108 protein-coding genes (1 of these 108 running past the window's edge) are annotated in these 115343 nt (G+C 73.4%); 86 read left to right on the top strand and 22 right to left on the bottom strand.

Features of this window, described 5'->3' with window-relative positions; genetic code table 11:
* The 3 genes from secF to ACH4T9_RS25570 form a co-directional block, all read left to right on the top strand.
* Positions 1-236, top strand: the final stretch of a protein-coding gene (gene secF, locus ACH4T9_RS25580) for a protein translocase subunit SecF (RefSeq protein WP_396673885.1). It extends 955 nt beyond the left edge of the window; 236 of the gene's 1191 nt are visible here — the last part of the coding sequence; its start codon lies beyond the left edge, outside the window; it ends in the stop codon at positions 234-236.
* Positions 237-338: 102 nt separating this feature from the next.
* Positions 339-905 (top strand): adenine phosphoribosyltransferase, encoded by a 567-nt coding sequence (locus ACH4T9_RS25575; protein WP_396673884.1) that lies wholly within the window; start codon positions 339-341, stop codon positions 903-905.
* Positions 906-1170: 265 nt separating this feature from the next.
* Positions 1171-3660: a RelA/SpoT family protein gene (locus ACH4T9_RS25570; protein ID WP_396673883.1), complete on the top strand. Its 2490-nt coding sequence runs from the start codon at positions 1171-1173 to the stop codon at positions 3658-3660.
* 60 nt (positions 3661-3720) lie between these two features.
* On the opposite strand, the gene ACH4T9_RS25565 is transcribed toward ACH4T9_RS25570, so the two are convergent.
* Together ACH4T9_RS25565 and ACH4T9_RS25560 are read right to left on the bottom strand one after the other, a co-directional pair.
* Positions 3721-4560 (bottom strand): peptidylprolyl isomerase, encoded by an 840-nt coding sequence (locus ACH4T9_RS25565; protein ID WP_396673882.1) that lies wholly within the window; start codon positions 4558-4560, stop codon positions 3721-3723.
* A 64-nt stretch (positions 4561-4624) separates the two neighbouring features.
* Positions 4625-5494: a peptidylprolyl isomerase gene (locus tag ACH4T9_RS25560; protein ID WP_396673881.1), complete on the bottom strand. Its 870-nt coding sequence runs from the start codon at positions 5492-5494 to the stop codon at positions 4625-4627.
* A 261-nt stretch (positions 5495-5755) separates the two neighbouring features.
* Between ACH4T9_RS25560 and ACH4T9_RS25555 the strand changes: the two genes are divergently transcribed.
* The 3 genes from ACH4T9_RS25555 (at position 5756) to ACH4T9_RS25545 (ending at position 8914) form a co-directional block, all read left to right on the top strand.
* Positions 5756-6475 (top strand): MBL fold metallo-hydrolase, encoded by a 720-nt coding sequence (locus ACH4T9_RS25555; protein ID WP_387019319.1) that lies wholly within the window; start codon positions 5756-5758, stop codon positions 6473-6475.
* Positions 6476-6545: 70 nt separating this feature from the next.
* Positions 6546-7880: a histidine--tRNA ligase gene (hisS, locus tag ACH4T9_RS25550; protein WP_396673880.1), complete on the top strand. Its 1335-nt coding sequence runs from the start codon at positions 6546-6548 to the stop codon at positions 7878-7880.
* Positions 7881-7978: 98 nt separating this feature from the next.
* The gene (locus tag ACH4T9_RS25545; RefSeq protein WP_396673879.1) at positions 7979-8914 is read left to right on the top strand and encodes an acyl-ACP desaturase; all 936 of its coding nucleotides are present in this window, start codon (positions 7979-7981) and stop codon (positions 8912-8914) included.
* Between the two features lie 136 nt (positions 8915-9050).
* On the opposite strand, the gene ACH4T9_RS25540 is transcribed toward ACH4T9_RS25545, so the two are convergent.
* On the bottom strand, positions 9051-9881 hold the full coding sequence (locus tag ACH4T9_RS25540; RefSeq protein WP_396673878.1) for a GDSL-type esterase/lipase family protein: 831 nt from the start codon (positions 9879-9881) through the stop codon (positions 9051-9053).
* A gap of 254 nt (positions 9882-10135) precedes the next feature.
* On the opposite strand from ACH4T9_RS25540, the gene ACH4T9_RS25535 reads away from it, so the two are divergent.
* Positions 10136-11188 carry a S1 family peptidase gene (locus tag ACH4T9_RS25535; protein ID WP_396673877.1) on the top strand — a complete coding sequence of 351 codons (1053 nt, stop codon included), beginning with the start codon at positions 10136-10138 and terminating at the stop codon, positions 11186-11188.
* A 111-nt stretch (positions 11189-11299) separates the two neighbouring features.
* On the opposite strand, the gene ACH4T9_RS25530 is transcribed toward ACH4T9_RS25535, so the two are convergent.
* Entirely contained in the window at positions 11300-11911 is a 612-nt protein-coding gene (locus ACH4T9_RS25530; RefSeq protein ID WP_396673876.1) for a DUF998 domain-containing protein, read from the bottom strand.
* 189 nt (positions 11912-12100) lie between these two features.
* Here ACH4T9_RS25530 and aspS point away from each other — a divergent pair, with 189 nt between their 5' ends.
* The 18 genes from aspS to ACH4T9_RS25440 all read left to right on the top strand — a co-directional run bounded on the left by aspS (position 12101) and on the right by ACH4T9_RS25440 (position 38794).
* A complete protein-coding gene (aspS, locus tag ACH4T9_RS25525; protein ID WP_396673875.1) occupies positions 12101-13906 on the top strand; it encodes an aspartate--tRNA ligase in 1806 nt (601 codons plus the stop codon).
* A gap of 70 nt (positions 13907-13976) precedes the next feature.
* Positions 13977-14792 (top strand): sugar nucleotide-binding protein, encoded by an 816-nt coding sequence (locus ACH4T9_RS25520; protein WP_396673874.1) that lies wholly within the window; start codon positions 13977-13979, stop codon positions 14790-14792.
* Positions 14793-14877: 85 nt separating this feature from the next.
* Positions 14878-15471 carry a helix-turn-helix domain-containing protein gene (locus tag ACH4T9_RS25515; protein WP_396673873.1) on the top strand — a complete coding sequence of 198 codons (594 nt, stop codon included), beginning with the start codon at positions 14878-14880 and terminating at the stop codon, positions 15469-15471.
* Positions 15468-16787, top strand: a complete 1320-nt coding sequence (locus ACH4T9_RS25510) for an MFS transporter (protein ID WP_396673872.1) — start codon at positions 15468-15470, stop codon at positions 16785-16787. Before ACH4T9_RS25515 ends, ACH4T9_RS25510 begins: the two co-directional genes overlap by 4 nt.
* 99 nt (positions 16788-16886) lie before the next feature.
* Positions 16887-17117 (top strand): hypothetical protein, encoded by a 231-nt coding sequence (locus ACH4T9_RS25505; RefSeq protein WP_161691417.1) that lies wholly within the window; start codon positions 16887-16889, stop codon positions 17115-17117.
* Between the two features lie 75 nt (positions 17118-17192).
* Positions 17193-18689: a replication-associated recombination protein A gene (locus ACH4T9_RS25500; RefSeq protein ID WP_396673871.1), complete on the top strand. Its 1497-nt coding sequence runs from the start codon at positions 17193-17195 to the stop codon at positions 18687-18689.
* 2375 nt (positions 18690-21064) lie between these two features.
* Positions 21065-21682 carry a hypothetical protein gene (locus tag ACH4T9_RS25495; RefSeq protein ID WP_396674065.1) on the top strand — a complete coding sequence of 206 codons (618 nt, stop codon included), beginning with the start codon at positions 21065-21067 and terminating at the stop codon, positions 21680-21682.
* A 149-nt stretch (positions 21683-21831) separates the two neighbouring features.
* Entirely contained in the window at positions 21832-22293 is a 462-nt protein-coding gene (locus ACH4T9_RS25490; protein WP_161691421.1) for a DUF948 domain-containing protein, read from the top strand.
* 28 nt (positions 22294-22321) lie between these two features.
* Positions 22322-22627: a hypothetical protein gene (locus tag ACH4T9_RS25485; RefSeq protein WP_396673870.1), complete on the top strand. Its 306-nt coding sequence runs from the start codon at positions 22322-22324 to the stop codon at positions 22625-22627.
* Positions 22624-25302, top strand: a complete 2679-nt coding sequence (gene alaS / locus ACH4T9_RS25480; RefSeq protein ID WP_396673869.1) for an alanine--tRNA ligase — start codon at positions 22624-22626, stop codon at positions 25300-25302. The genes ACH4T9_RS25485 and alaS overlap by 4 nt, the downstream gene beginning before the upstream one ends.
* 73 nt (positions 25303-25375) lie before the next feature.
* On the top strand, positions 25376-25837 hold the full coding sequence (ruvX, locus tag ACH4T9_RS25475; RefSeq protein WP_396673868.1) for a Holliday junction resolvase RuvX: 462 nt from the start codon (positions 25376-25378) through the stop codon (positions 25835-25837).
* On the top strand, positions 25834-27036 hold the full coding sequence (gene mltG / locus ACH4T9_RS25470) for an endolytic transglycosylase MltG (RefSeq protein ID WP_396673867.1): 1203 nt from the start codon (positions 25834-25836) through the stop codon (positions 27034-27036). The genes ruvX and mltG overlap by 4 nt, the downstream gene beginning before the upstream one ends.
* Positions 27036-27878, top strand: coding sequence for a shikimate dehydrogenase (locus ACH4T9_RS25465; protein ID WP_396673866.1), 843 nt, complete (start codon positions 27036-27038; stop codon positions 27876-27878). Before mltG ends, ACH4T9_RS25465 begins: the two co-directional genes overlap by 1 nt.
* Before the next feature lie 130 nt (positions 27879-28008).
* A complete protein-coding gene (locus ACH4T9_RS25460) occupies positions 28009-29889 on the top strand; it encodes a glycerophosphodiester phosphodiesterase family protein (RefSeq protein WP_396673865.1) in 1881 nt (626 codons plus the stop codon).
* A gap of 378 nt (positions 29890-30267) precedes the next feature.
* The gene (locus ACH4T9_RS25455) at positions 30268-36471 is read left to right on the top strand and encodes an RHS repeat-associated core domain-containing protein (RefSeq protein ID WP_396673864.1); all 6204 of its coding nucleotides are present in this window, start codon (positions 30268-30270) and stop codon (positions 36469-36471) included.
* Positions 36472-36512: 41 nt separating this feature from the next.
* A complete protein-coding gene (locus ACH4T9_RS25450; RefSeq protein WP_396673863.1) occupies positions 36513-36821 on the top strand; it encodes a hypothetical protein in 309 nt (102 codons plus the stop codon).
* A gap of 285 nt (positions 36822-37106) precedes the next feature.
* Positions 37107-38285 (top strand): chorismate synthase, encoded by a 1179-nt coding sequence (gene aroC / locus ACH4T9_RS25445; RefSeq protein ID WP_396673862.1) that lies wholly within the window; start codon positions 37107-37109, stop codon positions 38283-38285.
* The gene (locus tag ACH4T9_RS25440) at positions 38282-38794 is read left to right on the top strand and encodes a shikimate kinase (RefSeq protein ID WP_396673861.1); all 513 of its coding nucleotides are present in this window, start codon (positions 38282-38284) and stop codon (positions 38792-38794) included. The genes aroC and ACH4T9_RS25440 overlap by 4 nt, the downstream gene beginning before the upstream one ends.
* A gap of 25 nt (positions 38795-38819) precedes the next feature.
* On the opposite strand, the gene ACH4T9_RS25435 is transcribed toward ACH4T9_RS25440, so the two are convergent.
* Positions 38820-39605, bottom strand: a complete 786-nt coding sequence (locus ACH4T9_RS25435) for a cytochrome c oxidase assembly protein (RefSeq protein ID WP_396673860.1) — start codon at positions 39603-39605, stop codon at positions 38820-38822.
* Positions 39602-40156: a DUF2243 domain-containing protein gene (locus ACH4T9_RS25430; protein ID WP_396673859.1), complete on the bottom strand. Its 555-nt coding sequence runs from the start codon at positions 40154-40156 to the stop codon at positions 39602-39604. Before ACH4T9_RS25430 ends, ACH4T9_RS25435 begins: the two co-directional genes overlap by 4 nt.
* Before the next feature lie 164 nt (positions 40157-40320).
* Here ACH4T9_RS25430 and aroB point away from each other — a divergent pair, with 164 nt between their 5' ends.
* The 4 genes from aroB to nusB all read left to right on the top strand — a co-directional run bounded on the left by aroB (position 40321) and on the right by nusB (position 43148).
* Positions 40321-41400, top strand: a complete 1080-nt coding sequence (gene aroB / locus ACH4T9_RS25425; RefSeq protein WP_396673858.1) for a 3-dehydroquinate synthase — start codon at positions 40321-40323, stop codon at positions 41398-41400.
* 233 nt (positions 41401-41633) lie between these two features.
* Positions 41634-42083, top strand: coding sequence for a type II 3-dehydroquinate dehydratase (gene aroQ / locus ACH4T9_RS25420; RefSeq protein WP_396673857.1), 450 nt, complete (start codon positions 41634-41636; stop codon positions 42081-42083).
* Between the two features lie 73 nt (positions 42084-42156).
* The gene (gene efp, locus ACH4T9_RS25415; RefSeq protein ID WP_396673856.1) at positions 42157-42714 is read left to right on the top strand and encodes an elongation factor P; all 558 of its coding nucleotides are present in this window, start codon (positions 42157-42159) and stop codon (positions 42712-42714) included.
* Positions 42715-42737: 23 nt separating this feature from the next.
* A complete protein-coding gene (gene nusB / locus ACH4T9_RS25410; RefSeq protein WP_396674064.1) occupies positions 42738-43148 on the top strand; it encodes a transcription antitermination factor NusB in 411 nt (136 codons plus the stop codon).
* 80 nt (positions 43149-43228) lie between these two features.
* On the opposite strand, the gene ACH4T9_RS25405 is transcribed toward nusB, so the two are convergent.
* Positions 43229-43717: a transcriptional regulator gene (locus ACH4T9_RS25405; RefSeq protein WP_091436620.1), complete on the bottom strand. Its 489-nt coding sequence runs from the start codon at positions 43715-43717 to the stop codon at positions 43229-43231.
* A 283-nt stretch (positions 43718-44000) separates the two neighbouring features.
* Here ACH4T9_RS25405 and pyrR point away from each other — a divergent pair, with 283 nt between their 5' ends.
* From pyrR to ACH4T9_RS25310, 19 genes are all read left to right on the top strand, one after another.
* The gene (pyrR, locus tag ACH4T9_RS25400) at positions 44001-44588 is read left to right on the top strand and encodes a bifunctional pyr operon transcriptional regulator/uracil phosphoribosyltransferase PyrR (protein WP_396673855.1); all 588 of its coding nucleotides are present in this window, start codon (positions 44001-44003) and stop codon (positions 44586-44588) included.
* Entirely contained in the window at positions 44585-45511 is a 927-nt protein-coding gene (locus ACH4T9_RS25395; protein ID WP_396673854.1) for an aspartate carbamoyltransferase catalytic subunit, read from the top strand. The genes pyrR and ACH4T9_RS25395 overlap by 4 nt, the downstream gene beginning before the upstream one ends.
* Positions 45508-46785, top strand: coding sequence for a dihydroorotase (locus tag ACH4T9_RS25390; protein ID WP_396673853.1), 1278 nt, complete (start codon positions 45508-45510; stop codon positions 46783-46785). The genes ACH4T9_RS25395 and ACH4T9_RS25390 overlap by 4 nt, the downstream gene beginning before the upstream one ends.
* Positions 46782-47966, top strand: a complete 1185-nt coding sequence (carA, locus tag ACH4T9_RS25385) for a glutamine-hydrolyzing carbamoyl-phosphate synthase small subunit (protein WP_396673852.1) — start codon at positions 46782-46784, stop codon at positions 47964-47966. The genes ACH4T9_RS25390 and carA overlap by 4 nt, the downstream gene beginning before the upstream one ends.
* The gene (gene carB, locus ACH4T9_RS25380; RefSeq protein WP_396673851.1) at positions 47959-51306 is read left to right on the top strand and encodes a carbamoyl-phosphate synthase large subunit; all 3348 of its coding nucleotides are present in this window, start codon (positions 47959-47961) and stop codon (positions 51304-51306) included. The genes carA and carB overlap by 8 nt, the downstream gene beginning before the upstream one ends.
* A gap of 31 nt (positions 51307-51337) precedes the next feature.
* Positions 51338-52375 carry a quinone-dependent dihydroorotate dehydrogenase gene (locus ACH4T9_RS25375; protein ID WP_396673850.1) on the top strand — a complete coding sequence of 346 codons (1038 nt, stop codon included), beginning with the start codon at positions 51338-51340 and terminating at the stop codon, positions 52373-52375.
* Positions 52376-52554: 179 nt separating this feature from the next.
* Positions 52555-53829 carry an adenosylmethionine--8-amino-7-oxononanoate transaminase gene (locus ACH4T9_RS25370; RefSeq protein WP_396673849.1) on the top strand — a complete coding sequence of 425 codons (1275 nt, stop codon included), beginning with the start codon at positions 52555-52557 and terminating at the stop codon, positions 53827-53829.
* Positions 53830-53955: 126 nt separating this feature from the next.
* Positions 53956-54792, top strand: a complete 837-nt coding sequence (pyrF, locus tag ACH4T9_RS25365) for an orotidine-5'-phosphate decarboxylase (protein WP_396673848.1) — start codon at positions 53956-53958, stop codon at positions 54790-54792.
* A 179-nt stretch (positions 54793-54971) separates the two neighbouring features.
* Positions 54972-55289: an integration host factor, actinobacterial type gene (mihF, locus tag ACH4T9_RS25360; protein WP_161691465.1), complete on the top strand. Its 318-nt coding sequence runs from the start codon at positions 54972-54974 to the stop codon at positions 55287-55289.
* A 50-nt stretch (positions 55290-55339) separates the two neighbouring features.
* A complete protein-coding gene (locus tag ACH4T9_RS25355) occupies positions 55340-55873 on the top strand; it encodes a guanylate kinase (protein WP_396673847.1) in 534 nt (177 codons plus the stop codon).
* Positions 55874-55919: 46 nt separating this feature from the next.
* A complete protein-coding gene (gene rpoZ / locus ACH4T9_RS25350) occupies positions 55920-56183 on the top strand; it encodes a DNA-directed RNA polymerase subunit omega (protein WP_074318577.1) in 264 nt (87 codons plus the stop codon).
* A gap of 15 nt (positions 56184-56198) precedes the next feature.
* Entirely contained in the window at positions 56199-57422 is a 1224-nt protein-coding gene (gene coaBC, locus ACH4T9_RS25345; protein WP_396673846.1) for a bifunctional phosphopantothenoylcysteine decarboxylase/phosphopantothenate--cysteine ligase CoaBC, read from the top strand.
* Between the two features lie 71 nt (positions 57423-57493).
* The gene (gene metK / locus ACH4T9_RS25340) at positions 57494-58687 is read left to right on the top strand and encodes a methionine adenosyltransferase (protein ID WP_396673845.1); all 1194 of its coding nucleotides are present in this window, start codon (positions 57494-57496) and stop codon (positions 58685-58687) included.
* Between the two features lie 59 nt (positions 58688-58746).
* Positions 58747-60657: a primosomal protein N' gene (locus ACH4T9_RS25335; RefSeq protein ID WP_396673844.1), complete on the top strand. Its 1911-nt coding sequence runs from the start codon at positions 58747-58749 to the stop codon at positions 60655-60657.
* Between the two features lie 223 nt (positions 60658-60880).
* Positions 60881-61864 carry an AAA family ATPase gene (locus ACH4T9_RS25330; protein WP_396673843.1) on the top strand — a complete coding sequence of 328 codons (984 nt, stop codon included), beginning with the start codon at positions 60881-60883 and terminating at the stop codon, positions 61862-61864.
* Positions 61857-62006, top strand: coding sequence for a hypothetical protein (locus tag ACH4T9_RS25325; protein ID WP_396673842.1), 150 nt, complete (start codon positions 61857-61859; stop codon positions 62004-62006). The genes ACH4T9_RS25330 and ACH4T9_RS25325 overlap by 8 nt, the downstream gene beginning before the upstream one ends.
* 44 nt (positions 62007-62050) lie before the next feature.
* On the top strand, positions 62051-62611 hold the full coding sequence (gene def / locus ACH4T9_RS25320; RefSeq protein WP_396673841.1) for a peptide deformylase: 561 nt from the start codon (positions 62051-62053) through the stop codon (positions 62609-62611).
* Positions 62612-62616: 5 nt separating this feature from the next.
* Entirely contained in the window at positions 62617-63543 is a 927-nt protein-coding gene (fmt, locus tag ACH4T9_RS25315) for a methionyl-tRNA formyltransferase (protein WP_396674063.1), read from the top strand.
* Entirely contained in the window at positions 63540-65096 is a 1557-nt protein-coding gene (locus ACH4T9_RS25310) for an RsmB/NOP family class I SAM-dependent RNA methyltransferase (protein ID WP_396673840.1), read from the top strand. Before fmt ends, ACH4T9_RS25310 begins: the two co-directional genes overlap by 4 nt.
* A gap of 80 nt (positions 65097-65176) precedes the next feature.
* On the opposite strand, the gene ACH4T9_RS25305 is transcribed toward ACH4T9_RS25310, so the two are convergent.
* Entirely contained in the window at positions 65177-66064 is an 888-nt protein-coding gene (locus ACH4T9_RS25305) for a septum formation family protein (RefSeq protein WP_396673839.1), read from the bottom strand.
* 265 nt (positions 66065-66329) lie between these two features.
* Between ACH4T9_RS25305 and rpe the strand changes: the two genes are divergently transcribed.
* The 7 genes from rpe (at position 66330) to ribH (ending at position 72508) form a co-directional block, all read left to right on the top strand.
* Positions 66330-67010 carry a ribulose-phosphate 3-epimerase gene (gene rpe / locus ACH4T9_RS25300; RefSeq protein WP_396673838.1) on the top strand — a complete coding sequence of 227 codons (681 nt, stop codon included), beginning with the start codon at positions 66330-66332 and terminating at the stop codon, positions 67008-67010.
* Position 67011: 1 nt separating this feature from the next.
* Complete coding sequence (locus ACH4T9_RS25295; protein WP_387019190.1) at positions 67012-67968, top strand: response regulator; 957 nt, start codon at positions 67012-67014, stop codon at positions 67966-67968.
* Positions 67969-68367: 399 nt separating this feature from the next.
* On the top strand, positions 68368-69429 hold the full coding sequence (ribD, locus tag ACH4T9_RS25290; protein WP_396673837.1) for a bifunctional diaminohydroxyphosphoribosylaminopyrimidine deaminase/5-amino-6-(5-phosphoribosylamino)uracil reductase RibD: 1062 nt from the start codon (positions 68368-68370) through the stop codon (positions 69427-69429).
* A gap of 1 nt (position 69430) precedes the next feature.
* Positions 69431-70045, top strand: coding sequence for a riboflavin synthase (locus ACH4T9_RS25285; protein ID WP_396673836.1), 615 nt, complete (start codon positions 69431-69433; stop codon positions 70043-70045).
* Positions 70042-70743 carry a nicotinamide riboside transporter PnuC gene (pnuC, locus tag ACH4T9_RS25280; RefSeq protein ID WP_396673835.1) on the top strand — a complete coding sequence of 234 codons (702 nt, stop codon included), beginning with the start codon at positions 70042-70044 and terminating at the stop codon, positions 70741-70743. Before ACH4T9_RS25285 ends, pnuC begins: the two co-directional genes overlap by 4 nt.
* Positions 70740-72005 (top strand): bifunctional 3,4-dihydroxy-2-butanone-4-phosphate synthase/GTP cyclohydrolase II, encoded by a 1266-nt coding sequence (locus ACH4T9_RS25275; protein ID WP_396673834.1) that lies wholly within the window; start codon positions 70740-70742, stop codon positions 72003-72005. The genes pnuC and ACH4T9_RS25275 overlap by 4 nt, the downstream gene beginning before the upstream one ends.
* A 2-nt stretch (positions 72006-72007) precedes the next feature.
* The gene (ribH, locus tag ACH4T9_RS25270) at positions 72008-72508 is read left to right on the top strand and encodes a 6,7-dimethyl-8-ribityllumazine synthase (protein ID WP_396673833.1); all 501 of its coding nucleotides are present in this window, start codon (positions 72008-72010) and stop codon (positions 72506-72508) included.
* 295 nt (positions 72509-72803) lie between these two features.
* On the opposite strand, the gene ACH4T9_RS25265 is transcribed toward ribH, so the two are convergent.
* The 4 genes from ACH4T9_RS25265 to ACH4T9_RS25250 form a co-directional block, all read right to left on the bottom strand.
* A complete protein-coding gene (locus ACH4T9_RS25265) occupies positions 72804-72980 on the bottom strand; it encodes a hypothetical protein (protein WP_396673832.1) in 177 nt (58 codons plus the stop codon).
* A 521-nt stretch (positions 72981-73501) separates the two neighbouring features.
* The gene (locus tag ACH4T9_RS25260; RefSeq protein ID WP_396673831.1) at positions 73502-74245 is read right to left on the bottom strand and encodes an amino acid ABC transporter ATP-binding protein; all 744 of its coding nucleotides are present in this window, start codon (positions 74243-74245) and stop codon (positions 73502-73504) included.
* A 1-nt stretch (position 74246) separates the two neighbouring features.
* Complete coding sequence (locus ACH4T9_RS25255) at positions 74247-75092, bottom strand: amino acid ABC transporter permease (RefSeq protein ID WP_396673830.1); 846 nt, start codon at positions 75090-75092, stop codon at positions 74247-74249.
* Complete coding sequence (locus ACH4T9_RS25250) at positions 75089-75964, bottom strand: transporter substrate-binding domain-containing protein (protein WP_396673829.1); 876 nt, start codon at positions 75962-75964, stop codon at positions 75089-75091. Before ACH4T9_RS25250 ends, ACH4T9_RS25255 begins: the two co-directional genes overlap by 4 nt.
* A gap of 157 nt (positions 75965-76121) precedes the next feature.
* On the opposite strand from ACH4T9_RS25250, the gene ACH4T9_RS25245 reads away from it, so the two are divergent.
* The 18 genes from ACH4T9_RS25245 to argH all read left to right on the top strand — a co-directional run bounded on the left by ACH4T9_RS25245 (position 76122) and on the right by argH (position 94109).
* Positions 76122-76385 (top strand): phosphoribosyl-ATP diphosphatase, encoded by a 264-nt coding sequence (locus ACH4T9_RS25245; RefSeq protein ID WP_036375234.1) that lies wholly within the window; start codon positions 76122-76124, stop codon positions 76383-76385.
* 47 nt (positions 76386-76432) lie between these two features.
* Entirely contained in the window at positions 76433-77278 is an 846-nt protein-coding gene (gene hisG, locus ACH4T9_RS25240; RefSeq protein ID WP_396673828.1) for an ATP phosphoribosyltransferase, read from the top strand.
* Positions 77275-78240 (top strand): DMT family transporter, encoded by a 966-nt coding sequence (locus ACH4T9_RS25235; RefSeq protein ID WP_396673827.1) that lies wholly within the window; start codon positions 77275-77277, stop codon positions 78238-78240. Before hisG ends, ACH4T9_RS25235 begins: the two co-directional genes overlap by 4 nt.
* Before the next feature lie 75 nt (positions 78241-78315).
* On the top strand, positions 78316-78777 hold the full coding sequence (locus tag ACH4T9_RS25230; RefSeq protein WP_396673826.1) for a PH domain-containing protein: 462 nt from the start codon (positions 78316-78318) through the stop codon (positions 78775-78777).
* A 376-nt stretch (positions 78778-79153) separates the two neighbouring features.
* Positions 79154-79804 (top strand): translation initiation factor IF-3, encoded by a 651-nt coding sequence (infC, locus tag ACH4T9_RS25225; protein WP_396673825.1) that lies wholly within the window; start codon positions 79154-79156, stop codon positions 79802-79804.
* A gap of 19 nt (positions 79805-79823) precedes the next feature.
* Positions 79824-80018 carry a 50S ribosomal protein L35 gene (gene rpmI / locus ACH4T9_RS25220; RefSeq protein ID WP_320067918.1) on the top strand — a complete coding sequence of 65 codons (195 nt, stop codon included), beginning with the start codon at positions 79824-79826 and terminating at the stop codon, positions 80016-80018.
* 32 nt (positions 80019-80050) lie between these two features.
* On the top strand, positions 80051-80443 hold the full coding sequence (gene rplT, locus ACH4T9_RS25215; RefSeq protein WP_396673824.1) for a 50S ribosomal protein L20: 393 nt from the start codon (positions 80051-80053) through the stop codon (positions 80441-80443).
* A gap of 29 nt (positions 80444-80472) precedes the next feature.
* Positions 80473-81324, top strand: coding sequence for a TrmH family RNA methyltransferase (locus ACH4T9_RS25210; RefSeq protein ID WP_396673823.1), 852 nt, complete (start codon positions 80473-80475; stop codon positions 81322-81324).
* A gap of 249 nt (positions 81325-81573) precedes the next feature.
* Positions 81574-82653 carry a phenylalanine--tRNA ligase subunit alpha gene (gene pheS, locus ACH4T9_RS25205; RefSeq protein ID WP_396673822.1) on the top strand — a complete coding sequence of 360 codons (1080 nt, stop codon included), beginning with the start codon at positions 81574-81576 and terminating at the stop codon, positions 82651-82653.
* A gap of 39 nt (positions 82654-82692) precedes the next feature.
* The gene (gene pheT, locus ACH4T9_RS25200; protein WP_396673821.1) at positions 82693-85242 is read left to right on the top strand and encodes a phenylalanine--tRNA ligase subunit beta; all 2550 of its coding nucleotides are present in this window, start codon (positions 82693-82695) and stop codon (positions 85240-85242) included.
* A 169-nt stretch (positions 85243-85411) separates the two neighbouring features.
* Positions 85412-86416 (top strand): N-acetyl-gamma-glutamyl-phosphate reductase, encoded by a 1005-nt coding sequence (gene argC, locus ACH4T9_RS25195; RefSeq protein WP_396673820.1) that lies wholly within the window; start codon positions 85412-85414, stop codon positions 86414-86416.
* Between the two features lie 114 nt (positions 86417-86530).
* Entirely contained in the window at positions 86531-87703 is a 1173-nt protein-coding gene (argJ, locus tag ACH4T9_RS25190) for a bifunctional glutamate N-acetyltransferase/amino-acid acetyltransferase ArgJ (protein WP_396673819.1), read from the top strand.
* Between the two features lie 114 nt (positions 87704-87817).
* Complete coding sequence (gene argB / locus ACH4T9_RS25185) at positions 87818-88813, top strand: acetylglutamate kinase (RefSeq protein ID WP_396673818.1); 996 nt, start codon at positions 87818-87820, stop codon at positions 88811-88813.
* Positions 88810-89994: an acetylornithine transaminase gene (locus tag ACH4T9_RS25180; protein WP_396673817.1), complete on the top strand. Its 1185-nt coding sequence runs from the start codon at positions 88810-88812 to the stop codon at positions 89992-89994. The genes argB and ACH4T9_RS25180 overlap by 4 nt, the downstream gene beginning before the upstream one ends.
* Positions 89991-90917: an ornithine carbamoyltransferase gene (argF, locus tag ACH4T9_RS25175; protein WP_396673816.1), complete on the top strand. Its 927-nt coding sequence runs from the start codon at positions 89991-89993 to the stop codon at positions 90915-90917. The genes ACH4T9_RS25180 and argF overlap by 4 nt, the downstream gene beginning before the upstream one ends.
* Entirely contained in the window at positions 90914-91429 is a 516-nt protein-coding gene (locus ACH4T9_RS25170) for an arginine repressor (protein ID WP_396673815.1), read from the top strand. Before argF ends, ACH4T9_RS25170 begins: the two co-directional genes overlap by 4 nt.
* Positions 91426-92631 (top strand): argininosuccinate synthase, encoded by a 1206-nt coding sequence (locus ACH4T9_RS25165; protein WP_396673814.1) that lies wholly within the window; start codon positions 91426-91428, stop codon positions 92629-92631. Before ACH4T9_RS25170 ends, ACH4T9_RS25165 begins: the two co-directional genes overlap by 4 nt.
* A 14-nt stretch (positions 92632-92645) precedes the next feature.
* Positions 92646-94109 carry an argininosuccinate lyase gene (gene argH / locus ACH4T9_RS25160; protein ID WP_396674062.1) on the top strand — a complete coding sequence of 488 codons (1464 nt, stop codon included), beginning with the start codon at positions 92646-92648 and terminating at the stop codon, positions 94107-94109.
* A 71-nt stretch (positions 94110-94180) separates the two neighbouring features.
* Here argH and ACH4T9_RS25155 read toward each other — a convergent pair whose 3' ends face one another.
* Both ACH4T9_RS25155 and ACH4T9_RS25150 read right to left on the bottom strand, forming a co-directional pair.
* Positions 94181-94534 (bottom strand): MmcQ/YjbR family DNA-binding protein, encoded by a 354-nt coding sequence (locus ACH4T9_RS25155; RefSeq protein ID WP_396673813.1) that lies wholly within the window; start codon positions 94532-94534, stop codon positions 94181-94183.
* Positions 94534-94980 carry a DNA-binding protein gene (locus ACH4T9_RS25150; protein ID WP_396673812.1) on the bottom strand — a complete coding sequence of 149 codons (447 nt, stop codon included), beginning with the start codon at positions 94978-94980 and terminating at the stop codon, positions 94534-94536. The genes ACH4T9_RS25155 and ACH4T9_RS25150 overlap by 1 nt, the downstream gene beginning before the upstream one ends.
* A 137-nt stretch (positions 94981-95117) precedes the next feature.
* Between ACH4T9_RS25150 and ACH4T9_RS25145 the strand changes: the two genes are divergently transcribed.
* The 8 genes from ACH4T9_RS25145 (at position 95118) to ACH4T9_RS25110 (ending at position 102098) form a co-directional block, all read left to right on the top strand.
* On the top strand, positions 95118-95627 hold the full coding sequence (locus ACH4T9_RS25145; RefSeq protein WP_396673811.1) for a GNAT family N-acetyltransferase: 510 nt from the start codon (positions 95118-95120) through the stop codon (positions 95625-95627).
* A 222-nt stretch (positions 95628-95849) separates the two neighbouring features.
* Positions 95850-96242 carry a VOC family protein gene (locus ACH4T9_RS25140; RefSeq protein ID WP_396674061.1) on the top strand — a complete coding sequence of 131 codons (393 nt, stop codon included), beginning with the start codon at positions 95850-95852 and terminating at the stop codon, positions 96240-96242.
* A gap of 429 nt (positions 96243-96671) precedes the next feature.
* A complete protein-coding gene (locus ACH4T9_RS25135; protein WP_396673810.1) occupies positions 96672-97916 on the top strand; it encodes an MFS transporter in 1245 nt (414 codons plus the stop codon).
* Positions 97917-98075: 159 nt separating this feature from the next.
* Positions 98076-98717, top strand: coding sequence for a DNA-3-methyladenine glycosylase (locus tag ACH4T9_RS25130; RefSeq protein ID WP_396673809.1), 642 nt, complete (start codon positions 98076-98078; stop codon positions 98715-98717).
* A 157-nt stretch (positions 98718-98874) separates the two neighbouring features.
* On the top strand, positions 98875-99960 hold the full coding sequence (locus tag ACH4T9_RS25125) for a WD40/YVTN/BNR-like repeat-containing protein (RefSeq protein WP_396673808.1): 1086 nt from the start codon (positions 98875-98877) through the stop codon (positions 99958-99960).
* Positions 99961-100236, top strand: coding sequence for a ubiquitin-like small modifier protein 1 (locus ACH4T9_RS25120; RefSeq protein WP_396673807.1), 276 nt, complete (start codon positions 99961-99963; stop codon positions 100234-100236).
* Between the two features lie 111 nt (positions 100237-100347).
* Positions 100348-101478: an LLM class flavin-dependent oxidoreductase gene (locus ACH4T9_RS25115; protein WP_396673806.1), complete on the top strand. Its 1131-nt coding sequence runs from the start codon at positions 100348-100350 to the stop codon at positions 101476-101478.
* On the top strand, positions 101475-102098 hold the full coding sequence (locus tag ACH4T9_RS25110) for an FMN reductase (RefSeq protein WP_396673805.1): 624 nt from the start codon (positions 101475-101477) through the stop codon (positions 102096-102098). Before ACH4T9_RS25115 ends, ACH4T9_RS25110 begins: the two co-directional genes overlap by 4 nt.
* A 204-nt stretch (positions 102099-102302) precedes the next feature.
* On the opposite strand, the gene ACH4T9_RS25105 is transcribed toward ACH4T9_RS25110, so the two are convergent.
* The 3 genes from ACH4T9_RS25105 to ACH4T9_RS25095 form a co-directional block, all read right to left on the bottom strand.
* Positions 102303-103187 (bottom strand): universal stress protein, encoded by an 885-nt coding sequence (locus ACH4T9_RS25105; protein ID WP_396673804.1) that lies wholly within the window; start codon positions 103185-103187, stop codon positions 102303-102305.
* 207 nt (positions 103188-103394) lie between these two features.
* On the bottom strand, positions 103395-104291 hold the full coding sequence (locus tag ACH4T9_RS25100) for a universal stress protein (RefSeq protein WP_396673803.1): 897 nt from the start codon (positions 104289-104291) through the stop codon (positions 103395-103397).
* A complete protein-coding gene (locus tag ACH4T9_RS25095; RefSeq protein WP_396673802.1) occupies positions 104288-107020 on the bottom strand; it encodes a cation-translocating P-type ATPase in 2733 nt (910 codons plus the stop codon). The genes ACH4T9_RS25100 and ACH4T9_RS25095 overlap by 4 nt, the downstream gene beginning before the upstream one ends.
* Before the next feature lie 275 nt (positions 107021-107295).
* Here ACH4T9_RS25095 and ACH4T9_RS25090 point away from each other — a divergent pair, with 275 nt between their 5' ends.
* Complete coding sequence (locus ACH4T9_RS25090) at positions 107296-107772, top strand: cyclic nucleotide-binding domain-containing protein (RefSeq protein ID WP_396673801.1); 477 nt, start codon at positions 107296-107298, stop codon at positions 107770-107772.
* A gap of 66 nt (positions 107773-107838) precedes the next feature.
* On the opposite strand, the gene ACH4T9_RS25085 is transcribed toward ACH4T9_RS25090, so the two are convergent.
* On the bottom strand, positions 107839-108129 hold the full coding sequence (locus ACH4T9_RS25085; RefSeq protein WP_396673800.1) for a hypothetical protein: 291 nt from the start codon (positions 108127-108129) through the stop codon (positions 107839-107841).
* A gap of 161 nt (positions 108130-108290) precedes the next feature.
* Between ACH4T9_RS25085 and ACH4T9_RS25080 the strand changes: the two genes are divergently transcribed.
* From ACH4T9_RS25080 to ACH4T9_RS25070, 3 genes are all read left to right on the top strand, one after another.
* On the top strand, positions 108291-108773 hold the full coding sequence (locus ACH4T9_RS25080) for a GNAT family N-acetyltransferase (protein WP_396673799.1): 483 nt from the start codon (positions 108291-108293) through the stop codon (positions 108771-108773).
* Between the two features lie 68 nt (positions 108774-108841).
* Positions 108842-109483 carry a hypothetical protein gene (locus tag ACH4T9_RS25075; protein WP_396673798.1) on the top strand — a complete coding sequence of 214 codons (642 nt, stop codon included), beginning with the start codon at positions 108842-108844 and terminating at the stop codon, positions 109481-109483.
* Between the two features lie 175 nt (positions 109484-109658).
* Complete coding sequence (locus ACH4T9_RS25070) at positions 109659-110996, top strand: hemolysin family protein (RefSeq protein WP_396673797.1); 1338 nt, start codon at positions 109659-109661, stop codon at positions 110994-110996.
* 42 nt (positions 110997-111038) lie between these two features.
* On the opposite strand, the gene ACH4T9_RS25065 is transcribed toward ACH4T9_RS25070, so the two are convergent.
* The 4 genes from ACH4T9_RS25065 to ACH4T9_RS25050 all read right to left on the bottom strand — a co-directional run bounded on the left by ACH4T9_RS25065 (position 111039) and on the right by ACH4T9_RS25050 (position 113415).
* Complete coding sequence (locus ACH4T9_RS25065; protein WP_396673796.1) at positions 111039-111347, bottom strand: PRC-barrel domain containing protein; 309 nt, start codon at positions 111345-111347, stop codon at positions 111039-111041.
* Positions 111334-111714, bottom strand: coding sequence for a hypothetical protein (locus ACH4T9_RS25060; protein WP_396673795.1), 381 nt, complete (start codon positions 111712-111714; stop codon positions 111334-111336). Before ACH4T9_RS25060 ends, ACH4T9_RS25065 begins: the two co-directional genes overlap by 14 nt.
* Positions 111711-112937 carry an NRAMP family divalent metal transporter gene (locus ACH4T9_RS25055; protein WP_396673794.1) on the bottom strand — a complete coding sequence of 409 codons (1227 nt, stop codon included), beginning with the start codon at positions 112935-112937 and terminating at the stop codon, positions 111711-111713. Before ACH4T9_RS25055 ends, ACH4T9_RS25060 begins: the two co-directional genes overlap by 4 nt.
* Before the next feature lie 88 nt (positions 112938-113025).
* Positions 113026-113415: a PaaI family thioesterase gene (locus tag ACH4T9_RS25050; protein ID WP_396673793.1), complete on the bottom strand. Its 390-nt coding sequence runs from the start codon at positions 113413-113415 to the stop codon at positions 113026-113028.
* A gap of 101 nt (positions 113416-113516) precedes the next feature.
* Between ACH4T9_RS25050 and tyrS the strand changes: the two genes are divergently transcribed.
* Positions 113517-114824 carry a tyrosine--tRNA ligase gene (gene tyrS / locus ACH4T9_RS25045; RefSeq protein ID WP_396673792.1) on the top strand — a complete coding sequence of 436 codons (1308 nt, stop codon included), beginning with the start codon at positions 113517-113519 and terminating at the stop codon, positions 114822-114824.
* Positions 114825-115343: the final 519 nt, after the last annotated feature.

Here is a 115343-nt window from a genome sequence, read left to right as displayed (position 1 = left end):
ACAACAAGCGGGTGCTGGCCCGGCGGGGCGCCCTGGCCCGGGGCGAGATCACCCCGAAGGGCGCGCCGCGCCCGGCCGGGGAGGACGACGAGCCCATCGACCCGGAGGAGGCGGCCCTGGCCGGGGCCGCGCCGAAGGTGGGCGTTCGGCCCGCAGGCAAGCGTCCGAGCGGCGCCCGGGGTGGTCGCCCCGCCGGCGGCGGCGGCAACCGGCCGGGCGGCGCGAAGCGCCGCTGACGCGACCGGGAGACACCCGCCGGAGACGGTGACGACGGCGTCCTTCATGCTGTGCGAGCGGCGTGGAGGACGCCGTCGTCGTACGAAGGGAGACGGGCCGCCGTGACGGAGACGTACAGCGCCGGGGTACGGGGAGACAGCGGCCCGCAGGTCGCCGAGCTGGTCGCCAGCCGTGTGCTGGACGTGCCGGACTTCCCGAAGCCGGGCGTCATGTTCAAGGACCTGATGCCGCTCTTCGCCGACGGCGCGGTGTTCCGCGAGGTGGTCGACGGGATCGTGGCCTACCACGGGCGGGACTCGTTCGACGCCGTGGTCGGGATCGAGGCCCGGGGCTTCGTGATCGCGGCGGCCGTCGCGTACGCCACCGGGGTCGGCGTGGTGCCGGTGCGCAAGGCCGGCAAGCTGCCCCGCCCCGCCTTTTCGGCCTCGTACGCGCTGGAGTACGGCGAGGCGACGCTTGAGCTGCACGAGGACGCGTTCACCGCCGGGCACCGGGTGCTGGTGGTCGACGACGTGCTCGCCACCGGGGGGACCGCCGAGGCCACCCTCGATCTGGTGGAGCGGGCCGGCGGCACGGTCGCCGGCTTCACCGTGCTGCTGGAACTCGGTTTCCTCGGTGGCCGTGAGCGGCTCGCCCCGCGCCCGGTGCACGCCCTGCTCGAGGTCTGAGCGCCCCAGCGGCGGCCAACGACCCGCCCGGGCGGCCCCGTGGCCGGCGACCCCGTCCAGCTGCCCGCAGCGGGTTGGCGTCCGGTCCGTGCCCTGCTGACCGATTGGTCGTGATGGCTGCCGGGTGGACCCGGTGCGGTCCGTCCGGCCGAGCGGCGGGGCACGGTGCGTGCGGGTAGCATTGCCCTTTGCTGACCGGCCGGGAGACCGTCCGGGCGGCGGAGACCAGGCCGGCCGGCGCACGGTCGGCGTACCCCGGCGAGCGGTGAGGAGGCCGGTGTCCCACGATGTCGTCCCTCCGGTGGAGGGCACGGTGCACCCGACAGGCGACGCTGACGGTTCGGTGACCGACAAGGGAGCTGAGCCGCGGGGCGCGGCCCTCGGGAACGAGTTGGGTTCCGTCCACGCCGACGGCGACACCCCGGCGGCCGGTGTCCTGGATCCGCTGTCGGCCGGCGACTCCGGCGACCCGTCACCGAGCGGCGGCTTCGCCCTCTCCAACGCGCCCACCGGCCGGCGGGTGCGGGCCCGGCTGGCCCGGTTCAACGCGCCCTGGCAGACCTCGCAGGTCAGCGAGGTGCTGGAGCCGCTGATCTCGTCCCACCGGGTGAACCACCCCAAGGCCGACGCCCGGCTGCTCCAGCGGGCGTTCGACATGGCGGCCCGGTGGCACTCGGGCCAGTACCGCAAGTCCGGCGACCCGTACATCACCCACCCCCTGGCGGTGGCCACCATCCTGGCGAACCTGGGTATGGACACCACCACCCTGGTCGCCGCGCTGCTGCACGACACGATCGAGGACACCGAGTACACCCTCGACCAGATGAAGGTGGACTTCGGCGGCGAGGTCGCGCTGCTCGTCGACGGGGTGACGAAGCTCGACAAGGTCAAGCTCGGCGACGCCGCCAAGGCGGAGACCATCCGCAAGATGGTCGTGGCGATGGCCAAGGACCCCCGGGTCCTGGTGATCAAGCTGGCCGACCGGCTGCACAACATGCGCACCCTGACCTTCCTGCCCCGCCCGAAGCAGGAGCAGAAGGCGAAGGAGACGCTGGAGATCCTGGCGCCCCTGGCCCACCGGCTGGGCATGAACACGATCAAGTGGGAGTTGGAGGACCTCGCCTTCGGCACGCTGTTCCCGAAGCGGTACGAGGAGATCCTCCGGCTGATCGGGGAGCACCAGCCGCAGCGGGAGACGCAGCTGCGCCAGGTCACCCAGAAGGTGCAGACCGATCTGAAGGCCGCCAAGATCAAGGCGGAGACGACGGGACGGCCGAAGCACCTGTACTCGATCTACCAGAAGATGATCGTGCGGGGTCGCGACTTCAACGACATCTACGACCTGGTCGGGGTGCGGATCCTGGTCGACACGGTGCGGGACTGCTACGCCGCGCTGGGTGTGATCCACGCGAACTGGCAGCCGGTGCCCGGCCGGTTCAAGGACTACATCGCGATGCCCAAGTTCAACATGTACCAGTCGTTGCACACGACGGTCATCGGGCCCACCGGCAAGCCGGTGGAGATGCAGATCCGCACGTACGCGATGCACCGCACCGCCGAGTTCGGCATCGCCGCGCACTGGAAGTACAAGGAGCACAAGGGCACCCAGATCGTCGGCCCGCCGGCGCACATCGACGAGATGACCTGGCTGCGGCAGCTGCTGGACTGGCAGCGGGAGGCGGCGGACCCGAGCGAGTTCCTGGACGCGCTGCGCTTCGACCTGTCCAGCCAGGAGGTGTACGTCTTCACCCCCAAGGGTGACGTCATCCCGCTGCCGACGGGGTCGACGCCGGTGGACTTCGCGTACGCGGTGCACACCGAGGTGGGGCACAAGTGCATCGGGGCGCGGGTCAACGGCAAGCTGGTGCCGTTGGAGTCGACGCTGTCCAACGGTGACGTGATCGAGATCTTCACGTCGAAGTCCGAGACGGCGGGGCCGACGCAGGACTGGCTGGGCTTCGTGAAGAGCCCTCGGGCGCGTACGAAGATCCGCCAGTACTTCAACAAGGAGCGGCGCGAGGAGGCGATCGAGGCCGGCAAGGACTCGATCGTCAAGGCGATGCGCAAGCAGGGCATGCCGTTGCAGCGGATGCTCACCTCGGACGCGTTGATGACGATCGCCCGGGACCTGCACCTGGCCGACGTGGCGTCGCTGTACGCGGCGGTCGGCGACAGTCAGGTCTCCGCCCAGTCGGTGGTGCAGAAGCTGATGGCCGCGTACGGCGGCGAGGAGGGCGCGGCGGAGGACATCGCCGAGACCGCCGTCGCCACCCGGCCGCCGCGCAGCCGGCAGAGCAGCGCCGATCCGGGCGTGGTGGTGCGTGGCGTCAGCGACGTCTGGATCAAGCTGGCCCGGTGCTGCACCCCGGTGCCGCCGGACGCGGTCTTCGGGTTCGTCACCCGCTCCGGCGGGGTCAGCGTGCACCGGGACGACTGCGCCAACGCCGAGGACCTGCTGGCCCAGGACGAGCGGGTGGTCGAGGTCAGCTGGAAGCTCACCTCCGCCTCGACGTTCCTGGTGGCCATCCAGGTGGAGGCCCTGGACCGGCACAAGCTGCTGGCGGACGTGACCCGGGTGCTCTCCGAGGAGCGGGTCAACATCCTGTCCGCCACGGTCACCACCACCCGGGACCGGGTGGCGGTCAGCCGGTTCAGCTTCGAGATGGCCGACCCGAAGCACCTGGGCCACCTGCTGGCCGCGGTCCGCAAGGTCGACGGCGTCTTCGACGCGTACCGGGTCACCTCGGGGTCCTGACCCGCACACGACAGCGCCCGCCGGCTCGCAGCCGGCGGGCGCTTCGTCGTGGTGGAGGGCTCAGCCCTGCGGCTCGCTCATCGTCAGCTTCTTGATGACGACCTCCTTCTTGGGGTGGCCACCGCCAGCCTGCTTGGCGAACGCCTTGTCGTCGCCGGCCTTGGCGACGGCCTCGACGATGTCCATGCCGCCGGTGATCGTGCCCAGGACGGTGTAGTTCGGGTCGAGCTGCGAGTCGCCGTAGACGATGAAGAACTGGCTGCCGGTGCTGCCGGGCTGCCCTGAGTTGGCCATCGCGATGACCCCCTTCGGGTAGGCGGGGCGCTTGTCGGTGGGCAGGTTCTCCTCGGTCAGCTTGTACGCCGGGCCACCGGTGCCGTCGGTCTCCCGCCAGCCCTTGCCGGTCGCACTCGGGTCACCGCACTGGAGCACCTGGATGCCCTCGGTGACCAGGCGGTGGCACTTGCTGTTGTCGAAGAAGTTCTTGCTCGCCAGGTGGGTGAAGCTGGCCGCGGTGCACGGCGAGGCGGCCCGGTCGACCTTGGCGGTGATCGGGCCCAGGTTGGTGTCCATCGTCAGGGTCTGGACGCCGGTGTTCGCCTGCTGGCCCTGCGGCAGCCCGACGTCCTTGATCTCCTTGGTCCGGTTCTCCTTGGGCATCTCGGTGAACGCGCACTGCACGAGACCGCTCGCAACGCCGGCTTCCTGCTTGTCGTCGTCGTCACCGACGACGGTGGTGGCCAGCCACACGGTGCCGGCGACCACGAGCAACAGGGCCGCCCCGGCGCCGACGATTGCCTGCGTCTGCCGGCGCTTGCGTGCCCTGGTCGCCTGTGCGGCCATGTTCCGCTGAAGTCGGGCCTTCGCCGCCGCGCGCTGCCGCTCTTTCGTGGACGTCACGGTCGATCCTCCTGGACTGTGTCTCTGGCGCGGTCAGTGCCGCAGTGTGTGGGGCGGGGCCCGGTCAGCCGGCGCTCGGGCTGGCCGCCGGAGCGCCCGACGCCGGCGCCGTCGTCGGCTCGCCGACGGTGAGACTCTGGATCACCACGTCGGTCTTCGGCTTGACCTTTGCTCCGCTCCCATTGTCCACGGTCGGGAGGGCACCGATCTTCGTGATCACGTCGAGCCCGCCGGTGACCCTGCCGATCACCGGGTAGACCGGCTTGGCGGGATTGAAGTCCTTGAAGAAGACGAGGAACTGGCTGCTGTTGGCGCCCGGCGGGTTGGCCATCATCGCGACCGTGCCCTTCGGGTACGCCGGGGGCTGGCCGGGGGCGGGGCTGGCCGACGGGCTCGCCTCGGGCTGCACGGGGACGTTCTCGTCGTAGAACGAGTAGGTCGGGCCGCCCAGGCCGGTGCCGCTCGGGTCACCGCAGCGCAACGCGCCCTCGTCGGTGATCTCGTGGCACTTGGCGTTGTCGTAGAAGCCCCGGCTGGCCAGGTGGGCGATGCTCGCCCCGGCGCAGGGGGCCGAGGCGAGGTCCAGCTCCGCGGTGACCGGCGCGCCCTGGTTGGTGGTGACGGTCATCGCCCGGGTGCCGGAGGTCGGCAGGCCGGTGGTGGCCGGGGTGCCGACGTCCTTGAGGTTGGTGTTCGCGGTGGCGTCCTGCGGGGTCCAGATGCAGACGTCCTCGGCGGCCGTGTTCTTCCCCGGGTCGTCGTCGAAGGCGCCCAGCGCCCACGCCGAGCCGGCCACGATCAGCGCGAGCACCACGGCGGCGCCGACGCCGGCCTGGATCTGCCGACGGCGCCTGATCCGGGAGGCCCGTCGGGCCAACTGTCGGTCGAGCTTGGCCCGCGCCATTTTGCGCTGCCGGTCCCTGCTGGAAGCCACCCGTGCTCCCCCTCCTCTACCCTGACGGTCACCGGCGGGTCGGGCGTCGCGCCCTGTCTGGCGGCACGTGCGCCACGCCACACGCCCGCCAGAGTGTACGGGTACCGACTGGGAATGTGGTGTACCAGGTCCTCGCAAGGTTTATCGGGGGGTGTCACTGTGCCTCCGGGGGCCCGCGGGGCGGGTGGGCCGACGGGATCCGCGCGTCGTTGCGGCTAGGCTGCCAGTGCAGGGAGACAGCTCGACGGAAGGGGAGCGGACGTGCTCGTGGCCGGCTTTCCCGCGGACGCCTTCGGCACCAACTGCTACGTGGTGGCGACCGCGCCGGGGGAGCAGTGCGTGGTGGTCGACCCGGGCATCGGGGTGCTCGACCGGCTCGACGCCGTGCTCGCCGAGCATCGCCTGCACCCGGCCGCCGTGCTGCTCACCCACGGCCACCTCGACCACACCTTCTCCGTCGCGCCGGTCTGCGGCGCCCGGGGCATCACCGCGTACGTGCACCCCGCCGACCGGGAGTTGCTGGCCGACCCGGGCAAGGCGCTGTCGATGGACCTCACCCAGCTCTTCGGTGGCCGGCTGCCCTACACCGAGCCCGACGACGTCGCCGAGCTGACCGACGGGGCCACCCTCGCCCTGGCCGGCCTGGAGATCACCGTCGACCACGCCCCGGGCCATACCGGCGGGTCGGTGCTGTTCCGGCTGCCCGGCGCCGGCTCGCCCTGGGAGGCCGAGCAGGTCTGCCTCTCCGGCGACGTGCTCTTCGCCGGCTCGATCGGCCGTACCGACCTGTGGGGCGGCAGCATGCCCCGGATGCTCGCCAGCCTGCGGGACAAGATCCTCCCGCTGGCCGACGACACCGTGGTGCTGCCCGGCCACGGCCCCGCGACCACCATCGGGCGCGAGCGCGCGAGCAACCCGTACCTCGTCGAGGTGGCGGGCTCCGGCGGCGCGCGCCCCGCCGCGCCCACCCGCGGCCTCTAGATCCTCCGCCCGCGCCGCGCGGGCCACGACCTCACCGCGCCGGGCGGCGCGGAGCTGCAAGGAGTACGCCATGAGCAAGCCCACGCCCATCTCCGGCTTCCCCGAGTGGACGCCGGCGCAGCGGATGATCGAGCAGTTCGTCCTCGACCGGATCCGCGCCACCTTCGAGCTGTACGGCTTCGCACCCCTGGAGACCCGCTCGGTGGAGCCGCTGGACCAGCTCCTGCGCAAGGGGGAGACCTCGAAGGAGGTGTACCTGCTGCGCCGGCTCCAGGCCGACGCCGAGGGCCCGGCCGGGGACGACGCGCTCGGCCTGCACTTCGACCTGACCGTCCCGTTCGCCCGCTACGTGCTGGAGAACGCCGGCAAGCTCCAGTTCCCGTTCCGCCGCTACCAGATCCAGAAGGTGTGGCGGGGCGAGCGCCCGCAGGAGGGCCGCTACCGGGAGTTCCTCCAGGCCGACATCGACATCGTCGACCGGGACACCCTGCCCGCCCACTTCGAGGCCGAGATGCCGCTGGTCATCGGCGACGCGCTGCGGTCGCTGCCGATCCCGCCGGTGCGGATCCAGGTCAACAACCGCAAGATCTGCGAGGGCTTCTACCGGGGCATCGGGCTGACCGACCCGGAGGCCGCCCTGCGCGCGGTCGACAAGCTCGACAAGATCGGCCCGGCGAAGGTGGCCGAGCTGCTGGCCTCCACGGCCGGGGCGGGCGAGGCGCAGGCCAAGGCGTGCCTGTCCCTGGCCGAGATCTCCGCCCCGGACGCCTCCTTCGCCGACGCGGTACGCGCCCTCGGGGTGAGCCACCCGTTGCTGGACGAGGGCGTCGCCGAGCTGGTCGCGGTGGTGGAGACCGCCGCCGCGCACTCGCCGGGGCTGTGCGTGGCCGACCTGCGCATCGCCCGTGGCCTGGACTACTACACCGGTACGGTCTACGAGACGCAGCTGGTGGGCTACGAGCGGTTCGGCTCGATCTGCTCCGGCGGCCGGTACGACAACCTGGCCAGCTCGGGGGCCGCCCGGTTCCCGGGGGTGGGCATCTCGATCGGGGTGACCCGGCTGCTCGGCCTGCTCTTCGGCGCCGACGCCCTGTCGGTGTCCCGCAGCGTGCCGACCTGCGTGCTGGTCGCGGTCACCGCCGAGGAGCAGCGGGCGGCCAGCAACGCCGTGGCCGAGGCGTTGCGCAGCCGGGGCGTGCCCACCGAGGTGTCGCCGAGTGCGGCGAAGTTCGGCAAGCAGATCCGCTACGCCGAGCGGCGCGGCATCCCGTACGTGTGGTTCCCGGGGGCCGACGGCGCGGCGGACGAGGTGAAGGACATCCGCTCCGGCGAGCAGGTGGCCGCGGCGGCGGGGGAGTGGACCCCGCCCCGGGCGGACCTGCGACCGCTGATCGGGCAGGGCTGAGGATCCGCCGGCAACGCCACGAGCTGGCGTTACTGGCGCGTACGTCGACGAAGACCTACGGTTGCGTAAGTTACGCCACCGTAGGTAGGGAGATCGTCGTGACCGCACTGAGCCAGACCGCCCTGCTCGTCGAGCTCGAGCCCGTCGTGGAGAAGAACCTCGACCGGCACCTCTCGATGGCCAAGGAGTGGTTCCCGCACGAGTACGTGCCGTGGAGCGAGGGTCGCACCTTCGACGGCCCGCTCGGCGGCGAGGCGTGGTCGGCATCGGACTCGACGATCCCCGAGGTGGCGCGCACCGCGCTGATCGTGAACCTGCTCACCGAGGACAACCTCCCCTCGTACCACCACCAGATCGCCACCCTCTTCGGCCCCGACGGGGCGTGGGGGACCTGGGTGGGCCGGTGGACGGCGGAGGAGGGGCGGCACGGCACCGCCATCCGGGACTACCTGACCGTGACCCGGGCGGTCGACCCGGTGGCCCTGGAGCGGGCCCGGATGGTGCACATGACGGCCGGGTACTCCAACTCCCACGACGACTCGATGCTGCGCTCGCTGGCGTACGTGTCGTTCCAGGAGCTGGCCACCCGGATCTCGCACCGCAACACCGGCCGGGTGACCGGCGACCCGACCTGCGAGGCGCTGCTGGCCCGCGTCGCGGCCGACGAGAACCTGCACATGGTCTTCTACCGCAATCTGCTCGCCGCCGCTCTGGACCTCGACCCGAGCCAGACGATGCGGGCGATCGCCGAGGTGCTGGCGGACTTCCAGATGCCCGGCGTGGGCATCGAGGGGTTCGCCCGCAAGTCGGTGGCGATCGCCCTCGCCGGCATCTACGACCTGCGCCAGCACCGCGACGAGGTGGTCGTCCCGGTGCTGCGTCAGTGGGACGTGTTCAACGTCTCCGGCCTGGACGCCGACGGCGAGGCAGCTCGCGATGAGATCGCCGCCCACCTGGACACCCTCGAGACCCACGCGGCCCGCTTCGAGGAGAAGCGCGACGCCCGCGCCGCCCGCCTCGCCGCCGCCCGCTAACCCCCACCCCGCCCCACCCCAGCCCACCCCACCCCTCTCCTGCGATCTTGCGGTTGCGGCCCTCGCGAAAGCCGCATCACGCCCAGTTCGCGGGCCCTAAGTGCAAGATCGCCGGGGGTGGGTGGGGGCAGGCTGGTCACCAGCCGAAGCCGGCGGCGTACGAGACGTTGGCGAGTACCTGCTGGCCGGTGCTGTTCGGGTGGAAGTAGTCCCAGCCGGAGAGCTGGCCCAGGGTGAACGGGTAGCCGAACACGGCGTTGTCGTCGAAGTCGCAGTTCGGGCCGTACGCGGCGCACGCCTGGGCGAGCTGGGTGTTGTAGTCGACCACCCGCTGGCGGACCCGGGCCCGCCGGTCCACGTCGGCCTGCGCCGTGGAGGTGGGGTTGGCCAGCATGGACTGGCAGATGCTGAACAGCGACCAGGCGGTGCGGGCGCTGCCGCTGTCCTTGCCGACCGACCAGAGCCGGTGGATGTCGGGAACGCTGACCAGGAGCACCCGGGCGTCGGGCAGGCCCGCCCTGATCCGGCCGAGTGCGGCGTCGATGTTGGCCCGGTAGGTGGCCGCCGGCGTCATCGTCGACTCCGAGCCGGTGCACGCGTCGTTGGCGCCGATCAGCATCGTCACGTACCCGACGCCCTGGCTGACCGCGGTGGTCGCCTGGCCGGGCATGTCGGCGGACTTCGCGCCGGTCTTCGCGTCGTTGTGGTTGTTCCCGGCGATCGCCGGGTTGACCGCCCGGATGCGCAGGTAGTGACTGTTCACCGAGGACGTGTCACCGGTGCTGAACGAGCGGGAGGCGCAGTCGACGAACCAGCCGCAGGCGTTGAAGCCGCGGGTGATCGAGTCGCCGAGACCGGCCATCGAGGCGGGCGGCGGGCCGGCGTCGGCGTGGGCGGCGGTGGCGCCGAGCGGGACGAGGACGGTGGCGGCGGCGAGGGCGGCCAGGACGCGTCGAACAGTGCTCATGGTGGCCTCCGGTTCACGGGTGCCGATGTAGAAATTGGAGTCCATCGATACTATAGATCGATGCCAGTGGCCACAATGTTGCTGGTCCGCGTCGTGTTCGGCTCGGGCGGTGCAGGTGGAGCGGGGCCTTGCCGGTGATCTTAAATATGTGAATACTTCACTTTGCCGGTTCGATTCCCCCCAGATCCGGTTGCTTGGTCCTCGGGTCCGTCACCCCCGGCGCGACCCGTCACCCCCTTCCGGGAGGTTGTTGTATGCGACCCACGAGGTCATCGCTGCTCCGCGCCGCGTCCGTAGCCGCGGCCGGAACCCTGGTCGCCGGCGCGCTGATCGGCGCGCCCGCCCAGGCCGCGCCCTCGCCCGCTTCGCCCGACGCCGCGGCCACCCTGGCCGAGCGGCTCGGTGACCGCTCCGCCGGCACGTACGCCGACGCCAGCGGCAAGATGGTCGTCACCGTTACCGACGAGGCCGCCGCCCGTCAGGTCCGCGCCTCCGGCGCGACCGCGAAGATCGTGCAGCGGGGCGCCGTGGAGCTCAACCGGGCCACCGCCGAGCTGGAGCGCTCGGCGAAGATCCCGGGCACCGCCTGGTGGACCGACGCGGTCACCAACCAGGTCGTCGTCTCCGTCGACAGCACCGTCACCGGCGCCAAGCTGGAGCGGGTCAAGGCCGCCGCCGCCCGGACCGGCGGCGCCGTCCGCGTCGAGGCCGAGGCCGGCGTGCTGAGCACCCGGATCTCCGGTGGCCAGGCGATCTACGCCGGTGGCGGCGGTCGCTGCTCGCTGGGCTTCAACGTCCGCAACAGCGCCGGCACGACCTTCTTCCTGACCGCCGGGCACTGCACCAACATCGCGTCGAGCTGGTACTCCAACTCGGGCCAGACCAGCATCCTGGGCACCCGTACCGGCAGCAGCTTCCCGGGCAACGACTACGGCATCGTGCGGCACAGCAACTCCGCCAACGCCACGGGCAACGTGTCCCTCTACAACGGCAGCTACCGGGACGTCACCGGCGCGGTCAACGCGTACGCCGGCCAGAGCGTGCAGCGCTCGGGCAGCACCACCGGCCTGAAGGGCGGCTCGGTGACCGCCACCAACGCCACCGTCAACTACGCCGAGGGCAGCGTCTCCGGCCTGATCCGCACCAACGTCTGCGCCGAGCCCGGCGACAGCGGCGGCTCGCTGTTCAGCGGCAGCAGCGCCGTCGGCCTCACCTCCGGCGGCAGCGGCAACTGCAGCTCCGGCGGCACCACCTACTTCCAGCCGGTGACCGAGCCGATGAGCGTCTACGGCGTCAGCATCATCTGATCCACCGCACCGTCCGCGAAGCGGGTCGCCGGCCTCCCGGTGGCCCGCTTCCGGCGTACCGGGAGAGGGCGGCGACCGGCGGGCGCGTCCGGGTGCCGGCCGAAGGGCCGGTCACGGGGGACCGGCTGTTCGCCGTCGACCACCACCGAGGGCCAGCACCGCCAGCAGCGGGCAGAGCGCCTCGGCCCCGGCCGCCACCCGCTCGGCGAGGCCGAGCCGGGCGCCGCCGCCGACCAGCTCCACGACCAACCAGCCCACCAGGCCCAGCAGCAGCGCCGCGGCGGCCGTACCGTGGAATGCCGGCGCCGCGGCGACGTCGCCGGGCGGGCGGTGCGCGGGCGTGGCGAGCGCCGGCCAGAGCGCCAGCGCGCCGAAGGAGACCACGGCGGCGGCGCGGTGCGGGGCGGCGGTGCCGCTCATGGCCGGCAGCGGGAGGGCCGCCACGGCCAGCGTGGCCACCCCGCCGAGGGCGAGCAGCAGGCGGCCGGCGGGCCGCGCCGGCCGCAGCCCGGCCGCGGTCACGCAGTGGCACAGCCCCAGGCCGAGCAGCCCGACGGTCATGATCCACCGGTCCGCGGCGTCGACCGCCGCGAGCGCGCTGATCGTGCCGCCCACCTGGTCGAAGCCGCCCGGCTGCCGGGCCGCCGCGAGCGTCCAGCCACCGATCAGGAACACCGGGGCGGCGGCGGAGGAGAGCAGGGCCCAGGGGGGTACGGCGCGCACCGCCACACGGTACGCGGGCGCGCTCCGCGACCGCCATCGGCGGCGCGGGACGGGATCCGGCCGGCGTGCGCCGGGCTCGCCCGGTGGCGGCGCCGTCCGGGTGCCGTCGGCCGCCCGGTGGCGGCGGGGGGCGGGGCGCCCTGACAGAATGCGGGGGCAGACCGACCGCAGACGAGGGAGACGCAAGCCGTGATCCGTACCCATGACGCCGGCAGCCTGCGCGCGACGGACGCCGGCACCACGGTGACGCTCGCCGGGTGGGTGGCCCGCCGGCGCGACCACGGCGGTGTCATCTTCGTCGACCTGCGCGACGGCTCCGGCATCGTCCAGGTGGTCTTCCGCGAGGAGGACGCCCACGCCCTGCGCAACGAGTTCTGCGTGAAGGTGACCGGCGAGGTGACCCGCCGCCCCGAGGGCAACGAGAACCCGGAGCTGCCCACCGGCGAGATCGAGGTGACCGCCAGCGAGCTGGAGGTGCTCTCGGAGGCCGCGCCGCTGCCGCTGCCCGTCGACGACCAGATCGAGGCCGGCGACGACATCCGGCTCAAGTACCGCTACCTCGACCTGCGCCGGGGCGGCCCGGCGAAGGCGATGCGGCTGCGCTCGCGGGCCAACCAGCTCGCCCGGGGCGTGCTGCACGACCGGGACTTCCTGGAGATCGAGACCCCGACGCTGACCCGGTCCACCCCGGAGGGCGCCCGCGACTTCCTGGTCCCGGTCCGCCTCCAGCCCGGCAGCTGGTACGCCCTGCCGCAGTCCCCGCAACTGTTCAAGCAGCTGCTCATGGTGGGCGGCATGGAGCGGTACTACCAGATCGCCCGCTGCTACCGGGACGAGGACTTCCGCGCCGACCGGCAGCCGGAGTTCACCCAGCTCGACATCGAGATGTCCTTCGTCACCGAGGACGACGTGATCGACCTCGGCGAGGCGATCGTCTCGGCACTGTGGAAGGACCTCGCCGACCACGAGATCTCCCGGCCGATCCCGCGGATCACCTGGCACGACGCCATGGCCCGGTACGGCTCCGACAAGCCCGACCTGCGCTACGGCGTCGAGCTGACCGAGCTGACCGACTACCTGCGCGGCACCGCGTTCCGGGTCTTCGCCGGCGCGATCGACGCGGGCGGGTACGTCGGCGCGGTCGTCATGCCGGGCGGGGCCGGCCAGAGCCGCAAGGAGCTGGACGGCTGGCAGGACTGGGCCAAGGCGCGCGGGGCCAGGGGCCTGGCGTACGTGGTGCTCGACGCCGAGACCGGCGAGGCGCGCGGCCCGGTGGCGAAGAACCTCTCCGCCGAGCACCTGGCCGGGCTGGCCGACGCCGTCGGCGCGAAGCCGGGCGACGCGGTCTTCTTCGCCGCCAGCACGGCCACCCGGGAGGCGCAGGAGCTGCTCGGCGCGGCCCGGATCGAGATCGCCAAGCGGGCCAAGCTGATCGACGAGAACGCGTGGGCGTTCTGCTGGGTCGTCGACGCGCCCATGTTCGAGAAGACGGACGAGGGCGGCTGGACGGCCGTGCACCACCCGTTCACCTCCCCGAACACCGAGTGGGTCGACCGGTTCGAGGAGGCCCCGGACCGGGCCCTCGCCTACGCGTACGACATCGTCTGCAACGGCAACGAGATCGGCGGCGGCTCCATCCGTATCCACCGGGGGGACGTGCAGAAGCGGGTGTTCGACCTGCTCGGCATCACCCCGGAGGAGGCGCAGGACAAGTTCGGCTTCCTGCTGGAGGCGTTCAAGTACGGCGCCCCGCCGCACGGCGGCATCGCGTTCGGCTGGGACCGGGTCTGCATGCTGCTCACCGGCGCGGACTCGATCCGCGAGGTCATCGCGTTCCCGAAGACCCGGGGCGGGTTCGACCCGCTGACCGGCGCGCCGACGCCGATCACCGGGCAGCAGCGCGCCGAGGCGGGCATCGATGCCAAGCCGAAGTCGGCCGCCGCCGCGCACACCGGCACCGCCGGCCCGGCCGCCCCGGTGGCGGACCCGGTCTGAGTCGGTCTTTTCGCAGGGTTCGGCGGGGCGTCACCGAGGTGGCGCCCCGCCGCCGTGGAGGGGGAAGAGCGTGACGCTGCTCGTGGTGGGTGCCAGCGGGTACCTCGGCGCCGAGGTGTGCCGGCAGGCCGTCGCGGCGGGACGGCGGGTGGTCGGCACGTACCACGCCAACCCCGTCGAGCTGGCCGGGGTCGAGGCGCGCCGGCTCGACGTGACCGACCGGGCCGCCGTGCGCACGCTGGTCGCGGCCGTGCGGCCCGCCGTCGTGGTGAGCACCTCCGCCCGGTACGACGACTGGACGGTCACCGCCGACGGGGCGGCCAACGTGGCGTACGCCGCCGCCGAGGCGGGGGCCCGGCTGGTGCACCTGTCCAGCGACGCGCTGCACGCAGGCCGGCCCGAGCCGTACGCCGACGACGAGGTGCCCACCCCGGTCTTCCCGTACGGAGCGGCGAAGGCGGCGGCGGAGACAGCGGTGCGGGTCGTCGACCCGGGGGCCGTGCTGGTGCGTACCTCGTTGATCGTCGGCGACGAGCGGAGCAGGCAGATCCGGCTCTGCCTGGACGCCCTGGCCGGCCGGGCGAGCCTGTTCACCGACGAGATCCGCTGCCCGGTCGACGTGGTCGACCTGGCCGCCGCCGTGCTGGAGCTGATGGAGGGCGAGTACGCCGGCGCGCTCAACGTGGCCGGCCCGGAGGCGGTCACCCGCGCCGAGCTGGGGCTGCTGGTGGCCCGCCGGTTCGGCATCGACCCGGCCTGCCTGAGGACCGCCACCAGCGCCGCGTCGGGCCTGCTCCGCCCCACCGAGGTACGCCTCGACAGCTCCCGCGCCGCCGGCCTGCTGCGCACCCGGCTGCGCGGCGTCACCGAACTCCTCGCCCCCTGAGCGTCCCCACGGCCGCTGTCAGATGTTGCACACTTTCTATGCACAATAGTTGTGCATAGAAAGTGTGCATGGATATTGTGCAAGCATGGACAGCGAAACCTCGCCAGGAACGCCCAGTGCCGTCCGGCTGGACCACCGACAGGTGCGGGTGCTCGCGCACCCGCTGCGGCTGCGGCTGCTCGGCGCGCTGCGGGTCGACGGTCCGGCGACCGCCACGGTCCTCGCCGGGAAGCTCGACACCAACACCGGCGCCACCAGCTACCACCTGCGGCAGCTCGCCGAGGTGGGGCTGGTCGTGGAGGATCCGGACCGGGCCACCGGCCGGCAGCGCTGGTGGCGCGCCGCGCACGACTTCACCGACTGGGAGTCGACGGACTTCGACGACGACCCGGACGCCCGGGCCGCGGTCGAGTGGATCCAGGGAGACCAGGTGCGACTGCTCGCCGAGCGGGCCGAGCGGTGGTTCGCGGCCCGCCCCGAATGGTCTCCCGCGTGGCGGGATGCCGCCGGCATGAGCGACGCCCTGCTCCACCTGGGACCGGCCCGGCTCCAGGCGCTCGAAGCGGAGATGTGGGAGGTCCTCATGCGCTACCGCGAGGAGTCCGTCCCCGACGAGTCGGACGCCCAGCCGGTGCACGTCTTCCTGGCCGGGTACCCGATGATCGGAGAGACCCGGTGAGCACCCTCACCGTGCGCCAGGTCCGGTTCCGCTACCTCGCACTCTACGGCCTGCGCTGGCTACCCACCGGCCTGCTGATCCCCGTCATGATCCTGCTGATGCAGGAGCGCGGCCTGACGCTGTCCCAGATCGGCCTGGCCGTCACCGCGCAGGGCCTGGTGGTGCTGGCGCTGGAGCTGCCCACCGGCGGAGTCGCCGACGCGCTGGGCCGCAAGCCGGTGCTGGTCACCGCCGGGGTACTCAACCTGGTCTCCCTGGCACTGTTCGCGGTCGCCGACTCCGTCGCCCTGTTCTTCCTGGTCTTCGCGGTGCAGGGGGCCTACCGGGCGCTCGACAGCGGCCCCCTGGAGTCCTGGTACGTCGACGCCACCCTCGCGGCCGACCCCGACGCCGAGTACGAGCGCGGCCTCGGCCACGCCGGCACGGTCGCCGGCGTCGCCATCGCCGTCGGCGCGCTGCTCAGCGGTGGCCTGATCGCGCTCGGCCCGGTCGGCCCGGTGAGCGCCCTGACCATGCCGGTGCTGGTCGCCTTCGCGTTGCAGGCGGTGGCGCTGGCCGCGTTGCTGGCGCTGCTGGTCGAAGTCCGGCCCGGCCGGGGATCCGGGGCGCTGCGCGCGTCGGTCGCCGAGGCGCCCCGGATGGTCGGCCAGGCGTTCGGCCTGCTGCGCCGCTCCCGGGTGCTGCTCGCCCTGGTGGCGGTGGAGCTGTTCTGGGGCTTCGGCATGGTCACCTTCGAGTCGTTGCTGCCGGTCCGCCTCGCCGAGGTGGTCGGCGACCCCGAGCGGGCCGCCGCCCTGCTCGGCCCCGCCAGCTCCGCCGCCTGGCTCGCCTCGGCGGCCGGGGCCGCGCTGACCCCACTGCTGCTGCGCTGGCCGGGGGCGGCGCCCGGCGCCGCGCTGCTGCGGGTTCTCCAGGGCGCGACCGTGGTCGGGATGGGGCTGCTCGCCGGCCCCGTGGGGGTGCTGGTGGCGTACCTGGCCTGCTACACCGTGCACGGCGCGTCGAACCCGCTGCACCTGGGGCTGCTGCACCGGCAGGTCGACGGCCCGTACCGGACCAGCGTGCTCTCGCTGAACTCGATGATGGGCCAACCGGCCGGCGCCCTGGGCGCGGTGGCGCTGACCGTGCTGGCCGACCGCACCAACGTCAGCACGGCGATGCTGGTCGGCGCGGTGGTGCTCGCCCTGGCCGCGCCGCTCTACCTGCCGGCCTGGCGGGCCGCCCGTCGCGCGACCCCGCCCCCCGCGCCCGATCCCGCGCCCGATCCCGCCAGGACGGTCGCCGCGTCCGTGGGGGCCGCCGACCCCGGGCGGTGACTGACCTGCGCGGACGGCCATCCACGGTGGAGATTGGCGATCGGACCGGTTGGGTACATCACCCGGCGACCTACTGTGAACCCCCACCGGAGGACCGACATGCTCGCCATTCTCGCGGCCATCGTCTTCGGCTTCGCCCTGTTGATCGACCTGCTCGACACCAACTTCGGCGCACCGGACCTTTTCAACGTACACACCCTGCTGATGCTCGGCCTGCTGCTGCTCTCCCTCTACCTGGCCGGCGTCGGCAGCGGCCCGCGCGGCGGTGGCGGTGGTGGCGGCGGTGGCCGCGGACGCTGGTACCGGGGCCGGCGCCCGGGTCGAGGCTGACCGGAATCGATCACTCCGGGCCGGGTCCGCGCCGCAGTTCCGGCGGCGCGGACCCGGCCCGGTAGTGTCTTCCCGATGGAGTCCGACGCCCTCTTCTCCCTCGGTGCGCCCGCCGGGGCGCCCGGCGCCCCCACGGGGTCCGCCGGCGTCGACGGCTTCACCCCGGTGTCGGCCGACTCGCCCCTGCCCGTCCGGATGCGCCCGGCCGGCATCGACGAGCTCGTCGGGCAGGACCACCTCCTCGCCCCCGGTGCCCCGCTACGCCAGCTCGTCGGCGGCGTCACCCCGATGTCGGTGATCCTCTGGGGCCCGCCGGGTAGCGGCAAGACCACCATCGCCCACCTGGTGGCCCGGGCCACCGACCGCCGCTTCGTGGCGATGTCGGCGCTCTCCGCCGGGGTGAAGGACGTCCGCGCGGTGATCGACACCGCCCGCCGGCAGCGCCGCTCGGGCGGCCCGCCGACCGTGCTGTTCATCGACGAGGTGCACCGGTTCAGCAAGACCCAGCAGGACTCGCTGCTCGCCGCCGTCGAGGACCGCACGGTCACCCTGCTCGCGGCGACCACCGAGAATCCGTACTTCTCGGTCATCTCGCCGCTGCTGTCCCGGTGCGTGCTGCTCACCCTCCAGCCGCTGGACGACGACGCCGTGCGCGGCCTGCTGCGCCGCGCGGTCATCGACCCCCGCGGCCTCGCCGGCGCGCTCACCCTCGAGACCGAGGCCGAGGACCACCTCGTCCGCCTTGCCGGCGGCGACGTGCGCAAGGCGCTGACCGCGCTGGAGGCGGCTGCCGCCTCGGCCACCGCGCTGGGCGTCGAGCGGATCGAGCTGGCCACCGCCGAGCAGGCGGTGGACGTCGCCGCGGTGCGCTACGACCGGGCCGGCGACGCCCACTACGACGTCACCAGCGCCCTGATCAAGAGCATGCGCGGCTCCGACGTGGACGCCGCGCTGCACTGGCTGGCCCGGATGCTGGTGGCCGGTGAGGACGCCCGGTTCATCGTCCGGCGCCTGGTCATCTTCGCCAGCGAGGACGTCGGGATGGCCGACCCGACCGCGTTGGGCGTGGCCACCGCCGCCGCCCACGCGGTCGAGTTCGTCGGCCTGCCCGAGGCCCAGCTCAACCTCGCCCAGGCGGTGATCCACCTGGCCACCGCGCCGAAGTCCAACTCGGCGACCAGCGCGATCGGGGCCGCGATGGCCGACGTCCGCGCCGGGCGGGGCGGGCCGGTGCCCCGCAACCTGCGCGACGCCCACTACTCCGGGGCCCGCGGGCTCGGTCACGGCGTGGGCTACCGCTACCCGCACGACGACCCCCGAGGGGTGGTCACCCAGCAGTACGCTCCGGACGACCTCGTCGGGGCCGACTACTACCGGCCCAGCGGGCACGGTGCAGAGCGGTCGGTGGCCAACCGGCTGCCGTTGCTGCGCCGGATCGTCCGAGGGCTGCCCGCCCCGGCGCGTCCGGACGCGCCGGCCCCCGCCGGGAACGGCCGCCACCTGTCGGGCAACGGGCACGCCATCGTGGCGGACGAGGACGGCGCAGACGCCGTCGGGGAGGGTCAGCAGTGAGATCCCGTGGTTCGGAGCGACCGGAGGACGACCCCGACGAGCGGCGCGAACAACGCGCCAAGGGGCGTCGGTGGGGTCGGGGCCGACCCGACAGCGAGCCTGAGGAGCCGGTGAGCGGCGAGGAGTTCGGCTGGATCGACGACCTGCGGTCCGCCAAGCAGCAGCGCGCCGAGCTGGGCCCCGACGGCCTCCCACCCGGCGAGCTTCCGCCGTCGGGCCGCCCCGACCCGGCGGCCCGGCGCGGCGGCCCGGCCGGCTCCCCGGCCGCGCCCCCGGTACGCGGCGGTGAACCCGGCCCCGCCCGGCCCCGCCCGGTCGACGGGCCGTGGCCCGGTTCGCCGGAGCCGGGCCCCCGCCCCGCCCCGGCCGCCCCGCCCCGCCCGCCGCACGGCTCGCCCCCGTCACCGGCGGCCCCGCCGGTCCGCCCGGCTCAGGGCCCGACCCTGCCGGCCGCACCACCGACCGCTCCGGCCCACCCGCCGTACCCCGCGGTGCGTCCGGCCCGGCCGCCGTACCCCGCAGACGCCGTGTCCCGGCCTCCGGAGGTCGGCCCGGAGCCGGCCCGCGACCAGCCTCGTGCGGCCGGTCCCGGCGGCCCGCCGGGGGACCAACCCCGGTCGCAGGGAGCCGCGCCGGGGGCCGGCGTCCCCGGACACCCCCCCCGCCCACAGGGCCCGCCGGCAGCTCCGGCCGTAGGCGGGGGCCAGCCCCCGACCGGCGGCTGGCCGGTCGGCCCGGGTGGGCCGCCGCCCACCGGCCGGGCCACCGCCGCCGCGCGTCGCCCGGCCCCGGAGTCGACCCCGCCGCCCCGCCGCGCCACGCCGGCGCAGCCCTCCGTCGCCGGCGCGGCCCACCCGGCCCCGGCCGACTCGCCCCGGCACGAGCCGGGGGAGCACCCTGGCCGGGTCCCCGGCGGTCCCGTCGTGGCCGGGCCGGACGAGCCGACCGGCCGTGGTGTCGCCGGGCCGGTCCCGCCCGTCGCCCGCCCGGCCGGTCGGCGGCGTGCCACCGAGGAGTCGCCGCCGGTCGTCCCGCTCAGCGGCAACGCCCCCCCGGTGCCCGGGCTGCCGGCCGGTCCGCCGCCGACCCCGGCCCAGGGCGCGGGCGGGATGCGGCGAGACCGGCCCGAGCCGGGCCCGGACGAGGCCGCCGCTCGCCGCCGGGTCACCCCCGCCGGCCCGGCGGACGAGGGCCCCGACGAGCGGGGCGGGGCGGGCAGGGGCGACCGTCCGCAGCGCCCGGCGGAGTGGCTCCGCCAGGCCGGCCGCGGCAGCCACACCGACCCCGCCATGCCGATGGTCAACCGTGCCGCCGTGCCGCCTGCGCAGTCGGCCGTCGTGCCCCCGGTCGGGGAACCGACCGGCGCCCGCCGGGTCGTCGGCGACGCCGGACGGGCGTCCGTCGGCCGGAGCCGGCCGGATGCCGCGCCCGCCGCCGGGCCGGGGGAATCCGGCCCGCCCGCCACCGCCCGGGCCGCCGCCCCGCCCCGCCCGCCGGCGGCTCCCCGCCCCGGCGAGGTCGGGCCGCCCCGGGAGCCGGGTACGGGCGAGATCCGGCCGCCGCACGACCGCGTCGCCGGTGAGGCCCGGCCGCCCCGGGAACGGATCCCGGGCGAGCCGGGCACCGGCGAGGTCGGTGGGCCCCGCGACCCCGGGACCGGCCAGCTCCGACCGTCGGGTCCGGCGCGGGGCACCGCCCGCCCCGGCGCGCCCGCCGACGCGCCGCACCCGGGCCGGGCCGTCCCCGAGGACCCCCGGTCGTCGGCCGGCCCGACCGGGCTCGTCCCGCGCCCTGGTGCCGCCCCCGCCCCTGGTGCAGGCCCCGCCCCTGGTGTCGGCCCCGCCCCTGGTACGGCCCCCGGCGTCCGGCCGGGTGTCCGGCCCGGCGCTGCCGGTCCGCGCCCGGGTGTCGAGTCCGCCCCGGGAACTCCGCCGGAGGCAGGGGGCCGACCAGGCGTCCCCGCAGGCCGGGCGACCCCGCCCGGCGCTCCGCCCGGCCGGGCGACCCCGCCCGGCGCTCCCGCCAACCCCGCCGTCCGTCCCCCCGTGGCCCGGGTGGCGGCCCCTGCCGGCCGGCCCGACGGCGGGCCGGAGGACCGGGTGGCCGGTCGGGCCGCCCCGCCACAGCACGAGCCGGGTCGCGGCGAGCCCGCCGCCGGCCCGTCCCCGGCCCGGCCCGAGCAGCCACCCGCAGTCGCCCGGGCCACCGTGGTGGTGCCTCGCGCCGACGCCCCCGCCGACCGACCCGGGCCGGAGCCCGCCGGGCAGACCGCGGGCGGGGTGACGCTACGGCCCGACGGCCCCGACGACCCTGCTGGGGACGCCACCGCCGGCCCCGGCGGCCTGCGCGGTGCCCGCTCGGAGCTGCGCCGGCGGATGCGGGAGCGCCGCCGGCTCCGGATGGGCGTGCTCGCACTGGTCAGCCTGGTGCTGCTCGGCGCGATCCCGCTCTACTTCGGCCTCCGGGCGCTGAGCCACGACCCGGTCTTCGACACCCTGGACGAGCTGGACGTGCCCGGCTGGGCGGCCACGGAGAGCGTCGACAACGTCAGCGGCAGCCGCTGGTGCCTGGAGGAGTGCCGGCTGCGCGAGCGCACCGTCTCCTCCGAGCGACCGGTGAAGGAGACCACGCAGGCGTACGAGCGAGCCCTGACCGGGGACGGCTGGCGGGCATGGAAGGTGAGCCGCTGCCCGGAGCAGCAGGCGAAGGGCGTGTACACGTGCTGGCGCCGCGACGAGCTGACCCTCGACCTGTGGGTGCGCGAGCCGACCTGCGTCCCGCCGCCGGTCGACGGCGAACCCGCGCCGACGCCGCAGGCCTCGCCCGCAGCGCGGGAGTGCACCGGCTCGTTGGTGTCGGTGAAGGTCCGCAACGCGATCGACGACGAGCGGACCCGGCCGCAGCCGAGCACCGACCCGTCACTCACCGGTGAGGATCCCTTCCCGACCCTGAGCGAGGATCCGCTCGGCGAGCCGACACCCTCACCGTCGTGAGCCGGGTTTCATAACTGACGGTAGGGTCTGGGGCTGGCAGGCCCGCCTGCTCCCGCTGACCCGGCGAGGGTCGTCGAGCGCCGGTGCGGGTATGACGGTCGCGCGTTCCGGGACGTCGGGTCCTGGAACTCTGCTTGAGGAGGACATGCGTGGATGGTGGACAGATCGCTGCGCTGATCGCGGCCGGCGCGTTCCTGATGCTGGTGCTCGTGCTGGCGGTGCCGATCCTGCGCCTGCGGCACACCGTGGACGCCACGACCCGGATGATCAACGATCTCAATGACCGCACCGCGCCGCTGCTCGGGGACGTCAACACCACGGTGAAGAACGTGAACACCGCGCTGGAGCAGGTGCAGACCTCGCTGGACGGGGTAAACCTTCAACTGGCCAAGGTGGACACCATGACCACCCACGCCCAGAACGTGACGGCGAACGTGGCGAACCTGGCCACCGTGGTCTCCGCCGCCGCGGCGAACCCGCTGGTGAAGGTGGCCGCGTTCGGCTACGGCGTGCGACGGGCCGCTTCCGCCCGACGCAACGCCGAGACCGAGCGTGACGTACGCGACACCATCAAGCAGCAGCGTCGCGCGGCCAAGCGCGGCAACGGCTGAAGCCGGCCGGCGACGGAGGGATGAAATCATGAGGCGCCTGTTCTGGCTGGGCATCGGGCTGGCTGTCGGCGTGGTGGTGGTCCGTAAGGCGACCCGTACCGCGCAGGCGTACACGCCGGCCGGCATCGCCGGAGGCCTGTCCCAATCCGCTGGCGGTCTGGTGGAGTCGCTGCGTGGCTTCGTGGAGGACGTCCGGATCGGGATGGCCGAGCGGGAGCAGGAGATCCACGAGGCCTTCGCCCGGGGCGAGGCGTTCGACGATCAGTTCGCCGAGCTGCGGGAGGACCCGCGTATCGGCGACCGGGAGATCTTTCCGGAGGATCGCCAGCGATGAGGACGGCGGAGATCAAGCGGCGGTACCTCGGGTACTTCGAGGCGAACGGCCATGCCGTGGTGCCGTCCGCTCCGCTGCCCGCCATCAGCGACCCGAACCTGCTGTTCGTCAACGCCGGCATGGTGCAGTTCGTCCCTTATTTCCTAGGGCAGCAGGCCCCGCCGTACCGGCGGGCGGTCAGCGTGCAGAAGTGCCTCCGCACCCCGGACATCGACGAGGTCGGCAAGACCAGCCGGCACGGCACGTTCTTCCAGATGAACGGCAACTTCTCCTTCGGTGACTACTTCAAGGACGGGGCGATCCCGCTCGCCTGGGACCTGGTCACCAAGCCGGTCGCGCAGGGCGGCTACGGGCTGGATCCGGAGCGCGTCTGGCCGACGGTCTACCTCGACGACGACGAGGCGTTCCGGATCTGGCGCTCCGTCGGGGTGCCGGCCGAGCGGATCGTCCGCCGGGGCAGGACGGACAACTTCTGGTCGATGGGGATTCCCGGTCCGGCCGGGCCGAGCTCCGAGATGTTCTACGACCGGGGCCCGGAGTACGGGCGTGAGGGCGGGCCGGAGGTCGACGAGGACCGGTACATGGAGTTCTGGAACCTCGTCTTCATGCAGTACGAGATCGCCGACATCACCAGCAAGGAGCACTTCCGGATCGTCGGTGAGTTGCCGGCGAACAACATCGACACCGGCATGGGCCTGGAGCGGATGGCCTCCATCCTCCAGGGCGTCGACAACCTCTACGAGATCGACGAGGTGCGGCCGATCCTGGACCGGGCCGCCGAGCTGACCGGCAAGCGGTACGGCGCGCACTCCGGCCAGGTGGCCAGCGAGTCACACCCCGACGACGTGCGGCTGCGGGTGATCGCCGACCACGTCCGCACGGCGCTGATGCTGATCGGCGACGGGGTCACCCCGAGCAACGAGGGGCGCGGCTACGTGCTGCGCCGGATCGTGCGCCGCGCGATCCGGTCGGTGCGGCTGCTGGGCTACCAGGACCGGGCGCTGCCCGAGCTGCTGCCGGTGGCCCGGGACTGCATGGCTCCGTCGTACCCGGAGCTGGCGGCCGAGTTCGACCGGATCTCCCAGTACGCGTACGCCGAGGAGGACGCCTTCCTCTCCACGCTGCGCGCCGGCACCACGATCCTGGACACGGCGATCGCCGAGACCAGGTCGGCGGGGAAGGCGGCGCTGACGGGCGACAAGGCGTTCCAACTGCACGACACCTACGGCTTCCCGATCGACCTGACCCTGGAGATCGCGGCCGAGCAGGGCCTGACGGTGGACGCCGAGGGCTTCCGCCGGTTGATGGCCGACCAGCGCAACCGGGCCAAGGCCGACGCGCGGGCGCGCAAGACCGGGCACACCGACGTGTCGGCGTACCGGTCGGTGCTGGACGCGGGCGGGCCGGTGGAGTTCACCGGTTACACCGAGCTGAACCGGGAGTCCCGGGTCCGCGCGGTGCTGGCCGGCGGCGGCGAGGTCGGCGCGGCGGTCGAGGGCGACACGGTCGAGCTGGTGCTCGACACCACCCCGTTCTACGCCGAGGGCGGCGGTCAGCAGCCCGACCAGGGCCTGATCACCGTCGGCGGCGGGCAGGTCGAGGTCTTCGACGTGCAGCAGCCGGTGCCGGGCCTGATCGTGCACCGGGCCCGGGTGATCCGGGGCGAGGTGCGCGCCGGCGAGACCGGGTACGCCGAGATCGACGTGACCCGGCGGCGGGCGATCTCCCGTTCGCACACCGCCACCCACCTGGTGCACCAGACGATGCGCAACTTCCTCGGCGAGTCGGCCACCCAGGCCGGTTCGCTGAACGCCCCGGGCCGGCTGCGGTTCGACTTCAACACCCCGACGGGGGTGGCGCCCAGCGTGCTGCACGACGTGGAGCAGCAGGTCAACGAGGTGCTCCTGGCCGACCTGGAGGTGCACGCCTTCATCACCACCCAGGAGGAGGCCCGCCGGATCGGCGCGATGGCGCTGTTCGGCGAGAAGTACGGCGAGCGGGTGCGCGTCGTCGAGGTCGGCGACTACGCCCGCGAGCTGTGCGGCGGAACCCATGTGGCCCGCTCGGCGCAGCTCGGCCTGGTCAAGATCCTCTCCGAGGCGTCGGTCGGCTCCGGGGTGCGGCGGATCGAGGCCCTGGTGGGCATGGACGCCTTCGGTTTCCTGGCCCGTGAGCACCTGCTGGTCTCCCGGCTCGCCGAGCTGTTCCGGGTGCCGGGCGACCAGGTCGCCGACCGGGTGGAGCAGACCGTCACCCAGCTCCGCGACGCGGAGAAGGAACTGGAGAAGCTGCGCGCCCAGCTCGTGCTCGGCGGCGCGGCGGCCCTGGCCGGGCAGGCGAAGGACGTCCACGGGGTGGCGTACGTCGGCACCGAGGCGCCCGAGGGCGCGGCCGGCAACGACGTGCGGACCCTGGCCCAGGAGATCCGGGGCAGGATCGACCCGGCGCGGCCGGCTGTGGTGGCCGTGGCGGCGCGTTCGAACGGCAAGGCGTCCCTGGTGGTGGCCGTGAACGCCGCCGCACGGAGCCGGGGACTGGCCGCGAAGGACCTGGTCAAGGCAGCCTTCTCCGGTCGGGGCGGCGGCAGCGACGACCTCGCCCAGGGCGGCGGCCTGCCGGCCACCGAGGCGCCGAAGCTGCTCGCCACCGTCGAGAAGGCGATCGCCGACGCGTGAGCGCATCGCACGTCGAGTCAGGGCGGACCATCCCGGTTCGCCCTGACTCGCGCCAGGGCAAGGTGAAGGACTGATGACCGAATCGTGGCAGGGAGTCCGCCTGGGGGTGGACGTCGGGCAGGTCCGGGTCGGGGTGGCCCGCTCGGATCCGCACGGGGTGCTGGCCACCCCGCTGGTGACACTCGCCCGGGACCTGGCCAGCGCCGAGGACGCCGTGCCCCGCGACATGGCCGAGCTGGTGGGGCTGATCGCGGAGCACGAGTGCGTCGAGGTGGTCGTCGGCCTTCCGGTCAATCTCGCCGGTAAGCACGGCCCGGCGGCGCAGAATGTTAAGGCGTACGCTGACCGGTTGGCTGAGGTAATAGCCCCCGTTCCGGTAACGCTCACTGACGAGAGGATGTCGACCGTGGTGGCTTCTCGTAGGCTTGCCGAGCGTGGCGTCCGGGGAAAGCGCCAACGTGCGGTGGTCGACCAGGCCGCCGCGGTCGAGATCCTGCAGAGCTGGCTGGAAGCGCAGCGGAGGCGGACGCGATGATCGACGATCTGGACCTCGGGTTCGACGACTCGGAGCGGGGTGGTGACAAGGGCAAGCACCGGCGCAGCTACGTGCGCAAGCGCAACGGCGAGTCGGGCGGTGGCCGCGGCAAGACCGTCCTAGCCCTGCTCATGGCCTTCGTGCTGCTCGGGGTCATCGGCGGGGGGGCCTTCTACGGCTTCGACCGGATCCAGGGCTACTTCGTCACCCCCGACTACGACGGGTCCGGCACCGGCGAGGTGACCGTCGAGATCAAGCAGGGCGCGCTGATCGCCGACATGGCCAGCGCGCTCTACACCGCCGGGGTGGTCAAGAGCGCCAAGGCGTTCATCGAGGCCGCCGAGGCGAACTCGCGCAGCAAGAACATCCAGCCCGGCACCTACAAGGTGCGCAAGCAGATGAGCGGCGAGCGGGCCCTGGTCATGCTGTTGGACCTCAAGAACAAGGTCGTCAACGGGCTCACCATCCCCGAGGGCACGACCGCCAAGCGCGTCTACAAGCTGCTGTCGGAGAAGACCGAGATCCCGGTCAAGGAGTTCGAGGCCGCCGCGAAGGACCCGAAGGCGCTCGGCGTGCCGGACTCGTGGTTCAAGCGCACCGACGGCAAACCGGTCAAGAAGTCGATCGAGGGCTTCCTCTACCCGGACACGTACGAGATCCCGCCGAAGGCCACCGCCGAGAGCATCCTCACCCTGATGGTGGAGAACTTCCTCGCCGTCACCGGGGAGATGAAGTTCGTCGACCGGGTCAAGGAGGAGCGCGGCGGCATCAGCCCGTACGAGGCGCTGATCGTCGCGTCGCTGGCCCAGGCCGAGGCGGGCAACAAGGACGACCTCGGCAAGGTCGCCCGGGTGGCCTACAACCGGGTGTACGGCGAGTTCCCGTGCAACTGCCTGGAGATGGACGTCACGGTCAACTACTACTTCGAGTCGATCGGCGAGGAGGGCAAGCGGTCGAAGGACATGACCCCGGCCGAGCTGGACAACAAGAAGAACCCGTACAACCGCAAGCTGCGCGGGATGATCCCCACGCCGATCAACAACCCGGGCCAGCAGGCCCTGGAGGGGGCGATGGACCCGCCGGCCGGCAAGTGGCTCTACTTCGTGGCGATCGACAAGGAGGGCCACTCCGAGTTCGCCAACACGTACGAGCAACACCTGAAGAACGAGGCGAAGGCCAAGGAGGCCGGGATCATCTGATGACCACGCCTCGGCGGGCGGCGGTGGTCGGCAAGCCGATCAGCCACTCCCTCTCCCCGGTGATCCACAACGCCGGCTACGCCGCCGCCGGCCTCGCCGGGTGGTCGTACACGACGATCGAGTGCGCGGAGGCGGAGCTGCCGGCCATGGTCGCCGGCCTCGGCCCCGAGTGGGCCGGGCTGTCGGTGACCATGCCGTGCAAGGAGGCGACCCTCGCCCTCGCGGCCGAGGTGTCGCCGGTCGCCGCCGCGATGGGCGCGGCGAACACCCTGGTCCACCGGCCCGACGGCTCCTGGTACGCGGACAACACCGACGCCGCCGGGATGGCCGAGCTGCTGGCGGCGGCCGACGTGCGACCCGGCGCCCGGGTGACCGTGCTCGGCGCGGGCGGCACCGCCCGGGCCGCCCTGGCCGCCGCCGCCCGCCTCGGCTCGGGCACCGTGACCGTGGTGGCCCGACGAGCCTCGGCGATCGACGAGCTGCGCCCGGCCGCCGACGCGCTCGGCCTGCGGCTGACCGGCGCAGACTGGGCCGACGCCCTGCGCCACACCGACGCCGACGTGGTGGTCTCCACCGTGCCGAAGGGCGTCACCGACCCCCTCGCCGCCGACGCCCCCTGGACGCCCGGCGCGGTCTACTTCGACGCGCTGTACGACCCCTGGCCGACCCCCCTCGCAGCCTCGGCCGGGGCCGCCGGGTGTCGGGTCGTGTCCGGTCTCGATCTGCTGGTCGCCCAGGCGGTCGGCCAGTTCGAGCACTTCACCGGTGCCCGCGCCCCGGTGGCGGCCATGGCCGCCGCGCTCTCCGCCGAGGTCGGGATCGAGATCCGCCCGGTCCGGTAGCCCGGTCCCGCCAGCCCGGTCGAGCCGGCGCTCGGCGACCAGCAAGATCATCTGTTGTACATCCGCGGTTCGGTTGCGGGTCGACGACGACGACACCGCCCGTTCCGGTGCGGTACCTAGCGTCCCCGACATGTTGACGATCTCCCGCCCCGCTGGACGGCGACGCCCGCGACGGGCCGTCGCCGCCCTCGCGGCGCTCGCCATGACCGCCGGCGTGTCCGCCGCCGTCCAGACCTCCACCCCCGCCGCCGCGAAGCCCGGCGACGTCGTCGTCGCCGAGGACTTCTCCTCCGGTACGCTGCCCGCTGGCTGGCGTGCGATCGACGGCGAGTGGACGGTGCGCGACGGCCGGCTGCGCGGCACCGCCACCAGCGGCACGAAGAAGATCACCTTCGGCCGGCACCTGACCGACTTCCGGTTCTCCGCGACCGTCCGGTTCGAGTCCGTCACCGAGGCGACCCGGTGGGCGTCGCTCGGCCTGGACGTGCCCGCCGACGGCAGCAACCCCTGGTGGATCGCCACGATGCGCAGCGGCACCACGGCCGCCAACGGCCTGGAGTTCGCCCAGCTCACCACCGCCAACGCCTGGAACGTCACCGATACCGGCTCAGCCGGATACGCCGCCGGCACCGGGCGGGACATGAAGGTCGCCGTGGAGGTGCACGGCAATCAGGCCCGCTGGTTCCTCGACGGTCGGCAGCTGCTGCGCACCAGCAGCCTGACCCGGTCCACCGACGGCGGGCAGGCGCTCGTCGTCAACGGCGGCACCGTCTCCTTCGACGACGTGCGGGTCACCGAGCTGCCGCCCAACGGCTACCTGCGCCCGGCCGGCGCTCCGCTGACCGTGATCGCGCACCGGGGGGCGTCCGCCGCCGCCCCGGAGAACACCCTCGTCGCGCAGGAGATCGCCCGCCGGGCCGGCGCGGACTTCATCGAGAACGACGTCCAGCCGAGCCGCGACGGGGTGCCGTTCGTGCTGCACGACGGCACCGTCGACCGCACCACCGACGGCACGGGCACGATCCGGAGCCTCACCGCCGAGCAGCTCAAGGCCCTCGACGCCGGCTCCTGGTTCGCCCCGCAGTACGCCGGAGCCCGGCTGCCGACGCTGGCCGAGCAGCTCGCCGACCTGCGCACCCGGGGCGGCAACCTGCTGCTGGAGATCAAGGGCGCGCACACCCGCGACGAGGTGGCCCGGATCGTCGAGGTGATCCGCGCCGAGCGGATGACCGGCCGGGTCTTCGTGCAGAGCTTCGAGGTCGACGCGCTGCGGCACACCCGCGAACTCGCCCCCGAGCTGCCGCTCGGCCTGCTGCGGAGCGGCCTGGACGCCGATCCGGTCGCCGTCTCCCGGGAGCTGGGCCTGACCGCGTACAACCCGACCGGGGCGGCGCTGCTGGCCCGGCCCGCCGTGGTCGCCGAGCTGCACGCCGTGGGTGTCGCGGTAATGGCCTGGACGGTCGACTCGCCGGCCCAGTGGCAGCAGCTGGAGCGGATCGGCACCGACGGCATCATCACCAACCGGCCGGCGGAACTGGCCGGCTGGAGCGCGGCCGGCCAGCTCGGCGCCGCCGCGCCGACCGCCTCGATCGTCGCCCCGGCGGACGGCGCGAAGCTGGACCGGGCGCAGCGGCCCGTGCTCACCGTGCCGGCCACCGACGCCGACGCCGTGACCGTCACCCTCGACGGCCAATCGGTCCCGGTGGGTCAGCCGCTCAACCTGACCCGGCTGGCACCCGGAAAGCACCGGCTCCGCGCGGAGGCGAGCGGTCCCAGGGGCACCGCGACCGCCGAGATCACCTTCACCGTCGTGGTCACCCCGGCCGGCCTCGGGCACCTGGTGCTCACCTCCGGCGCCCAGGAGCAGGCCCTCACCGTGCTCACCAACCATCTGGTCAATGCCCGGTACACCGAGCTGGCCCGGTACGCCGACCGGCAGGCCGGCAAGCTCCTGCCCGCCGGCGTGGCCCGGGTGATCGCCGCCGACGCACGTACGCTCGCCGAGCGCTGATCCCCTCCACGGTGCGGGCCGTCACGGGCGGCGGCCCGCACCGCCCCTTTCGCAGGGTTCCCGGACGGGATGCGATCAATCGGCCTATTTGGCTTTCAAGTCGATCGATCAGCTCTTATTTACCCAGCTCAGCCCGTTGCTGTTCGTGATCGGTGGAACTTCCACGGACGGCTGACCTGGCCTTTTGTGGGCGGCCCGACAGTCGCTCAAAGTATTGATTGACCTGGATTCCTGACGAAACGTAGCGTTCCCCTCACTCAATGCCCAGTCGACCCCAGGGGAGGGCCGTCAGTGGCTCCTGCGCGTGCAAGATTCGCGTCAATCGTCCAAGTCGCCAGACTCAGCAGAACAGGACTGGGTCGTTTCACCCTCGCCGGCATGGCCGCGGTGCTCGCGGTCACCCTGACCGACGTGCCCGACCGCCGGGCAGAGGCCGCACCGGCGAAGGCACCGGACCGGGTGCTGGACCGCCCCGACGAGATGGCCGCGCTGGTCACCGCGCGGCTGACCGGCCAGCGGGTCCGGATCACCGGCATGACCACCGAGACCGCCGAGTACGTCGCCCACCCGAACGGGCAGGTGGAGGCGACCGTCCACGCCAGCCCGGTGCGGATCCGGCGCGACAACCGGTGGGTACCGGTCGACCTCACCCTCCAGCCCGCCGCCGACGGCTCGGTCCGCGCCCAGGCACACCCGCTGGACCTGCGGATCTCCGGTGCCCGCGAGGCCGGCGGGGAACTGGCCGCGGTCGGCGCCGGCGACGGCCGGCTGAGCATGGGCTGGGCCGGAGCCCTGCCCGCACCGGTGCTCGCCGGCAACCGGGCCACCTATCCGGAGGTGGCCGCCGGCATCGACCTGGTGGTCGAGGCCACCCGGACCGGCTTCTCGCAGTTCCTGACCGTGAAGAACCGCCAAGCGGTGGACCGGCTCCCGACGCTGGCGTTCCCGCTGACCGGCAAGGGACTCTCCTCGTTCAGCCAGGACAGCTCCGGTGGGCTGCTGCTCAAGGACGCCAAGGGCCGGCCGATCGCGGCCGTGCCGGCGCCGGAGATGTGGGACGCCCGACGGAACCCGGGAACCGAGGAACCGACCCGGCGGGCGGTCGTGTCGGCAAAGTCCGAGCGGCCCACCACGCGGTCGGGCCAGGCCAGCGGCCTGACCATGCGGCTGAGCCCGGACCTGGCGTGGCTGAAGGACCCGGCCACCCAGTACCCGGTGACCATCGATCCGCAGGTCAACCCCCTCTACACGACGTTCGACACGTACGTGAAGGAGGGCGACAACGTCGACCGGGGCGGGGCGAACGACCTCCAACTCGGCCTGCTGGCCGGCACGCCGAACACCAAGGCCCGGTCCTTCGTGCACTGGGGCGTCTCCGCGCTGCGGGGCAAGCAGATCACCTCGGCGACGGTGAACTTCTGGAACTTCTGGTCGAACACCTGCACCGCCACCTCCTGGGAGATCTGGTCCACCGGCGCCGCCTCCTCGGCGACCCGCTGGGGCACCCAGCCGACCTGGGCGCAGCAGGAGGCCACCTCCACCCAGACCAAGGGCGGCACGGCCTGCGCCGACGGCTGGGTGAGCATCAGCGGCACGACGTTCTTCCAGCGGGCCGCCACCGCCAACCAGTCCACCGCCTACATGGGCGTGCGGGGCACCAACGAGGCCAGCCCCGACAGCTTCAAGCAGTTCCGCTCCCGCAACGCGGCCGACAACAGCCAGGTGCCGTACGCGGTGGTGAACTACAACTCGTACCCGACCGTCGGCACCCGCTCGACGGTGCCGGCCACCGCCTGCGCGACCGGCGCGTCCCGGCCGAAGGTGAACACCGCGACCCCGCAGCTGAAGTCGGTCCTCTCCGACGCCGAGGGGTCCACGGTCACCGCCGAGTTCGAGTGGTGGACGCTGACCGGCACCACCAAGCTGGGCAGCGCGATCACCGGCACCGCGGCGTCGGGCTCGACGTTCAGCACCACCGTCCCGGCCGCGACGTTCACCCACAACACCTCGTACAAGTGGCGGGTGCGCGGCAACGACGGCACGGTCAACGGGACCTGGTCGGCGTTCTGCGAGTTCACCGTCGACACGTCGATCGGCAGCCCGCCCGTCATCAGCTCCACCACCTACCCGGAGAACCAGTGGGGCGGTGACGCGAACGTCGCCGGCAGCTTCACCTTCGAGGCCAACGGCATCGCCGACGCGGCGGCCTACGAGTACAGCCTCGACGTGCAGACCCTGAACAAGGTCGTCAACACCGCCACGCCGGGGGCCAACGCGACGGTCAGCATCACCCCGCTGACCCCGGGCTGGCACAACATCTGGGCGCGTACCCGCGACTCGGCCAACAACGTGACCGACGTGCGCAGCTACCCGTTCAAGGTGGGCACCGGCGCGGTGACCTCGCCGAAGGTGGGCGACGTCAGCGGGGCGAAGGTCGTGCTCGGCTCGACCGCCGCGCCGTCCTTCGCCAACGCCACCTACCAGTGGCGGCGGGCCGGCTCCGACGCCTGGGTCGCCATCCCCACCGCCCACGTCACGTACGCCGTCGGCGGCGGGGCGGTGACCTGGCCAGTCGCCCTCACCTCCGGCGTGGCCCCCAAGCTGAACTGGGATGTGGCCGCCACCCTCGCCTCGGTCGACGGGGCGAGCATTCCGCGGGACGGGCCGGTGCAGGTGCGGGCCTACTTCAACCTGAGCAGCAACGGGGCGCCGGCCGACAACGTGAAGTTCCGGTTCGACCGGAACCTCGCCTCGGCCGAGAAGGGACAGGTCGGGCCCGGCGCGGTCAACCTGGTCACCGGCAACCATCAGATCTCCGCCACCGACGTGGCGATCTCCGGGCTCGGCATCTCGCGGACCGTCAACAGCCGGCAGCCGGGCGGTCTGGACCCGCTCTTCGGGCCCGGCTGGGTCTCCGGCCTGGTCGTGCAGGCCGCGGAGGCGCCCTACACCCGGTTGACCACGTACGGAAGCCTCGTGCAGGTCAAGCTGCCGGACGACTCCACGATCGGCTTCACCAAGGTCGACGGCGCCGGTGTGAACTATGAGCCCCAGGTCGGTGCGGAGTCCTACAAACTGACCTTTGCCTCGGCGACCAGCACCTTCACCCTCGCCGACGGCTCGGGCAACGTGGTCACCTTCACCCGGACCTCGACCGACCCGGCCAACGTCTACATCCCGACGGCTGCCATCGCGCCGGGGTCGGGCAACACCACGACGTACTCGTGGGAGAAGGCCACCGTCGGATCGAGCGAGATCATGCGGCCGACCCGGATGCTGGCCCCGGTCCCGGCGGGCGTCACCTGCACGACGCTGGTCAAGGGTTGCCGCGCGCTGACCTTCACCTACGCCACGGCCACGACCGCCACCGGCCTGGCCGACGGCACCTGGGGCGACTACACCGGCCGGGTGAAGCAGATCTCCTACACCGCCTGGGATCCGGACCTGACGACCCCGGCGATGCGGACCGTCGTGCTGGCCCGCTATTCCTACGACAACGGTGGCCGGCTGCGGACCTCTTCCGACCCCCGCCTCGACTACACCAGCGGCGGCACTCAGCAACTGCGGACCGTCTACTACTACAACGGCGACGGGATCCTCGTTTCGCTGACCCCGCCGGGGCAGTTGCCGTGGCAGTTCTCCTACACCACCCTGCCCAGCGATCCGGGCAAGGGCCGGCTGCACAAGGTCACCCGGTCCGCGCTCACCGCCGGTACGGCAGTGGAGACGGTGGTGTACGGGGTGCCGACCTCGGGCAGCGGGGCGCCGTACGACCTCTCCGTCGCGCAGACCGAGCGGTGGGGCCAGACGGAGCCGCCGACCGATGCCACGGCGATCTTCCCGGCAGCCCAGGTGCCGACCGGGGACCCGGCTGCCGGCACCCTGCCGAGCTCGTATGAGAGGGCCTCGGTCACGTATCTGGACGCCAACGCGAGGACGGTCAACACGATCGAACCGGGCGGTCACACCAGCACCATCTGGTACGACGGGTCCGGCAATGTCGCTCGTGAGCTGACTGCCGGCAACCGCAAGCGGGCGCTGGACGCGTCCAGCGGTGACAGTGCCACCGTGGAGGCGCAGATCGCCGCCAGGCTCGCCGAGTCCACCGTGTACTCCGACGACGGGGACAAGGTCCTGGAGACCTTCGGACCCGAGCATGACGTGATGCTGTCGTCCGGAACGGTGGTGCGGGGACGCGCGCACACCCGCTTCACGTACGACGAGGGTGCGCCGGCGGGTGGCGAGGCTCCTGGGCTGCCCACCACAGAGCGGGACTCGGTCAGTTACGTGGTCGGTGGGCAGACGGTCGACGAAGACGTCCGTACCACCACGACGGCGTACGACTGGACCCTGAAGCAGGCCATCAAGACGGTCGTCGACCCGGGGGGTCTCGATCTGGTGACTCGTACCACGTACGACGCCTCGGGTGCGGTGGTCAGCAGCACCCAGCCTGCCGGTGGCGACGCCGACACGACGCCGGCCACGCGGGTCTCCGTCTACTACAGCACCGCGGCCAACGCCAGCTATCCCGAGTGCGGGGGGCGGGCCGAATGGGCGGGCCAGTTGTGCCGTACCCACGCGGGAGGCGCGGCGGACAGCGGGCCCGAGTTGATGGCCATGGTCACGACCTACAACTTCTACGGTCAGCAGCGGGTCGTCACCGAGAAGAACAGCACCGGGGTTCATCGAACGAACACCAGCTGGTACGACAACGCGGGCAGGCCATCCGAGTTGCTGGTGTCCGGTCCGGGGACCCCGGTCAACAAGAGCCGCAACGTCTACGATCCGGCGAGCGGCGTCCTGACCCGGACGCAGAGCGTCGATGGTGGCGGCGCGGTCGTCGCGGAGGTGATCCGCGGTTACGACAGCCTCGGCCGGCAGACCAGCTACACCGACACCGACGGTAATCAGACCGTGACAAGTTTCGGGCTGGCCGGCGCGGTGACGTCGGTCGGTGACCCGGTGGCCACCCAGACCCTGACCTACGACGGTGGTAGCGAGCGGCGTGGCCTGCCCACCACCTTGCAGGACTCCCAGGCGGGGACGTTCCAGGCGGTCTACGACGTCGACGGCAACATCGTGACCCAGACGATGCCCAACGGCGTGCAGACCACCGTCACTCTCAACGAGATCGGAGTGGCGACCGGCACGCAGTACGTCAAGCCGGGATGCGGCCAGCCCTCCTGCGTCCTCTTCGAAGAGAACATCACGCTGTCGGCGAACGGGCAGTGGGCCGCCAGGGCGACCAGCTTGAGCACCCAGCAGTTCGCGTACGACCAGGCCGGTCGCTTCTCCGACGTGTCCGACACTCTCGAAGGAGAGTGCACGACGCGGAGGTACAACTTCGACGCCGGCGCGAACCGTACGGGATTGGCGTCCTACGCGCCGGGAGTCGGTGGCTGCCAGACGACGACCCCGGCCACGGAGCGGGCTTGGACGTTCGACAACGCCGACCGGACAAGCGATGCGGGCTACACGTACGACGCGCTCGGGCGCGCCCTGACGCAGCCCGGGACGGATTCGGCCATTGCCGGCGGCGGTGCGGCGACGATGACCTACCACGCGAACGACATCGTTCGGTCGATCTCGCAGGACGGCCGCTCGGCCACCTACACCCTCGACGTCGTCAACAACCGGGTCCGTTCGTGGGTCACGATGACGTCCGGTGGTCCGAGTGTCACCAGGCGCCACCACTACTCGTCCGACGACGACTCGCCCGTCTGGACGGACGAGGGGGGAGGCGTCGTCACTCGTCCCATCGGGGGGCTGCTCGGCCTCGCCGGGATCTTCACCACGGGCACCGGAGTCACCTGGTCCCTGGTGAACCTGCACGGGGACGTCGTGGCGGGCGTGTCGTCGAGCGGCGTGGGTCTGGACTACACGAGGGAGTACCTGGAGTACGGTCAGCCACGCAACGCCAGCGCTGTCGATCAACCTCGATATGGCTGGCTCGGGTCCGCGCAGCGGGCGGCCGACACCCCTAGCGGCTCGATCCTGATGGGTGCCCGGCTCTACAACCCGGCCACCGGTCGGTTCTCGTCGGTCGACCCGATCGTCGGTGGCAACCTCAACGCCTACGAATACTGCGGTGGGGACCCCAACGGCTGCACCGATGCATCCGGCATGGCGGCCAACACCTGTCGTGACAGCTGGTCGAGCCAGCACTTCACCGATAGCTGGTCGAATACCTTTCCGAAGTACATGCCCTATTACAAGATCAAAAACACCAAGGTGGGCAAGACGGTGAACATCCGGTGCAGCCTCACCCACAACACCACAATGCGGATGCTTGGTTACGGCAATCCCGCAATCGGAGCGGCGATCGGCGCACTGCTGGGCTTCCTGTGTGGACCATGGTGTGCCGTCGGTGGAGCGATCGTCGGCGCGATGATCGGTGCGATCGGCCCGACCGAGTACCAGGTGCGCTGCAAGAAGGAGCGGGGGATCAAGGTGCGGGGGACGCTCAAGGGCCGGATCATCTATACCAAGATCTACTGGCGCTGGTGGGTGGGCGGTGGTACCAGTTCCTACGCCACCCCCTACTCCTATGGCTGGCCGCTGGGGTGGCAGTGCAACTCATGACAGTCGCTGCTCTCCTCCTGATCTAGATGGGTGGTGATGGGATGATCTGGACCCAGATGCTGACCGCGTTGCTGGCGATCCTGCTGATAACCGTCGGCGCGCTGGTCCACACGCGGAAGGTCGTACCGAACCCGTCCGTCGATGCCGTCGTCGCTCGTCGCGCCGGTGGCCTGATGGTGGTGTCCGGCCTGCTCGGGATCCTCGTTGTGGTCACCACGATCATCCAGACGTCGATGTCGTTGCCGACGAACGCGGCATCGGCAGTCAGGCTGGCCTTGGCATTGGGCGCCGGGGGCACCGTGATCCGGGCGTGTTGGATCGTTCGGCGCAAGCAGGAGAACCGGCACTGAGCAGCCGTAGCAAGAAGGAGAGGTAGGACATGAGGCCGTCGTGGGGCGCGGGCAGCCGGGTGGAGATCGACGTGCGCGGGTTGCCGTCGATCGACTGGCCCGCCCGCGCCCCCGACGGCCCGGGACGTCGGTAGCGTGTCGTCGGCAGTTCGGTCGCCCTGTGGCCGCCTGCCGAGGGCCGGGACGGTGTCGGACACCGAGGCGGCGGGCGGGCGCGGCGTCCGCAGGGCGGGACACGGCGGGCGGTGCGGTGGGACGTAACCCGGTCGTGACAGACTTGCCGACGTGTTGCGTTGGCTGACTGCAGGTGAATCGCACGGTCCCGCCCTCGTCGCGATGATGGAGGGCGTGCCCGCCGGGATCGAGGTGACCACCGGCGAGATCGCCGGTGAGCTGGCCCGCCGCCGCCTCGGCTACGGCCGGGGCGCCCGGATGGCGTTCGAGCGGGACGAGATCGAGGTGATCGGCGGGCTCCGGCACGGCGTCACCCTGGGCAGCCCGGTGGCCGTCCGGATCGGCAACTCCGAGTGGCCCAAGTGGCAGACGGTGATGGCCGCCGATCCGGTGGACCCCGACGAGCTGGCCCAGCAGGCCCGCAACGCGCCGCTGACCCGCCCCCGCCCGGGCCACGCCGACCTGGCCGGCATGCAGAAGTACGGCCACACCGACGCCCGTCCCATTCTGGAGCGGGCCAGCGCCCGGGAGACCGCCGCCCGGGTGGCCGTCGGCACCGTGGCAAAGGCCCTGATCAAGCAGGCCCTCGGCATCGAGATCGTCTCGCACGTGGTGGAGCTGGGCCCGGTCGCCGTGAAGCCGGGGCTGCGCCCGACGCCGCAGGACGCCGAGCGCATCGACGCCGACCCGCTGCGCTGCCTCGACGCGGAGGCCAGCGCCCGGATGGTCGCCGAGGTCGACGCCGCGAAGAAGGCCGCCGACACCCTCGGCGGCGTGGTCGAGGTGCTGGCGTACGGGGTGCCGCCGGGCCTGGGCAGCCACGTGCAGTGGGACCGCAAGCTCGACGCCCGGCTCGCCACCGCGCTGATGTCGATCCAGGCGATCAAGGGCGTGGAAATCGGCGACGGCTGGCAGCAGGCCCGCTCCCGTGGCTCCGAGGCGCACGACGAGATCATTCCCACCGCGACCGGGGTGCGCCGGGTCACCGACCGGGCCGGCGGCCTGGAGGGCGGCATCACCACCGGCGAGCCGCTGCGGGTGAAGGCGGCCATGAAGCCGATCTCCTCGCTGAACCGGGCCCTGGCCACCGTCGACGTGACCACGGGGGAGGCGGCGACGGCGATCAACCAGCGTTCCGACGTGTGCGCCGTGCCGGCCGCCGCCGTGGTCGCCGAGGCGATGGTGGCACTTGTGCTCGCCGAGGCCGCCACGGAGAAGTTCGGCGGCGACTCGGTGGCCGAGATCCGCCGGAACCTGGCCGGCTACCTCGACGCCCTGGTGATCCGGTGAACCGGACGCGGCCGGTGGTCGTCCTCGTCGGGTCGCCGGGTTCCGGCAAGACCACCGTCGGGACGGCGCTCGCCGCGCTGCTCGGGGTGGAATTCCGGGACACCGACGCCGACATCGAGCAGCTGGCCGGCAAGCCGATCCCGGAGATCTTCATCGACGAGGGGGAGGCGCACTTCCGTACCCTCGAACGGGCCGCCACCGCCGCGGCGCTGGCCTCCTGCGCGGGGGTGCTCGCCCTCGGCGGCGGCGCGGTGCTCGCGGAGGAGAACCGGGCCGCCCTCATCGGGCACACCGTGGTGCACCTGAGCGTCGAGCTGCCCGACGCGGTGAAGCGGGTCGGGCTGGGCGCCGGCCGGCCGCTGCTGGCGATCAACCCGCGGGCGACGCTGAAATACCTGATGGACCAGCGCCGCCCGCTCTACGCCGAGGTGGCGACCGCGACCGTGGTGACCGACGGGCGGGCCCCGGAGGAACTCGCCGCCGAGATCGTGGCCCTGGTCAAGCCCTGACCCCACCCGGCACCGGGGTGAGGGGTCAGGAACGGGCCACCACCGGACGCGCCGGCCTCGGGCCCTTCCGCACCGGTCGCCAGGTGGCGAGCAGCGCCAGGGCGAGGGCGATCTCGGCGAGGTCGCCCCCGTAGTACATGACCGTCGCCCCGGCCCGGAGCTGCTCGGGCGGTCCCGGCACGTCCACGGCGAGCCCGGCGTACAGGAGTTGGGCGAGGGCGGCGTGGGCGGCGACGGCGACGCCGAGCACCACCAGCCGGACCGGCACCCGGGGCCGGTGCGGGCCGGGGTCGGGGCCGGCGACCGACCAGGTGAACAGGCAGCCGGCGAGCAGGAAGTGCAGGTGCACCAGGTGGTGCGCCGCCGGGTGCGCCACCGTGGCCCGGTACAGCGGCGTCAGGTACAGCAGGTACAGCCCGCCGACGGTCAGTGCGAGGCCGGTGACCGGGTGGGCGAGCGCGGCCAGGGCCGGCCGGCGCAGCAGCCGGACCAGCGCCCGGCCGCGCCGGCGGTCGACGGTGCGCAGCAGCAGGGTGCCGGGCGCGCCGAGCACCAGCCCCAGCGGCGCCAGCATGCCGATCAGCAGGTGCTGCCATGCGTGCCCGGCGAAGCCGCCCGCCGGCAGGGCGAGCCCGACCGCGAGCAGGCCCGCGCCGGCGCCGAAGGCCGCCGTCCGCCGGTGCGGCCACCCGCCGCCGCCCGGGCCCCGCTGTCGCAGCGCGGCGGCGAGGTAGACCCAGAACAGCGCCAGGGGTACGAGCAGCGCCGGCCCTGGGGCGAACGCGTCGTGGCCGGCGTGGGCCGGGGTCACCGCCGGTCGGCGCAGAGGTCCACGGCCGTGCCGCGCCGCTGCACCAGCCAGCCGCCGGCGACCAACGCCGCGCCGAGCGCCAGGAACCCGAGGTCCCACCAGGTCTGGTACTCGCCGCCGCGCACGTGGTGGATGCCGAGCAGGTGGTGGTCGACGACCCCCTCGACGAGGTTGAACAGCCCCCAGCCGACCAGCGCCCAGCCCCACAGCACGGGGGAGCGCCACAGCCGGCCCCGGGACCGGGTCACCCGGGAGTAGAGCAGGGCCAGGCCGGCCAGCACCGCCACCCAGGTCACGACGTGGAAGATCCCGTCCCACAGGGTGTTCATCTCCAGCCCGGGCACGGTGTCCACCGGGTACGCCTTCACCCCGACGTTGTCGCTTCCGGTACTGCTGAGCATGTGGTGCCACTGGAGCACCTGGTGCAGCACGATCCCGTCGGCGAAGCCGCCGAGGCCGACGCCGAGGATGGTGGCGGGCACCCGGATGTCGGCGCCGTCGATCGTGGCGGGCGCTCGGGTGTCGGTGTCGTCGGTCGTGGGTGTGGTCATCGCGGGTACCTCCGCCTCGTAGGCCGGTGCGTGTTGACGCTGCCCCCCGCTTCTCCTGGCTAAACGCTGCCGAGCCGTGCAGGTCACGCCCCGGTGACGATCCGCCCGCCACGGAGTGGACAGTCGCCGCCGGGCCCCCGCCGGCTGGACTAGGCTGCCGGGCGATGGACGAGGTGACCCGTATTCCGGTCGGCGGCGAGCGGCCGTACGACGTGCTGGTGGGGCGCGACCTGCTCGACGCGCTCCCGACGCTGCTGCCCGACGCGACCCGGGTGGCGGTGCTGCACGCGCCGCCGCTGAAGGGGCTGGCCGACGCGCTCGGCGCCCGCCTGGCCGCCGCCGGGATGACCCCGCTGACCCTGGAGGTGCCGGACGCCGAGGCGGGCAAGGCCGTCGAGGTGGCCGCCGCGTGCTGGGATCGGCTCGGCGAGGCGGGCTTCACCCGTACCGACGCGGTGGTCGGGGTGGGCGGCGGCGCGGTCACCGACCTGGCCGGCTTCGTCGCGGCCTGCTGGCTGCGCGGGGTGCGCTGGGTGGCGGTGGCGACCTCGCTGCTCGGCATGGTCGACGCCGCCGTCGGCGGCAAGACCGGGATCAACACCGCGGCCGGCAAGAATCTGGTCGGCGGCTTCCACCCGCCGGTCGGGGTGCTGTGCGACCTCACGGTGCTCGACAGCCTCCCGCCGGCCGACCTGGCGGCCGGCCTGGCCGAGGTGGTCAAGTGCGGGTTCATCGCCGACCCGGTGATCCTCGACCTGGTCGAGCGGGAACGGGCCGCGGCCACCGACCCGACCTCGCCGGTGGTGCGGGAGCTGGTCGAGCGGGCGATCCGGGTCAAGGCCGACGTGGTCTCCGGCGACCTGCGCGAGTCCGGGGTGCGTGAGGTGCTCAACTACGGCCACACCCTGGCCCACGCGATCGAGAAGGTGGAGAGGTACCGCTGGCGGCACGGGCACGCCGTCGCCGTCGGCCTCGTCTACGCGGCCGAGCTGGCCCGGCTGGCCGGCCGGCTGGACGCCGCGACTGCGGCCCGGCACCGCACGGTGCTCACGGCGCTCGGGCTGCCGACCGGCTACCGGGCCGACGCGTGGCCGCAGCTGCTGGCCGCGATGCGGGTGGACAAGAAGACCCGCGGCTCGCGGCTGCGGTTCGTGGTGCTCGACGGCCTGGCCCGCCCGACGATCCTGGAGGGCCCGGACGACGAGCTGCTGCACGCCGCCTACGGGGGGGTCAGCCCCCGGTGAGCGCGAGGAGTGCAGCGCAGCGGAGCCCCGCAGTCGCGAACGAAGGGCGGTGCCGGTGAGTGCGAGGAGTGCAGCGGAGCGGAGCCCCGCAGTCGCGAACGAAGGGCGGTGCCGGTGAGCGCGAGGAGTGCAGCGGAGCGGAGCCCCGCAGTCGCGAACGAAGGGCGGTGCCGGTGAGTGCGAGGAGTGCAGCGGAGCGGAGCCCCGCAGTCGCGAACGAAGGGCGGTAGAGCATGAGGGTGTACGTGCTGAACGGGCCGAACCTGGGCCGGCTGGGCACCCGCCAGGTCGACGTGTACGGGGCGACCAGCTACGCCGACCTGGTGACGCTGTGCGCCGAGACCGGCCGGGAGCTGGGGCTGGACGTGGTGGTCCGGCAGACCGACGCCGAGCACGAGCTGGTCGGCTGGCTGCACGAGGCGGCCGACGAGGGCGCGGCGGTGGTGCTCAACCCGGCCGCCTGGTCGCACTACTCGATCGCGGTCCGGGACGCCTGCGCGATGCTGCGGGGCCCTCTCGTCGAGGTGCACATCTCCAACATCCACGCCCGCGAGGAGTTCCGCCGGCACTCGGTGGTCTCCGCCGTGGCGACCGGCGTGATCTGCGGCCTGGGCGTCGACGGCTACCGTCTTGCCCTGCACCACCTGGCGGCCCGCCCGGGCGCGGAGGCGGCCGGCGGTTGACGGCGGGCACGGCCGGCGGCGGCAGGCAGTAGACTTGCCAGGTCTGTCCGCCAATTGATGATCAAGGCAGGAAATGGCCTCCACCAACGACCTGAAGAACGGCCTGGTACTCAACCTCGACGGAGAGCTTTGGTCCGTCGTCGAGTTCCAGCACGTCAAGCCCGGTAAGGGTGGCGCATTCGTGCGTACCACCCTGAAGAACGTGCTGTCCGGCAAGGTGGTCGACAAGACCTTCAACGCGGGCACCAAGGTCGTAACTGCGACCGTGGACAAGCGCACCATGCAGTACCTCTACGCCGACGGCGAAGACTACGTCTTCATGGATCTGGAGACGTTCGACCAGATCACCGTCCCCGACGGCACCGTGGGGGATGCGGCCAACTACCTCCTCCCCGAGGCCGAGGCGACCGTCGCCACCCACGAGGGCGTGCCGCTGTACATCGAGCTGCCGACCTCTGTCGTGTTGGAGGTCACCTACACCGAGCCGGGCCTCCAGGGCGACCGCTCCACCGGCGGCAACAAGCCGGCGACCGTCGAGACCGGCGCGACCGTGCCTGTGCCGTTGTTCATCACCACCGGCGAGAAGATCAAGGTCGACACCCGCGACGGCCGTTACCTCGGCCGCGCCTGATGGCCGAGGGCGCCAAGCAGCAGATGCCGGCACGCCGCAAGGCGCGCAAGCGGGCGCTGGACGTGCTCTACGAGGCCGACCTGCGCAACCGGCCTCCGGTGGAGGTGCTCGCCGGCTACCTCGAGCGGATCGAGAAGCCCCACCCGGAGCACCTCGGGTACGCGGTCGGCCTCGTCGAGGGGGTGGCCGCGCACCTGGACCGGATCGACGAGCTGATCGCCAGCTACGCCGAGGGCTGGACGCTGGACCGGATGCCGGTCGTCGACCGCAACCTGGCCCGGATCGCGGTGTACGAGCTGCTCTACGTCGATGAGCTCGACGACCCGGTGGCGATCAGCGAGGCCGTCGAACTGGCCCGGCAGATGTCGACCGACGACTCGCCGCGCTTCCTCAACGGGGTGCTCGGCCGGATCGCCGAGTACGCCACCCGCTGAGCCGACGGCGTCGCCGCACCCGTACGACGATGGAAGGGCCCGTGCCTACCGGCACGGGCCCTTCCGACTGTCGACCCCGGTCAGGAGGCGAAGAACGCCCGCGGGTCGGCGACGAGCACGCCGTGCTCGGTGAGGCGCTCGATCAGCCCGGACGGCGAGGCGTCGTAGACGATCGCCAGGGCACGCAGGTCGTCGGCGCGGATGGAGAGCACCCGGCCGTTGTAGTCGCCGCGCTGCTGCTGGATGGCGCGGGCGTACCGGGCGACGTAGGCCAGCTCCTCGGAGGCCTCGTCGTAGAGCCGCTCCAGGTCCAGCACGATCTTGCTGGTGGGCTCGTGACGCACTCCGCTGCCGTCGGGCAGTAGCTCGGAGACGGGCACCCGGTAGAAGTCGGCCAGCTCGGCCAGGCGGGACACCGTGACGGCGCGGTCACCGCGCTCGTACGAGCCGACCACCACGGCCTTCCACCGCCCGTTCGACTTCTCCTCCACCCCCTGCAGGGACAGGCCCTGCTGCTGGCGGATGGAGCGCAGGCGGGCACCCAGCGACTTGGCGTATTCAGAGGGCATTCGGACACTCCCAGTGCTGCTCGGGGTTCTCCCAGCGATCGCTACGGAGCGTGACGGTACGGGGATTGCGACACGTGGTCAAGTGGTCGTGACCCTGCTGTTGGGAGCGCAGGGTGAGTTATCCCGATTCGCCACCCTGATCCTGGGGTCAGTGCCGGCGGCGGAGGGGCCCGTGACCGCTGGTAACGTGGCGTGAAGCCCCGGCCCGGGCCGTTCGCGGTCCGCCGGAGGTGCCAGACATCCTTTAACGACCCGTCCCGTGAGGCGGGGAAGGAGGTCCGCCGTGGCCTACCCACCGGCTGCCCACCCGTCGCCACCGCGACAACCCTCGGTGAAGGTGATCCTCACCGCAGCGGACGTCTCGCGCGTGGTGGACCGCATCGCCCACCAGATCCTGGAGAAGACCCAGGGCGCCGCCGACACCGTGCTGCTCGGCATCCCCACCCGGGGCGCGCCGCTGGCGGGGCGCCTCGCCGCCCGGATCAGCACCTTCGAGGACGTCGCCGTTCCGGTGGGTGTGCTCGACATCACCCTCTACCGCGACGACCTGCGCCGCAACGCCACCCGCGCGGTCGGACCGACCCAGCTTCCGCCCGGCGGGATCGACGGCAAGCGGGTCGTCCTCGTCGACGACGTGCTGTTCTCCGGCCGCACGGTCCGGGCCGCACTCGACGCGCTCGGCGACGTCGGCCGCCCCGCCTCGGTGCAGCTCGCCGTGCTGGTCGACCGGGGCCACCGGCAGTTGCCCATCCGCGCCGACTACGTCGGCAAGAACATCCCGACCGCGCTGGCCGAGAGCGTGCGGGTCACCCTCGCCGAGACCGACGGCGCGGACGAGGTCCGGCTGTACGGAGAGGCGCTCCCCTCATGATCCGTCACCTGCTCTCCGGCGCAGACCTGGACGCCGCCACCGCCACCCAGATCCTGGACACCGCGGCCGAGATGGCCACCGTCGCCGGGCGCGAGGTCAAGAAGCTGCCCGCGCTGCGCGGCCGGACCGTGGTGAACCTGTTCTACGAGGACTCCACCCGGACCCGGATCTCCTTCGAGGCGGCGGCGAAGCGACTCAGCGCCGACGTGATCAACTTCTCGGCCAAGGGCTCCAGCGTCGCCAAGGGGGAGAGCCTGAAGGACACCGCGCTCACCCTCCAGGCCATGGGGGCCGACGCGGTGGTCGTCCGGCACCCCGCCTCCGGCGCGCCGCACCGGCTGGCCGACTGGGTGGACGGGTCGGTGGTCAACGCCGGCGACGGCACCCACGAGCACCCCACCCAGGCGCTGCTCGACGCGTACACGATGCGCTCCCGGCTGGGCCGGCTCGCCGGCCTGCACGTCGCGGTGGTCGGGGACGTGCTGCACTCCCGGGTGGCCCGCTCCAACGTGCTGCTGCTGTCGACCCTCGGCGCGAAGGTCACCCTGGTCGGCCCGCCCACCCTCATCCCGGTGGACATCGCCGCCGCCCTCGCCCCCGGCACCGACGTCTCCTACGACCTCGACGTCGTTCTCCCCGACGTGGACGTGGTGATGATGCTGCGGGTGCAGCGGGAGCGGATGAACGACTCCTACTTCCCCTCCGCCCGCGAGTACGCCCGCCGCTACGGGCTCGACGGGCCGCGGATGCGTCGGCTGCCCGAACACGCGATCGTCATGCACCCCGGGCCGATGAACCGGGGCATGGAGATCACGCCCGAGGTCGCCGACTCGCCCCGCTCCACCATCGTCGAACAGGTCGCCAACGGGGTCTCCGTGCGGATGGCCGTCCTCTATCTCCTGCTCGGGGGGAACAAGCTGTGACCGCGTACCTGATCACCAACGTGAGCGTCGTCGGCGCCGCGCCGACCGACCTGCTGATCCGCGACGGCGTCGTCGCCGCCACCGGCGCGGGGCTGCGCGCGCCGGACGCCGCCGTGGTCGACGGCACCGGGCTGGTCGCCCTGCCCGGCCTGGTCGACCTGCACACCCACCTGCGCGAGCCGGGCCGCGAGGACGCCGAGACCGTCGAGTCCGGCTCCCGGGCGGCGGCTCTGGGCGGATACACGGCGGTCTGCGCGATGGCCAACACCTCCCCGGTCGCCGACACCGCCGGGGTGGTCGAGCAGGTCTGGCGGCTCGGCCGGGAGGCCGGCCTGGTCGACGTGCAGCCGATCGGCGCGGTCACCGTCGGGCTGGCCGGCGAGCGCCTGGCCGAGCTGGGCGCGATGGCCGACTCGGCGGCCCGGGTGCGGATCTTCTCCGACGACGGGCACTGCGTCGCCGATCCGATGCTGATGCGCCGGGCCCTGGAGTACGTCAAGGCGTTCGACGGGATCATCGCCCAGCACGCCGAGGAGCCCCGGCTCACCGAGGGCGCGCAGATGCACGAGGGCGAGGTCTCCACCCGGCTCGGGCTGACCGGCTGGCCGGCGGTCGCCGAGGAGGCGATCATCGCCCGGGACGTGCTGCTCGCCGAGCACGTCGGCAGCAGGCTGCACGTCTGCCACGTCTCCACGGCCGGCAGCGTCGAGGTGCTGCGCCAGGCCAAGGCCCGAGGCGTCCGGGTCACCGCCGAGGTCACCCCGCACCACCTGCTGCTGACGGACTCCAAGGCGGAGACGTACGACCCGGTGTACAAGGTCAACCCGCCGCTGCGCACCGCCACCGACATCGCCGCGCTGCGCGCCGCCCTCGCCGAGGGCGTGATCGACATCATCGCCACCGACCACGCCCCGCACGCCGTGGAGGACAAGGAGTGCGAGTGGGCGTACGCCCGGCCGGGCATGCTCGGGTTGGAGACGGCGCTGTCGATCGCCCTGGACGTGCTCGGCCCGCAGTGGGAGTTGATCGCCGAGCGGATGTCCCGCGCCCCGGCCCGGATCGCCGGGCTCGACTCCCACGGCCTCGACCCGGCCCCCGGCGTCCCGGCCAACCTCACCCTGGTCGACCCGGCCGCCCGGCGGGTCGTCGAGCCCGCCGAGCTGGCCAGCCGCAGTCGCAACACCCCGTACGCCCGCATGACGCTCCCGGGTCGCATCGTGGCGACCTTCCTGCGCGGCGAGCCGACGGTCCTGGACGGAAAGGCAGTTAAATGAGAAGGCGTTCCGCGATCCTGGTCCTTGAGGACGGGCGCACGTTCCACGGCGAGGCGTACGGCAACGTCGGGGAGACCTTCGGCGAGGCGGTCTTCAACACCGGCATGACCGGCTACCAGGAGACCCTGACCGACCCGTCCTACCACCGGCAGGTCGTGGTGCAGACCGCGCCGCACATCGGCAACACCGGCGTCAACGGCGAGGACGACGAGTCCGGCCGGATCTGGGTCGCCGGGTACGTGGTCCGCGACCCGGCCCGGATCGGCTCGAACTGGCGGGCCACCGGCGGGCTGGAGGACCGGCTCGCCGCCGAGGGCGTGGTCGGCATCGGCGGGGTGGACACCCGGGCGCTGACCCGGCACCTGCGCGAGCGCGGCGCGATGCGGGTCGGCATCTCCAGCATCGACGACGACCCGCGCGCCCTGCTGGCCCGGGTCCGCCAGGCGCCGCAGATGGTCGGCGCGGACCTGTCCGCCGAGGTGACCACGCCGCAGCCGTACGTGGTCGAGGCCGACGGCGCGCACCGGTTCACCGTGGCCGCCCTGGACCTCGGCATCAAGCGCAACGTGCCGCGCCGGCTCGCCGCGCGCGGGGTCACCACCCACGTGCTGCCCGCCTCGTCGAGCATCGACGACCTGCTCGCCACGGGTGCGGACGCGGTGTTCATCTCACCCGGTCCGGGCGACCCGGCCACCGCGGACGGCCCCGTCGGGCTCGCCCGGGAGGTGCTGAGCCGGCGGATCCCGTTGTTCGGCATCTGCTTCGGCAGCCAGATCCTCGGCCGGGCGCTGGGCTTCGGCACGTACAAGCTCGGCTACGGCCACCGCGGCATCAATCAGCCGGTGCTCGACCGGGTCACCGGCAAGGTCGAGGTGACCAGCCACAACCACGGCTTCGCGGTCGCCTGGCCGGGCCGCGACCAGGAGCCCGGCGCAGCGCAGGCCCCGGGCGCGGTCGTCCCCGACCAGGTGATCGAGACCGAGTTCGGCGGCGTCCAGGTGTCGCACGTTTGCCTCAACGACAACGTGGTCGAGGGGCTGCGGGCGAGGGACGTGCCCGCCTTCACCGTCCAGTACCACCCGGAGGCAGCGGCCGGCCCGCACGACGCGGACTACCTCTTCGACCGCTTCGCCGAGCTCATCGAGGGCCGGACCCACAGCGAGGGGCGCACGAATGCCTAAGCGGACCGATCTCAAGCACATCCTGGTGATCGGCTCCGGGCCGATCGTCATCGGGCAGGCCTGCGAGTTCGACTACTCGGGCACCCAGGCGTGCCAGGTGCTGCGCAGCGAGGGGATCCGGGTCAGCCTGGTCAACTCCAACCCGGCGACCATCATGACCGACCCGGAGTTCGCCGACGCCACGTACGTCGAGCCGATCACCCCGGAGTTCGTCGAGCTGGTCATCGCCAAGGAACGCCCCGACGCCCTGCTGGCCACCCTCGGCGGGCAGACCGCGCTGAACACCGCGGTCGCCCTGCACTCCGCGGGCGTGCTGGAGAAGTACGGCGTGGAGTTGATCGGCGCGAACATCGACGCCATCAACCGGGGCGAGGACCGGCAGCTCTTCAAGGACGTCGTGGCGAAGGCCGGTGCCCGGATCGGCATCGCCGACCCGACCGGCCTGGTGCCGCGCTCCCGGGTCTGCCACTCCATGGCCGAGGTCGAGGCCACCGTCGCCGAGCTGGGCCTGCCGGTGGTGATCCGGCCGTCGTTCACCATGGGCGGCCTGGGCTCCGGCATGGCGCACACGGATGCCGACCTGGCGCGGATCGCCGGGGCGGGGCTGACCGCCAGCCCGGTGCACGAGGTGCTCATCGAGGAGAGCGTGCTCGGCTGGAAGGAGTACGAGCTCGAACTCATGCGCGACCGCAACGACAACGTGGTGGTGGTCTGCTCGATCGAGAACATCGACCCGATGGGCGTGCACACCGGCGACAGCGTCACCGTGGCCCCGGCCATGACGCTGACCGACCGGGAGTACCAGCGCCTGCGTGACCTGGGCATCGCCGTGCTGCGCGAGGTCGGGGTGGACACCGGCGGCTGCAACATCCAGTTCGCGGTGAACCCGGCCGACGGCCGGATCGTCGTGATCGAGATGAACCCCCGGGTGTCGCGCTCCTCGGCGCTGGCGTCGAAGGCGACCGGCTTCCCGATCGCGAAGATCGCCGCGAAGCTGGCCATCGGCTACACCCTCGACGAGATCCCCAACGACATCACGCACAAGACCCCGGCGGCGTTCGAGCCGACCCTGGACTACGTGGTGGTGAAGATTCCCCGGTTCGCGTTCGAGAAGTTCCCCGGCGCGGACCCGGAGCTGACCACCACCATGAAATCGGTGGGCGAGGCGATGAGCCTCGGGCGCAACTTCACCGAGGCGCTGAACAAGGCGATGCGCTCGATGGAGACCAAGGCAGGCGGATTCTGGAGCGTGCCGGATCCGCAGGGGGCGACGAGGGAGGACACCCTCGCCGCGCTGCGCGTCCCGCACGACGGCCGGCTGTACACCGTCGAGCGGGCGCTGCGCCTCGGCGCGTCGATCGCCGAGGTCGCCGCCGCGTCCGGCGGGGTGGACCCGTGGTTCCTGGACCAGATCGCGGCGCTGGTGGAGCTTCGGGCGGAGATCGTGGACGCCCCGGTGCTCGACGGCGACCTGCTGCGCCGGGCCAAGCGGGCCGGTCTGTCCGACCGGCAGCTCGCCGCGCTCCGTCCGGAGCTGGCCGCCGAGGACGGGGTACGCACGCTGCGCCACCGCCTCGACATCCGGCCCGTCTACAAGACGGTCGACACCTGCGCCGCCGAGTTCGAGGCGACCACCCCCTACCACTACTCGACGTACGACTCCGAGACCGAGGTCGCGCCGTCGGACCGGCCCAAGGTGCTCATCCTGGGCTCCGGGCCGAACCGGATCGGCCAGGGCATCGAGTTCGACTACTCGTGTGTGCACGCCGTGATGGCGCTCAGGGCGGTCGGCTACGAGACGGTGATGGTCAACTGCAATCCGGAGACCGTCTCCACCGACTACGACACCGCCGACCGGCTCTACTTCGAGCCGCTGACCTTCGAGGACGTCCTGGAGGTCTGGCACGCCGAGGACTCGTCCGGCCGGGCGGCCGGCGGACCGGGCGTGGTCGGGGTGATCGTGCAGCTCGGCGGGCAGACCCCGCTGGGCCTGGCGCAGCGGCTGAAGAACGCGGGCGTGCCGGTGGTGGGCACCTCGCCGGAGTCGATCCACCTGGCCGAGGAGCGCGGCGCGTTCGGGTCGGTGCTGGCCCGGGCCGGGCTGCGCGCCCCCGCGCACGGCATGGCCACCTCGTACGAGGAGGCGAAGGCGATCGCCGAGGAGATCGGCTACCCGGTGCTGGTCCGCCCGTCGTACGTGCTGGGCGGGCGGGGCATGGAGATCGTCTACGACGACCCGACGCTGCGCGACTACATCGGCCGGGCCACCGAGATCTCCCCGGACCGCCCGGTGCTGGTCGACCGGTTCCTCGATGACGCCATCGAGATCGACGTGGACGCGCTGTGCGACGCCGACGGCGAGGTGTACCTGGGCGGGGTGATGGAGCACATCGAGGAGGCCGGCATCCACTCCGGCGACTCGTCCTGCGCGCTGCCGCCGATCACCCTGGCCGGCTCGCACCTGACCGAGGTGCGCCGGTACACCGAGGCGATCGCCCGGGGCGTGGGGGTGCGCGGCCTGCTCAACGTCCAGTACGCGCTCAAGGACGACGTGCTGTACGTGTTAGAGGCGAACCCGCGGGCGTCCCGGACGGTCCCGTTCGTGTCGAAGGCCACGGCGGTGCCGCTGGCCAAGGCGGCGGCCCGGATCGCACTCGGCGCCACCATCGCCGAGCTGCGCGCCGAGGGGCTGCTCCCGCCGACCGGCGACGGTGGGACGATGCCGGCCGACGCGCCGATCGCGGTGAAGGAGGCGGTGCTGCCGTTCAAGCGGTTCCGCACCCCGTCGGGCAAGGGCATCGACTCGCTGCTCGGCCCGGAGATGAAGTCCACCGGCGAGGTGATGGGCATCGACACGAACTTCGGCCACGCCTTCGCCAAGAGCCAGGCCGCCGCGTACGGGTCGCTGCCGACCGCCGGGAAGATCTTCGTCTCGGTGGCCAACCGGGACAAGCGCGGCATGATCTTCCCGATCAAGCGCCTGGCCGACCTGGGTTTCGAGATCGTCGCCACCACCGGCACCGCCGAGGTGCTGCGCCGGCACGGCATCGCCTGCGAGCAGATCCGCAAGCACTACGAGTCCGGCGCGGGCGAGGACGCGGTCTCGATGATCCTCGGCGGCGACGTGGCGCTGGTGGTCAACACCCCGCAGGGCTCCGGGGCGAGCGCCCGCTCCGACGGCTACGAGATCCGCAGCGCCGCCGTGACGGCCGACATCCCCTGCATCACCACCGTCCCGGGCGCGGCGGCGGCGGTGATGGGCATCGAGGCCCACATCCGCGGCGACATGCAGGTCCGCCCCCTCCAGGACCTGCACGCCACCCTCCGAGCCACCCGATGACCCGCGGTGGTGTGACCGGGGGGAGGGTGTGGTGATTTTCGAGAAGGTGGTGCGGCCCGGGTTGTTCCGGGTGGGTCGGGGGGATGCCGAGGCGGCGCACGAGTGGACGCTGCGGCGGCTGGCCGCCGTGTCGCGGTCGCCCGTGGCGCTGGCCGGGCTGCGGACCCGGTACGCCGTGCGGGCGCCCCGGACGGTGTTCGGGGTGGAGTTCCCGAACCCCGTGGGGCTGGCCGCCGGGATGGACAAGGACGGTGCGGCGCTGCCGGCGTGGCCTGCGCTGGGCTTCGGCTTCGTCGAGGTCGGCACGGTCACCGCGCACGCCCAGCCGGGCAACCCCCGGCCCCGACTGTTCCGGCTGCGGGACAGCGAGGCCGTGGTGAACCGGATGGGCTTCAACAACGCCGGCGCGGTGGCGCTGGCGGGCCGGCTGGCCGCGCTGCCCCGCCCGATCGGGGTGCCGCTGGGGATCTCGCTGGGCAAGTCCAAGGTGACCCCGCTGGACGAGGCGGTGCAGGACTACCTCGCCTCCTACCGGGCGCTGCGCGGGCACGGCGACTACTTCGCGGTCAACGTCTCCTCGCCGAACACCCCGGGCCTGCGCGCGTTGCAGGACCGGTCGCACCTGGACGCTCTGCTGGCGGCCCTGGTGGGGGAGAAGCCGGTGCTGGTGAAGATCGCCCCGGACCTGACCGACCCGGCGATCGCCGATCTGCTGGAGGTCTGCCTGAGCCGGGGCGCGGCCGGGGTGATCGCCACCAACACCACCCTCGCCCGCGACGGGCTCGCCCCGGCCGACCGGGCACGGGGCGCGGAGCAGGGCGGCCTGTCCGGCCGTCCGCTGGCCGCCCGCGCACGGGAGGTGGTCTCCTTCGTCCACCGGGAGACCGGCGGGCGGCTCCCGGTGGTCGGGGTGGGCGGCATCGTCGACCCCGACGACGCAGCCCGGATGTTCGACGCGGGCGCGTCCCTGGTCCAGCTCTACACCGGGTTCATCTACCGGGGCCCGGCCCTGGTCCGGTCGGTGGCCCGCACGGCCGGCAGGGCGACAACCCCGGCCGACACCCGGTGAACGAGGAACCGGCGACATCGTCCCCCCGCCCTCTTTGCTCTGCTGCAGCGGGCGCAACGGCTGCCGTCCCGCGCCCGGACGGCGGGTGTTGCCTCCGTGGCAGCAGAGCAAAGGGGGGCGGGGGGGGGCGGGTCCGGTCCGCGCGACACGCCCGTGAGGACACGGAGGAGGGTACGCGGATGACGCCCGAGGAGATCCTCGCCGCCGACCGGGAGCACGTGTGGCACCCGTACGCGGCGCTGCCGCCGGCCACGGCGCCGTATGTGGTGGAGAGCGCCCAGGGGGTGCGGCTGCGGCTGGCCGACGGTCGGGAGCTGGTGGACGGGATGTCGTCCTGGTGGGCGGCCATTCACGGCTACCGGCACCCGGTGCTGGACGCGGCCGTCACCGACCAGCTCGGCCGGATGAGCCACGTGATGTTCGGCGGGCTGACCCACGAGCCGGCGGTGCGGCTGGCCGGCACGCTGGTCGAGCTGGCCCCGGAGGGGCTGGAACAGGTTTTCCTGTGCGACTCCGGCTCGGTGAGCGTCGAGGTCGCGGTGAAGATGTGCCTGCAGTACCAGCGGGCCGTCGGGCGGCCGGAGCGGCGCCGGCTGGGCACCTGGCGGGGCGGGTACCACGGCGACACGTTTCACCCGATGAGCGTCTGTGACCCCGAGGGCGGCATGCACCACCTCTGGGGCGACGTGCTGCCCCGGCAGGTGTTCGCACCCGTGCCGCCGGGCGGCTTCGACACCCCGCCCGACCCGGCGTACGTGGCGGAGCTGGCGGACGCCGTGCGGCGGCACGCCGACGAGCTGGCCGCCGTGATCGTCGAGCCGGTGGTGCAGGGCGCCGGTGGGATGCGCTTCCACCACCCGGAGTACCTGCGGGTGCTGCGCGAGGTGACCCGGGCCCATGGCGTGCTGCTGGTCTTCGACGAGATCGCCACCGGCTTCGGCCGCACCGGGACGATGTTCGCCGCCGAGCATGCCGGGGTGAGCCCCGATGTGCTCTGCGTCGGCAAGGCGCTCACCGGCGGGTACCTGACGCTGGCCGCCGCGCTGTGCACGGCGGAGGTGGCGTGGGGCATCTCCCGTGACGGGGTGCTGGCGCACGGGCCGACGTTCATGGGCAATCCGCTCGCCTGCGCGGTCGCCAACGCCTCCATCGGGCTGCTGCGGGCCGGAGACTGGGCCGCCGAGGTGTCGAGGGTGGGCGCGGGCCTGCGGGCCGGTCTGGAGCCGCTGCGGGGCGCGCCGGGGGTGGCCGACGTGCGGGTGCTCGGCGCGATCGGCGTGGTCCAGCTCGACCACGAGGTGGACCTCGCGAAGGCCACCGCCGCCGCGGTGGAGCAGGGGGTCTGGCTGCGGCCGTTCCGCGACCTGGTCTACACCATGCCCCCGTACGTCACCGGCGACGCCGACGTCGCCCGGATCGCGGCCGGGATCGCCGCCGCCGTGGCGGTCGGCTGACCCGCGCCGCTGGTCCACCGGTCCGGCTTGGCATGTCCCGGATCGGTCAGCCGCGCCGGTTGCGGCGCGCGTCGGTGCGCGGCGGGCGCCGCGCACCGGGGAGAGATCGAGAGAGGGAGAGGTTGGATGGAGAGCTTCGGTGGCCGGTTGCACCGGGCGGTGGCGGAGCGTGGGCCGTTGTGTGTGGGCATCGACCCGCATCCGGGGCTGCTGGCCCGGTGGGGCCTGTCGGACGACGTCAACGGGTTGGAGCGCTTCAGCCGCACCGTGGTGGAGGCGATCGGCGACCAGGTCGCGGTCGTCAAGCCCCAGTCCGCGTTCTTTGAGCGCTTCGGCTCCCGCGGCGTGTCCGTACTGGAGTCAACTATCCGACAGTTGCGGGATTCCGGCTCGCTCGTTCTGCTTGACGTCAAGCGCGGGGACATCGGTTCGACCGTCGCGGCGTACGCCGCCGCGTACCTGGATCCATCCAGCCCGCTGTATGTCGACGCGCTCACGGCGAGCCCCTACCTGGGAGTAGGGTCGCTGGCGCCGATGTTCGAGCTCGCCGCCACGCACGGCGGCGGGGTCTTCGTCCTGGCGCTGACGTCCAACCCGGAGGGGGCCGCGGTGCAGCGCGCCCGCACCGCCGACGGGCGCACCGTCGCACAGACGGTGATCGACGAGATTACGCAGCTCAACCGGGGTGCCGAGCCGCTCGGCAGCTTCGGCCTGGTGGTCGGCGCGACCATCGGTGAGACGGGCCACGACCTCTCCGCCGTGCACGGTCCGCTGCTCGCTCCGGGGCTCGGCGCGCAGGGCGCCACGGCGGCCGATCTGCGTACGGTCTTCGGTTCCAGCCTGCCGTCGGTGCTGCCGTCGTACTCCCGCGAGGTGCTGCACGCCGGGCCCGACGTGGCCGCCCTACGAGCCGCCGCGGACCGGGTCCTGACCGAGTGCCGGGCCGCACTCGGCGAGACCTGACTGAGTGAAGGCTCGGTCACTTTGCCGTGGTCGCCGCGCGCCCACGTTGCCGAATGCGCCCGCGAACGCTAGTTTTCCCCGCGCCGGGAACCATGGACCCCTTTGGTTCCCGGCGACTTCACGTTTCACAGCTGCGGCGTGGCGTCCCGCCCGTCGCTATAGGGACCTGAGGAGAACTGGTGCCCCTCCCGTCACTGACCCCCGAGCAGCGCGCAGCCGCGCTCGAAAAGGCTGCGGAGATCCGCAAGGCCCGTGCTGAGCTGAAGGAGCAGCTCAAGCAGGGCAAGACCACCCTCGCCTCCGTTCTCGCGCGGGCCGAGGGCGACGACGTCGTCGGCAAGCTCAAGGTTTCGGCCGTTCTGCAGGCGATGCCGGGTATCGGCAAGATCCGGGCCACCCAGATCATGGAGAAGCTCAAGATCGCCGACAGCCGCCGGCTGCGGGGCCTGGGCGAGCAGCAGCGCAAGGCGCTGCTCGGCGAGTTCGCCGCCAACTGAGCACGACGGGTTCGCCGTCACCTGACCACGGCAGCGTGTAGAAACGAGCCGTGAGAACGGATGACGAGGCGCGCCCGGCGGCTCGGCTCACCGTCCTGGCCGGCCCCGCCGGGGCCGGCGTGGGCAGTGTCGTCGAGCTGTTCCGGGCGCGTTCTCCGTCGGTGTGGACGCCGGTGCCGGCCACCACCCGCCCTCGCCGGGCGGGTGAGCGGCACGGCGTCGACCGGCTGTTCCTCGACCCGACGGAGTTCGACCGGCTGATCGCCGCCGGTCGGCTGCTGGAGTGGACCCGGGTCGGGCCGCACGCCCGCGGCACCCCGGCCGGGCCGGTCCTCGCGCGGCTCGCCGCAGGCCGGCCGGTGCTGCTCCCGCTCGACCTGCGCGGCGCGCTCGCCGTCCGTGCGGCGCGCCCGGACGTCCGACTGATCCTGCTCGCCCCGCCCGGCTGGCGGCCGGAGCCCGCCGTCGCGGCCGTGACCGAGCACGTCGTGGCGCACGACCTGACCGGGCGGGCGGTCGACGGGCTGGTAGGCTTGCTCGGTTCTTCTTTCCCGGCTCCGGCTCAACCGCGTCTGCGTGGTTGAGCGACCCACCGCGTCCGCGCGGTAACAGAGACGCAGAGGTTATTTCGTGGGATCCATCGCCAACCCCGAAGGCATCACCAACCCGCCGATCGACGAGCTCCTTGAGAAGACGACGTCGAAGTACGCCCTGGTGATCTTCGCCGCCAAGCGGGCCCGCCAGGTCAACGCCTACTACAGCCAGCTCGGCGAGGGCCTGCTGGAGTACGTCGGCCCCCTGGTGGAGACCACCCCCCAGGAGAAGCCCCTCTCCATCGCGATGCGCGAGATCAACGGGGGCCTGCTGACCGCCGAGCCCACCGACCAGCCGTAGTCCCGCCGCGCGTCGATGTCCGCCGAGATCGTCCTGGGAGTCGGCGGCGGCGTCGCCGCCTACAAGGCGTGTGAGCTGCTGCGGTTGTTCACCGAGTCGGGGCACCGGGTCCGCGTCGTGCCGACCGCGTCGGCGCTCCGCTTCGTCGGGGCGCCGACCTGGGCCGCCCTGTCCGGCCAGCCGGTCGCCGACGACGTCTGGTCGGACGTGCACGAGGTGCCGCACGTCCGGCTCGGGCAACGGGCCGATCTCGTCGTGGTCGCCCCCGCCACCGCCGACCTGCTCGCCCGCGCCGCCCACGGCCTCGCCGACGACCTGCTCACCAACACGCTGCTCACGGCCCGCTGCCCGGTGCTGCTCGCCCCGGCGATGCACACCGAGATGTGGGAGAACGCGGCCACCGTGGCCAACGTCGCCACGCTGCGCTCCCGGGGTGTCCGGGTGATCGAGCCCGCCGTCGGCCGGCTCACCGGCGCCGACAGCGGCAAGGGGCGGCTGCCGGACCCGGCCGAGATCTTCGCCGTCGCCCGGCGGGCGCTGGCCCGCGGCGTCGCCGCCCCGGCCGACCTGGCCGGCCGCCACGTGGTGGTGACCGCCGGCGGCACCCGGGAGCCGCTCGACCCGGTCCGGTTCCTGGGTAACCGCTCGTCCGGCAAACAGGGGTACGCCTTCGCCCGCGCCGCGGTCGCCCGTGGCGCCCGGGTCACCCTGGTGTCCGCCAACGTGACGCTCGCCGACCCGGCCGGCGTCGACCTGGTCCGGGTCGGCACCACCGAGGAGTTGCGCGAGGCGACCCTGAAAGCCGCCGCGGGGGCCGACGCGGTGGTGATGGCGGCGGCACCCGCCGACTTCCGGCCCGCCACCTACTCACCGGGCAAAATCAAGAAATCGGACGCCGGGCCACCTACGATCGAACTCGTCACGAACCCGGACATCGCCGCCGAGCTGGGTCGACGTCGCCGACCGGAACAGGTGCTGGTGGTGTTCGCGGCCGAGACCGGCGACGCGGAGGCCAACGGCCGGGCCAAGCTCGCCCGCAAACGTGCGGACCTCGTCGTCGTCAACGAGGTCGGCCCGGACAAGGTCTTCGGCGCCGAGACCAACGCGGCGACCGTCATCGGCGCGGACGGCGCGGTGCACACCCTGCCCGAACAGTCCAAGGAGGACCTCGCCGACGGCGTCTGGGACCTCGTGGTGGCGCGACTGGCCGGGGGTGTCCGCATGGTGACGGCGACCTGACCGATCGAGTGCTGTGCGAGTGTGGACGACTACACTCCACGGAACGACTTTTCACATACTCTAGGAGTGCCGTGACACGCCGCCTCTTCACGTCCGAATCGGTCACGGAAGGCCACCCGGACAAGATCGCCGACCAGATCAGTGACGGCATTCTCGACGCACTGCTCACCCAGGACGCGCACAGTCGGGTGGCCGTCGAGACCCTGATCACCACCGGCCAGGTGCACGTGGCCGGCGAGGTGACGACCAAGGCATACGCCGACATCCCCACGATCGTCCGGGAGACGATCCTCGAAATCGGCTACGACTCCTCGAAGAAGGGCTTCGACGGGGCATCCTGCGGCGTCAGCGTGTCCATCGGGGCCCAGTCCCCGGACATCGCGCAGGGCGTGGACAACGCGATGGAGCTGCGCACCGGCTCGTCGGAGAGCGCCCTGGACGCCCAGGGCGCCGGCGACCAGGGCATGATGTTCGGCTTCGCCTGCTCGGAGACGCCCGAGCTGATGCCGCTGCCGATCGCCCTGGCGCACCGGCTGGCCCGCCGGCTGACCGCGGTGCGCAAGGACGGCACGATCCCGTACCTGCGGCCGGACGGCAAGACCCAGGTCACCATCGAGTACGAGGGGCTGCGCCCGGTCCGGCTCAACACGGTCGTCGTGTCCAGCCAGCACGCGGCCGACATCTCGCTGGACTCCCTGCTCACCCCGGACGTGCGCGACCACGTCATCGCCCCGGAGCTGGACGGCCTCGGCCTCGACACCGACGGCTACCGGCTGCTGGTCAACCCGACCGGGCGGTTCGAGATCGGCGGCCCGATGGGTGACGCCGGCCTGACCGGTCGGAAGATCATCGTCGACACGTACGGCGGGTACGCCCGGCACGGTGGCGGCGCGTTCTCCGGCAAGGACCCGTCCAAGGTGGACCGCTCGGCGGCGTACGCGATGCGTTGGGTGGCCAAGAACGTGGTGGCCGCCGGCCTCGCCGAGCGCTGCGAGGCGCAGGTCGCGTACGCGATCGGCAAGGCCCACCCGGTGAGCCTGTTCATCGAGACGTTCGGCACCGAGACGGTGGCGGTCGCCTCGATCGAGAAGGCCGTGTCCGAGGTCTTCGACCTGCGCCCGGCCGCCATCATCCGGGACCTGAACCTGCTCCGCCCGATCTACCGGCAGACCGCGGCGTACGGCCACTTCGGCCGGGAACTGCCCGACCTGACCTGGGAGAGCACCGACCGGGCCGCCGACCTCAAGTCGGCCGCGGGAGCCTGACCGGCACCAGGCGCAGCGACCGGCGACCCGCGGACGGGTCGCCGGTCGCTCGTGTCTGCGTGGACGTCCCGCTGGCCCACCTCGACCGCCCCTTCGACTACCTGGTCCCCGCCGAGCTGGACGAGGCCGCGGCCCCCGGGACGCGGGTGAAGGTGCGCTTCGCCGGTCAGCTCGTCGACGGCTGGCTGCTCGAGCGGGCCGACGACTCCGGGCACACCGGCAAGCTCGCGTACCTGGAGAAGGTCGTCTCGTCGGAGCCCGTGCTGGCCCCCGAGGTCGCCGGGCTGGCCCGGGCCGTCGCCGACCGGTACGCCGGCAGCCTCGCCGACGTGCTCCGGCTGGCCGTGCCGCCCCGGCACGCCCGGGTGGAGAAGGAGCCGCACACCCCGCCCGAGCCCCCGGCCCCGCTGGCCTCCCCCGAGGCGGACGGCTGGCGGGCGTACCCGGCCGGGCCGGCGTTCCTGCGCGCCCTGACCGAGGGCCGGCCCGTCCGCGCGGTCTGGTCCGCCCTGCCCGGGGAGGACTGGCCCGCCCGGTACGCCGAGGCGGTCGCCGCCACCGTGGCCGGCGGCCGGGGCGCCGTCGTCGTGGTTCCCGACGCCCGGGACCTCGACCGCCTTGACGCGGCGCTGACCGTCGCACTGGGTGAGGGTCGGCACGTCACCCTGGCCGCCGCCGCCGGCCCGGCCCGGCGCTACCGCGCGTTCCTGGCGGCCCGGCGCGGGGACGTACCCGTCGTGATCGGCACCCGGGCGGCCATGTTCGCCCCGGTGGCCCGGCTCGGCCTGGTCGCCATCATCGACGACGGCGACGACCTGCACGCCGAGCCGCGCGCGCCCTACCCGCACGCCCGCGATGTGCTGCTCACCCGCGCCCAGCTCGCCGACGCGGCGGCCCTGGTCGGCGGGTACGCGCGCAGCGCCGAGGCGCAACTGCTGGTGGAGACCGGCTGGGCCCGGGAGGTGGTCGCCGACCGGGCCACCGTGCGGGCGCGTACTCCCGCCGTCGCGCCGACCGGCGACGACCCGCAACTGGCCCGCGACCCCGGCGCGGCCACGGCCCGGCTGCCCAGCCTGGCCTGGACCGCCGCCCGCGACGCGGTCCGCGCCGACGCGCCGGTGCTGGTCCAGGTGCCCCGCCGTGGCTACCTGCCCTCGATCTCCTGCGCCGAGTGCCGGACCCCGGCCCGCTGCCCGCACTGCGCCGGGCCGCTCGCCCTGCCGTCGGCCGACGGCCCGCCCACGTGCCGCTGGTGCGGTCGGATCGCCGCCGCATATGCCTGCCCGGAGTGTGGGGGGCGGCGGCTGCGGGCCTCCGTCACCGGCGCCCGACGCACCGCCGAGGAGCTGGGCCGGGCCTTCCCCGGCGTGCCGGTACGCACCTCCGGCCGGGAGGAGGTGCTCACCACCGTGCCCGGCGGAGCCGGCCTGGTGGTGGCCACCCCCGGCGCCGAGCCGGTCGCCGAGGGCGGCTACGGCGCGGTCCTGCTGCTCGACTCGTGGGCCCTGCTCACCCGGGCCGACCTGCGAGCCGGCGAGGAGGCGCTGCGCCGCTGGCTGGCCGCCGCCGCGCTGGCCCGCCCCGCCGGGGCCGGGGGCCGGGTGGTGGTGGTCGCCGACGGCGCCCTCGCCCCGGTGCAGGCGCTGCTGCGCTGGGACGCCGCCTGGTTCGCCGCCCGGGAACTGGCCGAGCGCCGTGAGCTGGGCTTCCCCCCGGCGGTGCGGATGGCCAGCGTCACCGGCTCGGCCGACGCGGTGGCCGACCTGCTGGCCGAGGCCCGGCTGCCCGAGGAGGCCGAGCTGCTCGGTCCGGTTCCCGCCGACGGCGACCGGGAGCGGATGCTGGTCCGGGTGCCCCGGGCCCGGGCGGCGGCCCTGGCCGGGGCGCTGCACTCGGCCGCCGGGGTCCGCGCCGCCCGCAAGGCGGCCGACCCGGTGCGTCTCCAGGTCGACCCGCTGACCATGTTCTGAGTGAGCGCCCTCTGAGTGAGCGTCGCCGCGCGGGCCGGCACGGATCGCACCCCGCCCAGGGCCGGCGGCCGGTTCCGAGCGCCGTCACCGTCCGTGCTGGCGCCTGCGTGATAGCATCGCCCGTCATGCCTGGGCGCACGGATCGCGCGACGATGGCGGGAGCGCGTCGGTAGGACGCCATGTCGATGATGTCAATCAGCCGGTGATCAGGGGTGGACCAGTCGTGACCGTTCGTCAATCGATCGTCTTCAACGGTGACCTCGGCAGCGGCAAAAGCACCGTCTCCGTCGAGATCGCCAAGCGGCTGGAGCTGCGCCGGGTGAGCGTCGGCGACCTCTACCGCCAGATGGCGCAGGAGCGGGACATGACCGCGCTCCAGCTCAACCTGCACGCCGAGCTGGACCAGGCCGTCGACGGCTACGTCGACCAGCTCCAGCAGGACATCGCCGCCTCCGGCGAGAGCCTGGTGATGGACTCCCGGCTGGCCTGGCACTTCTTCACCGACGCGCTCAAGGTGCACATGATCACCGAGCCGACCGAGGCCGCCCGCCGGGTGCTGGCCCGCCCCTCCGGCCCGGCCGAGAGCTACGCCTCCCTGGAGGAGGCGAAGACCAAGCTGCGCGAGCGCAGCGAGAGCGAGCGGGGCCGGTTCGTCGTCCGCTACGGCGTGGACAAGGCCCGGCTGCGCAACTACGACCTGATCTGCGACTCCACCCGGGCCAACCCGGAGCAGGTGATCAACCACATCATCGACGTGTACGAGGGTCGGATCGGTGCCGACGTGCTCCGCGACGCCCCCCCGCTGCTGCTGCTCGACCCGGCCCGGGTCTACCCGACGGAGGACATCGGCACGCTGCGCGGGCTGTGGGACGCCGGGTTCGTCGGTGAGGTCGCCGACGGCGGCGACGAGGCGCTGGAGCCGCTGACCATCGGCTTCACCGGGGAGTACTTCTTCGTCGTCGACGGCCACCGCCGGCTCAGCGCCGCCCTGCAGAACGGGTTCCCGCTGGTCCCCGCGCGGCTGGTCGCCGAGGTGGAGGAGCCGGTGGTCGGCGGGATGAGCGCGGTGGACTACTTCACCGCCCAGGTCCGCCCCGGCATCGTGTACGACTGGGAGGCGGCCCACAAGATCCAGCTCCCGCTTCCGGAGCACTGCCTGCGCGCCGGGGAGACCGTGCTCGCGGGCGACCCGGCCCCGGGTGCCTGAGGGCCGGTCCCGCGAGCCGGCGTGCGAGCGCCGGGCCCGGCTGACCCCGCGTGGCTACGCCACCCCGCCAGTCACCCTGCGCGACGAGTCCCCGGCCACCGATCGCGGTACGCCGGCCGGCGTCACCGAGCGCACTCCGTAGACTGGTACGGCACGACCGTCGTCCGACCGAAGGAGCACCCCCGAGTGACCGTCCAGCCCATCCGTCTGTTCGGGGACCCGGTGCTGCGCACACCGGCCGATCCGGTGGTCGACTTCGACGCCGAGCTGCGCAAGCTCGTCGCCGACCTGACCGACACGATGCGTGAGCAGAACGGCGCCGGCCTGGCCGCGCCGCAGCTCGGCGTGGGCCTGCGGGTGTTCGCCTTCGACGTCGACGACGTGCTCGGCCACCTGGTCAACCCGGTGCTGGAGTTTCCCGACGCCGAGGAGCAGGACGGCCCGGAGGGCTGCCTGTCCATCCCCGGGCTCTACTTCGACACCAAGCGCCGGCAGAACGTGATCGCCAAGGGCTTCAACGGCTACGGCGACCCGGTGCAGTTCGTCGGCACCGGCCTGATGGCCCGCTGCGTCCAGCACGAGACCGACCACCTCGACGGCGTGCTCTTCGTCGACCGGCTGGACCCGGACGGCCGCAAGGAGGCGATGAAGGCGATCCGCCAGGCGGACTGGTACGACCCGACCACCCCGCCGACGGTCAAGCTCAACCCGCACGCCGTCGGCAGCCCCTTCGGTCTGGGCCGGTGACGCCGGTGCGCCTCGTCTTCGCCGGCACCCCGGCCGTCGCCGTCCCCGCCCTGGCCGCCGTCGCGGCCTCCAACCACGAGCTGGTCGCCGTAGTCACCCGTCCCGACGCCCCCGCAGGCCGGGGCCGGGGCCTGGTCCGCTCGCCCGTCGGCACGTGGGCCGACGAGCACGGCGTCGAGGTGCTCACCCCGGCCCGCCCGCGCGAGCCGGAGTTCCTCGACCGGCTGCGCGAGCTGGCCCCCGACTGCGTCCCGGTGGTCGCCTACGGCGCGCTGGTGCCCCCGGCCGCGCTGGAGATCCCCCGGCACGGCTGGATCAACCTGCACTTCTCGCTGCTGCCCGCGTGGCGTGGCGCGGCTCCGGTCCAGCACGCCGTGCTGCACGGCGACGAGCTGACCGGCGCGAGCGTCTTCGAGCTGGAGGAAGGGCTGGACACCGGCCCGGTCTACGGCACCCTCACCGACGAGATCCGCCCCACCGACACCTCCGGTGACCTGCTGGAGCGGCTCGCCCACTCCGGCGCCGGCCTGCTGGTGGCCGTCCTCGACGCGATCGCGGCAGGCACCGGCCGGGCCGAGCCTCAGCCGGCCGACGGGGTGTCGCTCGCGCCGAAGCTGACCGTCGAGGACGCCCGGGTGCGCTGGGGCGACCCCGCGTTCGCGGTGGACCGGCGGGTTCGCGCATGTACCCCGGCTCCCGGCCCGTGGACCACGTTCCGGGGCGAGCGGGTCAAGCTCGGCCCGGTCGTCCCGGTGCCGGATGGCCCCGAGCTGAAGCCGGGCGAGCTGTTGGTGGAGAAGTCCCGGGTGCTGGCCGGCACGGGCACCGTTCCGGTGGCCCTCGGCGAGGTACGGGCGGCCGGCAAGAAGGCCATGCCGGCGAGCGACTGGGCGCGCGGCGTCCGGGTCTCCGGCGGGGAGGAGCTCGCATGACCGGGCCGACGGAACGGCCCGCGCGCCGGTACGACGAGCAGCGCGACCCGCGCCCCGACCGGCGTCCCGAGCGGTCGTCGGGCGGCCCGCGGGGCGACCGGCCCGGCTATGGTGACCGGCCCGGCTATGGCGACCGGTCGGCCCGGGGCGGTCGGGGCGGCGCGGACCGGCAGGACGGCCGGCGGCCGGTGCGGCCCGCCGTGGACCTGCCCCGGCACGTCGCATACCAGGCCGTCGCGGCGGTGCACCGGGACGACGCGTACGCCAACCTGGTGCTGCCGGCGATGCTGCGCGAGGAGGGGCTGACCGGCCGGGACGCCGCCTTCGCCACCGAGCTGACCTACGGCTCGCTGCGGCACACCGGCACCCTCGACGCGATCCTCACCGACGCCGCCGGCCGGGACGTGTCCCGGATCGACCCGCCGGTGCGCGACGCGTTGCGGCTGGGCGCGTACCAGCTCCTGCACACCCGGGTGCCGGCGCACGCGGCGGTCTCCTCGACGGTCGACCTGGTCCGCACGGTCGCCGTCAGCGCCACCGGCTTCGCCAACGCGGTGCTGCGCGAGGTGGCCAGCCGGGACGCCGACGCCTGGGTGGCGAAGCTCGCCCCGGCGTTCGAGACCGACCCGATCGGGCACCTGGCCCTGGCCTACAGCCACCCGCAGTGGATCGTGCGGTCGTTCGCCGAGGCGCTCGACGGCGACCTGGGCGAGACCACCCGCCTGCTGATCGAGAACAACGAGCGCCCGCCGGTGCACCTGTGCGCCCGGCCGGGCCGGGCCGATCCGGTCGAGCTGGCCGACGAGGCCGGGGGCGCCCCCGGGGCGTTCTCCCCGTACGCGGTCTACCTCGGCGGCGGTGCCCCCGGCGACCTGCCGGCGGTGGTCGAGGGCCGGGCGCACGTCCAGGACGAGGGCTCCCAGCTGGTGGCCACCGCCCTGGCGGTCGCCCCGTTGGACGGCTCGGACAGCCACTGGCTGGACCTGTGCGCCGGGCCCGGTGGGAAGGCCGCGCTGCTCGGGGCGCTCGCCGCCCAGCGCGGTGCCCGGCTGACCGCCGTCGAGGTCACCGAGCACCGGGCCCGGCTGGTCACCCAGGCCACCCGGGGGCTGCCGGTCGATGTGCTGCACACCGACGGGCGCACCGTCGGCGCCGACCCGGAGCTGCCGGAGGGGCACTTCGACCGGGTGCTGGTCGACGCGCCGTGCACCGGGCTGGGCGCGTTGCGCCGCCGGCCGGAGGCCCGCTGGCGCAAGCAGCCGTCGGACCTGCCACCGCTGACCCGGTTGCAGCGGGAGCTGTTGGTGGCGGCGCTGCGGGCGGTCCGCCCGGGCGGCCTGGTGGCCTACGTGACCTGCTCCCCGCACACGGTGGAGACGCACGTGACGGTGACCGAGGCGGCCCGGCGTGCGGGGGTGCCGGCGGACTTCGTCGACGCCCGACCGCTGCTGCCGGCCGGGATGCCGGGGTTGGGCGACGGGCCGTCGGTGCAGTTGTGGCCGCACCGGCACGGCACCGACGCCATGTTCCTCGCCGTGCTGCGCCGGGGCTGAGCGACACGTAGAAGGAGGGGGCGGCCGGATCGGCCGCCCCCTCCTTCTACGTCAGCTCCCCGCCGCCCCGGCGGGTCGGGTCACTGGACCGGCAGGACCTTGGCCCCGGCGCCCTTCGCCGAGCGGGTGAGGTTGCGGTCGACCCAGAGGAAGCACTGCACCCCCCGGTTGCCGTCCTTCCACTCGTCCTCGCTGGGGTGGTAGAAGATCGTCCCCGCCCGGTACTGCAGGTCGCTGTTGTCGGGGACCTTGGCGTACGAGGCGAGCAGGGACCGGCACCCCCGGTGGATGCGCAGCCGGTTCTTGTCGAGCTGGCTGTAGGCGATGTCCGGTGCCCGGTAGACCCCGACGAACTCGACCCGGTGCTTGCTGGTGCACGGGGTGGGGGCCATCGACTTGACGTCGTCCTTGACGATCTTCGGGTTGAAACAGCCGTGGACCAGGGTGGAGCTCCCGGTCAGCGCGCCCTTGAGGCTGCCGCTGCGGGACACGGCGCTGGAGTCGTCGACGCTCTCCACCTCGTTGAGGTCGCAGCGGAACCACCGCGCCCCGCCCTCCCACGCCTGCCGGGACGGGAGGACCGTGGACAGGAACAGTCGGCCCGCGCGCCAGTCGGCGCCGACGGCCTTGTTGACCTCCCGGTCGCACTCGGCGCGGATGGCCTTCATTCCGGTCGACCCGGCGGTCGGGGGAGTACTCAGCTCGGCGGCCGGGCCGGTCAGCGTGCCGACGTGGAAGGTCTCCACCCGGTGGGTCGTGCCGCAGTCCACCGGGTTGTAGCCGCTGAGGTAGCCGACGTCGGAGAACGTGGTGTGGCAGGTCCCGGTGGCCGGCACGAACTGCGTCGGCGCGGCCATCGCCCGCCAGTCGTCGGCGAGGTCACCGTCCACCCCGGCCGGTGTGCCGCAGCCGGCCAACGCCACCGCCGCGCCCGCACCCACGGCGACCGCCGTCCACCATCGCCGCATCCGCCCGACCTCCCCGTCGCCGGTGGTCGCGGATCACCGGCCTCTGTCGCCGACCGCGCCACGGTGCGGGAGCATACGGCACCGGCGCTCGTCCCGCATGGACTCTCGCGGCGTTCCGGTCGATCGGCCGGCGGGGATGTCCGGCCGCCCGGGATCTTCCGCCCGGTGCGGGGGAATGCGCACCAGCCGTCACGACCGGGTCGCAGAGTGTCCCGCATGGTGCCGCGCTGCGGGCGGCGGACGACCGCATTCGTACACTGGCCCGGTGACCGTACCGCCGCTGATCGTCGCGCCCAGCATCCTCGCCGCCGATTTCGCCCGTCTGGCCGAGGAGGTCCGCGCCGTCGAGGGCGCCGCGGACTGGCTGCACGTCGATGTCATGGACAACCACTTCGTGCCGAACCTGACCATCGGGCTGCCCGTGGTGCAGAGCCTGCGGGCGGCGACCGAGCTGCCGTTCGACGTGCACCTGATGATCACCGATCCGCACCGCTGGGCTCCCGGGTACGCCGACGCGGGGGCGTACAACGTCACGTTCCACGCCGAGGCGTGCGACAACCCGGTGGCGCTGGCGAAGGACCTGCGGGCCGCCGGGGCGAAGGCCGGGCTGGCCATCGACCGGGACACCCCGATCGAGCCGTACCTGGAGCTGCTGCCCAGCTTCGACACGCTGCTGATCATGACGATCAAGGCCGGCTTCGGCGGGCAGCGGTTCGTCCCGGAGCTGCTGGACAAGGTGCGGGCCGCCCGGCGGCACGTCGACGCGGGCCACCTGGAGCTGCGCATCGAGGTCGACGGCGGGATCGCCGCGGACACCATCGAACAGGCCGCCGCAGCCGGGGCGGACGCCTTCGTCGCCGGCACTGCGGTCTACGGCGCCGACGACCCCGCCGAGGCGGTCCGCCGCCTGCGGGGCCTGGCGGAGCGCGCGGTCACCGGGGTCTGAAGTGGAGCCGGCCGAGGAACGACCCGACGTCATCCTCGTCGTCGACGACGACGCCGACATCGCCCGGTTCGTCGAGTTCAACCTACGGCTGCACGGCTTCGAGGTGATCCACGCCGGCGACGGCCAGGAGGCGCTCGAGGTGATCGAGCGGCAGCGGCCGGACCTGGCGGTGGTCGACCTGATGATGCCGCGCATCGACGGGCTGGAGCTGACCCGGCGGCTGCGCGCCGACCCGATGACCTCCGCCCTTCCGGTGATCATGCTGACCGCCAAGGGGATGACCGTGGACAAGGTCCACGGGCTCAGCGCCGGCGCGGACGACTACCTGGTCAAGCCCTTCGACACCGCCGAACTGGTGGCCCGGGTCAGCTCCACCCTGCGGCGCAACAAGGAGTTCCGCGAGGTCTCCCCGCTGACCGGCCTGCCCGGCAACTCCCGGATCCGCCGGGAGATCACCGACCGGGTGCGCAGCGGCGTCGACTACGCGGTCGGCTACGTCGACATCGACCGGTTCAAGAGCGTCAACGACCGGTACGGCTTCGTCCGGGGCGACGAGTTCATCTCCGCGTTGGCCCGCAGCCTGCACCGGGCGGTCGTCGCGATCGGGCTGCCACCGGCCTTCCTCGGCCACGTCGGCGGCGACGACTTCGTCATCGTCTGCGCCCCCGAGCAGGTCCGGCCGCTGACCTCCCGGGCGGTCGTGGACTTCGAGACCGCCGCCGACCGGCTCTACGACCCGTCCGACGCCGAGCGCGGCTACGTCGAGCTGAAGGACCGCCGGGGCAACATCCGGCGCGCGGCGCTGGTCACCCTGTCGATCGGGGTGTCCGTGTCCGACGGCGGCAAACGGCTCATCAATCCGCTGGAGGCGATCGCGGCCGCCTCCGAGATGAAGTCCGTGGCCAAGAGCCAGCCGGGTTCGTACGTGGCGGTCGACCGGCGACGCAGTCTTTCTTGAATATTGCCTACCTGTGTGAGGTAGCTCCCCGAGGGCAGACGCGTGGCGCGTGTCGTGCCACACTTCTGAGGTACCCACCACGCGCTGGCGGGACTCGGTGTAATTCCGAACCGGCGGTGATCCACGGTGCGACCGTGGTAAGCCCGCGACCCGGACGGCGACTGCCGCCCGGTGGACCTGGTGAGATTCCGGGGCCGACGGTTGGGGGCGGGCAAGCCCACCCCCAGAAAGTCCGGATGGGAGACAGCGCGCGGGACGGGGCGGGCCCTGCCGGCCGCTGACCTCAGCGCTGTCCGGGCTTCCCCGGGGTCGGCTTCGCCGTCCCCGGAATCCGCCGCCGCCTGCCCGTGCCCTCCCGACCCGCCCGCGCGCGGACCGGCGAGCGAGAGGGCAGGGGCGATGGACAGCGGCTCCGTGGACGAGGCGATGCGTCGGGCGATCGCGCTCGCGGCCCGCGGGCTCGGCACCGCCAGCCCCAACCCGGTGGTCGGCTGCGTGCTGCTCGATCCGGACGGCGAGGTCGTCGGGGAGGGATTCCACGCGTACGCGGGCGGACCGCACGCCGAGATCGTCGCGCTCGCCCAGGCCGGCCGGCGGGCCCGGGGCGGTACCGCCGTGGTCACCCTGGAGCCCTGCGACCACACCGGCCGCACCGGCCCGTGCAGCCGCGCCCTGATCGTCGCAGGCGTCTCCCGGGTGGTCGTCGCCGTGCCCGACCCCGACCCGGTGGCGGCCGGCGGCGCCGCCACCCTGCACGCTGCCGGCGTACGGGTCGAGTTCGGGGTGCGCGCCGCCGAGGCCGAGGCGGGGAACGTCGCCTGGCTCACCTCCGTGCGCCGGGGCTGGCCGTACGTGGTGTGGAAGTTCGCCGCCACCCTCGACGGGCGCTCCGCCGCCGTCGACGGCACCAGCATGTGGATCACCTCGGAGGAGGCCCGGGCCGACGTGCACGCGCTGCGCGGCACGGCCGATGCGGTGATCGCCGGGGTCGGCACCGTCCTGGCCGACGACCCCCGGCTCACCGTGCGCAACCTGCGCGACGGCACCCTGGCCATCCGGCAGCCGCTGCGGGTGGTGGTGGACAGCCTCGGGCGTACCCCCGCCGGGGCCCGGGTCCGCGACGGCGCCGCCCAGACGTGGATCGCCACCGCCGGGCAGGTCGGCGCCGGCCCGGACGGCCGGGTCGACCTGCCGGCGCTGCTGGCGGAGCTGCACCGCCGGGGGGTGCGGGCCGTGCTGCTGGAGGGCGGCCCCAGCCTGGCCGGCGCGTTCCTCTCCGCCGGCCTGGTCGACCGGGTCGTCGGGTACGTCGCGCCGAGGCTGCTCGGCGCCGGGCCGACGGCGCTGGCCGACGCCGGGGTGACGACCATCGCCGACGCCATCGACCTGGAGATCACTGACGTTACGCAGATCGGTCCCGACCTGCGGATCACCGCGCTGCCCCGGAAGAGGGAGGGCTGACATGTTCACCGGCATCGTCGAGGAGCTGGGCGAGGTCGTCGCAGTGACCGAGACCGGGGGCGACTCGGCGCTGGTCGCCGTTCGCGGCCCGCTGGTCACCGCCGACGCGAGGCACGGCGACTCCATCGCGGTCAACGGAGTCTGTCTCACCGTGGTCGACGTCGACGCCGGCGTCTTCACCGCCGACGTGATGGGGGAGACGCTGCGCCGCTCCGCCCTCGGCGGGCTGGGGCCCGGCGCGCCGGTCAACCTGGAACGCGCCGCCGCGCTGAACAGCCGGCTCGGCGGGCACATCGTGCAGGGCCACGTCGACGGGGTAGGCGAGGTGCTGTCCCGGGAGCCGGCCGAGCAGTGGGAGACGGTCCGCTTCCGCCTCCCCTCCGCCCTCGCCCGGTACGTGGTCGAGAAGGGCTCGATCACCGTCGACGGGGTGTCGCTGACGGTGGCCGACGTCGGGCCGGACTGGTTCGCCGTAGGGCTGATCCCCACCACCCTCAAGCTGACCACCCTCGGCGCCCGCGCCGTCGGCGACCCGGTCAATCTGGAGGTGGACGTGCTGGCCAAGTACGTCGAGCGGCTGCTCGGCGACCGGGCCGCCGGTGGGGACCAGCGGTGACGGAGCCGCTCGGCTGGCTGCTCGACGCCCAGCTGCACGTCGCCGGCTCGCCGGTGCTGGTGCGGGAGATCGTCGGCAACGTCTTCGGCCTGGCCTCGGCGCTGCTCGGCATGCGCCGCGTGGTCTGGGCCTGGCCGGTCGGCATGATCGGCAACGCGTTGCTGCTGACCGTGTTCCTCGGCGGGGTGTTCGTCACCCCGCAGGCGCACGACCTCTACGGCCAGGCCGGCCGGCAGGTGTTCTTCTTCGCCGTCAGCCTCTACGGCTGGTGGCGCTGGTCGCGCAACCGCCGCCTAGGCGCCGACGGCGACCACGCCGCGGTCGTGCCGCGCCGGGCCACCGGCCGGGAACGGCTCGGTCTGCTGGTGGCCGCGGCCGTCGGCACCGCCGTCGCGTACCCGGTGCTGGCGGCGCTCGGCTCCTGGGGGCCGCTGCCCGACGCCTGGATCCTCACCGGCAGCCTGCTGGCCACCTACGGCATGGCCCGCGGCTGGGTGGACTTCTGGCTGATCTGGATCGCGGTGGACGTGGTCGGCGTGCCGCTGCTGCTGCGCGGCGGGTTCTACCCGTCCGCCGTCATGTACCTCGTCTACGGGGCCTTCTGCGCCTGGGGCTTCGCCGCCTGGTGGCGCGCCTCACGCGCCGTCCGCCCGGCCCGCGTCCCGCTCCCGCCCAGCTACTCGGAGGCCGTCGCATGAGCACTTTCGCCAGCATCGAGCAGGCGGTGGCGGACATCGCCGCCGGCCGGCCCGTCGTCGTGGTCGACGACGCGGACCGGGAGAACGAGGGCGACCTGATCTTCGCGGCCGAACTGGCCACCCCGGAGCTGGTCGCGTTCATGGTCCGCTACACCTCGGGCTACATCTGCGTGCCGCTGACCGAGGGCGAGTGCGACCGGCTGGACCTGCCGCCGATGCACCACACCAACCAGGACCGGCGGGGCACCGCGTACACCGTGACCGTGGACGCCCGGGAGGGCATCAGCACGGGCATCTCGGCGGCCGACCGGGCGCACACCATCCGGCTGCTCGCCGACGCGTCCACCGACCCGACCGACCTGGCCCGGCCCGGGCATGTGGTGCCGCTGCGGGCCCGCGAGGGCGGGGTGCTGCGCCGGGCCGGGCACACCGAGGCGGCGATCGACCTGACCCGGCTGGCCGGGCTGCGTCCCGCCGGTGTGCTCTGTGAGCTGGTCAACGACGACGGCACCATGATGCGGGTGCCCGACCTGGAGAAGTTCTGCGCCGAGCACGGCCTGACCCTGGTGACGATCGCCGACCTGGTGGCCCACCGGCGGCGCACCGAGAAGCAGGTGGAGCAGATGGCGGCGGCCCGGATGCCCACCCCGCACGGGGTGTTCCGGGCGCTGGGTTACCGCGCCGAGCACGACCCGGCCGAGCACATCGCTCTCGTCTTCGGGGAGCTCGGCGACGGGCAGGACGTGCTGGTCCGGGTGCACTCGGAGTGCCTCACCGGCGACGTGTTCGGCTCGCTGCGCTGCGACTGCGGCCCGCAGTTGCAGGCCGCGCTGGCCCGGGTCGCCCGGGAGGGCCGCGGGGTGGTGCTCTACGTGCGCGGGCACGAGGGGCGCGGGATCGGGCTGCTGCACAAGCTCCAGGCGTACCAGTTGCAGGACCTGGGCCGGGACACCGTGGACGCGAACCTCGACCTGGGGCTGCCGGCGGACGCCCGGGACTACGGCACGGGCGCGCAGATCCTCTACGACCTGGGCGTGCGCTCGATGCGGCTGCTGACCAACAACCCGGCCAAGCGGGCCGGGCTGGAGGGGTACGGCCTGACCGTCACCGGCCGGGAGGGACTGCCGGTGCAGCCGCAACCGGAGAACGTCCGCTACCTGCGCACGAAGCGCGACCGGATGGGCCACCTGTTGGACGAGTTGGACGAGGTGACCGAGGCCCCGATGGGCCGCCCGGTCACCGACGACGAGATCGGAGCGTAGCGATGGCGGGATTCGGTGAGCCCGGGGTGACGGCGGTGGACGCCGCCGGGATGACGGTCGGGATCGTCGCCGCGCGCTGGCACGGTGAGCTGACCGACCACATGGCCGACCGGGCGGTGGCCGCCGCCGAGGCGTGCGGCGCGCGCGCCGTGGTGGCCCGCGTCGCCGGGTCGGTGGAGCTGCCGGTGGTCGCCCAGGCGATGGCCCGCCGCTTCGACGTGGTGGTCGCCCTCGGCGTGGTGGTGCGCGGCGCCACCGCCCACTTCGACTACGTCTGCCGCTCGGTCACCGACGGGCTGACCCGGGTCGCCCTCGACGAGGGCAAGCCGGTCGCGCACGGGGTGCTCACGGTGGACAGCCTCGAGCAGGCCCGGGACCGGGCCGGGCTGCCCGGCTCGGCGGAGGACAAGGGCTGGTCGGCCACGGTGGCCGCGCTGGACGCCGCGCTGGCCGTGCGCGGCCTGGACGCCGCCGCCGGGCACCGGGTCGGCTTCGGCCGCTGACCCGTCCCGCCGGTCCACCGCCCCGTCGTTGACCGGTCCCGGTCCCGGAGCCGACCGGCGCGGAACCCGGCCCGGAGGTGGCCGGTGTGGAGGGCGCCCCGGCGCTCGCCGATGCGGAGTGCGGCACGTACGGCGGCGGCCGGCTCGGGGAGTCACACCCGAAGGAGCCGGTCTCTCCGGCACGTGGACCTACGAGCGCAGACACCTACGTCACGTTGAGACCTACACCGAGTTCGGCGAACCCAACATCACCACTCGGCAAATCTCCGGGGGTCTCTACGTGCGGCGGTGGACATCACGTGTAGAGGACCAGGTGCCAGTGCGGGTTGTGGCTGGCGGAATAGGTGCACGAATAGTCGGAGTAACGCGAGCCCGGCCGGTCGACTGCATTGCTGCCGGCCTGGTAGCAGGCGGTGCTGGAGGTGAACCACCCGCCGTTCACCGGGGCGGCGCTTGCGGGGGTCGCCGTCATCAGCGACACGGTGCCAGCGACAACCGCACTGAAAATGCCCAGACGTGTGCCTAATTTCCCAATCTCGGTCACGACATTCCTTTCCTCCGTCGGTTCCGAGACCGCGCCCGTGTACCGAATGCGCACGGTTCCGGAATCAGTATCGATCCTCATATATACACGGGTGCATGGGGGTGCACAAGAGAAGCGGTGCGGCCGCGGGTGGAGTGAGGTGATCTCAACAGCTATCCGGGCTCAGTTCGGGATGACACGGGCAACGCGTCCATAACGGATGGCGCAAAGGCGGGGCGTGGGCCCCCGGCAGACAGGTTCCTGCGACGGAATCTGATCTGCCAGGAAGGACCCCACGTGATTGCCTATCGGGCCATCCTGGACGTCCCCAGGAGACTCGTACAACACGTGGCGCGGCTGCTACGCGCCGAGCGTCGCGCGGTAGGAACCCGACCGGGTAACCGCGCTGCTGTAGCCGATTGGCTCACCTTACTGCGCTCGGTCCGTTGCCATAGGGCTCTCTTTCAGTCTCAGAGTCGCCCGGCGGCGATGATGCGGTGCAGGAACTGGCGGGTGCGGGGCTCGGTCGGCTCGCCCAGCACCCGTTCCGGTGGCCCGGTTTCGATCACCCGGCCGCCGTCGAGGAAGCACACCTGGTCGGCCACCTCCCGGGCGAAGCCCATCTCGTGGGTGGCCAGCACCATCGTCATCCCGTCGGCCTTCAGGTCGCGGATCAGGGCCAGCACCTCGCCGACCAGCTCCGGGTCCAGCGCCGAGGTGACCTCGTCGAGCAGCATCAGCCGGGGCGAGTTGGCCAGCGCCCGGACGATCGCCACCCGCTGCTGCTGCCCGCCGGAGAGCCGGTCGGGGTAGGCGTCCGCCTTCGCCCCCAGCCCGACCCGGTCGAGTAGTTCCCGGGCCTGGGCCTCGGCCTCGGTGCGGGCCCGCCGGTGCACCCGGACCGGGGCGAGGGTGATGTTGTCCAACACGCTCAGGTGCGGGAACAGGTTGTACGACTGGAAGACCATCCCGATCCGCCGGCGCACCCGGTCGGGGTCGGTGCGGGGGTCGGAGATGTCCTCCCCGTCCAGCTCGATGGTGCCGTCGTCCAGCTCCTCCAGCAGGTTGACGCAGCGCAGCAGGGTCGACTTGCCCGACCCGGACGCCCCGATCAGCGCCACCACCCGGTGCTCGTCGACGGCCAGGTCGAGCCCGTCGAGCACGACGTGTCCGCCGAATGACTTGCGCAGGCCCCGGCAGGTCAGTACGGGCATGTCAGCCTCCCGCCTGACGCCGGGCCGCGCGCAGCGTCACCCAGTCGGTGACGGCGATCAGCGGGATCGCCAGCAGCACGAACAGCGCCCCGGCCACGATGTAGGGGGTGTAGTTGAACGTCTCGGCGGTGGCGATCTGCGCGGCGCGGACCGCGTCGATCGGGCCGGCGAGGGAGACCAGCCCGACGTCCTTCTGCATCGCCACCACGTCGTTGAGCAGCGGCGGGGCCACCCGCCGGACGGCCTGCGGCAGCACCACGTGTCGCATGGTCTGCCGGTAGGTCAGCCCGAGCGAGCGGGCCGCGGCGAGCTGGCTGGGGTGGACGGACTCGATGCCGGCCCGGAACACCTCGGCCAGGTACCCGCCGTAGGTGAGCACCAGCGCCAGCCCGCCGAGCACCAGCACCGGCGGCATCCCCCGCAACCGCAGGCCGGGCATGCCGAGGGTGAGCACGTACAGCACGATGATCAGCGGCAGGCCCCGGAAGGTGTACGTGTACCCGGCCGCGAGGGCCCGGACCGGGAAGAAGACCGGGCCGCGCAGCGTGCGCAGGAGCGCGACCAGCAGCCCGAGCAGCAGCGCGCCGGCCGCGCAGCAGACCAACAGCCGGATGTTGAGCCACAGGCCGGTGAGCACCGCCGGCAGCGCGTCCCGGGCGATCGTCGGGTCCGCGAAGGACTCCCGGACCCGGTCCCAGCCGGGCGCGCCGGTCACGGCGACGACCAGCAGCGTGCCGAGCGCCGCCGTGGACGCGGCGGCGACCAGCACGCTGGTGACGGTCTGCCGACGGCGGTACGCGGCCCGCCGCCGCTGCGCCTCGGAGGGGAGGTGGGGTGCCAGGGTCACGTGAGCTCGGCCGCCCCCGCGACCTGGGCCAGCCACTTCTGCTCCAACCGCTTGAGCGTGCCGTCGGCGGTGAGCTGGCCGACCGCCCCGCTGACGCAGGGGGTGAGCGGGGAGTTGCGGTCCAGCAGCAGCCCGAACGCCTCGGGGGTGCCGACCTGGGGAAGCTGCCCGACGATCTTCGTATCGGTGAGTTCCGCGCCGGTGATGTAGAAGGCGGTCGGCAGGTCCACCACGAGGCCGTCGATCTGCCCGTTCTGCAGGGCCTTCTTGGCGTCGTCGTTGCTGTTGTAGACCTGCGGCTCGGCCGTCGGCCTGACGACCTGGGTGATCGCCTGGTAGCTGGTGGTGCCGACCTGGGCGCCGAGCCTCGCGCCGCGCAGGTCGGCCAGGGTCTTCGTCCCGGCGATCTTCGCGGACTTCCGGGCGATCACGGCCTGCCGGACCAGATGGTACGGGCCGGAGAAGTCGACCGCCTTCTTGCGCTCCTCGGTGATGGAGAACTGGTTGATGTCGAAGTCGAACTCCTTCGGGCCGGGGGCGATGGCGGTGTCGAACTTCACCCGGGTCCAGGTGACGTCGGACTTGGCGTACCCGAGCTTCTCCGCCACGGCGTACGCCACGGCGGCCTCGAAGCCCTCGCCGTTGTCCGGCTTGTTGCCGGTGAACCAGGGTTCGTACGCCGGCTCGTCGGTGGCCACGGTGAGCTTGCCCGGCGTACGGGTCGGCAGGTTGTCCCTGGTGCAGGCCGGCCCCGCGGTGGCGGCGGGGGTGGCGGTGGCGGTGGGGGCGTCGTCCTGGGGCGCGCAGGCGGCGACCGCGACGAGGACGGTGCCGGCGGCGGTGAGCGCGAGGGCGCGGGGGCTGCTGGGCATGGCGGACAGCGTAGAGCCATAGACGGGCGTCGTGCAGGGTTGTCCCACCGTTCCGGTAGGGAATTTCGGCCGGTCGGTCCACCGCCGCGTGTCGGCCGCCGCACCGGCGGGACCCGCCGCGCGCCCCGGCGTGCCGGTGCTGGAAGAATCGCACCCCGTGAAGACGTTCGAGGAGTTGTTCGCCGAGCTGCAGGCCAAGGCCGCCGCCGGCACCCCCGGCTCGGGCACGGTGGCCGCGCTGGAGAAGGGGGTGCACTTCATCGGCAAGAAGGTCGTCGAGGAGGCGGCCGAGTCGTGGATGGCCGCTGAGCACGAGGGCCCGGAGCGGGCGGCCGAGGAGATCTCCCAGCTGCTCTACCAGGCGCAGGTGCTGATGCTCGCCACCGGTCTCGAACTCAAGGACGTCTACCGACATCTGTGAGTGCCCCGTCCGCTGATCTTCTCCACCGATCGAGGGAGCACTCCGCCATGCTGCGTGTCGCCATTCCGAACAAGGGCACCCTGGCCGAGCCGGCCGCGGGGATGCTGCGCGAGGCCGGTTACCGGCAGCGCCGCGACCCCAAGGACCTGGTCTGCCGGGACGAGGCCAACGACGTCGAGTTCTTCTACCTGCGTCCCCGCGACATCGCCACCTACGTCGGCTCCGGCGACCTGGACCTCGGCATCACCGGCCGGGACCTGCTGGTCGACTCCGGCGCCCCGGCCGAGGAGGTGGTGGACCTCGCCTTCGGCGGGGCCACCTTCCGGTTCGCCGCCCGCCCCGACACCATCGCCTCGCCGAAGGAGCTGGGCGGGCACCGGATCGCCACCGCGTACCCGGGGGTGGTCCGCCGCTACCTCGACGACCACGGGCTGACCGCCGACGTGATCCGGCTCGACGGCGCGGTGGAGAACGCCGTCCGCCTCGGCGTGGCCGACGTGGTGGCCGACGTGGTCTCCACCGGGGCGACCCTGCGCCAGGCCGGCCTGGCGATCGTCGGCGACCCGCTGCTGGTCTCCTCGGCGGTGCTGGTCCGCCGCGCCGAGGCCCCCGAGCACGCCCAGGAGGCGCAACTCCTGCGCCGGCTGCACGGGGTGCTGGTGGCCCGCCGCTACGTGATGCTCGCGTACGACGTGCCGGCTGGGCTGCTCGAGCGGGCCAGCTCGCTCACCCCCGGCATCGAGTCGCCCACCGTCTCGCCGCTGCACCGCGAGGGCTGGGTCGCGGTGCAGGCGATGGTGCGGAGCGACGACGTGCACCGGATCATGGACGAGCTGTACGAGCTGGGCGCCCGCGCCATCCTGGTGACCAACATCCACGCCTGCCGGCTGTGAGGCCGCCGCCCCGGGCGGTCGCCCTCGCCCTGGTGGTGCTCGGCGGGGCGGCCTCCGCGGCGCAGGGGGCGGGCAACGCCACGCTGGGGGCACGGGCCGGCGATCCGGTGCTCGGCGCGCTGGTCAACAACATCGGCGGGTGCCTGGTGGTCCTCGTGGGCCTGCTCGGCCTGCCGTCCACCCGGGCCGGGCTCGACGCGCTGCGGCGGGCCCGGCTGCCGTGGTGGACGTACCTCGGCGGGCTGGGCGGGGCGGTGATCGTGACGGTCGCCACGTATGTCGTCCCGGTGCTCGGGATCGCGGTCTTCACCATCGCCCAGGTGGCCGGGGGCAGCCTCGGCGGGCTCGCGGCGGACCGGGCCGGGCTGGCCCCGCTCGGGCGGCTGCGGCTGACCGGCCCCCGGGTCACCGGGGCGCTGCTCGGCGTCCTCGCCGTCGCCCTGGCCCAGCTCGGCCGGCCGGTCGGCGGCGTCGCCGTCGGCGGGGTCCTGCTCGCCGTCGTGGGCGGGGCGGCCGTCGCCCTCCAGTCCGCGCTCAACGGCCGGGTCGCCGCCGCCGGCACCCCCACGGCCGGCATCGCGATCAACTTCGCCGTGGGCACCGTGGTCATCGTGGTGGTGGCCGCGTTCGCCGGGGTCTTCACCGGCCCCGAGCCGACCTGGCCGGGCGACTGGTACCTGTATCTCGGCGGCCTGCTCGGCGTCGGCATCGTGCTGGCCCTGATGATCGGGGTCCGGGCGGTCGGGGTGCTGCGCACCGGGCTGGCCCTGGTCGCCGGCCAGCTCGGCGGCGCCCTGCTGCTGGACGTCGCGCTGCCCGGCGGGGCGGGGCTCCGGTGGCCGGTGCTGGTCGGCGCACTGCTCACCCTGCTGGCGGTGGTGGTCGCCGGCCGTGGCACCCGCCCACCGACTCCGGCCGGTCCGGTCGTCCCGGCATCCCCGTCGGCCCCGGCGTCCCGGTGAACCGGGTCGCAGGTGCGGGCAGGTGGTCGCGTGTGGCGGTGGGTGGGCCGGCGGGCCGGATGGCAGACTGGTGGGGTGAGCGATACCGAACCGGTTACCCTGCGGCCCCGCCGGATCCGGCTGGTGTGCTGGGTGTCGGCCGCCGTCCTGCTGGTGGTGTTCAGCCTGGTGGCCACCTCGCTGACCGGCGCGACCGGCAACGGCTACGGCAGCTTCCAGCGCGGGGACCAGCTCGCCATGATCGGCCTGGGCGTCTTCGGCGCGCTCGGCATTCTGCTGTTCACCCGGCCCCGGGTGGAGGCGGACACGCGCGGCGTGCGGGTGCGTAACGTCATCGGCTCGTACGAGCTGCCCTGGGAGGTCGTCCGGGGGGTGCGCTTCGACCGTGGCGCGCCGTGGGCGAGCCTGGAGCTGCACGACGACGACCTGCTGCCGATGGTGGCCCTCCAGGCAGCCGACAAGGAGCTGGCGGTCGAGGGGGTCCGCGCCCTGCGCCGGTTGCACCAGGCCCACCTCGCGGCCCTCGCCGCCCGCTGAGCCGCCGAGGTCAGGCCCCGGGCCGCAGGGGCGGCCGACCCGGGGGCTGAGCTGCGCGCCCGGTTTGGGAGCGGATCGGGTGGGGGTGTAGTCTTGCTGAGTCGACCAGACTGCCCCCGTGTTCCACGTGCGGGTGGTCTTGAAGCGGAGCGCCTGCTCCCACCCGAGTCGCCCCAGTCGGTGGCCGGGTCCGGTCACCGGTTCCGGGCACACCCCGGGCCCGGATGCGCGATCATGTGATCGTGCCGACCGGTCGAGCGGGCCCTGGCATATGCCGGGGCCTTCTGCTTTCCGGGTCGGCCTCCACCCTGGGGGCCGCGGAGTCGGCCACGCAGGAGACTCGACTCGAGGAGGCCCCATCAGCGTCGAACCACGCGTGAACGAGCAGATCCGGGCACGTGAGGTCCGCCTGGTCGGCCCCGAGGGTGAGCAGGTGGGCATCGTCCCGCTGGAGCGCGCCCTTCAGCTGGCTGCGGACGTCGACCTGGACCTGGTCGAGGTTGCGCCGATGGCGCGCCCGCCGGTGTGCAAGCTCATGGACTTCGGCAAGTTCAAGTACGAGAGCGCACTCAAGGCGCGCGAAGCGCGGCGTAACCAGCAGCAGACCGTCATCAAGGAGATGAAGCTCCGGCCGAAGATCGACCCGCACGACTACGAGACCAAGAAGGGTCACGTGGTGCGGTTCCTCAAGGCCGGCGACAAGGTCAAGGTGACGATCATGTTCCGCGGTCGCGAGCAGAGCCGCCCGGAGCTGGGCTACCGGCTCCTGCGCCGGCTCGAGTCCGAGATCACGGAGCTGGGATACGTCGAGGCCGCTCCGAAGCAGGACGGTCGAAACATGATCATGGTTCTCGCTCCGCACCGGGCCGTCAAGGCCTCCGCGGTCGCCGCGACGGCGTCCCGCGGTGCACCCCGGGACCGGGCTGCGGACGAGTTCGCCGCTCCGGCAGCCGGTGAGACCGCGGCAGTCGGCGAGACCGCACCAGCCGGTGAGACCGGCGCAGTCGCCGACAACAGCGGCGAGTAACAGGGGAGAAGACGTTTCAATGCCGAAGATGAAGAGCCACACGGGCATGGGCAAGCGGGTCAAGGTGACCGGCCGGGGCAAGCTCGTCACCGAGCAGGCCGGCAAGCGCCATCTCCTGGAGAAGAAGGCATCCACCCGCACCCGCCGGCTGACCGGCACCGTCGAGGTGGCCAAGGCCGACGTCAAGCGCATCAAGAAGCTGCTCGGCCGCTGACGCGCGCCACCTGAACCGAATAAGGAGTTGAGATGGCACGCGTCAAGCGGGCTGTGAACGCCCAGAAGAAGCGTCGTACCCTGCTGGAGGCCGCGAGCGGCTACCGCGGTCAGCGCTCCCGGCTGTACCGCAAGGCCAAGGAGCAGGTGCTGCACTCGATGCAGTACGCCTACCGGGACCGTCGTGACCGCAAGGGCGACTTCCGGCAGCTGTGGATCACCCGGATCAACGCGGGTGCCCGCGCCAACGGGATGACCTACAACCGGCTGATCCAGGGCCTGCGCCTGGCCGGTGTCGAGGTCGACCGGAAGATCCTGGCCGACATGGCCGTCAACGACGCCACCGCGTTCGCCGCGATCGTCGAGATCGCCCGCGTCGCCGTGGCGGCCGAGGGCACCGGTGGCGCGGCGGCCCAGGCCGCCTGATCCGCCAGCACCCGGCCGAGGCGCCCCCCGTGTCGTCCACGACGCACGGCGGGCGCCTCGGTCGCGCTACGGAGCCGGACACCATGCCCTTCACCCCACGTACCCCCAGGGTGGTCGCCGCCCGCCGGTTGCACCGGCGCCGCGACCGCGAAGCCGCCGGCCGGTTCCTCGCCGAGGGGCCGCAGGCCGTCCGGGAGGCCCTCGCCCGCCCCGGCACCGTCGTCGAGCTGTTCGGCACCCCGGGAGCCCTCGACCGGTACGCCGACCTGGCCGCCCGCGCCGCCCACGCCGACGTGCCGGTCTCCGAGGTCACCGACGACGCCCTCGCCGCGCTCACCGAGACCGTCGCCCCGCAGGGCCTGGTCGCCGTCTGCCGGCACCTGGACGTGCCGCTGGACGACGCGCTCGCCGCCGGCCCCCGCCTCGTCGCGGTGCTCGCCCAGATCCGCGACCCGGGCAACGCCGGCACCGTGCTGCGCACCGCCGACGCCGCCGGAGCCGGTGCCGTGGTCTTCGCCGGCGACGCGGTCGACCCGTACAACGGCAAGTGCGTGCGGGCCTCGGCCGGCAGCCTCTTCCACGTCGACGTGGTCCGCGCGCCCGACCCCCTCGCCGTGGTCGCCGCGCTGCGCGCCGCCGGGCTCTCGATTCTCGCCACCACCGGGTACGGCGACAGCGACCTCGACGACCTCGCCGACGCCGGCCGGCTGGCCGCCCCTACCGCCTGGTTGTTCGGCTCGGAGGCGCACGGGCTGCCCGAGGAGCTGGCCGCCGCCGCCGACGCCCGGGTGCGGGTGCCGCTGCACGGGCGCGCCGAGAGCCTGAACCTGGCTGCGGCTGCCGCCGTGTGCCTGTACGCTTCAGCGAGAGCACTGCGCTGACGCCCGAGCGCGTCCGCACCCGGTATCGGGTGCCCGGCCGGCGGCGCGGTTCCAGCACAGGGGAGTCGTCCACATGATGAACGCGTCACGGCGTTCGTTTACCCAGCCCGCCGGTGTCGGCGGGCGGCGGGCCTGACCCTTCCCCCTGCGCGACCTCCCACCGGCGGGCTGCGGCACAGCCGCGCGTCCGTAGACTCGCTTCGCCGCCCGTGCAGGGCCGGTGCCGCCGTGAGGGAGTGCCCGTACGCCATGACCTATCGCAACGATCCGTACGACCCGAAGCAGGTCGCCCTGCTCGCCCCGGACGCCCTGGCCGGGGCCGTGGCCGACGCCGAGCAGGCGTTCGCCGCCGCCGCCGACCCGGACGCGCTGACCGCGCTGCGTCCCGCCCACCTCGGTGACCGGTCCCCGGTCTCGCTGGCCCGCCGGGAGATCGGCGCGCTGCCGCCGGCCGCGAAGTCCGACGCCGGCAAACGGGTCAACGAGGCCCGCCGGGCGATCGAGGCCGCCTACGCCGCCCGCGCCGAGGTCCTCGAACGCGAGCAGGCCGAGCGGGTGCTGGTCACCGAGCGGGTCGACGTCACGCTGCCCTTCGACCGCCGGCCGCGCGGCGCCCGGCACCCGCTGAGCACGCTGATGGAGCAGATCAGCGACCTGTTCGTCGGGATGGGCTACGAGGTGGCCGAGGGGCCCGAGGTCGAGCTGGAATGGACCAACTTCGACGCCCTCAACATCCTCGCCGACCACCCGGCGCGCGGTCTGATGGACACCTTCCACATCGCACCGCCGCCGGGCGCGGAGAGCTCCGGGCTGGTGCTGCGCACCCACACCTCACCGGTGCAGGCGCGCACCATGCTGACCCGTAAGCCGCCGATCTACGTGGTGGTGCCCGGCCGGGTGTACCGCACCGACGAGCTGGACGCCACCCACGCCCCCGTGTTCCACCAGGTCGAGGGCCTGGTGGTGGACAAGGGGATCACCATGGCGCACCTGCGCGGCACCCTCGACCACTTCGCCCGGGCCATGTTCGGCGAGGGCGCGAAGACCCGTTGGCGGCCGCACTACTTCCCGTTCACCGAGCCGTCCGCCGAGTTCGACGTGTGGTTCCCGGAGCACCGCGACGGGCCGCGCTGGGTCGAGTGGGGCGGCTGCGGCATGGTCAACCCCCGGGTGCTGCGCGCCTGCGGGATCGACCCGGAGGCCTACTCAGGATTCGCCTTCGGCATGGGCATCGACCGGACCGTGATGTTCCGCCACGGGGTCAGCGACATGCGGGACATGGCCGAGGGCGACGTGCGGTTCACCCGCGCGTTCGGGGCCGGGGCGTAGACGGTGCGGGCACGAGTAACGGAAACGGTGATCTGAGTCATGCGAGTCTCTGTCAGCTGGCTGCGGGAGTGCGTCGACCTCCCGACCGACCTGCCCGCCGAGGACCTGGAGCAGGCGTTGGTCGACCTCGGCATCGAGGTCGAGTCGATCGTGGACCTGCGGGCCACGGTCACCGGCGCCCTGGTCGTCGGCAAGGTCCTGGAGGTCGAGGAACTCACCGGCTTCAAGAAGCCGATCCGGTTCTGCCGGGTCGATGTCGGCGCGGCCAACGGAACCGGTGAGCCGCAGGAGATCGTCTGCGGGGCGCGTAACTTCGCCCCCGGTGACCGGGTGGTGGTGATCCTCCCCGGCGGCGTGCTGCCCGGCGGATTCGCCATCGGCGCGCGCAAGACGTACGGGCGCAACTCCCACGGCATGATCTGCTCCGCCAAGGAGCTGGGCCTGGGCGACGACCACTCGGGCATCATCGTGCTGTCCGAGGACGTCAAGGCGCTGCCCGGCGACGACGCCCGCCCGGTGGTCGGGCTCGACGACGTGGTCGTCGAGGTGGAGATCACCCCGGACCGGGGGTACGCCCTGAGCGTCCGCGGCATCGCCCGGGAGTTGGCGCACGCCCTCGGCGTGCCGTTCCGCGATCCGGGCCTGGCGCCCGCCCCGGCCGGGACGGTCGAGCCGGCGTACCCGGTCGAGGTGCGCGACACCGTCGGCTGCGACCGGTTCACCGCCCGGATGGTGCGCGGGATCGACCCGACCGTGTCGACCCCGGGCTGGATGCAACAGCGGCTCACGGTGGCCGGGGTGCGCAGCATCTCGCTGCCGGTCGACGTCACCAACTACGTGATGCTCGAACTGGGCCAGCCGATGCACGCCTTCGACGCCGACCGGATCTCCGGGCCGCTGGTGGTGCGCCGGGCCGGGGCGGGGGAGAAGCTGACCACCCTGGACGGGGTGGCCCGCATTCTGACCGCCGAGGACATGGTGATCTGCGACGAAAGCGGGCCCATCTCGCTCGCCGCGGTGATGGGCGGCGAGACCAGCGAGGTCCTCGCGTCCACCACCGACGTGCTGTTCGAGGCCGCGCACTGGGACCCGGTGATGGTCGGGCGCACCGCCCGCCGGCACAAGCTGTTCAGCGAGGCGGCGAAGCGCTGGGAGCGGGGCGTCGACCCGGCCCTGGCGCTGGTCGCCGTCGAGCGGGCGGTACGGCTGCTCACCGAACACGCCGGCGGCACCCCCGGGGCGGAGATCCTCGACCTCGACCACGTCCGGCCGCGTACCCCGGTCACCCTGCCGGCGGACCTGCCGAGCCGGCGGGTCGGGGTCGCCTACTCCCCGGAGCGGGTGGTGTCCCTGCTGGAGCAGGTCGGCTGCCGCGTCACCCGGGGCGTCGACCGGCTGGGCGAGGACCCGGGCGCGGCCGGGGTCCCAACTGCCGGGGGTGCCGACGTGCTCACCGTCGTCCCGCCGACCTGGCGTCCGGACCTCACCGACCCCGCCGACCTGGTCGAGGAGGTGGTCCGCCTCGACGGGTACGACCGGGTCCCGTCGGTGCTGCCCACCGCGCCGCCCGGCCGGGGGCTGACCTGGCAGCAGCGCCGCCACCGGGCCGTGGCCCGCTCGCTCGCCGAGCGTGGGTACGTCGAGGTGCTCGCCCACCCGTTCGTCGCCGGTGAGCTGGCCGACCTGCTCGGACTGCCCGCCGACGACCCGCGCCGCCCGGCGGTGCGGGTGGCCAACCCGCTGTCGGAGGAGGAGCCGCTGCTGCGCACCATGCTGCTCGGCCCGCTGCTCGGCATCCTCAAGCGCAACCTCGGCCGGGGCCACCGCGACGTCGCCGTCTACGAGATCGGCACGGTCTTCCACCCGCGTCCCGGCGTCGGCGCCCCGCCCGCGATGGGCGTGGACCGGCGGCCCACCGCCGCCGAGTTCGCCGCCGCCGACGCGGTCGTGCCCGATCAGCCCCGGCACGTCGCCGTGGCGCTGGCCGGTGACATCGAGCCGGCCGGCTGGTGGGGCGCCGGCCGGCCGGCCGGCTGGGCGGACGCGGTCGAGGCCGCCCGGGCGGTGCTCGCCGCCGCCGACATCCCCGCCGACCGGATCGAGGTGCGGGCCGCCGAGCACTCGCCCTGGCACCCGGGCCGCTGCGCCGAGCTGCTGGTCGACGGGACCGTCGTCGGCCACGCCGGTGAGCTGCACCCGGCCGTGGTGGCCGCGCTGGAGCTGCCCCGGCGCACCAGCGCCATGGAGCTGGACCTGGACGCGCTGCCGCCCGCCCCGGTCGCCCCGGCCCCGACGATCTCCGGCTTCCCGCCGGCGCTGATCGACGTGGCGCTGGTGGTGGACGAGCGGGTGCCCGCCGCCGAGGTGCAGCGGGCCCTCGTCGAGGGCGCCGGCGAGCTGCTGGAGGGCGTCCGGCTGTTCGACGTGTACGCCTCCGGGCAGCTCGGCGCGGGGCGCCGGTCGCTGGCGTACAAGCTGACCTTCCGCGCCCCCGACCGGACGCTGACGGTCGAGGAGGCGGTGGCGGCCCGCGACGCGGCCGTCGCCCGCGCGGCGGAGCGCTTCGGGGCCACGCTGCGCGGCGCCTGAGGTGTGTCGAGGGGCCTCTTCCCGTGGGAAGAGGCCCCTCGACCGATCGGGGCGGTGAACGGCAGGGTGGCGACCGTCACTCCCACATGCTCATGCAGTGCCCCGTATGACCTTGCAGCCACCTGCCGGGGCCGGGTAGCCTCCTCTGCATAGACATGCGGAGGTGGGAATGGGTATCCGAGTTGCGGTAGCGGGGGCGAGCGGTTACGCCGGGGGCGAGTTGCTGCGCCTGGTCGCCGGCCACCCCGAGCTCGACCTGGTCGCCGCCACCGCGCACCGCCAGGCGGGCGCGCCGGTCACCGCCGTACACCCGCAGCTCGTCGGGCTGGACCTGGTGTTCGCGGCGACCGAGCCGGCGACCCTGGCCGACGCGGACCTGGTCTTCCTGGCCCTGCCGCACGGCGAGTCGGCGGCCCTGGCCGCCGCCCTGCCGGAGACGGTCCGGGTGGTCGACCTGGGCGCGGACCACCGGCTGCGCGACGCCGCCGCCTGGACGCGGTACTACGGCGGTGCGCACGCCGGGACCTGGACCTACGGCCTGCCCGAACTGCCCGGCCAGCGCGCCGCGATCGCCACCGCGACCCGGGTCGCCAACACCGGCTGCTACGCGGTGGCCACCACGCTCGCGCTCGCCCCGCTTGTCGCGGCCGGCGCGGTCGACCCCGCCGACGTGGTGGTGGTCGCCGCCTCCGGCACCTCCGGCGCGGGCCGGGCCGCCAAGGCGAACCTGCTCGGCAGCGAGGTGATGGGCGACCTGTCGCCGTACAAGGTGGGGGCCCACCAGCACGTGCCGGAGATCAAGCAGGCCACCGGCGCGACCAGCCTCTCCTTCACCCCGCTCCTCGCGCCGATGCCGCGCGGCATCCTCGCCACGGTCACCGCCGTGCCGACCGGCTCCGGCATCGACCCTCGCGCGGTCCTGGCGGAGGCGTACGCGGACGCGCCGTTCGTACATGTGCTGCCCGAGGGGGCCTGGCCGCACACCGCCGCCACCCTCGGCTCGAACTCCTGCCACCTCCAGGCGGGTGTCGACGTCGACTCCGGTCGGGTGATCGTGGTCAGCGCGATCGACAACCTCGGCAAGGGCGCGGCCGGCCAGGCCGTGCAGTGCGCCAACCTGATGCTCGGTCTGCCGGAGACCACGGGCCTGTCCGTCTGGGGGGTCGCACCGTGAGCGCGAGGAGTGCAGCGGAGCGGAGCCCCGCAGTCGCGAACGAAAGGTGGATTCCGTGAGCGCGAGGAGTGCAGCGGAGCGGAGCCCCGCAGTCGCGAACGAAAGGCTGGCACAGTGACTGTCACCACACCGAAGGGATTTCGGGCCGCCGGGGTTGCCGCCGGGCTCAAGGGCAGCGGTGCCAGCGACATCGCCCTGGTCGTCAACGACGGCCCGGACGCCGGGATCGCCGGCGTCTTCACCGCCAACCGGGTCAAGGCCGCGCCGGTGCTGTGGACCCAGCAGGTGGTCCGCGGCGGCGTGGCCCGCGCCGTGGTGCTGAACTCCGGTGGCGCGAACGCCTGCACCGGCCCGGCCGGCTTCCAGGACACCCACGCCACCGCCGAGCACACCGCCGCCGCGCTGACCTCGGCCAGCCCCCGCCTGCGGCTCGGCGCCGCCGACGTCGCGGTCTGCTCCACCGGCCTGATCGGCGAGCGGCTGCCGATGCCGAAGCTGCTGCCCGGCGTGCGGGCGGCGATCCGGGGCCTGTCCCGCGGCGGCGGCGCCGCCGCGGCCGAGGCGATCATGACCACCGACACCCGGCCGAAGACCACCGTGGCCGCCGGCAGCGGCTGGACCGTCGGCGGCATGGCCAAGGGCGCCGGCATGCTCGCCCCGGCCATGGCGACGATGCTCTGCGTGCTGACCACCGACGCGGTGGCCGGGCCGGCGGCGCTCGACGCCGCGCTGCGCGCCGCCTGCCGGGTCACCTTCGACCGGATCGACTCCGACGGCTGCATGTCCACCAACGACACCGTGCTGCTGCTGTCCAGCGGCTCGTCCGGCATCGAGCCGACGCCGGCGGAGCTGACCGCCGCCGTCACCGCCGCCTGTCACGACCTGGCCCAGCAGCTCATCGCCGACGCCGAGGGCGCCACCAAGCAGATCACCATCGACGTGGTCGGCGCCGCGAGCGAGGACGACGCGGTCGAGGTGGGCCGGTCGGTGGCCCGCAACAACCTGGTCAAGACGGCGCTGTTCGGCAACGACCCGAACTGGGGCCGGATCCTCGCCGCCGTCGGCACCACCGCCGCCGCGTTCGAGCCGGACGCCGTCGACGTCGCCGTGAACGGGATCTGGGTGTGCCGCTCCGGCACCGCCGCCGAGGACCGCTCCAAGGTGGACCTCACCGGGCGGGACGTGACGATCCGGATCGACCTGCACGCCGGCGACGCGGAGGCCACCGTGTGGACCAACGACCTGTCGCACGCCTACGTGCACGAGAACTCGGCGTACTCGACGTGAGCGCGAGGAACGCAGCGCAGCGGAGTCCCGCAGTCGTGATCGGAAGGTGGGCATCGTGAGCGCGAGGAACGCAGCGCAGCGGAGTCCCGCAGTCGTGATCGGAAGGTGGGTACGGTGAGTCTCACCGCGGATCTCACCCGGGCCCAGGCGAAGGCCGAGACCCTGATCGAGGCGCTGCCCTGGCTGGCTCGCCTCTCCGGCACCACCGTCGTGGTCAAGTACGGCGGCAACGCGATGGTCGACCCCGACCTCCAGCGGGCCTTCGCCGCCGACATGGTGTTCCTGCGCTACGCCGGCCTCAAGCCGGTCGTCGTGCACGGCGGCGGGCCGCAGATCTCCGCGATGCTCGGTCGGCTCGGCATCGACAGCGAGTTCAGGGGCGGCCTGCGGGTCACCACCCCCGAGGCGATGGACGTCGTGCGGATGGTGCTGGTCGGCCAGGTCGGCCGGGAGCTGGTCGGGCTGATCAACGCGCACGGCCCGTACGCCGTCGGCCTCTCCGGCGAGGACGCCGGCCTGTTCACCGCCGTGCGCCGCCCGGCGTACGTCGACGGGGAGCCGGTGGATGTCGGCCAGGTCGGCGACGTCGAGTCGGTCGACCCGTCGGCGGTGACCGACCTGATCGCGGCCGGCCGCATCCCGGTGATCTCCACCGTCGCGCCGGACGTCGACGGGGTGCTGCACAACCTCAACGCCGACACCGCCGCCGCCGCGCTCGCGATCGCGCTCGAGGCCCGCAAGCTGGTCGTCCTCACCGACGTCCCCGGCCTCTACGCGAACTGGCCCGACACCGACAGCCTGGTCAGCGAGATCACCACCGACGACCTGGCGGAGCTGCTGCCGTCCCTGGAATCGGGGATGGTCCCGAAGATGGAGGCCTGCCTGCGGGCGGTGCGCCACGGCGTGCCCGCAGCACACGTAGTCGATGGCCGGGTCGCCCACTCCACGCTGCTTGAGGTCTTCACCTCGGAAGGGTTCGGAACGATGGTCGTGAGCGCGAGGAGTGAGCCTGCGAGCCCCGCAGTCGGGAACAGGAAAGGCTCGGTGAGCGCGAGGAGTGAGCCTGCGAGCCCCGCAGTCGGGAACAGGAAAGGCTCGGTTTCGTCATGAGCACGCTGGTGGACCGCTGGCGGCAGTCGTTGATGGACAACTACGGCACCCCGCCGCTCGCGCTGGTGTCCGGCTCCGGCGCGGTCGTGGTCGACGACGCCGGCCGGGAGTACGTCGACCTGCTCGGCGGCATCGCGGTCAACGCGCTCGGCCACGCCCACCCGGCCGTGGTGGCCGCCGTGTCCCGGCAGGTCGCCACCCTCGGGCACGTGTCGAACCTGTTCGTCGCCGAGCCGCCGGTGGCCCTGGCCGAGCTGCTGCTGGCCCTCGCGGGCCGGCGCGGCCGGGTCTTCTTCGCCAACTCCGGCGCCGAGGCCAACGAGGCCGCGTTCAAGCTGTCCCGGCTCACCGGGCGTACCCACGTCGTGGCGACCGTCGGTGGCTTCCACGGCCGGACCATGGGCGCGCTCGCGCTCACCGGCCAGCCCGCCAAGGCCGACCCGTTCCGCCCGCTGCCCGGCGATGTCACCCACGTCCCGTACGGCGACGCGGCGGCCCTCGCCGAGGCGGTGACCGACGCGACCGCCATGGTCATCCTGGAGCCGATCCAGGGCGAGAACGGCGTCGTCGTCCCGCCGGCCGGCTACCTCACCGAGGCCCGGCGGATCACCGCCCGGCACGGCGCACTGCTGGTCCTCGACGAGGTGCAGACCGGCGTCGGCCGCACCGGGCACTGGTTCGCGCACCAGGCCGAGGGCGTCGAACCCGACATCGTCACCCTCGCCAAGGGCCTCGGGGGCGGCCTGCCCATCGGCGCCTGCCTGGCCTTCGGCCGGGCCGCCGACCTGCTCAGGGCCGGCTCCCACGGCACCACCTTCGGCGGCAACCCGGTGAGCTGCGCCGCCGCCCTCGCGGTGGTGTCGACCATCGCCAGCGAGGGGCTGCTCGACCACGTCAAGCGGGTCGGTGAGCGGCTGCGCCGGGGCGTCGAGGCGCTCGGCCACCCCCTCGTGGCCGAGGTGCGCGGCGCGGGCCTGCTGCTCGGGATCGTGCTCACCGCCGACGTGTCCGGCCCGCTGGCGACCGCGCTGCGCGAGGCCGGGTTCCTGGTCAACCCGGTGCAGCCCGGCGTGGTCCGGCTCGCCCCGCCGCTGGTCCTCACCACCGACCAGGTCGACGCCTTCCTGGCCGCCCTGCCCGCCGCCCTCGACGCCGCCACCACCCCGGAGGCCACCGCATGACCCGCCACCTGCTGCGCGACGACGACCTCTCGCCGGCCGGGCAGTCGGCCGTGCTGGACCTGGCCGCCCGGATGAAGGCCGAGCGGTACACCCACAAGCCGCTGGCCGGCCCGCGGTCGGTGGCGGTGCTGTTCGACAAGCAGAGCCTGCGTACCCGGATCTCGTTCGACGCCGGCATCGCCGAGCTGGGCGGCCACCCGCTCGTGGTGGACACCCAGGTCACCCACTTCGGCCGGGGTGAGGCCCTCGCCGACGCCGGCCGGGTGCTGTCCCGGTACGTGGCCGCGATCGTGCTGCGCACCCACGGTGACGACCGGATCGCCGAGGTCGCCGCCGGGGCGAGCGTGCCGGTGATCAACGCCCTCACCGACGGCTTCCACCCCTGCCAGCTCCTGGCCGACCTGCTCACCGTCCGCGAGCGGTTCGGCGACACCCGGGGCCGCACCCTGGCGTACGTCGGGGACGCGGCGAACAACATGGCGCACTCGTACCTGCTGGCCGGGGCGACCGCCGGGATGCACGTGCGGGTCGCCGGGCCGGACGGGTTCGACCCCGACCCCGAGGTGGTCACCCGGGCGGCGGAGATCGCCGCCGGCACCGGCGGGTCGGTGCGGGTGCTGCGCGACCCGGTGGAGGCGGTCCGGGACGCCGACGTGCTGGCCACCGACACCTGGACCTCGATGGGGCAGGAGTCCGACGGGCTGGACCGGATCACCCCGTTCCTGCCGTACCAGCTCAACAAGGAACTGATCGGGCACGCCGCGCCGGACGCGATCGTGCTGCACTGCCTGCCCGCGCACCGGGGTGAGGAGATCACCGACGAGGTGCTCGACGGCCCGCAGAGCGCGGTGTTCGACCAGGCGGAGAACCGGCTGCACGCCCAGAAGGCGCTGCTGGCGTACCTGCTGGAGAGCCCGGAATGACCGCCCCGCTGACCCGCGCCGCCCGGCACGCCCGCATCGTCGAGCTGATCCGCGACAAGGCGGTCCGCTCGCAGACGGAGCTGGCCGACCTGCTCGCCGGCGACGGCGTGGGAGTCACCCAGGCCACCCTGTCGCGGGACCTGAAGGAGCTGGGCGCGGTCACCGCCCGGGGCGGCGACGGGCGGCTCCTGTACGTCATCCCCGAGGACGGCCACCGGCCGCTGCGCGACGCCGAGGCCGCCCCGGCCCGGCTGATCCGGCTGCTGCGGGAGCTGCTCAACGAGGTCGACTCCAGCGGCAACATCGCCGTGCTGCGCACCCCGCCGGGCGCAGCCCAATACCTGGCCAGCGCGTTGGACCGAGCGGGCCTGCCCGAGGTCGTCGGCACCATCGCTGGCGACGACACCATCCTCGTCGTGGCCCGCGAGGTCGTCGGCGGTGCCGCGTTGGGCGAGAAGCTCGCCGCGTGGTCCCGCCGGGAAGAGAACGTTGAAGGGAGCAACACACCATGACCGAGCGGGTCGTCCTTGCGTACTCCGGGGGGTTGGACACCTCCGTCGCGATTCCGTACCTGGCCGAGCAGACCGGCGCCGAGATCATCGCGGTGGCGGTGGATGTCGGGCAGGGCGGCGAGAACCTCGACGCCATCCGGCAGCGCGCCCTGGACTGCGGGGCCGTCGAGTCCGAGGTGGTGGACGCGCGCGACGAGTTCGCCGCCGAGTACTGCCTGCCGGCGATGCGGGCCAACGCCCTCTACATGGACCGGTATCCGCTGGTCTCCGCGCTGTCCCGGCCGCTGATCGTCAAGCACCTGGTGGCCGCGGCCCGCAAGCACGGCGGCACCATCGTGTCGCACGGCTGCACCGGCAAGGGCAACGACCAGGTCCGCTTCGAGGTCGGCCTGGCCGCGCTCGCCTCCGACCTGAAGATCATCGCCCCGGCCCGGGACTTCGCCTGGACCCGGGACAAGGCGATCGCCTTCGCCGAGGAGAAGGGCCTGCCGATCGACGTGTCGGCCAAGTCGCCGTACTCGATCGACCAGAACCTGTGGGGCCGGGCCGTGGAGACCGGCTTCCTGGAGGACATCTGGAACGCCCCCATCGAGGACCTGTACTCGTACACGTCGGACCCGGCGCAGGAGCGCGACGCCGACGAGGTGGTCATCACCTTCGACGCCGGCGTGCCGGTCGCGATCGACGGCGAGACCGTCACCCCGTACCAGGCGATCCTGGAGCTGAACCGGCGGGCGGGCGCGCAGGGCGTCGGCCGGCTCGACATGGTCGAGGACCGCCTGGTCGGCATCAAGAGCCGCGAGGTGTACGAGGCCCCCGGCGCGATCGCGCTGATCGCCGCCCATCAGGAGCTGGAGGCGGTCACCGTCGAGCGGGACCTGGCTCGGTTCAAGAAGGGCGTCGACCAGCGCTGGGGCGAGTTGGTCTACGACGGCCTCTGGTTCTCGCCGCTGAAGAAGGCCCTGGACGCCTTCATCGACGACGCCCAGCAGCAGGTCTCCGGCGAGGTGCGGCTCACCCTGCACGGCGGCCGGGCCACCGTCACCGGCCGGCGCTCCGAGGCCAGCCTGTACGACTTCGGCATGGCCACCTACGACACCGGCGACACGTTCGACCAGTCCCTGGCCAAGGGCTTCGTGCAGTTGTGGGGCCTGCCCAGCAAGATGGCCGCCGCGCGGGACGCCCGGTTGGTTGGCTCCTGACCGTGGGAACCACAATGGGTGGCGTGGACGACAAGAGCCTCACCGAGAACAGCGCCGCGACCAACCGTACGAGCCTGTGGGGCGGCCGGTTCGCCGGCGGCCCCTCCGAAGCCCTGGCCCGGCTGTCGGTCAGCGTGCAGTTCGACTGGCGCCTCGCCCCGTACGACCTCGCCGGGTCCCGGGCGCACGCCCGGGTCCTGGCGGGCGCGGGCCTGCTCGACCCGGGGGAGCTGGGTCGCATCCTCGCCGCCCTGGACGACCTGGAGGCCGCCTGCGCCTCCGGGTCGTTCCGCCCCACCGTGGACGACGAGGACGTGCACACCGCCCTGGAACGCGGGCTGCTGGAGCGCCTCGGCAGCCTCGGCGGCAAGCTGCGCGCCGGCCGGTCCCGCAACGACCAGGTCGCCACCGACCTGCGGCTCTACCTGCGCGACCACGCCCGGGGCGTGGCCGCCCGGCTGGTCGAGCTGGCCGAGGCCCTCACCGAGCAGGCCGAGCGGCACGTCGACACGGCCGCGCCGGGGATGACCCACCTCCAGCACGCCCAGCCGGTCACCTTCGGCCACTGGCTGCTGGCCCACGTGCAGCCGCTGCTGCGCGACCTGGACCGGATGCGGGACTGGGACCACCGGGCCGCAGTCAGCCCGCTCGGGGCGGGCGCGCTCGCCGGCTCCGGCCTGCCGCTGGACCCGGTGGCCGTCTCGAAGGAGCTGGGCTTCCGCACGTCCTTCGCCAACTCGATGGACGCCGTGGCTGACCGGGACTTCGTCGCCGAGTTCCTCTTCATCACCGCGATGATCGGGGTGCACCTGTCCCGCCTCGGCGAGGAGGTGGTGCTGTGGACGTCGCACGAATTCGGCTGGGTCGAGCTGGACGACGCCTTCGCCACCGGCTCGTCGATCATGCCGCAGAAGAAGAACGCGGACATCGCCGAGCTGGCCCGGGGCAAGTCCGGTCGGCTCGTCGGTGGCCTGGTGAGCGTGCTGACCATGCTCAAGGGCCTGCCGATGGCGTACGACCGGGACATGCAGGAGGACAAGGAGCCGGCCTTCGACGCGGTCGACACCCTGGAGCTGCTGCTGCCGGCCCTCGCCGGGATGATCTCCACGATGACCGTCCGCGTCGACCGCCTGGTGGCCGCCGCCCCCGTCGGCTTCTCCCTGGCCACCGAGGTCGCCGACTGGCTGGTCCGCCGCAACGTGCCGTTCCGGGACGCGCACGAGATCACCGGCAGGCTGGTCGCGCTCTGCGCGGTCCGCGAATGCGCCCTCGACGAGGTCTCCGACGCCGACCTGGCGACGGTCAGCGAGCACCTCGACCCGTCGGTGCGCGACGTGCTCTCGGTCTCCTCGGCCCTGGCCGCGCGGATCACCCCCGGCTCCACCGGCCCCGGCCCGGTCGCCGACCAGCTCGCCGCCGCCGCCGACCAGCTCGCCGGCTGGCGGGAGTGGGCCGCCGAGCAGGTAGTGCCCCGCTGACGACGCCGTCCTGACGCGGCGCGCGGGAGCCCCCGCGCGCCGCGCTCAGCCGGCCGCCGGGCGGTCCCGGCTCAGCCGGCCGTCGGGCGGTCCCGCTTCGGCAGCTTCGCCACCACCGCCTCGTACGAGGCGTCCACCGCCTCGCGCAGCTCGTCGCCGTCGATCGCGCCGGTCAGCCGCAGGCTGTTCCACCCCGACCGGCCGAGGTAGGGGGAGGGGACCACGTCGTCGGGGAAGCGGTGCAGCCACTCGTCGGCCAGTTCCCGGGTCGGGCCGCACTTGACGCCCACCCGCTGGCCCGACTCGGGGCCGAGGAAGGCGAAGATGCGCCCGCCCACCTTCACCACCTCGCCGTCGTCCCAGGGCCGGTCCAGCCACGCCCCCGGCTTCGCCAGGCAGTACGCCAGCAGCTCCGCGCGCTCCATCACCTTTCCCGCCCCTCGCCGGTCCCGGCGTCGACCCGACCGGTGAGCCGCTCGTAGCGCTGCCGGGCGGCCTGGGGCGTGCCGAGGCCCAGCCCGTAGGCGATGGACTGCCAGGTCAGCCCCCGGTCGCGGGCGAGTCGGAGCAGCCCGGCCTCCAGCGCGTCCAGTTCCGCCCGCACGTGCGGCACGAGGGTGAGCGCGGCCACCAGGTCGGCGGAGTCGACCGGCTCCTCGTCGGCGGTCAGCTCGGCCCCGCCGGCGGCCAGCGCGGTCACCAGGGCCACCGCCTCGTACGGGTCCGGCACGTACGGGTTGGTGTGGCGTCGGCGGCGCGCGTCGTCAGACGCGTGCCGCTCGGCGATTCGGGTCAACGCGGCATAGGTGCGCTGCGCCCGGGCGCGGCCGGGGTCGGGGGCGGTGAACGGATCCTGCTGCGTTGCGGTCATGCCACCGAGTCCAGCAGGCAAACGAACAGTTGTCAACAGAGCGTTTAAATCCCTTGCTTGTCGAGGTCGCGCCGGCGCAAGAAGCGCGTGCCTCGTCCTCTCGCTGGTTGTGGCTGGGCTGGTCGTAGGCTCGCGGGATGGCATTGCAGATCACGGTCAACGCCGGTCCGGAGCACGTGGACGCCGCTGCGCAGATCTGGGCCGAGACCACGGCGGCGCGGGACGGCGCTGAGGACGTCGCGCCGCTTGAGTCGGCTCGTCCGCTGATCCGGACTGTGCTGGACAGTTCACCGCGGTCGGTGCTGCTCGTGGCTGACGACGACGGGCGGACAATCGGATTTGCGGCGATGGAACCGTGGGGGCGGGCACACGAGGATCAAGCGATCGCGGAGGTCCGCTATGTCGGGGTCAGCCCGGGTGCCTGGGGTGAAGGCGTCGGACGACGGCTGATGGCGGCGGTCCCGGACGTGCTGGCGCAGGCAGGGTACGAGCAGGCGGTGCTGATGGTGTACACCGACAACACGCGGGCCGTGCGGCTGTACGAAGGCCTCGGCTGGCGTGTCCAGGGGACGCCGGTACCGCATCCGCGCAGCGGCAGGCTTGAGCAGTTGTACGTCCTCGACGTATCCGGTGGCGACGCGCGATGAGCGTCGGAGTGGGTTGAGGCGGGCCGCCGAGCCCACGACGGTTTACAACGAAGGCATTTCGGGTGCGCGCTACCTCGAATAAAGGGCACCCGTCCGTTTGTGGAAGGTGCCATTTTTCTGCGCGGACTCGATCCCGGCCCGCTTGCCGGGACAGCGCCGATGGTGGTTGTGCAGGGACATCAGGCGTGGAATCCTCGGTGCCGAGAAAAGGGGATATCTATGATCAGAGTTGCCGTGACCAGTGTCTTCGTCGACGACCAGGAGAAGGCGCTGGGCTTCTACACGGACGTGCTGGGCTTCGCGGTGGGGCACGACATCCCGCTCGGCGGTGGTGCCCGGTGGCTCACCGTCGTCTCGCCGGCCGACCCCGACGGCGTTCACCTGCTGCTGGAGCCGAACGGCTCGCCGGTGGCGCAGGCGTACCAGCAGGGACTGCGCGCGGCAGGGCTGCCGGTGATCATTTTCGCCGTGGACGACCTGGCGAAGGAACACGAGCGGCTCACCGGTCTCGACGTCACGTTCACCGCCCCGCCGGCCCCGACCGGACCGGTCCTCTCGGCGGTCCTCGACGACACCTGCGGCAACCTGGTCATGCTTCAGCAGCCGCTCGGCTGAACAGCCGGGCCGCGAAGGCGAGACAGCGCCGAGAAGCCTGTTCCAGCGAGGAGCACCCCTGTGCAGGTGGGCGGCGGCCAGCGTCGCTCCCGGTTAAATGGCGAGCCACGGCCACCTGACACCGGTATGGTCCTGGGCGTGCCACGGGAGCGTTCACGCTGCCGGAAAGCAACTGCCGCACCAGGCGTAACCCCGGCCCCGCCCGGCGGTTGTCGGGTTGGGTTGATCGGGCGAGTGCTCACCGACGTACGAGTCAACCGGCCTCCCGAACCGAGCTGGGCCGTCCGCCAGTGCCCCGATGGCGTCACACCCCGCGGTTATCTTTGCCGTCGCCGCTGACGAACTGCCCTGATTGAGGAGACCGTGCCCGAGACAAGCCTTGTCGCCGAGAGCAGTCCCACGCCGGCACCCGCACACTGGAAACGCAACGTGGCGCTTTTCCTGTCCGGCCAGACCGTGTCGCTGTTCGGTTCAATGATCGTCCAGTACGTGGTCATGTGGTATGTCACGCTGGAGACCAAGTCCGGCCTGGCGATCGCGCTCTACGCCGTCTGCGCGTTCGCCCCCCAGGGTGTCGTGTCGATCTTCGGCGGGGTGCTGGCCGACCGGATGAACCGCAAGACGCTGACGATCATCGCCGACGCGGGCATTGCGGCGGCGACCCTGGTCCTGGCCCTGTTGATGTTGAACGGCATCACGGAACTGTGGGTGATCCTGCTGGCGGTCGCGGTCCGGTCCTTCGGGGCCGGGGTGCAGACACCGACGGTGCAGGCGATCATCCCGCAGATCGTGCCGGCCGACCAGCTGATGCGGGTCAACGGCATGTTCCAGACCACCGGCTCCGCGATGGCGCTGCTGGCTCCGGCGGTGGCTGCCGCCATCTACGCCGGTTTCGGAGTGGTGCCGATCTTCTTCCTGGACGTGATCACCGCCGTGATCGGCATCGGGCTGCTGGCCCTGGTCGCGGTGCCCACCCTGGATCGGGCGACAGAGACCACGACCACCTACCGGCAGGACCTGGTCGAGGGCATGCAGTACATCTGGACCCACCGGATCGTCCGCTGGCTACTGCTGGTCTTCGCGATCATCTTCATGCTCACCGTCGCGCCGTCGTTCGTCACGCCGCTGATGGTGGCCCGCACCTTCGGTAGCGAAAAGTGGATGCTGGCCGTACTGGAGATCGCGTTCAGCGTGGGAATGTTGCTCGGCGGAGCGTTGATCGCCACCTGGCTGGCCAAGCGCAGCCGGATCGGACTCATCCTGATCTCCACCTTCAGCTTCGCGATCCTCACCGTGGCGCTGGGCCTCAGCACCAACCTGTGGGTCTTCTACGGCTTCATGTTCTTGTTCGGGCTCGCGGTCCCACTGTTCTCCACCCCGTTCATGACCTTGATCCAGGAGACGGTGGAGCCGGAGAAGCACGGCCGGGTGTTCAGCTACGTCGGCATCGTGATGGCCCTGGCCACCCCGATCGGCATGGTGGTGTTCGGCCCGCTGGCCGACGTGATCAGCGTTCAGACCCTGCTGATCGTGGCTGGCCTGGTCACGGTCGCCGTGATGATCGTGGCGATCATGGTGCCGTCCGGGCAGGCTGCGATCGCCGCCGCCCGAGCCACGTCGTCGCCGGTAGCCGAGGGCCCAGCTGCCGAGGAGCCGCTGGCCGCCCCCAGCTAGGCGCTGCGCCCGTCGAGAACCCGGCCTCACCGTGACACCTCGCCACCAGACGGTTACCCGACAGTCTCCGAGCCGCCCGGCGGCCGGCCCTCGGGAGCCCGACGCCACGGACGACGCGGTCGCCGGGTGCGTCGGTTGGGCCCCGGATAGGCTCGCGCCATGGTGTCGTCCCCCACCGCGTCGGCGCACGACGCCGGCCTCGCCGCGCTGGCCGAGCTGCTGGCCGGGCCGGTCGTACCCGCCGCCCGGGGCCTGCTCGGCTGCCGGCTGTCGGCCGACGGGGTCACCGTCCGGATCACCGAGGTCGAGGCTTACGCCGGTACGGCCGGCGACCCGGCTTCGCACGCGCACCGGGGCCGTACCCCGCGCAACGCCGTGATGTTCGGCCCGGCCGGGCACGCCTACGTCTACTTCACCTACGGCATGCACTGGTGCGTGAACGTGGTGACCGGGCCCGACGGGGAGGCCTCGGCGGTGCTGCTGCGCGCCGGCGAGGTGGTCGACGGGCTCGACGTGGCCCGCGCCCGGCGCGCCGCCGCGCGCCGGGACATCGAGCTCGCGCGCGGGCCCGCCCGGCTCTGCGCGGCGCTGGGCATCGACCGGGCCACCTACGGCGTCGACCTGCTCGGCGACGGGCCGGTGCGGCTGCGACCGGCCGACGTGCCAGTGCCTGATCGCGCGGTTGCCGCCGGGCCCCGGGTCGGCGTGACGGGCGCGCACGACATGCCGTGGCGGTTCTGGATCGCAGAGGATCCGACGGTCAGCGCCTACCGCAGGCACGTCCCCCGTCGGCGGTCCTGACGCCGCTGTCGTCCGAGGGGGATACCGGAGTGGCGCAGCCGGACCGGCCCGCCGCCAGGCCCCGTGCCGGCGGGGGTCGCCCCGGTGCGTCCGCCGGTTTCTGTCGGTCCGGGTGGTCATAATCACGGCACATGTTCCCGGCGGACCGGAGGTAACCGTGGCGACCCTGCTCGCGATCGGCACCGGCAAGGGCCTCTTCCTCGCCACCAGCACCGACGGCCGTCGAAGTTGGCAGATCGACGGCCCGCACTTCCCGATGACCGGTGTCTACGCGGTGGCGGTGGACAAGCGGCGCGCCGTTCCCCGCCTGCTCGCCGGGACGTCCAGCTCGCACTTCGGGCCCAGCCTGGCGACCAGCGACGATCTGGGGTCGTCCTGGCAGGAGCCCGAGCACGCCCCGGTCGCCTTCCCGGCCGACACCGCAGCGAGTCTCGGTCGGGTCTGGCAGCTCACCCCCGGTGGGCCGGCGGAGCCGGACGTGGTCTGGGCCGGCACCGAGCCGTCGGCGCTGTTCCGTTCCGCCGACGGCGGGCGCACCTTCGAGCTGGTCCGCGGGCTCTGGGACCATCCCCACCGCACGCAGTGGGGCGCGGGCTTCGGCGGGCAGGCGGTGCACAGCGTCCTGCCGCACCCGCGCGACCCGGCCCGGCTCGTGGTGGCCATGTCGACCGGCGGGGTCTACCGGTCCGACGACGCGGGGGCGAGCTGGGCCCCGGGCAACACCGGCATCCACGCCCGCTACCTGCCCGACGAGTGGCCCGAGTTCGGCCAGTGCGTCCACAAGATCGCCCGCGACGCCGGCGACCCCGAGCGGCTCTACGCCCAGAACCACCACGGGGTCTACCGCTCCGACGACGGGGGGCGCACCTGGGCCTCGATCGCCGCCGGCCTGCCCAGCGACTTCGGCTTCCCGATGGTGGCCCATCCCACCCGCCCCGGCATGATCTGGTCGTTCCCCCTCGCCGCCGACTCGGAGCGCTTCCCGGCGGACCACCGCTGCCGGGTCTACCGGTCCGCCGACGCCGGCGGGACGTGGGAGCCGCTCTCCGCCGGCCTGCCCGACGGCCCGTTCTACCCGGCGGTGCTGCGCGACGCGATGTGCGCCGACGACGCCGACCCGGCCGGGGTCTACTTCGGCACCCGCTCCGGCGAGGTCTACGCCAGCCGCGACGAGGGCGACTCCTGGTCCCTGGTCGCCGCCCACCTGCCCGACGTGCTCTGCGTCCGGGCCGCGGAGGTCTGAGTGGTCACCGTCCTGGTGCCCGGCCCGCTGCGCGGCGAGGTCGGCGGCGCGGCGCGGCTCACCGTCCGGGCCCACGGCACGCTGCGGGACGTCCTCGACGAACTGGCCGACGGCTGGCCCCGGCTGTCCCGCCGCCTCCGCGACGAGCGCGGTGACCTGCGCCGGTACGTCAACGTCTACGTCGACGGGGAGGACTGCCGGCACGCCGGCGGCCTGGCCGCGCCGGTCCGCCCCGGTGCCGAGGTCCGGGTGCTTCCCTCGGTGGCCGGAGGCTGACTCCGGCCCGGCCGGCGGGGCCCCGCCCGACGGAATAGTTGACTCGTCAAATATGTTGTGCGCTGCGTCCGAGGGTTGGAGACGGCCCCGGTAGTCAGCGAGGAGTCAGTCATGCAGTTCGGGATCTTCAGCGTCGGAGACGTCACCGTCGACCCGACCAACGGGCGGGAGCCGTCCGAGCACGAGCGGATCAAGGCGATGGTGACGATCGCCCGCAAGGTGGAGGAGGTCGGCCTCGACGTCTTCGCCACCGGCGAGCACCACAACCCTCCGTTCGTGCCGTCGTCGCCCACCACCATGCTGGGTTGGATCGCGGCCCGCACCGAGCGGCTGCTGCTCTCCACCGCGACCACGCTGATCACCACCAACGACCCGGTGAAGATCGCCGAGGACTACGCGATGCTCCAGCACCTGGCCGACGGCCGGGTCGACCTGATGCTCGGCCGGGGCAACACCGGCCCGGTCTACCCGTGGTTCGGCAAGGACATCCGCGCCGGCATCCCGCTGACCATCGAGAACTACGACCTGCTGCACCGGCTGTGGCGCGAGGACGTCGTCGACTGGTCCGGCAAGTTCCGTACCCCGTTGCAGTCCTTCACCGCCACGCCGCGCCCGCTCGACGGGGTGCCGCCGTTCGTCTGGCACGGCTCGATCCGTAGCCCGGAGATCGCCGAGCAGGCCGCGTACTACGGCGACGGCTACTTCGCCAACCACATCTTCTGGCCCCCCGAGCACACCCAGCGAATGGTCGGGCTCTACCGGGAGCGCTTCGCGCACTACGGCCACGGCTCACCGGACCAGGCGATCGTGGGGCTCGGCGGTCAGGTGTTCATGCGGCGCAACTCGCAGGACGCGGTGCGGGAGTTCCGGCCGTACTTCGACAACGCCCCCGTCTACGGTCACGGCCCGTCGCTGGAGGAGTTCACCGAGCAGACCCCGCTGACCGTGGGCAGCCCGCAGCAGGTGATCGACCGCACCCTGGGGTTCCGCGACTACGTCGGCGACTACCAGCGGCAGCTCTTCCTGATCGACCACGCCGGCCTGCCGCTGAAGACCGTGCTGGAGCAGCTCGATCTTCTCGGCGAGGAGGTGGTCCCGGTGCTGCGCCGGGAGTTCGACGCACTACGTCCCGCGCACGTGCCCGAGGCCCCCACCCACGCGTCGCTCGTCGCCGCCCGGGCCGCAGAGTCGGCCGCCGCCGGTTCTGCCGCCGTCGGGTCGGGGACGGAGGCCGGCCGATGACCCGCCGTACCCTCGCCGTGGTGTCGGCCGGCCTCGGCCGCCCCTCGTCCACCCGGTTGCTCGCCGACCAGCTCGCCGCGGCCACCCGCGACGAGCTGGCCCGGGCGGGCGTCGAGGTCGAGCTGCGCCCGGTCGAGCTGCGCGACCACGCCCACGACGTGGTCAACAACCTGCTCACCGGCTTCCCGCCGGCTGGCCTGCGCGAGGCACTGGACGCCGTCGCCGGGGCCGACGGCGTCATCGCGGTCACGCCGATCTTCAACGCGTCCTACAACGGGCTGTTCAAGTCGTTCTTCGACGTGCTCGACTCCGGCACGCTGGTGGACCGGCCGGTGCTGATCGCCGCCACCGGCGGCACCGCCCGGCACTCCCTGGCCCTGGAACACGCGGTCCGGCCGATGTTCGCGTACCTGCGGGCGGTGGTCGTGCCCACGGCGGTCTTCGCCGCGCCGGAGGACTGGGCCGGTGGGACCGCCGAGGGTGCCCTGCGCGCCCGGATCGTCCGCGCGGGCGCGGAGCTGTCCGACCAGGTGCGGCGCCGGCCCGCCCCCGCCCCGCCCGACCCGTTCGCCCTCACCACCAGCTTCGACGACCTGCTCGCCGGCCGCGATCGGCCCTGACCGGCACCGGCCCTGACCCCGCCCGCTGCGTTACCCCGCCGGCTGTGTCGGTCCCCGGCCGACGCGACCGGGGCCGAGGCGACGCGACCGGGGCCGACGCGACCCGACCCGGGCCGACGCGACCCGACCGGGGCCGAGGCGACCCGACCGGGGCCGGAGTGGCCGGGGCCGGAGTGGCCGGGGCCGGAGTGGCCGGTTGGCCACTCAGCCGGTCTCGGCCGGGTACGGGTGGGCGACCAGCACCGGGCAGTGCGCGTGCTGCACCAGCGCCTGGCTGACCGAGCCGAGCAGCAGCCCGGCGAAGCCCCCGCGCCCCCGGGAGCCGACCACCACCAGGGCCGCGTCCCCGCTCGCCTCGATCAGCGCCTGCTCGGGCTTGGCCGCCCGCAGCGGCCGCCGCTCGATGGTCAGGCCCGGGTGCGCCGCCTCGACCTCGGCGGCGGCCCTGTCGAGCAGCTCCGTCGAGTCGGCCCGGGCCGCCGCCCCCGACTCCGCGACCTCGTCGGGCACCGGGCGGGCGTCGTCGGCCGGTGCGGCGTGCGCCAGCACCAGGTTGATGCCCCGCTGGGCCGCCTCGGCGGCGGCGAGGGCGACGGCGAGCCGCCCCGGCTCCGACCCGTCCACCCCGACGACCACCGGGCCGTCGACCGGGATCGGCTGCTCCTCGGGGCGGACGACCAGCACCGGGCAGTGCCCGTGCCCGGCCACCTGGGCGCTGACCGAACCGACGAGCAGGCCGGCGAAGCCGCCCAGCCCTCGGCTGCCGACCACCACCAGCTCCGCCCGGCGGGACTCCTCGACCAGGCTCGCCGCAGGACCGCCGGCCACCTGGCGCACCTCGACGTCCACGGCGGGCCAGCGCCCGCGCAGCTCGGACGCCATCCGGTCGAGCATCCGCCGGGACTCGTCGGTCGGCGCGGGCACCCCGAGGTCGTACGGGTTGATCGGCACGCCGTAGCCGAGCGGGTGCAGGTAGCCGTGCACCAGCAACAGGGGCCGGGACCGCCACGCGGCCTCCTGCGCAGCGTGCTCGGCGGCGACCAGGCTCGACGGCGATCCGTCCACGCCCACCACGACAGGTCGGTTCATCAGCTCTCCCGGGCTCGATCAGAGGCCATTGTCGACGGCCCTGCCGCCGATCACCGGCATTTGCCCGGACACGCCGCCGGGCACGCCCGCCGGGAAGGAGGCCGGAGGCCGTCCCGGCAGGCGTCGTACCCCGCTCGGTGCCGTCACCAGGACACCCGTCGTGCCCGCGCCGGGCGGGGGAGCGGCCGACGCGGGCACGACGCGGGGTCAGCCGTGGTCGGCGTCCCGGCGGTGCCGCACGATCGCCAGCGGGGAGCGGGCGTGGTGCAGCACGGCGTGGCTGACCGAACCGAGGAACAGCCCGCCCCACGCGCCCCGGCCGTGCGCGCCGACCACGGTCAGCTGGGCGGACGCGGACTCCTCGACCAGCATCCGGGCCGTCGCGCCCTGGACCAGGCGCCGCCGCACCCGCACCTGCGGGTACCGCTCCGACCAGCCGGCGACTGCCTCGGCGAGCGACCGCTCCTCCTCCTCGACCAGCGCGTCGACGTCGTACGCCAGGGGCAGGACCTCGCCGGGGCCGATCGGCGTGGGGTAGAGCCAGCTGTGCACCGCCACCAGGTCGGTGTTGCGCAGCGCCGCCTCCTCGAAGGCGAATCCGATGGCCTCGGTGGACAGCGCCGAGCCGTCTACGCCCACCACCACCGGCCCGTCGGCACGGGCCTCGCCGCGCACCACGAGCACCGGGCAGTCGGCCCGCGCCGACACCTGGACCGCCGACGAGCCGACCAGCAGCTCGGCGAAGCCGCCGAGGCCGCGGGAACCGAGCACCAGCAGCGCCGCGTCGCGGGACTCCCGCAGCAGCACCGGGGTGGGGGAGCCGTCGACGATTTCGCCGACCACGTCGACCTCGGCAGAGACCTTCTTCGCCTCGGCGACCGCCTCGGCGACGACGTTCTGCGCGTGATTGCGCGGCCCCGCCTCGGGCGGGCTGCCGGCCAACGCTCCGAGCGCGGCGCCGATCAGCGGCCGACTGAGGGCGTGCACCACCCGCAGCGGGCGGTTGCGCGCCGCAGCCTCGCGGCTCGCCACCCGGACCGCGTCCAGGGCCGAGGCGGAACCGTCCACAGCCGCCACGACCGGGGCACCGCAAACGTTGGTCATCGCATCCTCCTTCGTCCGGTTCCAGCCTGCTCCGGCGCGGGCGTGACGGTCAGGGCCGCTGGCCCCGACCTACGGGCCTTTGGTCCCGGGTTCCCGTCGTCGGCGGGGTCGGGCACCGCGTCGGCGGGGCCGGGATCCTCGCGGGGCTCCGCCGAGGTGGGGCCCGGTCCGGTGCGGGCGCCGCCGAGGCGCCGGCGCAGCAGGCGCAGCGTCAGCCCCGGCAGCACGGCGACCGCCGCGCACGCCGCCAGCTCGGTCGCCCCGAGCGAATCGGTGCCGAGCAGCATCCGCAGCGGCTCGACCAGCACCCCGCCGACCTGGAGCAACGCCGAGCCGGCCACCGCGACCAGCAGCGCCGGGTTGCCCGCCCGCCCGCCTGCCGGCCGGGGCGCCCGGACCGCCAGCGCCACCCCGAGCTGCGCCAGGCCCAGGACCACGAACACCACCGACTGCCAGGGGCGGTCCCACCGGGCGGCGGCCACCCCGGCGCCGAGCACCACGGCCGCGATCAGCCCGCCAGTGACCAGGACGTCCCGGCCCAGGCCGGCGCCCAGCACCGACTCCTGCGGCGAGCGCGGCGCGCGGCGCAACGTCCCCGGCTCGGCCGGCTCCGCCCCGAGCGCCACGCCCGGCACCCCGTGGGTGAGCAGGTTGATCCAGAGGATCTGCGCCGGCAGCAGCGGCACGGGCAGCCCGAACAGCGGGCCGAGCAGCATCACCGCGATCTCGGCGACCCCGCCGGAGAGGGCGTAGCGCAGGAAGCGGCGGATGTTGTCGTAGATGCGCCGGCCCTCGCCGATCGCGGCGGCCACGGTGGACAGCTCGTCGTCGACCAGCACCAGGTCGGCGGCCTGCCGGGCCACCTCCGTGCCCCCGCCCATCGCCACCCCGATGTCGGCGCGGCGCAGCGCCGGGGCGTCGTTGACCCCGTCGCCGGTCATCGCCACCACGTGCCCCCGGGACTGCAACCCGGCGATGATGTCGAGCTTCTGCTCCGGCTGGGTGCGCGCGTACACCCGGGCCGCCGGGTGCGCGTCGGCCAGCTCGCCCTCGTCGCCCCGGACCAGCGGGTCACCGTCGTGCCAGAGCCCGAGCTGACCGCCGATCGCGGCGGCCGTCGCGGGATGGTCCCCGGTGACCAGCAGCAACCGGACCCCGGCCGCGTCGAAGCTCGCCGCGAGGTCGGCGGCGCCGGCCCGCAGCGGATCGCCGACAGCGACCAGCCCCGCGGGGCGCAGCCCGGTCGGCGCGGCCGGGTCGGGCCGGCTCTCCACCAGCGCCGTCGCGACCGCGAGCACCCGCAGCCCCGCCCCGGCCAGCTCGTGCGCCCGGGCGGTCAGCGCGGCGATCTCCGCGTCGTCCGCGTCGAGCAGCGGCGCGGTGAGGACGTTCTCCGGAGCCCCCTTGCACACCACCAGCCAGCGGCCGTCGCAGGATCGGTGCACCGTGGTCATCCGGCGGTTCGCCTGGTCGAACGGGTGCTCGGTGACCCGTGGCCAGGCGGCCCGGGTGGTCGCCGGGTCCAGTCCGCACCGGGCGGCGAAGGCCACCAGCGCCGCCTCCAGCGGGTCGCCCACCGCGTCCCAGCCCGGCCGCTCGTCCGTCGGCGGGGAGAGCGCGGCGTCGTTGCAGAGCAGCCCGGCCCGCGCCAGGCGGCGCAGCCCGTCCGGTTCGGCCACCGCGGCGCCGTCGCGTCGCACCGTCCCGCGCGGTTCGTAGCCCGTGCCGGTGACGTCGTACGCGGCCCCATTGACGGTCACCGCCCGCTGCACCGCCATCCGGCCCTCGGTCAGGGTGCCCGTCTTGTCGGACGCGATCACGGTCACCGAGCCCAGCGTCTCCACGGCGTGCAGCCGCCGGGGGATGGCCCGCACCGTGGCCATCCGACGGGCCCCGAGCGCCAGGGCCAGGGTCACCACGGCAGGCAGCGACTCCGGCACCGCCGCGACGACGAGGCTGACGGCGGTGACCGCCATGTCCACCACCGGCCGCCCGCCGAGGACTCCGATGCCGAACACGAGCCCGGACAGCGCCACCGCGACCAACCCGAGCATCCGGCCCAGGCCGGCGAGTCGACGCTGCAACGGGGTGGCCCCGGGCCGGGTGGCGGAGACCAGGGCGCTGATCCTGCCCAGCGCGCTCGCCGTCCCGGTGCGGACCACCGTGCCCACCGCCCGGCCGACGGTCACCACCGTGCCGGCGGACACCTCGTCGCCGACGTCCCGGCCAACCGGCACCGACTCGCCGGTCAGTGCCGACTCGTCCAGGCGTAACCGGCTAGCCTCGACCAGCCGCAGGTCCGCCGGAACGACGTCGCCGGCCTCGACGCGTACCAGGTCGTCGCGGACCACCCCGGCGGCCGGCACGATCAGGTCCTGGCCGTCGCGGACCACCCGAGCGGTCGGGGCGGCGAGCTGGTCCAGCGCGGCGATCGCCCGGTCCGCGCGGACCTCCTGCACCACGCCGATCGCGGTGTTCACCAGCACGACCAGGGCGATGACCGCGGTGTCCGGCCAGTCGCCGAGCGCGGCGGTGACCACGGCCGCGGCCAGCAGCAGGGCCACCAGCGGGTCGGTGAGCTGGTGCAGGACGCGGGCGGCCAGGTGCCGGCGGGCCGGCGGTGCGACGCTGTTCGGGCCGTCGGCGCGCAGCCGGGCGGCGGCCTCGGCCGAACCCAGCCCGCCCGGCTCGCCTAACTCGCCCGGCCGGGTCCAGGTGTCAGTGTGCATCCATCCGCTCCCGTCCGACCGGTCCCGCCACCGCCGGCCCTCTGTTGCCCCCGCGACGCGTCACCGGGCACGCCATCCCCTCCACCGTCGTCCGTGCGAGCCGCCGGCGGCAGGGGCGTTGCGCCCGGGCGGTCCGGGACCAACGGCCCTGCCCCCGACAGCGCACGAGGGGTTCGGATGGCGGTGGGACCATCGACAGGAGGTCGAAGCTGTCCACCGTTACGAGGTTCCCGGGCGATGCGCGGGGGCCCCGCGCCGAGGCGAGAAGAGGCGCCATGACCCCGCTAGACATGCTCCGCGACCATCCATTCCTGGCCGACGTCCCCGAGCCCTGGCTGACCCGGCTGACCGGGTACGCCCGACCCGTCGTCTGGCACCCCGGCCACCGGCTGTTCCGGGCCGGTCAGCCCGCCGAACGGTTCTGGCTGGTCCGGGGCGGGGAGGTCGCCCTGGACTTTCCGGTGCCCGGCCGCGGCGACGTGGGGATCGAGACGATCGGCCCGGGCGGGGTGCTCGGCTGGTCCTGGCTCTTCCCGCCGTACCACTGGCAGTTCGGGGCGGTGGCCGTGCGGCGCAGCACCGCGGTCGAGTTCACCGCCGTCGGGGTGCGCCGGCTGATGGAGTCCGACGACGCGTTCGGCCGGCAGCTCACCGCCCGGTTCATGAGCGTGGTGGTGGACCGTCTCCAGGCGTCCCGGGTACGCCTGCTGGACCTGTACGGCTACCCCGCGGCCCTGCCCCCGACGGGCTGACCGCCCCGTCCCGCGCCGCCCGTCCCGTGGGCGGGGCGAAGGGCGGCAGCTCCCGGAGGGCCCCCGTCACCCGTCGTGGGTGGACCCCCGGGCGGGATCGCCGTCGACGCGTCGGCGCACGATCAGCTCGTCGACCTCCAGCCGCCCGATGCGCAGCTCCCGAATGACGGCCCGGCGGATCGTCAGCCGACCGATCGCGACGACGGCCACGGCGACGGCCCCGCCGGCCAGCGCCGCGACGGCGAGCGAGCCGGTCGCGGCCGCGCCCACCGCCCGCGCCCCGACCGCGAGGGCACCCGTGGCGTGTGCCGGTGCCACCCGGGTCCGGCGCCAACGGGACGTCCCTGATCCGTTCATGTCGTGATCCTGCCACGGCTGGCTGTCCCCTTCGTACCTGCCGCCGCCCGCCACCCCGACCCCATCCACGCCTTCCGGCCTTGGCGTGACGCAAACCTCTTGATCAACCCGTCGGTGCGGGAGGGCGCCCGGCCCGTCCCGGCGGCCGGTACCCTGCCCCGATGACCGCCGAGGACCTGCGCTTGCGCCCGGTACGCGACGACGACCTGCCCCACCTCTTCGCCTTCGAGCAGGACCCGGAGGCCAACCGGGTGGCCGCCTTCGGCCCCGCCGACCCGACCGACCGGGCGGCGTTCGACGCGCACTGGCGGCGCATCCGCGCCGACCCGGCCATCGTCACCCGCACCGTCACTGTCGACGGCGCGGTCGTGGGCCACGTGGCCGCCTTCCCCGTCGAGGAGCAGACCGAGGTCAGCTACTGGATCGACCGGGCCCGCTGGGGTCGCGGGTACGCCACCCGGGCCCTCGCCGCGCTGCTGGCCGAGCTGCCGCAGCGACCGGTGCACGCCCGCGCCGCCAAGGACAACGCCGCCTCCCTCGCCGTGCTGCGCAAGTGCGGCTTCGTCGTCTGCGGCGAGGACCGGGGGTACGCCAACGGTCGCGGCGCCGAGGTCGAGGAATGGGTCCTGGAACTCGCCGGCTGACCCGGGGCGCGGCAGATTTGGCTGCGCACCAGCAGGCGGGCCGAGCTGGTTACCACTAGTCTCGCGGGGTGAACTGGCTGGACTTGATCGGCTGGATCGGCTCCGCGCTGCTGGTCTGGTCGCTGCTGCAGGCGCGCGTCCTGCGGCTGCGTGCGCTCAACCTCGTCGGCTGCCTCGTGCTGATCGGCTACAACGCCGCCCTCGCCGTCTGGCCGATGGTCGGGCTCAACGTGGTGCTCGCCGTGATCAACGTGTGGTACCTGCGGAAGATGCTCGCCACCCGGCACGACGAGCAGACGTACGAGGTGGTGGAGGTGGGGGTCGACGACCAGTTCCTGGCCCACACCCTGCGGGTGCACGCCGCCGACATCGCCCGGTTCAACCCCGGCTTCCGCTGGGGCGGGCACCCCACCCGGCGTTCGGCGTTCCTGGTGGTCCGGGCCGACGAGGTGGTCGGGGTGGTGCTGTCGCACGCCGAGGGCGACGACGTCGCCCAGGTCGACCTGGACTACGTCACCCAGCGGTTCCGCGACTTCACTCCCGGCGAGTTCGTCTACCGGCGCAGCAGCCTCTTCACGGACCGGGGATTCCACCGGGTGGTCAGCCCGCCCGGCATGGTCGCCCCCTACTACGCCCGGCTCGGCTTCCGCCCCGTGGGCGGCTCCTACGTGCTCGATCTGCCCGCCCCGCCCGTCGCCGACCGGGTCTGATCCGTCGCTCGCGGAGCGCTGATCAGCCGCTCGGCCCGGACCGCCCAACCGGTCGCGGGGGGCAGGGTTCGCGGACCCGCGCACGGGGCACAGAGAGCCCTACGCCGGCCGGGTCCTCGGGCGGCGCCGCCGGTCCTACCCGACCGGATCGTCCTCGTGAGGGAGAGAACCGGGCGTGCAGAGCTACTGGAGCCAACTGGCCCTGGTCGGAGTCCTGGTCGTCCTCAACGCGATCTTCGCCGGCAGTGAAATGGCGCTGGTCTCGCTGCGGGACAGTCAGATCCAGCGGCTGGAGCGCACGAGCCGGGCCGGGCGGGTGCTGGCCCGTCTCGCCAAGGACCCCAACCGCTTCCTCGCCACGATCCAGATCGGCATCACCCTGGCCGGCTTCATGGCCTCGGCCGCCGCGGCCGTCTCCCTGGCCAAGCCACTGGTGCCGCTGCTCGGGGTGTTCGGCAGCGCCGCCGACACGATCGCCATCGTGGCGGTCACCCTAGTCCTGACCTTCGTCACCCTGGTCTTCGGCGAACTGGCACCCAAGCGGATCGCCATGCAGGCCGCCGAGCGCTGGGCGCTGCTCGTGGCCCGCCCGCTGGACCTGCTGGCCACCCTCACCCGACCGGCCGTCTGGGCGCTCGGCGCCACCAGCGACCTGGTGGTCCGCCTCGTCGGGTTCAACCCGAAGCACGAGCCGGACGAGATCGGCCCCGACGAGCTGCGCGACATCGTCGCCGGCAACCACGGCTTCACCAAGGAGCAGCGGACCATCATCGCCGGCGCGGTGGAGATCGCCGACCGGCGGCTGCGCGCGGTGCTCGTACCCCGGTTGCAGGTCTTCACGCTCGACAGCGGGACCACCGCGGAGGCCGCGCGGCTGGTGCTGGCCGCCACCGGGCACTCCCGCGCGCCGGTGGTGCGCCACGGCGGCCTCGACGACGCGGTCGGCGTCATCCACCTGCGCGACCTGGTCGGCGTGCCCGACGACCGTCCCGTCGACGAGTGCGCCCGCCCGCCGATGCTGCTGCCCGACTCGCTGCCGGTGGTCGACGCGTTGCGCCAGTTCAAGGCCGAACGCCAGCACATCGCCCTGGTCGTCGACGAGCGCGGCGCGGCCGACGGGATCGTCACCCTGGAGGACATCCTGGAGGAGATCGTCGGCGAGATCTACGACGAGACCGACCGGGACGTGCACGGGGTCCGCACCGAGGCCGACGGCGCGATGCTGCTGCCCGGCACCTTCCCGGTGCACGACCTGCCCGACATCGGCGTCGACCTGCCCGGCCGACCGGCCGGCGACTACACCACGGTCGCCGGACTGGTGCTCACCCTGCTGGGGCACATCCCCACCGTCGCCGGCGAGGACGTCACCAGCGACGGTTGGGAGCTGCAGGTCGCCGACATCGACCACCGGGCCATCACCGCGGTACGGCTGCGCCGGGCCGCCGCACCGGCGGAGCCGGACGCCGACGAGACCCCGGACGCCGAACCCGCCCTCGACCCGGCGCGCGGCTGACCCGACGCCTCGGCCAGCCGGCCCGGCCGGCACCTCCGCGGCTCAGCGTGGCTCCCCGAACGGGAAGCCGGGCACCGGTGGGACCAACCGGATCATGTCGGTCGGCACCTGCTGGCTGTTCCGGCCGAGCAGCCGGGCCACCCAGCGGATCAGCCACGGCCCCGACGGGTGCCGCTCGGGGCCGATCAACCGGCCGACCACCCGGCTGTACCAGTGCCTCGCGACGACCACGTCGGTCAGCCGCAGCCGCCCGTCCGGGCCGCCCCCGCGCACCACCACGTCCACCACCCGGCCCAACCGCCGCCCGCGCAGGTCGTACGCGGTCCGGCCGAGCAGCTCACCCGCTCGCACGGTTCGATCCCGGGATCCGGTCGATCAGGTGCCGCCGCAGCCACTCCTCCATCGGGGAGCCGGGCAGCTCGTCGAGGCCGACCCGCAGCCGAACCGCGCTGTCCACCCGCTCCACCAGGGGGTACGGGACGCGTAACGGCGTCACCGGCGGGTCGTCGACCAACCGGTTCGCCACCGCGAGGAGGAGCCGCCCGACCCGGCCGCCGATCCGCTGCGCGAGCGCCCCCTGCCCGCTCAGCAGGGCGGCCACGTACGGCACACCGTCGGTGTCGACCCCGAACTCCACGTCGTCGACCTTGCCGACCAGCCGCCCGTCCCGGTCGACGATCTGCCGGTCGAGCAACTGCCGGCTGAGCTGCATCCTCATCGGCCCATCCCCGTCATCACCGCCAGCGGGATCGCCGCCACCGACGCGGCGACGATGAGCAGCAGGAACACCGCCCCCAGCAGGTTCAGCGCCGGCCCGTTCACCCGGTCGCCCAGGTACGTCCGGTCGTTCGCGACGATCAGGATCGGCAGGTACGTCAGCGGCAGCGCCACCGCACTGATGATCAACATGTACTCGGTCAGCGTCACCGGGTCGACCGTGGTCAGCAGCACCAGCACCCCGAGCAGCACGCTGACCAGCAGCACGCTGTGGAACCGGGCCGCCTCCCGCGGGCTCACCCGCTTACCCCACTGCCAGCCGAAGTACTGCGCGGCGGCGTACGCGGCGCTCAGCCCGGTCTCCAGCGCGGCGCCGAAGGTCACCGCGAAGAACGCCAGCACCGCCACCGCCAGTCCCATGCCCCCGAACGCGAGCACCACCGGCTGGGCCACCTGGTCGAGGGAGTCCAGCGAGGCCCCGCCCGGGTGGTACACCACCGCCGCCGTGGCGATCAGCGACAGGGCGAGGAACCCGCCGACCGGGAAGCCGATCAGCACGCTGGTCCGGGCATCGGCCAGGTCCGCGCCGCTCCAGTTCTCCTCCACCCCGCCGGAGGAGAAGAAGAACACCTCGTACGGGCTGACGGTCGAGGCGAACAGGGCCACCGCCACGAACCAGTACGCCCCCCAGCCGTGCCCCGCCGCCCCGCCGTGCAGCGCGCCCCGGCCGAGCGCCGCCCAGTCGGTCGGCAGCCAGAACAGCGCCACCGCGAACACCACCAGGGTCAGCCCGGCCAGCCCGAACACCCGCTCCATCAGCTGGAACCGCATCCGCCACAGCACCAGCCAGACGGCCAGGGCGGCGACCGGCACCCAGATCAGGTAGCTCAGCCCGGAGGCCAGTTGCAGGGCCAGCGCCACGCCACCCAGCTCGGCGGCGAGGGTCAGCACGGTCACCAGGTAGGAGGCCACCAGGTTGAGCAGCGCCACCCGCGGCCCGAGCCGCTCCCGGACCAGGTCGAACACCGCCCGACCGCTGACCGCCGCGATCCGTCCGGCCATTTCCGCGTACGCGCAGATGCCGACCACCCCGAGCAGCAGCACCCAGGCGTGCGCCATGCCGAACCGCGCCCCCGCCTGGCTCGCCGCCACCAGGTCGCCGATGTCCACGAACCCACCGACGGCGGAGAGCACGCCGAGCGTGGCGGCGAGGAGCTTCTTCACCTCGGGTACTGGTCAGCGGATGCCATCGCCGCGACGATAACCGGGCGTACCGCCCCTCATGCCCCGAACCGGGCATCCGGCGGGTGACTCAGTCCGCGGTCAGGTTCTGCAACCGGACCTGCCCCCGGGAGACCAGCCGCCCGGCGTCATCGGAGATCTCCACCTGCCAGAGCTGCTGGCTGCGGCCCCGGTGCACCGGCGTGCCGACGGCCGTCAGCTCGCCGTCGCGCACCGCCCGGAGGAAGTCCGTCTGGTTCGACACCCCGACCACCCGGCCCCGCTCGCCCAACCACAGCGAGCCACCGATGCTCGCCGCCGTCTCCACCACCGCGCAGTACACCCCGCCGTGCTGGATGCCGTGGGGCTGGTGCAGCTCGGGGCGGACCCGCCACCGGATGACCACCCGGTCCCCGCTCACCTCATCGAACTCCAGGCCGAGCAGGGCCATGAAGCCCCCGTTCGGGTCGGGCATCTCCATGACGGCTCCTCCTCGGGTACGGAAGGGGCCAGCCTAGCCAACCGTGATCAGAGGCAAACCCGGTACGGCTCGACCCCGGGGATGGGGGACAATCGGTGACCGTGACCGACAGCAGCCCCCCGCCGACCGTGCGGGACTCCCTGACCGAAGACCTGCGGTGGCGAGGCCTCATCCAGGACTCGACCGGCCCCGACGAGCTGCGCGCTCTGCTCGACGACGGGGCGACCACTTTCTATGTGGGCTTCGACCCGACGGCGGCGAGCCTGCATGTCGGCCACCTCATGCAGGTCGTCACCGCCCGCCGGCTCCAGCTCGCCGGGCACCGGCCGCTGCTGCTCGTCGGCGGGGCCACCGGCCAGATCGGCGACCCCAAGGAGAGCGCCGAGCGCTCCCTGAACCCGCCGGAGGTGGTCGCCGGCTGGGTGGGCCGCATCCGCGACCAGCTCTCGCCCTTCGTGTCGTACACGGGGGACAACGCGGCGCAGTTGGTCAACAACCTGGACTGGACCGCCGAGATGTCGGTGGTCGAGTTCCTCCGCGACGTCGGCAAGCACTTTCCGGTGAACAAGATGCTGGCCCGGGAAGTGGTCAAGGCCCGGCTGGAGAGCGGCATCAGCTTCACCGAGTTCAGTTACCAGCTCATCCAGGCCAACGACTTCTACGAGCTGCACCGCCGGCACGACTGCCGGCTCCAGTTCGGCGGCTCCGACCAGTGGGGCAACATCACCGCCGGTGTCGACTACGTCCGTCGACGGGGAGCCGGGCCGGTGGAGGCGTTCGTCACCCCGCTGGTGACCAAGGCCGACGGCACGAAGTTCGGCAAGACCGAGGGCGGCGCCGTCTGGCTCGACCCCGAGCTGACCAGCTCGTACGCGTTCTACCAGTTCTGGCTCAACGCCGATGACCGGGACGTGGCCCGCTACCTGCGCTACTTCAGCTTCCGCTCGCGCGAGGAGATCGAGCAGCTGGAGAAGGAGACGGCGGAGCGGCCGGCGGCCCGGCTCGCCCAGCGGGCCCTCGCCGAGGAGCTGACCACCCTGGTGCACGGCGAGCGGGAGATGGCCCAGGCGGTCGCCGCCAGCCAGGCGCTGTTCGGCCGGGGGTCGCTGGACGAGCTGACCCCGGAGACGCTGCGGGCGGCGCTGACCGAGGCCGGGCTCGTCCACCTCACCGAGCTGCCCGACATCGCCGGCCTGCTCAAGGAGTCGGGCCTGGTGTCGAGCATGAAGGAGGCCCGGCGGGTGATCGCCGAGGGCGGCGCGTACGTCAACAACACCCGGATCACCGAGGTCGACGCGACGGTGGCACCCGAGGACCTGCTGCACGGCCGGTACCTGGTGCTGCGCCGCGGCAAGAAGTCCTTCGCCGGCGTAGAGCTGCTCGACCAGCCGAGTACGTCGAGAGTGTGACGCGGGACGCCCCCGGCTGATTTGACGAGCAATCGGCCGGGGGCGTAACTTTCTCTCTGCCAGCGCGGAACGGACGAAACGGGCGGAAGCCCGCCAGGCCGGAGCGCGGGAATGAGCTTCGGGCGGCGAGGGTGGTATTCCTCGGAGCCCGGGCCGGGCGGGGCCCCGGATCTGCCGCAGGGCGGATTTGGCGAGGCGAGACCGACCGGGTATGGTTCATCGCCGGTAGGGCACCGGGCAAGCTAGCGGGTCACCGCAGCGGCCGGCCTGCCGGAAACCACGAACAAGGCGGCGAAAGCCGGCGAACGCGTGATGCCCGTAAATTGGGTGGAAGTTGGTCGGATCGGGTTACACCGGTTTGACACGGCGGAAATCGGCGGGTAACGTAGTAAAAGTGCTCGGCGCGAGAGCGGCGGGTGCGGGTACGGAAAAGCCCCGGACGGGGCCCTCCTGGTGGGGGTTTTCGGATGGTGTGTGGTTGTTCTTTGAGAACTCAACAGGGTGCTTGATAAGCCAGTG

Origin of the sequence: Micromonospora sp. NPDC020750 (assembly GCF_044334565.1) — a bacterium.
Taxonomy (GTDB): Bacteria; Actinomycetota; Actinomycetes; order Mycobacteriales; family Micromonosporaceae; genus Micromonospora.
This window is presented reverse-complemented; position numbering and strand designations above follow the sequence as displayed.

Coding starts and splice junctions, on each gene's coding strand:
- hisS (WP_396673880.1), top strand. CDS start 6,546: ATGAGCAAGCCCACGCCCATCTCCGGCTTCCCCGAGTGGACGCCGGCG.
- ACH4T9_RS25540 (WP_396673878.1), bottom strand. CDS start 9,881: ATGAGCACTGTTCGACGCGTCCTGGCCGCCCTCGCCGCCGCCACCGTC.
- ACH4T9_RS25535 (WP_396673877.1), top strand. CDS start 10,136: ATGCGACCCACGAGGTCATCGCTGCTCCGCGCCGCGTCCGTAGCCGCG.
- ACH4T9_RS25515 (WP_396673873.1), top strand. CDS start 14,878: ATGGACAGCGAAACCTCGCCAGGAACGCCCAGTGCCGTCCGGCTGGAC.
- ACH4T9_RS25505 (WP_161691417.1), top strand. CDS start 16,887: ATGCTCGCCATTCTCGCGGCCATCGTCTTCGGCTTCGCCCTGTTGATC.
- ACH4T9_RS25500 (WP_396673871.1), top strand. CDS start 17,193: ATGGAGTCCGACGCCCTCTTCTCCCTCGGTGCGCCCGCCGGGGCGCCC.
- ACH4T9_RS25495 (WP_396674065.1), top strand. CDS start 21,065: ATGCGGGAGCGCCGCCGGCTCCGGATGGGCGTGCTCGCACTGGTCAGC.
- ACH4T9_RS25485 (WP_396673870.1), top strand. CDS start 22,322: ATGAGGCGCCTGTTCTGGCTGGGCATCGGGCTGGCTGTCGGCGTGGTG.
- alaS (WP_396673869.1), top strand. CDS start 22,624: ATGAGGACGGCGGAGATCAAGCGGCGGTACCTCGGGTACTTCGAGGCG.
- ruvX (WP_396673868.1), top strand. CDS start 25,376: ATGACCGAATCGTGGCAGGGAGTCCGCCTGGGGGTGGACGTCGGGCAG.
- mltG (WP_396673867.1), top strand. CDS start 25,834: ATGATCGACGATCTGGACCTCGGGTTCGACGACTCGGAGCGGGGTGGT.
- ACH4T9_RS25465 (WP_396673866.1), top strand. CDS start 27,036: ATGACCACGCCTCGGCGGGCGGCGGTGGTCGGCAAGCCGATCAGCCAC.
- ACH4T9_RS25460 (WP_396673865.1), top strand. CDS start 28,009: ATGTTGACGATCTCCCGCCCCGCTGGACGGCGACGCCCGCGACGGGCC.
- ACH4T9_RS25455 (WP_396673864.1), top strand. CDS start 30,268: ATGGCCGCGGTGCTCGCGGTCACCCTGACCGACGTGCCCGACCGCCGG.
- ACH4T9_RS25450 (WP_396673863.1), top strand. CDS start 36,513: ATGATCTGGACCCAGATGCTGACCGCGTTGCTGGCGATCCTGCTGATA.
- ACH4T9_RS25430 (WP_396673859.1), bottom strand. CDS start 40,156: ATGACCACACCCACGACCGACGACACCGACACCCGAGCGCCCGCCACG.
- aroB (WP_396673858.1), top strand. CDS start 40,321: ATGGACGAGGTGACCCGTATTCCGGTCGGCGGCGAGCGGCCGTACGAC.
- aroQ (WP_396673857.1), top strand. CDS start 41,634: ATGAGGGTGTACGTGCTGAACGGGCCGAACCTGGGCCGGCTGGGCACC.
- efp (WP_396673856.1), top strand. CDS start 42,157: ATGGCCTCCACCAACGACCTGAAGAACGGCCTGGTACTCAACCTCGAC.
- nusB (WP_396674064.1), top strand. CDS start 42,738: ATGCCGGCACGCCGCAAGGCGCGCAAGCGGGCGCTGGACGTGCTCTAC.
- ACH4T9_RS25405 (WP_091436620.1), bottom strand. CDS start 43,717: ATGCCCTCTGAATACGCCAAGTCGCTGGGTGCCCGCCTGCGCTCCATC.
- ACH4T9_RS25395 (WP_396673854.1), top strand. CDS start 44,585: ATGATCCGTCACCTGCTCTCCGGCGCAGACCTGGACGCCGCCACCGCC.
- carA (WP_396673852.1), top strand. CDS start 46,782: ATGAGAAGGCGTTCCGCGATCCTGGTCCTTGAGGACGGGCGCACGTTC.
- carB (WP_396673851.1), top strand. CDS start 47,959: ATGCCTAAGCGGACCGATCTCAAGCACATCCTGGTGATCGGCTCCGGG.
- ACH4T9_RS25370 (WP_396673849.1), top strand. CDS start 52,555: ATGACGCCCGAGGAGATCCTCGCCGCCGACCGGGAGCACGTGTGGCAC.
- pyrF (WP_396673848.1), top strand. CDS start 53,956: ATGGAGAGCTTCGGTGGCCGGTTGCACCGGGCGGTGGCGGAGCGTGGG.
- coaBC (WP_396673846.1), top strand. CDS start 56,199: ATGTCCGCCGAGATCGTCCTGGGAGTCGGCGGCGGCGTCGCCGCCTAC.
- ACH4T9_RS25310 (WP_396673840.1), top strand. CDS start 63,540: ATGACCGGGCCGACGGAACGGCCCGCGCGCCGGTACGACGAGCAGCGC.
- ACH4T9_RS25305 (WP_396673839.1), bottom strand. CDS start 66,064: ATGCGGCGATGGTGGACGGCGGTCGCCGTGGGTGCGGGCGCGGCGGTG.
- ribD (WP_396673837.1), top strand. CDS start 68,368: ATGGACAGCGGCTCCGTGGACGAGGCGATGCGTCGGGCGATCGCGCTC.
- ACH4T9_RS25285 (WP_396673836.1), top strand. CDS start 69,431: ATGTTCACCGGCATCGTCGAGGAGCTGGGCGAGGTCGTCGCAGTGACC.
- ACH4T9_RS25275 (WP_396673834.1), top strand. CDS start 70,740: ATGAGCACTTTCGCCAGCATCGAGCAGGCGGTGGCGGACATCGCCGCC.
- ribH (WP_396673833.1), top strand. CDS start 72,008: ATGGCGGGATTCGGTGAGCCCGGGGTGACGGCGGTGGACGCCGCCGGG.
- ACH4T9_RS25265 (WP_396673832.1), bottom strand. CDS start 72,980: ATGACGGCGACCCCCGCAAGCGCCGCCCCGGTGAACGGCGGGTGGTTC.
- ACH4T9_RS25260 (WP_396673831.1), bottom strand. CDS start 74,245: ATGCCCGTACTGACCTGCCGGGGCCTGCGCAAGTCATTCGGCGGACAC.
- ACH4T9_RS25250 (WP_396673829.1), bottom strand. CDS start 75,964: ATGCCCAGCAGCCCCCGCGCCCTCGCGCTCACCGCCGCCGGCACCGTC.
- hisG (WP_396673828.1), top strand. CDS start 76,433: ATGCTGCGTGTCGCCATTCCGAACAAGGGCACCCTGGCCGAGCCGGCC.
- rpmI (WP_320067918.1), top strand. CDS start 79,824: ATGCCGAAGATGAAGAGCCACACGGGCATGGGCAAGCGGGTCAAGGTG.
- rplT (WP_396673824.1), top strand. CDS start 80,051: ATGGCACGCGTCAAGCGGGCTGTGAACGCCCAGAAGAAGCGTCGTACC.
- pheS (WP_396673822.1), top strand. CDS start 81,574: ATGACCTATCGCAACGATCCGTACGACCCGAAGCAGGTCGCCCTGCTC.
- pheT (WP_396673821.1), top strand. CDS start 82,693: ATGCGAGTCTCTGTCAGCTGGCTGCGGGAGTGCGTCGACCTCCCGACC.
- argC (WP_396673820.1), top strand. CDS start 85,412: ATGGGTATCCGAGTTGCGGTAGCGGGGGCGAGCGGTTACGCCGGGGGC.
- ACH4T9_RS25180 (WP_396673817.1), top strand. CDS start 88,810: ATGAGCACGCTGGTGGACCGCTGGCGGCAGTCGTTGATGGACAACTAC.
- argF (WP_396673816.1), top strand. CDS start 89,991: ATGACCCGCCACCTGCTGCGCGACGACGACCTCTCGCCGGCCGGGCAG.
- ACH4T9_RS25170 (WP_396673815.1), top strand. CDS start 90,914: ATGACCGCCCCGCTGACCCGCGCCGCCCGGCACGCCCGCATCGTCGAG.
- ACH4T9_RS25165 (WP_396673814.1), top strand. CDS start 91,426: ATGACCGAGCGGGTCGTCCTTGCGTACTCCGGGGGGTTGGACACCTCC.
- argH (WP_396674062.1), top strand. CDS start 92,646: ATGGGTGGCGTGGACGACAAGAGCCTCACCGAGAACAGCGCCGCGACC.
- ACH4T9_RS25155 (WP_396673813.1), bottom strand. CDS start 94,534: ATGGAGCGCGCGGAGCTGCTGGCGTACTGCCTGGCGAAGCCGGGGGCG.
- ACH4T9_RS25150 (WP_396673812.1), bottom strand. CDS start 94,980: ATGACCGCAACGCAGCAGGATCCGTTCACCGCCCCCGACCCCGGCCGC.
- ACH4T9_RS25145 (WP_396673811.1), top strand. CDS start 95,118: ATGGCATTGCAGATCACGGTCAACGCCGGTCCGGAGCACGTGGACGCC.
- ACH4T9_RS25130 (WP_396673809.1), top strand. CDS start 98,076: ATGGTGTCGTCCCCCACCGCGTCGGCGCACGACGCCGGCCTCGCCGCG.
- ACH4T9_RS25115 (WP_396673806.1), top strand. CDS start 100,348: ATGCAGTTCGGGATCTTCAGCGTCGGAGACGTCACCGTCGACCCGACC.
- ACH4T9_RS25110 (WP_396673805.1), top strand. CDS start 101,475: ATGACCCGCCGTACCCTCGCCGTGGTGTCGGCCGGCCTCGGCCGCCCC.
- ACH4T9_RS25105 (WP_396673804.1), bottom strand. CDS start 103,187: ATGAACCGACCTGTCGTGGTGGGCGTGGACGGATCGCCGTCGAGCCTG.
- ACH4T9_RS25100 (WP_396673803.1), bottom strand. CDS start 104,291: ATGACCAACGTTTGCGGTGCCCCGGTCGTGGCGGCTGTGGACGGTTCC.
- ACH4T9_RS25095 (WP_396673802.1), bottom strand. CDS start 107,020: ATGCACACTGACACCTGGACCCGGCCGGGCGAGTTAGGCGAGCCGGGC.
- ACH4T9_RS25090 (WP_396673801.1), top strand. CDS start 107,296: ATGACCCCGCTAGACATGCTCCGCGACCATCCATTCCTGGCCGACGTC.
- ACH4T9_RS25085 (WP_396673800.1), bottom strand. CDS start 108,129: ATGAACGGATCAGGGACGTCCCGTTGGCGCCGGACCCGGGTGGCACCG.
- ACH4T9_RS25080 (WP_396673799.1), top strand. CDS start 108,291: ATGACCGCCGAGGACCTGCGCTTGCGCCCGGTACGCGACGACGACCTG.
- ACH4T9_RS25060 (WP_396673795.1), bottom strand. CDS start 111,714: ATGAGGATGCAGCTCAGCCGGCAGTTGCTCGACCGGCAGATCGTCGAC.
- ACH4T9_RS25050 (WP_396673793.1), bottom strand. CDS start 113,415: ATGGAGATGCCCGACCCGAACGGGGGCTTCATGGCCCTGCTCGGCCTG.